Annotated in this window: 107 protein-coding genes and 2 pseudogenes (1 of these 109 only partly in view); 60 read left to right on the top strand and 49 right to left on the bottom strand. The window is 58.6% G+C overall.

The window, feature by feature from the left end:
* Nucleotides 1-2575, bottom strand: the 5' portion of a protein-coding gene (gene uvrA, locus ABS758_RS04535) for an excinuclease ABC subunit UvrA (protein WP_350381014.1). 347 nt of this gene lie to the left of the window's left edge; 2575 of the gene's 2922 nt are visible here — the first part of the coding sequence; its start codon is at nucleotides 2573-2575; the stop codon falls past the left edge of the window.
* A gap of 78 nt (nucleotides 2576-2653) precedes the next feature.
* Here uvrA and ABS758_RS04530 point away from each other — a divergent pair, with 78 nt between their 5' ends.
* The gene (locus ABS758_RS04530) at nucleotides 2654-3859 is read left to right on the top strand and encodes an MFS transporter (RefSeq protein WP_350381012.1); all 1206 of its coding nucleotides are present in this window, start codon (nucleotides 2654-2656) and stop codon (nucleotides 3857-3859) included.
* A gap of 39 nt (nucleotides 3860-3898) precedes the next feature.
* Here ABS758_RS04530 and ABS758_RS04525 read toward each other — a convergent pair whose 3' ends face one another.
* From ABS758_RS04525 to ABS758_RS04480, 10 genes are read right to left on the bottom strand one after another with little or no spacing between them, the layout of a single operon-like run.
* The gene (locus tag ABS758_RS04525; RefSeq protein ID WP_350381010.1) at nucleotides 3899-4624 is read right to left on the bottom strand and encodes a 2-phosphosulfolactate phosphatase; all 726 of its coding nucleotides are present in this window, start codon (nucleotides 4622-4624) and stop codon (nucleotides 3899-3901) included.
* Nucleotides 4621-6111, bottom strand: coding sequence for a phosphotransferase (locus tag ABS758_RS04520; protein WP_350381008.1), 1491 nt, complete (start codon nucleotides 6109-6111; stop codon nucleotides 4621-4623). The genes ABS758_RS04525 and ABS758_RS04520 overlap by 4 nt, the downstream gene beginning before the upstream one ends.
* Nucleotides 6112-6142: 31 nt before the next feature.
* Nucleotides 6143-6916 (bottom strand): SDR family NAD(P)-dependent oxidoreductase, encoded by a 774-nt coding sequence (locus ABS758_RS04515; RefSeq protein WP_350381006.1) that lies wholly within the window; start codon nucleotides 6914-6916, stop codon nucleotides 6143-6145.
* A 9-nt stretch (nucleotides 6917-6925) separates the two neighbouring features.
* Nucleotides 6926-8140 carry an acyl-CoA dehydrogenase family protein gene (locus tag ABS758_RS04510; RefSeq protein ID WP_350381005.1) on the bottom strand — a complete coding sequence of 405 codons (1215 nt, stop codon included), beginning with the start codon at nucleotides 8138-8140 and terminating at the stop codon, nucleotides 6926-6928.
* 20 nt (nucleotides 8141-8160) lie between these two features.
* Nucleotides 8161-9417 carry an acetyl-CoA acetyltransferase gene (locus ABS758_RS04505; RefSeq protein WP_350381003.1) on the bottom strand — a complete coding sequence of 419 codons (1257 nt, stop codon included), beginning with the start codon at nucleotides 9415-9417 and terminating at the stop codon, nucleotides 8161-8163.
* A 1-nt stretch (nucleotide 9418) separates the two neighbouring features.
* Nucleotides 9419-10162, bottom strand: coding sequence for an ABC transporter ATP-binding protein (locus ABS758_RS04500; RefSeq protein ID WP_350381001.1), 744 nt, complete (start codon nucleotides 10160-10162; stop codon nucleotides 9419-9421).
* Entirely contained in the window at nucleotides 10153-10914 is a 762-nt protein-coding gene (locus ABS758_RS04495; RefSeq protein WP_350381316.1) for an ABC transporter ATP-binding protein, read from the bottom strand. Before ABS758_RS04495 ends, ABS758_RS04500 begins: the two co-directional genes overlap by 10 nt.
* Before the next feature lie 11 nt (nucleotides 10915-10925).
* Nucleotides 10926-12167, bottom strand: a complete 1242-nt coding sequence (locus ABS758_RS04490) for a branched-chain amino acid ABC transporter permease (protein WP_350380999.1) — start codon at nucleotides 12165-12167, stop codon at nucleotides 10926-10928.
* Nucleotide 12168: 1 nt separating this feature from the next.
* Nucleotides 12169-13113 carry a branched-chain amino acid ABC transporter permease gene (locus ABS758_RS04485; RefSeq protein WP_350380997.1) on the bottom strand — a complete coding sequence of 315 codons (945 nt, stop codon included), beginning with the start codon at nucleotides 13111-13113 and terminating at the stop codon, nucleotides 12169-12171.
* 37 nt (nucleotides 13114-13150) lie between these two features.
* Complete coding sequence (locus tag ABS758_RS04480; RefSeq protein ID WP_350380995.1) at nucleotides 13151-14392, bottom strand: branched-chain amino acid ABC transporter substrate-binding protein; 1242 nt, start codon at nucleotides 14390-14392, stop codon at nucleotides 13151-13153.
* Nucleotides 14393-14625: 233 nt separating this feature from the next.
* On the opposite strand from ABS758_RS04480, the gene ABS758_RS04475 reads away from it, so the two are divergent.
* From ABS758_RS04475 to ABS758_RS04465, 3 genes are read left to right on the top strand one after another with little or no spacing between them, the layout of a single operon-like run.
* On the top strand, nucleotides 14626-15417 hold the full coding sequence (locus ABS758_RS04475) for an SDR family NAD(P)-dependent oxidoreductase (protein WP_350380993.1): 792 nt from the start codon (nucleotides 14626-14628) through the stop codon (nucleotides 15415-15417).
* A gap of 7 nt (nucleotides 15418-15424) precedes the next feature.
* Nucleotides 15425-17089, top strand: a complete 1665-nt coding sequence (locus ABS758_RS04470) for a class I adenylate-forming enzyme family protein (RefSeq protein WP_350380992.1) — start codon at nucleotides 15425-15427, stop codon at nucleotides 17087-17089.
* On the top strand, nucleotides 17086-17775 hold the full coding sequence (locus ABS758_RS04465; protein ID WP_350380991.1) for a TetR/AcrR family transcriptional regulator: 690 nt from the start codon (nucleotides 17086-17088) through the stop codon (nucleotides 17773-17775). Before ABS758_RS04470 ends, ABS758_RS04465 begins: the two co-directional genes overlap by 4 nt.
* 16 nt (nucleotides 17776-17791) lie before the next feature.
* Here ABS758_RS04465 and ABS758_RS04460 read toward each other — a convergent pair whose 3' ends face one another.
* From ABS758_RS04460 to ABS758_RS04440, 5 genes are all read right to left on the bottom strand, one after another.
* Nucleotides 17792-18868: a peptide ABC transporter ATP-binding protein gene (locus ABS758_RS04460; RefSeq protein ID WP_350380990.1), complete on the bottom strand. Its 1077-nt coding sequence runs from the start codon at nucleotides 18866-18868 to the stop codon at nucleotides 17792-17794.
* Entirely contained in the window at nucleotides 18865-19872 is a 1008-nt protein-coding gene (dppD, locus tag ABS758_RS04455) for a dipeptide ABC transporter ATP-binding protein (protein WP_492304492.1), read from the bottom strand. The genes ABS758_RS04460 and dppD overlap by 4 nt, the downstream gene beginning before the upstream one ends.
* 2 nt (nucleotides 19873-19874) lie before the next feature.
* Nucleotides 19875-20765, bottom strand: a complete 891-nt coding sequence (gene dppC / locus ABS758_RS04450; RefSeq protein WP_350380986.1) for a dipeptide ABC transporter permease DppC — start codon at nucleotides 20763-20765, stop codon at nucleotides 19875-19877.
* Entirely contained in the window at nucleotides 20762-21790 is a 1029-nt protein-coding gene (gene dppB / locus ABS758_RS04445) for a dipeptide ABC transporter permease DppB (RefSeq protein WP_350380984.1), read from the bottom strand. The genes dppC and dppB overlap by 4 nt, the downstream gene beginning before the upstream one ends.
* A gap of 81 nt (nucleotides 21791-21871) precedes the next feature.
* Complete coding sequence (locus ABS758_RS04440; protein WP_350380982.1) at nucleotides 21872-23470, bottom strand: ABC transporter substrate-binding protein; 1599 nt, start codon at nucleotides 23468-23470, stop codon at nucleotides 21872-21874.
* A gap of 354 nt (nucleotides 23471-23824) precedes the next feature.
* On the opposite strand from ABS758_RS04440, the gene ssb reads away from it, so the two are divergent.
* The 6 genes from ssb to ABS758_RS04410 all read left to right on the top strand — a co-directional run bounded on the left by ssb (nucleotide 23825) and on the right by ABS758_RS04410 (nucleotide 26959).
* Nucleotides 23825-24313: a single-stranded DNA-binding protein gene (gene ssb, locus ABS758_RS04435; RefSeq protein ID WP_350380980.1), complete on the top strand. Its 489-nt coding sequence runs from the start codon at nucleotides 23825-23827 to the stop codon at nucleotides 24311-24313.
* A gap of 94 nt (nucleotides 24314-24407) precedes the next feature.
* On the top strand, nucleotides 24408-24698 hold the full coding sequence (locus ABS758_RS04430) for a nucleotidyltransferase family protein (protein WP_350380979.1): 291 nt from the start codon (nucleotides 24408-24410) through the stop codon (nucleotides 24696-24698).
* Nucleotides 24695-25036, top strand: a complete 342-nt coding sequence (locus ABS758_RS04425; RefSeq protein WP_350380978.1) for a HepT-like ribonuclease domain-containing protein — start codon at nucleotides 24695-24697, stop codon at nucleotides 25034-25036. The genes ABS758_RS04430 and ABS758_RS04425 overlap by 4 nt, the downstream gene beginning before the upstream one ends.
* 149 nt (nucleotides 25037-25185) lie before the next feature.
* The gene (locus tag ABS758_RS04420) at nucleotides 25186-25494 is read left to right on the top strand and encodes a hypothetical protein (RefSeq protein ID WP_350381339.1); all 309 of its coding nucleotides are present in this window, start codon (nucleotides 25186-25188) and stop codon (nucleotides 25492-25494) included.
* Nucleotides 25495-25506: 12 nt separating this feature from the next.
* Nucleotides 25507-25854: a response regulator gene (locus ABS758_RS04415; RefSeq protein WP_350380977.1), complete on the top strand. Its 348-nt coding sequence runs from the start codon at nucleotides 25507-25509 to the stop codon at nucleotides 25852-25854.
* A 262-nt stretch (nucleotides 25855-26116) separates the two neighbouring features.
* Nucleotides 26117-26959, top strand: coding sequence for a cell division protein (locus ABS758_RS04410; protein ID WP_350380975.1), 843 nt, complete (start codon nucleotides 26117-26119; stop codon nucleotides 26957-26959).
* Here the strand turns inward: ABS758_RS04410 and ABS758_RS04405 are convergent.
* Complete coding sequence (locus tag ABS758_RS04405; RefSeq protein WP_350380973.1) at nucleotides 26863-27132, bottom strand: BrnA antitoxin family protein; 270 nt, start codon at nucleotides 27130-27132, stop codon at nucleotides 26863-26865. The two genes, ABS758_RS04410 and ABS758_RS04405, sit on opposite strands and share 97 nt — an antisense overlap.
* Nucleotides 27119-27385 (bottom strand): BrnT family toxin, encoded by a 267-nt coding sequence (locus ABS758_RS04400; protein WP_350380972.1) that lies wholly within the window; start codon nucleotides 27383-27385, stop codon nucleotides 27119-27121. Before ABS758_RS04400 ends, ABS758_RS04405 begins: the two co-directional genes overlap by 14 nt.
* Before the next feature lie 299 nt (nucleotides 27386-27684).
* On the opposite strand from ABS758_RS04400, the gene hmgA reads away from it, so the two are divergent.
* Nucleotides 27685-28983 (top strand): homogentisate 1,2-dioxygenase, encoded by a 1299-nt coding sequence (hmgA, locus tag ABS758_RS04395; RefSeq protein ID WP_350380970.1) that lies wholly within the window; start codon nucleotides 27685-27687, stop codon nucleotides 28981-28983.
* On the opposite strand, the gene ABS758_RS04390 is transcribed toward hmgA, so the two are convergent.
* Nucleotides 28964-30178, bottom strand: a complete 1215-nt coding sequence (locus ABS758_RS04390) for an MFS transporter (protein ID WP_350380969.1) — start codon at nucleotides 30176-30178, stop codon at nucleotides 28964-28966. The genes hmgA and ABS758_RS04390 overlap by 20 nt on opposite strands.
* A gap of 180 nt (nucleotides 30179-30358) precedes the next feature.
* Between ABS758_RS04390 and ABS758_RS04385 the strand changes: the two genes are divergently transcribed.
* A complete protein-coding gene (locus ABS758_RS04385) occupies nucleotides 30359-31705 on the top strand; it encodes a Y-family DNA polymerase (RefSeq protein ID WP_350380968.1) in 1347 nt (448 codons plus the stop codon).
* Between the two features lie 44 nt (nucleotides 31706-31749).
* A complete protein-coding gene (locus ABS758_RS04380) occupies nucleotides 31750-35112 on the top strand; it encodes an error-prone DNA polymerase (RefSeq protein ID WP_350380967.1) in 3363 nt (1120 codons plus the stop codon).
* 108 nt (nucleotides 35113-35220) lie between these two features.
* On the opposite strand, the gene ABS758_RS04375 is transcribed toward ABS758_RS04380, so the two are convergent.
* Genes ABS758_RS04375 through ABS758_RS04365 form a run of 3 tightly spaced genes read right to left on the bottom strand, consistent with a single transcriptional unit; the run spans nucleotide 35221 to nucleotide 38086 of the window.
* A complete protein-coding gene (locus tag ABS758_RS04375; RefSeq protein ID WP_350380966.1) occupies nucleotides 35221-36243 on the bottom strand; it encodes an RES family NAD+ phosphorylase in 1023 nt (340 codons plus the stop codon).
* Between the two features lie 9 nt (nucleotides 36244-36252).
* Nucleotides 36253-37188, bottom strand: a complete 936-nt coding sequence (locus ABS758_RS04370) for a sce7725 family protein (RefSeq protein WP_350380965.1) — start codon at nucleotides 37186-37188, stop codon at nucleotides 36253-36255.
* 7 nt (nucleotides 37189-37195) lie between these two features.
* On the bottom strand, nucleotides 37196-38086 hold the full coding sequence (locus tag ABS758_RS04365) for a sce7726 family protein (protein WP_350380964.1): 891 nt from the start codon (nucleotides 38084-38086) through the stop codon (nucleotides 37196-37198).
* Between the two features lie 432 nt (nucleotides 38087-38518).
* Here ABS758_RS04365 and ABS758_RS04360 point away from each other — a divergent pair, with 432 nt between their 5' ends.
* The 21 genes and pseudogenes from ABS758_RS04360 to ABS758_RS04260 all read left to right on the top strand — a co-directional run bounded on the left by ABS758_RS04360 (nucleotide 38519) and on the right by ABS758_RS04260 (nucleotide 61799).
* Nucleotides 38519-40003: a nucleobase:cation symporter-2 family protein gene (locus ABS758_RS04360; protein ID WP_350380962.1), complete on the top strand. Its 1485-nt coding sequence runs from the start codon at nucleotides 38519-38521 to the stop codon at nucleotides 40001-40003.
* A gap of 198 nt (nucleotides 40004-40201) precedes the next feature.
* Entirely contained in the window at nucleotides 40202-40774 is a 573-nt protein-coding gene (locus ABS758_RS04355) for a Panacea domain-containing protein (protein WP_350380961.1), read from the top strand.
* Between the two features lie 201 nt (nucleotides 40775-40975).
* Entirely contained in the window at nucleotides 40976-41482 is a 507-nt protein-coding gene (gene nusG / locus ABS758_RS04350) for a transcription termination/antitermination protein NusG (protein WP_350380960.1), read from the top strand.
* A 169-nt stretch (nucleotides 41483-41651) separates the two neighbouring features.
* Complete coding sequence (locus ABS758_RS04345; RefSeq protein WP_350380959.1) at nucleotides 41652-41993, top strand: type II toxin-antitoxin system HicB family antitoxin; 342 nt, start codon at nucleotides 41652-41654, stop codon at nucleotides 41991-41993.
* 254 nt (nucleotides 41994-42247) lie between these two features.
* Nucleotides 42248-44494 (top strand): autotransporter outer membrane beta-barrel domain-containing protein, encoded by a 2247-nt coding sequence (locus tag ABS758_RS04340; RefSeq protein ID WP_350380957.1) that lies wholly within the window; start codon nucleotides 42248-42250, stop codon nucleotides 44492-44494.
* A gap of 145 nt (nucleotides 44495-44639) precedes the next feature.
* The gene (locus ABS758_RS04335; protein ID WP_350380955.1) at nucleotides 44640-44978 is read left to right on the top strand and encodes a MarR family EPS-associated transcriptional regulator; all 339 of its coding nucleotides are present in this window, start codon (nucleotides 44640-44642) and stop codon (nucleotides 44976-44978) included.
* Nucleotides 44979-45039: 61 nt separating this feature from the next.
* Nucleotides 45040-45174: pseudogene (locus ABS758_RS04330) on the top strand (dTDP-glucose 4,6-dehydratase); the annotation flags it as partial.
* A 264-nt stretch (nucleotides 45175-45438) separates the two neighbouring features.
* Entirely contained in the window at nucleotides 45439-45921 is a 483-nt protein-coding gene (locus ABS758_RS04325) for a hypothetical protein (RefSeq protein ID WP_350380954.1), read from the top strand.
* Nucleotides 45922-46601: 680 nt separating this feature from the next.
* Entirely contained in the window at nucleotides 46602-47870 is a 1269-nt protein-coding gene (locus tag ABS758_RS04320) for an oligosaccharide flippase family protein (RefSeq protein WP_350381314.1), read from the top strand.
* A gap of 190 nt (nucleotides 47871-48060) precedes the next feature.
* Nucleotides 48061-49068 (top strand): hypothetical protein, encoded by a 1008-nt coding sequence (locus tag ABS758_RS04315; RefSeq protein WP_350380953.1) that lies wholly within the window; start codon nucleotides 48061-48063, stop codon nucleotides 49066-49068.
* Nucleotides 49069-49252: 184 nt separating this feature from the next.
* Nucleotides 49253-50296, top strand: a complete 1044-nt coding sequence (locus tag ABS758_RS04310) for an EpsG family protein (protein WP_350380951.1) — start codon at nucleotides 49253-49255, stop codon at nucleotides 50294-50296.
* Nucleotides 50296-51516 carry a glycosyltransferase gene (locus ABS758_RS04305; RefSeq protein WP_350380949.1) on the top strand — a complete coding sequence of 407 codons (1221 nt, stop codon included), beginning with the start codon at nucleotides 50296-50298 and terminating at the stop codon, nucleotides 51514-51516. The genes ABS758_RS04310 and ABS758_RS04305 overlap by 1 nt, the downstream gene beginning before the upstream one ends.
* A complete protein-coding gene (locus ABS758_RS04300; RefSeq protein ID WP_350381312.1) occupies nucleotides 51509-52555 on the top strand; it encodes a polysaccharide biosynthesis protein in 1047 nt (348 codons plus the stop codon). The genes ABS758_RS04305 and ABS758_RS04300 overlap by 8 nt, the downstream gene beginning before the upstream one ends.
* Nucleotides 52556-52558: 3 nt before the next feature.
* Complete coding sequence (wbjC, locus tag ABS758_RS04295; RefSeq protein ID WP_350380947.1) at nucleotides 52559-53692, top strand: UDP-2-acetamido-2,6-beta-L-arabino-hexul-4-ose reductase; 1134 nt, start codon at nucleotides 52559-52561, stop codon at nucleotides 53690-53692.
* Between the two features lie 24 nt (nucleotides 53693-53716).
* Nucleotides 53717-54847: a non-hydrolyzing UDP-N-acetylglucosamine 2-epimerase gene (wecB, locus tag ABS758_RS04290; RefSeq protein ID WP_350380945.1), complete on the top strand. Its 1131-nt coding sequence runs from the start codon at nucleotides 53717-53719 to the stop codon at nucleotides 54845-54847.
* A complete protein-coding gene (locus tag ABS758_RS04285) occupies nucleotides 54848-56056 on the top strand; it encodes a glycosyltransferase family 4 protein (RefSeq protein WP_350380943.1) in 1209 nt (402 codons plus the stop codon).
* A gap of 9 nt (nucleotides 56057-56065) precedes the next feature.
* Entirely contained in the window at nucleotides 56066-56683 is a 618-nt protein-coding gene (locus tag ABS758_RS04280) for a GNAT family N-acetyltransferase (protein ID WP_350380941.1), read from the top strand.
* 3 nt (nucleotides 56684-56686) lie between these two features.
* Nucleotides 56687-57850: a DegT/DnrJ/EryC1/StrS family aminotransferase gene (locus ABS758_RS04275; RefSeq protein ID WP_350380939.1), complete on the top strand. Its 1164-nt coding sequence runs from the start codon at nucleotides 56687-56689 to the stop codon at nucleotides 57848-57850.
* Nucleotides 57847-58443 (top strand): sugar transferase, encoded by a 597-nt coding sequence (locus ABS758_RS04270; protein WP_350380938.1) that lies wholly within the window; start codon nucleotides 57847-57849, stop codon nucleotides 58441-58443. Before ABS758_RS04275 ends, ABS758_RS04270 begins: the two co-directional genes overlap by 4 nt.
* 176 nt (nucleotides 58444-58619) lie before the next feature.
* Entirely contained in the window at nucleotides 58620-60455 is a 1836-nt protein-coding gene (locus ABS758_RS04265; RefSeq protein ID WP_350380936.1) for a polysaccharide biosynthesis protein, read from the top strand.
* Nucleotides 60456-60578: 123 nt separating this feature from the next.
* A complete protein-coding gene (locus ABS758_RS04260) occupies nucleotides 60579-61799 on the top strand; it encodes an O-antigen ligase family protein (RefSeq protein WP_350380934.1) in 1221 nt (406 codons plus the stop codon).
* A gap of 42 nt (nucleotides 61800-61841) precedes the next feature.
* Here ABS758_RS04260 and ABS758_RS04255 read toward each other — a convergent pair whose 3' ends face one another.
* Nucleotides 61842-62942: a Wzz/FepE/Etk N-terminal domain-containing protein gene (locus tag ABS758_RS04255; RefSeq protein WP_350380932.1), complete on the bottom strand. Its 1101-nt coding sequence runs from the start codon at nucleotides 62940-62942 to the stop codon at nucleotides 61842-61844.
* Nucleotides 62943-63154: 212 nt separating this feature from the next.
* A complete protein-coding gene (locus ABS758_RS04250; protein ID WP_350380930.1) occupies nucleotides 63155-64327 on the bottom strand; it encodes an LPS O-antigen chain length determinant protein WzzB in 1173 nt (390 codons plus the stop codon).
* A gap of 796 nt (nucleotides 64328-65123) precedes the next feature.
* Between ABS758_RS04250 and ABS758_RS04245 the strand changes: the two genes are divergently transcribed.
* Complete coding sequence (locus ABS758_RS04245) at nucleotides 65124-65219, top strand: BrnA antitoxin family protein (protein WP_350381310.1); 96 nt, start codon at nucleotides 65124-65126, stop codon at nucleotides 65217-65219.
* A 32-nt stretch (nucleotides 65220-65251) separates the two neighbouring features.
* Here ABS758_RS04245 and ABS758_RS04240 read toward each other — a convergent pair whose 3' ends face one another.
* Nucleotides 65252-66106 (bottom strand): SDR family oxidoreductase, encoded by an 855-nt coding sequence (locus ABS758_RS04240; RefSeq protein ID WP_350381308.1) that lies wholly within the window; start codon nucleotides 66104-66106, stop codon nucleotides 65252-65254.
* A gap of 89 nt (nucleotides 66107-66195) precedes the next feature.
* On the opposite strand from ABS758_RS04240, the gene ABS758_RS04235 reads away from it, so the two are divergent.
* From ABS758_RS04235 to ABS758_RS04225, 3 genes are all read left to right on the top strand, one after another.
* Nucleotides 66196-66609 (top strand): winged helix-turn-helix transcriptional regulator, encoded by a 414-nt coding sequence (locus ABS758_RS04235; RefSeq protein ID WP_350380928.1) that lies wholly within the window; start codon nucleotides 66196-66198, stop codon nucleotides 66607-66609.
* 212 nt (nucleotides 66610-66821) lie between these two features.
* Entirely contained in the window at nucleotides 66822-66998 is a 177-nt protein-coding gene (locus tag ABS758_RS04230) for a hypothetical protein (protein WP_350380926.1), read from the top strand.
* Between the two features lie 145 nt (nucleotides 66999-67143).
* Nucleotides 67144-67401 carry an Rpn family recombination-promoting nuclease/putative transposase gene (locus ABS758_RS04225; RefSeq protein ID WP_350380924.1) on the top strand — a complete coding sequence of 86 codons (258 nt, stop codon included), beginning with the start codon at nucleotides 67144-67146 and terminating at the stop codon, nucleotides 67399-67401.
* Here the strand turns inward: ABS758_RS04225 and ABS758_RS04220 are convergent.
* The gene (locus ABS758_RS04220; protein WP_350380923.1) at nucleotides 67390-68211 is read right to left on the bottom strand and encodes an IS3 family transposase; all 822 of its coding nucleotides are present in this window, start codon (nucleotides 68209-68211) and stop codon (nucleotides 67390-67392) included. The genes ABS758_RS04225 and ABS758_RS04220 overlap by 12 nt on opposite strands.
* Nucleotides 68208-68522, bottom strand: a complete 315-nt coding sequence (locus ABS758_RS04215; RefSeq protein ID WP_350380921.1) for a DUF1153 domain-containing protein — start codon at nucleotides 68520-68522, stop codon at nucleotides 68208-68210. Before ABS758_RS04215 ends, ABS758_RS04220 begins: the two co-directional genes overlap by 4 nt.
* Before the next feature lie 36 nt (nucleotides 68523-68558).
* On the opposite strand from ABS758_RS04215, the gene ABS758_RS04210 reads away from it, so the two are divergent.
* Both ABS758_RS04210 and ABS758_RS04205 read left to right on the top strand, forming a co-directional pair.
* Nucleotides 68559-69371: an Rpn family recombination-promoting nuclease/putative transposase gene (locus ABS758_RS04210; protein WP_350380919.1), complete on the top strand. Its 813-nt coding sequence runs from the start codon at nucleotides 68559-68561 to the stop codon at nucleotides 69369-69371.
* A gap of 34 nt (nucleotides 69372-69405) precedes the next feature.
* Nucleotides 69406-70059 carry a hypothetical protein gene (locus ABS758_RS04205; RefSeq protein ID WP_350380918.1) on the top strand — a complete coding sequence of 218 codons (654 nt, stop codon included), beginning with the start codon at nucleotides 69406-69408 and terminating at the stop codon, nucleotides 70057-70059.
* 23 nt (nucleotides 70060-70082) lie between these two features.
* Here the strand turns inward: ABS758_RS04205 and ABS758_RS04200 are convergent, their stop codons facing one another.
* Nucleotides 70083-70454, bottom strand: a complete 372-nt coding sequence (locus tag ABS758_RS04200; RefSeq protein ID WP_350380916.1) for a helix-turn-helix domain-containing protein — start codon at nucleotides 70452-70454, stop codon at nucleotides 70083-70085.
* 124 nt (nucleotides 70455-70578) lie between these two features.
* On the opposite strand from ABS758_RS04200, the gene ABS758_RS04195 reads away from it, so the two are divergent.
* Nucleotides 70579-71823, top strand: a complete 1245-nt coding sequence (locus tag ABS758_RS04195) for a TGL-type protein-glutamine gamma-glutamyltransferase (protein WP_350380915.1) — start codon at nucleotides 70579-70581, stop codon at nucleotides 71821-71823.
* A 2-nt stretch (nucleotides 71824-71825) separates the two neighbouring features.
* Here the strand turns inward: ABS758_RS04195 and ABS758_RS04190 are convergent, their stop codons facing one another.
* Together ABS758_RS04190 and ABS758_RS04185 are read right to left on the bottom strand one after the other, a co-directional pair.
* Nucleotides 71826-72368, bottom strand: coding sequence for a cyanophycin metabolism-associated DUF1854 family protein (locus ABS758_RS04190; protein ID WP_350380914.1), 543 nt, complete (start codon nucleotides 72366-72368; stop codon nucleotides 71826-71828).
* Entirely contained in the window at nucleotides 72361-74604 is a 2244-nt protein-coding gene (locus tag ABS758_RS04185) for a cyanophycin metabolism-associated ABC transporter (RefSeq protein ID WP_350380912.1), read from the bottom strand. The genes ABS758_RS04190 and ABS758_RS04185 overlap by 8 nt, the downstream gene beginning before the upstream one ends.
* Before the next feature lie 228 nt (nucleotides 74605-74832).
* Between ABS758_RS04185 and ABS758_RS04180 the strand changes: the two are divergent.
* Both ABS758_RS04180 and cphA read left to right on the top strand, forming a co-directional pair.
* A pseudogene (locus ABS758_RS04180) lies at nucleotides 74833-76980 on the top strand (cyanophycin synthetase); the annotation flags it as partial.
* 101 nt (nucleotides 76981-77081) lie between these two features.
* The gene (gene cphA / locus ABS758_RS04175; protein ID WP_350380910.1) at nucleotides 77082-79664 is read left to right on the top strand and encodes a cyanophycin synthetase; all 2583 of its coding nucleotides are present in this window, start codon (nucleotides 77082-77084) and stop codon (nucleotides 79662-79664) included.
* An 18-nt stretch (nucleotides 79665-79682) separates the two neighbouring features.
* Here the strand turns inward: cphA and ABS758_RS04170 are convergent, their stop codons facing one another.
* From ABS758_RS04170 to ABS758_RS04145, 6 genes are all read right to left on the bottom strand, one after another.
* The gene (locus tag ABS758_RS04170) at nucleotides 79683-80942 is read right to left on the bottom strand and encodes a type II toxin-antitoxin system HipA family toxin (protein WP_350380909.1); all 1260 of its coding nucleotides are present in this window, start codon (nucleotides 80940-80942) and stop codon (nucleotides 79683-79685) included.
* 5 nt (nucleotides 80943-80947) lie between these two features.
* Nucleotides 80948-81193, bottom strand: coding sequence for a helix-turn-helix domain-containing protein (locus tag ABS758_RS04165; RefSeq protein WP_350380907.1), 246 nt, complete (start codon nucleotides 81191-81193; stop codon nucleotides 80948-80950).
* Nucleotides 81194-81288: 95 nt separating this feature from the next.
* On the bottom strand, nucleotides 81289-83049 hold the full coding sequence (locus tag ABS758_RS04160) for a methyl-accepting chemotaxis protein (RefSeq protein ID WP_350380906.1): 1761 nt from the start codon (nucleotides 83047-83049) through the stop codon (nucleotides 81289-81291).
* Between the two features lie 301 nt (nucleotides 83050-83350).
* Nucleotides 83351-84379 (bottom strand): UDP-glucose 4-epimerase GalE, encoded by a 1029-nt coding sequence (gene galE / locus ABS758_RS04155; protein ID WP_350380905.1) that lies wholly within the window; start codon nucleotides 84377-84379, stop codon nucleotides 83351-83353.
* A gap of 201 nt (nucleotides 84380-84580) precedes the next feature.
* A complete protein-coding gene (locus ABS758_RS04150; protein ID WP_350380904.1) occupies nucleotides 84581-84889 on the bottom strand; it encodes a high-potential iron-sulfur protein in 309 nt (102 codons plus the stop codon).
* A 90-nt stretch (nucleotides 84890-84979) separates the two neighbouring features.
* The gene (locus ABS758_RS04145) at nucleotides 84980-85636 is read right to left on the bottom strand and encodes a thiopurine S-methyltransferase (protein ID WP_350380902.1); all 657 of its coding nucleotides are present in this window, start codon (nucleotides 85634-85636) and stop codon (nucleotides 84980-84982) included.
* A gap of 313 nt (nucleotides 85637-85949) precedes the next feature.
* Here ABS758_RS04145 and ABS758_RS04140 point away from each other — a divergent pair, with 313 nt between their 5' ends.
* The 3 genes from ABS758_RS04140 to ABS758_RS04130 all read left to right on the top strand — a co-directional run bounded on the left by ABS758_RS04140 (nucleotide 85950) and on the right by ABS758_RS04130 (nucleotide 88925).
* Nucleotides 85950-86330, top strand: coding sequence for a DUF4168 domain-containing protein (locus ABS758_RS04140; protein WP_350380900.1), 381 nt, complete (start codon nucleotides 85950-85952; stop codon nucleotides 86328-86330).
* 230 nt (nucleotides 86331-86560) lie between these two features.
* A complete protein-coding gene (dapA, locus tag ABS758_RS04135) occupies nucleotides 86561-87433 on the top strand; it encodes a 4-hydroxy-tetrahydrodipicolinate synthase (protein ID WP_350380899.1) in 873 nt (290 codons plus the stop codon).
* A gap of 10 nt (nucleotides 87434-87443) precedes the next feature.
* Entirely contained in the window at nucleotides 87444-88925 is a 1482-nt protein-coding gene (locus tag ABS758_RS04130; RefSeq protein WP_350380898.1) for an aldehyde dehydrogenase, read from the top strand.
* 69 nt (nucleotides 88926-88994) lie between these two features.
* Here the strand turns inward: ABS758_RS04130 and ABS758_RS04125 are convergent, their stop codons facing one another.
* From ABS758_RS04125 to ABS758_RS04095, 7 genes are all read right to left on the bottom strand, one after another.
* Nucleotides 88995-89657 carry a GntR family transcriptional regulator gene (locus ABS758_RS04125; RefSeq protein ID WP_350380897.1) on the bottom strand — a complete coding sequence of 221 codons (663 nt, stop codon included), beginning with the start codon at nucleotides 89655-89657 and terminating at the stop codon, nucleotides 88995-88997.
* Nucleotides 89654-90598 carry a 4-hydroxyproline epimerase gene (locus ABS758_RS04120; protein WP_350380896.1) on the bottom strand — a complete coding sequence of 315 codons (945 nt, stop codon included), beginning with the start codon at nucleotides 90596-90598 and terminating at the stop codon, nucleotides 89654-89656. The genes ABS758_RS04125 and ABS758_RS04120 overlap by 4 nt, the downstream gene beginning before the upstream one ends.
* A 5-nt stretch (nucleotides 90599-90603) precedes the next feature.
* Nucleotides 90604-91872, bottom strand: coding sequence for an NAD(P)/FAD-dependent oxidoreductase (locus ABS758_RS04115; RefSeq protein WP_350380894.1), 1269 nt, complete (start codon nucleotides 91870-91872; stop codon nucleotides 90604-90606).
* A gap of 130 nt (nucleotides 91873-92002) precedes the next feature.
* Nucleotides 92003-92740 (bottom strand): flagellar brake protein, encoded by a 738-nt coding sequence (locus ABS758_RS04110; RefSeq protein WP_350380893.1) that lies wholly within the window; start codon nucleotides 92738-92740, stop codon nucleotides 92003-92005.
* Between the two features lie 108 nt (nucleotides 92741-92848).
* Nucleotides 92849-94285 carry an NAD(P)(+) transhydrogenase (Re/Si-specific) subunit beta gene (locus ABS758_RS04105; protein WP_350380892.1) on the bottom strand — a complete coding sequence of 479 codons (1437 nt, stop codon included), beginning with the start codon at nucleotides 94283-94285 and terminating at the stop codon, nucleotides 92849-92851.
* Entirely contained in the window at nucleotides 94282-94590 is a 309-nt protein-coding gene (locus ABS758_RS04100) for an NAD(P) transhydrogenase subunit alpha part 2 (protein WP_350380890.1), read from the bottom strand. Before ABS758_RS04100 ends, ABS758_RS04105 begins: the two co-directional genes overlap by 4 nt.
* Nucleotides 94590-95708: a Re/Si-specific NAD(P)(+) transhydrogenase subunit alpha gene (locus tag ABS758_RS04095; RefSeq protein WP_350380889.1), complete on the bottom strand. Its 1119-nt coding sequence runs from the start codon at nucleotides 95706-95708 to the stop codon at nucleotides 94590-94592. Before ABS758_RS04095 ends, ABS758_RS04100 begins: the two co-directional genes overlap by 1 nt.
* Before the next feature lie 296 nt (nucleotides 95709-96004).
* Between ABS758_RS04095 and ABS758_RS04090 the strand changes: the two genes are divergently transcribed.
* Together ABS758_RS04090 and ABS758_RS04085 are read left to right on the top strand one after the other, a co-directional pair.
* A complete protein-coding gene (locus ABS758_RS04090) occupies nucleotides 96005-98590 on the top strand; it encodes an AsmA family protein (protein WP_350380887.1) in 2586 nt (861 codons plus the stop codon).
* Nucleotides 98591-98616: 26 nt separating this feature from the next.
* Nucleotides 98617-99000 (top strand): MOSC N-terminal beta barrel domain-containing protein, encoded by a 384-nt coding sequence (locus tag ABS758_RS04085; RefSeq protein WP_350380885.1) that lies wholly within the window; start codon nucleotides 98617-98619, stop codon nucleotides 98998-99000.
* A gap of 9 nt (nucleotides 99001-99009) precedes the next feature.
* On the opposite strand, the gene coaD is transcribed toward ABS758_RS04085, so the two are convergent.
* Together coaD and ABS758_RS04075 are read right to left on the bottom strand one after the other, a co-directional pair.
* Nucleotides 99010-99522: a pantetheine-phosphate adenylyltransferase gene (gene coaD, locus ABS758_RS04080; protein ID WP_350380883.1), complete on the bottom strand. Its 513-nt coding sequence runs from the start codon at nucleotides 99520-99522 to the stop codon at nucleotides 99010-99012.
* A complete protein-coding gene (locus ABS758_RS04075; protein ID WP_350380881.1) occupies nucleotides 99519-100151 on the bottom strand; it encodes an RsmD family RNA methyltransferase in 633 nt (210 codons plus the stop codon). Before ABS758_RS04075 ends, coaD begins: the two co-directional genes overlap by 4 nt.
* A gap of 61 nt (nucleotides 100152-100212) precedes the next feature.
* On the opposite strand from ABS758_RS04075, the gene ftsY reads away from it, so the two are divergent.
* Genes ftsY through ABS758_RS04040 form a run of 7 tightly spaced genes read left to right on the top strand, consistent with a single transcriptional unit; the run spans nucleotide 100213 to nucleotide 105757 of the window.
* Nucleotides 100213-101496, top strand: coding sequence for a signal recognition particle-docking protein FtsY (ftsY, locus tag ABS758_RS04070; protein WP_350380879.1), 1284 nt, complete (start codon nucleotides 100213-100215; stop codon nucleotides 101494-101496).
* Between the two features lie 35 nt (nucleotides 101497-101531).
* Nucleotides 101532-102716, top strand: a complete 1185-nt coding sequence (ribBA, locus tag ABS758_RS04065; RefSeq protein WP_350380878.1) for a bifunctional 3,4-dihydroxy-2-butanone-4-phosphate synthase/GTP cyclohydrolase II — start codon at nucleotides 101532-101534, stop codon at nucleotides 102714-102716.
* A 15-nt stretch (nucleotides 102717-102731) separates the two neighbouring features.
* On the top strand, nucleotides 102732-103265 hold the full coding sequence (gene ribH, locus ABS758_RS04060; protein ID WP_350380877.1) for a 6,7-dimethyl-8-ribityllumazine synthase: 534 nt from the start codon (nucleotides 102732-102734) through the stop codon (nucleotides 103263-103265).
* On the top strand, nucleotides 103234-103740 hold the full coding sequence (nusB, locus tag ABS758_RS04055) for a transcription antitermination factor NusB (RefSeq protein ID WP_350380875.1): 507 nt from the start codon (nucleotides 103234-103236) through the stop codon (nucleotides 103738-103740). Before ribH ends, nusB begins: the two co-directional genes overlap by 32 nt.
* 13 nt (nucleotides 103741-103753) lie before the next feature.
* Entirely contained in the window at nucleotides 103754-104737 is a 984-nt protein-coding gene (thiL, locus tag ABS758_RS04050; protein ID WP_350380873.1) for a thiamine-phosphate kinase, read from the top strand.
* Nucleotides 104730-105254, top strand: a complete 525-nt coding sequence (locus ABS758_RS04045; protein ID WP_350380871.1) for a phosphatidylglycerophosphatase A family protein — start codon at nucleotides 104730-104732, stop codon at nucleotides 105252-105254. Before thiL ends, ABS758_RS04045 begins: the two co-directional genes overlap by 8 nt.
* Nucleotides 105254-105757: a CinA family protein gene (locus ABS758_RS04040; protein ID WP_350380870.1), complete on the top strand. Its 504-nt coding sequence runs from the start codon at nucleotides 105254-105256 to the stop codon at nucleotides 105755-105757. The genes ABS758_RS04045 and ABS758_RS04040 overlap by 1 nt, the downstream gene beginning before the upstream one ends.
* Before the next feature lie 3 nt (nucleotides 105758-105760).
* On the opposite strand, the gene ABS758_RS04035 is transcribed toward ABS758_RS04040, so the two are convergent.
* From ABS758_RS04035 to ABS758_RS04020, 4 genes are all read right to left on the bottom strand, one after another.
* On the bottom strand, nucleotides 105761-107227 hold the full coding sequence (locus ABS758_RS04035; protein WP_350380868.1) for a GGDEF domain-containing protein: 1467 nt from the start codon (nucleotides 107225-107227) through the stop codon (nucleotides 105761-105763).
* A gap of 136 nt (nucleotides 107228-107363) precedes the next feature.
* A complete protein-coding gene (gene pyrF / locus ABS758_RS04030) occupies nucleotides 107364-108185 on the bottom strand; it encodes an orotidine-5'-phosphate decarboxylase (RefSeq protein WP_350380866.1) in 822 nt (273 codons plus the stop codon).
* Nucleotides 108186-108205: 20 nt separating this feature from the next.
* Nucleotides 108206-108595, bottom strand: a complete 390-nt coding sequence (locus ABS758_RS04025) for a diacylglycerol kinase (RefSeq protein WP_350380864.1) — start codon at nucleotides 108593-108595, stop codon at nucleotides 108206-108208.
* A complete protein-coding gene (locus tag ABS758_RS04020) occupies nucleotides 108592-109557 on the bottom strand; it encodes a LysR family transcriptional regulator (RefSeq protein WP_350380862.1) in 966 nt (321 codons plus the stop codon). The genes ABS758_RS04025 and ABS758_RS04020 overlap by 4 nt, the downstream gene beginning before the upstream one ends.
* 146 nt (nucleotides 109558-109703) lie before the next feature.
* Between ABS758_RS04020 and ABS758_RS04015 the strand changes: the two genes are divergently transcribed.
* The 5 genes from ABS758_RS04015 to ABS758_RS03995 are packed head-to-tail and all read left to right on the top strand — an operon-like array spanning nucleotide 109704 to nucleotide 114143.
* Nucleotides 109704-110993, top strand: coding sequence for a hypothetical protein (locus ABS758_RS04015; RefSeq protein ID WP_350380861.1), 1290 nt, complete (start codon nucleotides 109704-109706; stop codon nucleotides 110991-110993).
* Between the two features lie 40 nt (nucleotides 110994-111033).
* Nucleotides 111034-111963 (top strand): glutamate/aspartate ABC transporter substrate-binding protein, encoded by a 930-nt coding sequence (locus tag ABS758_RS04010; protein WP_350380859.1) that lies wholly within the window; start codon nucleotides 111034-111036, stop codon nucleotides 111961-111963.
* On the top strand, nucleotides 111960-112697 hold the full coding sequence (locus ABS758_RS04005) for an amino acid ABC transporter permease (protein ID WP_350380858.1): 738 nt from the start codon (nucleotides 111960-111962) through the stop codon (nucleotides 112695-112697). The genes ABS758_RS04010 and ABS758_RS04005 overlap by 4 nt, the downstream gene beginning before the upstream one ends.
* Nucleotides 112698-112706: 9 nt before the next feature.
* Entirely contained in the window at nucleotides 112707-113387 is a 681-nt protein-coding gene (locus tag ABS758_RS04000) for an ABC transporter permease subunit (protein WP_350380856.1), read from the top strand.
* A 30-nt stretch (nucleotides 113388-113417) separates the two neighbouring features.
* Nucleotides 113418-114143 carry an amino acid ABC transporter ATP-binding protein gene (locus tag ABS758_RS03995; RefSeq protein ID WP_350380855.1) on the top strand — a complete coding sequence of 242 codons (726 nt, stop codon included), beginning with the start codon at nucleotides 113418-113420 and terminating at the stop codon, nucleotides 114141-114143.
* The last annotated feature ends 166 nt before the right edge of the window (nucleotides 114144-114309 follow it).

The raw sequence follows: 114309 nt of genomic DNA, 5'->3' as shown, positions 1-114309 counted from the left end.
CCGAGCCGCGCCGCGAGAGCTCTTGGGATAGCTTGATGCGCTGGGCTTCGCCGCCCGAGAGCGTGGTGGCGCTTTGCCCCAGGCGGATATACGACAGCCCTACGTCCATCAGTGTTTGCAGCTTGCGCGCCACCGTGGGCACGGCCTGAAACAGGCCCAGCGCCTGGGCCACGGTGAGATCCAGGATATCGCTGATGGAGTGGCCCCGGTAGCGGATGTCCAGGGTTTCGCGGTTGTAGCGCTTGCCCTCGCATACCTCGCAGGGCACATACATATCGGGCAAAAAGTGCATCTCAACCCGCACCATGCCGTCGCCCTGGCAGGCCTCGCAGCGCCCGCCCTTCACGTTAAACGAGAAGCGCCCAGAATCGTAGCCGCGCAGGCGTGCCTCGGGCACCCCGGCAAAGAGCTCGCGGATCGGGGTGAACAGCCCCGTATAAGTGGCCGGATTGCTGCGTGGCGTGCGGCCAATCGGGTTCTGGTCGATGCTGATGATTTTTTCGAAGTGCTCCAGGCCCTGCAATTGATCGAAGGGCGCCTCGTGTGTCTGGGCGCGATGCAGGCGGTGGCTTAGCGCCGCCACCAGGGTGTCGTTGATCAGGGTGGATTTGCCCGAGCCCGATACGCCGGTGATGCAGCTCAGGCGCCCCACCGGGATGGCCAGATCCACGGATTTCAGGTTATGCCCGCGACAGCCCAGCAGACGTAGCCAGCGCTGCTCTGGCTCGTCGGCCACTGGCCGGCGCACGGGGATCTCGATGCGGCGTGTGCCGGCCAGATACTGGCCGGTTAAAGAATCGGGTTGTGCGGCAATTTGCGCCGGTGTGCCCTGGGCCACCACATAGCCGCCTTGCTCGCCCGCGCCCGGGCCCATGTCCAGCACGTGGTCGGCTGCGCGGATCATGTCCTCGTCGTGCTCGACCACAATCACGCTATTGCCCAGGTCGCGCAGCTGGTGCAAGGTGTCGATCAAGCGGCGGTTGTCGCGCTGATGCAGGCCAATCGAGGGCTCGTCCAGTACATACATCACGCCGGTCAGGCCCGAGCCAATCTGGCTGGCCAGGCGGATGCGCTGGGATTCGCCGCCCGACAGCGTGTCGGCGCTGCGGTCCAGCGACAAATACCCCAGGCCCACGTTATCCAGAAAATCCAGCCGGGCGCGGATTTCGTGCATGATGCGCTCGGCCACCTCGCGCCGTGCGCCGCCCATCTCCGTGCGCTGAAACCAGGCGCGGCAATCGGCCAGAGACCAGGCTTCAATCTCGTAGATGGCCCGCCCGCGCCGCTCGCCGGGGCCTGGGTCGTCGCCCACCAGCACGTGGCGCGCATCGCTGCACAGGCGTGCGCCCTGGCATTCGGGGCAGCGGATGGTGTGGCGCAGGCGGTTCAGCTCGTCGCGCACCGCTGTGGAGTGCGTTTCGCGCCAGCGCCGCTCGAGATTGGGGATCACGCCTTCAAAGGTGTGGCGCCGGATTGTGGGCACTCCGCCTTCGCCCAGGTATTGAAACGCGATTTCTTCGTCGCCGGAGCCGTGCAAAATGCGTGTGCGTATCCCGGCATCCAGCGCCTGAAACGGCGTCTCCAGGCTGAAATGATAATGCTGCCCCAAACTGGCCATCATGGCGTAGCTGAAGGCGTTGCGCCGATCCCAGCCATGGATGGCGCCGGCGGCCAGGCTGAGCTCTGGAAAAGCCACCACCTGCTCGGGGTCGAAGGCATCCACATGGCCCAGGCCGTTGCACGTGGGGCAGGCCCCCACCGGATTGTTGAAGCTGAACAGGCGGGGTTCGAGTGTGCCCATGCCGCGGGCGCACACTGGGCAGGCGTAAGCCGCCGAAAACCCTTGCTCTTTGTTTGAATCCAGATCCAGCACCAGGGCGCGTCCCTGGGCCAGATCCAGTGCAGTCTCGAAGCTTTCGGCCAGGCGCTGGCGGCTGTCGGGGCGCACGCGTATGCGGTCGACCACCACATCCAGATCCCACGGCCCCTCCACGGGCTCGGGGGCGGCGCTGCCGTCGATGACCTGCATATTGCCGTTGATGCGTACGCGCACAAAACCCAGGGCCTGCAGGCGCCGGCACTCGGCCGGTAGATTGTCGTCGCGACCGCGCGCCAGCGGCGCCAAAATGGCCAGCCGCGAGCCCTCGGGGCGTGCCAGTACCTGATCCACCATCTGGCTGACGCTTTGCGCCTGCAGGGGCAGATGGTGATCGGGGCAGTAGGGCGTACCGGTGCGGGCATACAGCAGCCGCAGATAATCGTGGATCTCGGTGATGGTGCCCACGGTGGATCGCGGATTGTGCCCGGCGGATTTTTGCTCGATGGCAATGGCCGGCGACAAGCCCGTAATCACGTCCACATCGGGCTTGTCCATCATCTGCAAAAACTGCCGGGCATAGGCCGATAGGCTTTCTACATAGCGGCGCTGCCCCTCGGCGTATAAAGTATCAAACGCCAGAGACGACTTTCCCGAGCCCGACAGCCCCGTCACCACCACCAGTTGGCGGCGCGGGAGGTCGATCGAGATATTTTTCAGATTGTGGGTGCGTGCACCCCGGATGCAGATGGCGTCCATGCCGATAGGGGAGTTCAGGTTCTTAAAAGGCCAACTTGCTACTATAACGCGCAGCCCCTGCTTCTTACGGATCCTCATATGGCCCGATCACCCCGATCCTCTGCTCCACCCCTCAAACTGACGCCCCTCGAGCGGCGCAGCAGCGTGGCCTTGGCCACCCTGTTTGCCGCGCGCATGCTGGGCCTGTTTTTGCTGACACCTATTTTTGCCGTGGCGGCCCGCACCCTGGTGGGCGGTGATGATCCGGCCCGCGTAGGCCTGGCACTGGGCGCCTACGGGCTTACCCAGGCCGTGATGCAAATCCCCCTGGGCATGGCGTCCGATCGCTATGGCCGACGGCCCATCATCGTGTTTGGCATGCTGCTGTTTGTGATTGGCGGCGTGATTTGTGCTCTCACCAATGATGTCGATTGGGTTACCGTGGGCCGTGTCATCCAGGGCCTGGGTGCGGTGTCGGCTGCCATCACGGCCTGGATTGCAGACGCCACCCGCCCCGAGGTGCGTACCCGTGCCATGGCCATGGTGGGCGGCTCCATCGGGATTTCCTTTGCCTTGTCGTTGGTGCTTTCGCCCATGCTGGTGGGTGAGTTTGGCCTCTCGGGCCTGTTCTGGGCCATCAGCCTGCTGGGTTTTCTGTGCCTGCTGATTGCCATGTTCTTCGTGCCCGAGGTGCCCAAATCCGAAAACGACATCGTGCAGGCCACGCCGCACGACGTGCTGGGCCATCGCGATTTGCTGCGCCTTAATTTTGGTGTTTTTTGCCTGCACTTTATTTTGATGGCGCTGTTCATGGTGGCCCCTGGCCTGCTGGGGCGTTTGGGCGGCTTTGATTCGGCCACGCTGTGGCAGGTGTATCTGCCCGTTATTTTGGCCTCGTTTGTGCTGATGGTGCCCGCCGTGTTTTATACCGAGACGCGCAAGGTGCATAAGTACGCGCTCGAGTGGTCGGTGCTGGGCCTGGCCGTGGTGCTGGGCGCCTTGCCCTGGCTGATGGATTCGTTTGCTCTGGTGGTGGCCGCCCTCATCGGCTTTTTTGTCTGCTTCAATATTCTCGAAGCCCTGCAGCCATCGCTGGTCTCGCGCGTGGCGCCACCAGCCTACAAGGGCCTGGCACTGGGCTTTTACAACACCGCGCAATCGCTGGGTGTGTTTGCCGGCGGCCTTTTGGGCGGCATTTTGGTCAGCCGCAGCGGCCCCTCGATGGTGTTCTGGGTGTGTGCCATGCTGGCTGCGGTGTGGTTGTACACGGCGCGCGGCTTCAAGGACATCAAAGGCGGGCACTAAGGATACCGGCGGCGGCAGGCGCTGCCGCATGGAGGCTGCTTATCCGACATCCCGCACTTCGCCCGCTATAAATTGGGGCACCACCGTGCTGCAGTCCAGCTGGCTGACGTAGTCCAGGCTTGCCGCCATGTCGCGCACAAGCATCAGCTGGCCCAGCCGCGCGGCGCGGATCACGTCGATCGGCGTGCGGTCATTCCATGCCATTTCAGCGGCCAGCGCGGCGTCGCTGCACATAAATGAATGGCCTGATGCCTCCTGCAGACATCGGATCAGGTGCCCGGCGCCGTAAAAATCCTCCAGGCTGAAGCGCCCGAGCGACCCCGAGCAGATCAGTACGATGTCCTCGGATTCGGTGTGCTTGATCACGTGGCGGGCAACGGCGCGGCCGTTTCTCAGGCTGGCCGCATAGACTTGCGAGAAGAACGCCGCCCGGCGCAGGGCTACCGTCCCGTTGCTGGTGGCGTACACCACGTCGCGCCCCCGCACCTGGGCCCCCGAGAGCGCCAGTGGGTCGTAGCTCAGGCACCCCGGAAAAGGATCAGCGTTTTTTTCGCCGGCAATCACCCATTGCCCCTCGGGCAGGCGTGCACTGATCTGCTGGGCCTCGGCGAAGTCCAGTGCCGGCAGGATGCGCCGGGCGCCGGCATCCAGTGCGGCCGTAATGGAGCTGCTGGCAAAGATAATATCCAGCACGATGGCGCAGGCATCGGCATGGCGGCTGCCTTGCAGGGCCTCTTTGTGCAGCACCACATGGATTTTTCTCATGAGGCAGCCTTGGGGCTTTGTGCGGATGATATGCGCCGTGGATTGCTGAGCGACAGCTTCAGGTTCACCAGCGTGTCCAGCAAATTCAGCAGTCCGGGCGTGCCGGCTGCCGTGTAGCGTCCGTCCCGGATGTCCTGGACAAGGCGCCTGATATCCGCGTCGGGCTGTCCGGCGCCCTGTGCCTGGTAAAACGCCTGGATCGCGGCATGCTGGGCGGCAGCCATTGTGTCTCCGGTGGTTTGTTCGCGGATGGCGATGCCTAGGGCGTTGGCAATCATGAGGGCGTTGTAGCGCTGATCCTGCGGCAATGCGGGCAACAGCTCGGCCAGCAAAAGCGCCCGGGCCACCTTGAGCAGCGCACCGGCATCCGGCTGGTCGCGATAAGGATCCAGGGGCTGTGGCCCGGTGGCAGGCGTACTCGTGGCAGCACCTGGATTTATGGGCGTTGGCGTGTCCTTTGCGATATCCGTCAGCTCGCGCAATTGCAGGATCAGGTCTTGCTGGATCTCGGGCACCATGCGCCCGGTGAGGGCTAGCTCAAGGGATTCTTGTTGACCTGATCGATGCCGGTAGGATTGCTCTAGTGCCAGCACCGCCCAGCGCACGATGGCCATGAGTTCCCAGTAGGCCAGGCGATGAGGGTCAATCTTGTGGCCCGATACGCTTTCATAACCGGCGAACAGGTCTTCCTTGCTGCCCACGCCGCCCGCTTCGCGGTCGGGCCGGCCAAAGCGCCAGCATCGTGCGCACATCCAGCCCAGGTCTTCGTAGGGGTCGCTCCAGGAGGCAAACTCCCAGTCGAGGATGGCCGTCAGGCGGCCCTCAGCCACCAGGTAGTTGCCGGTTCGGAAGTCGGAGTGGCACAGCACCAGGTCTTGCTGCGCCGGGCGATGGTCTGCCAGGTACTGCAGGCCAAGTTCGATGGCTGGGTGGGGTTCTTCAAACCGGTTCAGCAGCTGTCGGCACGCCTCGGTTTGTGTCTGGGCGGGGTCTGGCCCGGGCGCCGCCAGAAACGGCAGGCGGCCGGGTGTGTACTGGATGGCATGCAGGCGGGCCAGGTTGCTGCCCAGGTCGTGCATCAGCTGTTGGCGCTGAGAGGCCGTCAGGGCATCGTCCTTGACCAAGGCCCTGGCGTTTGCGGTGCCTTCGGCCCAATCCATGATGTAAAAGGCGGGTCCCGCCACGCTTTTGTCCGCGCTCAGCCAACGTGGCTGCGGTGCGCTGACGCCCGCCTCGCAGGCCGCGCGCAGGATCTCGAATTCGTGCGCCCGGCTCAGGCTGACCGACAGCGCAACCGGGGCGTCGCTGCGCACCACAAAGCGATACTCGCCGGGCAGGCTGCCGCCTGTCATCCGGACATGCAGCCCGTGGTTTTCCTGGACGGCACCGCCCGCCAGCGACCGGTATTCCAGCGCTTCGATGTGATCGGCGCCGGTTTTTTGCTGGATGAAGTCCAGCAGGTGTTCGGGGGTGTCTATCTCTGACATGCGACAGTGTTTCCTAAGGCGTGTTGCGAGCCTACAAAGTGGATTGCAGGTGTCCCCCGTCCACGACGAGCGTGCTTACCGTCATGAACGCGCTGTCGTCGCTGGCCAGCAGCAACAAGGGTGCCCGGAGGTCTTCGACCAGGCCCAGGCGCCGCATGGGAATCCGGCGCAGGATGGACTCGCCCTGAGGGGTCTCAAAGAAGCTTTCGTTCATGGGCGTCTGGATGTAGCCGGGCGCCAGGGCATTGACGCGGATGCCGTGCCGGGCCCATTCCAGTGCCAGGCAGCGAGTCATTTGTTCAAGCCCCGCCTTGGCCACGGCATAGGGCATGACGGCACCCGAGACGCGGTGCCCCAGGATGGACGTGATCTGAATGATCGAACCCGGCTTGCCGGCGGCCACCAGGCGCTTTGCGGCAGCCTGCGAGACCAGCCAGCATCCGGTGAGGTTGGTGCCCAGCACACGGTGCCAGTCTGGCAGGCTGATATCCAGTGCCGCCTGGGTGGTGGCCACGCCTGCGTTGCAGACGACGATGTCGGCAAGCAGGCCCCAGCCGGCCATTTGTTCAAACGCATCCTGAACACTTTGTTCTTGCGTCACGTCCATCACCAGCGCATGCGCGGTGCCGCCCTTTTGGGTGATCTCGTCGGCCATTGCTTGCAGGGGCTTTAGCTGGCGGCTGGCCAGCACCACCGTGGCGCCGCACTCTGCAAGCATGTGGGCAAACCCGCTGCCCAGGGCGCCCGAGGCGCCGGTTACCAGGGCAGTGCGGCCGCGCAGGTTGTGGGTGTGGAGGTTGCTCATTTTTATCCTTTACTCAACGTTTGCAAGCTGCTTTTGCTGCTCGTGTCGCGCCTGTGTCGCCCGCTTGATTTTCTTGGCCAGCGACCACTTGTGCACTTCGGTTGGGCCATCGTAGACGCGAAAGGCGCGGGTCTCGCGAAAGATCTGCTCGACCACTGTATTTTGCGACAGGCCCAGGCCGCCCATGGTCTGCACGCAGCGATCGGCCACGCGAAAGAGCGTTTCCGCCACCGAGGCCTTGGTCATCGAGCTTTCGGTGGTGGCCATGCTGCCTGCGTCCAGCGCGCGTGCGCACCAGTCGATCATCAGTGCCGCCTGCTGCAGGTCGATCTGGTTATCCGCCAGCATAAACCCAACGCCTTCGTGGTCGATCAGCAGCTTCCCAAAGGCGCGTCGGGTAACAGCGTAATCGCTGGCGATTTCATGTGCGCGCACCGCTGCGCCAAACCAGCGCATGCAGTGGGAGAGCCGGGCCGGCGAAAGCCGCACCTGGGCGTAGCGAAACCCTTCGTGGATCTCGCCCAGGATGTTGCGGCTGGGGACTCGCAGCCCATTGATTTTCACCAGGGCATGACCGCCCGGCATCGAGCTGTCCAGGGTATTGATGAGGCATTCGATCTGGATGGCGGGGTTGGGGAGATCCACCAGAAACATGGTGGCCCGGGTTTTGTCGCCACCGCCGGTGCGCGCCATGATGATGCCCACCTGGGCGCCATCGGCGCCGGTGATAAAGGCCTTGCGTCCATTGATGACCCAGTCGTCGCCGTCCTGGACGGCCGTGGTCAGCAGCATCGAGGGGTCTGATCCGGCGCCGCCGTCCTCGGCGGGTTCGGTCATGAAAAATGCCGAGCGCGCATGTCCGGAAACGATGCGATCCAGGAAATGCTTCTTTTGCTCGGGATTGGCGACCTTGCCCAGCAGGAACATATTGCCTTCGTCGGGCGCCATGGTGTTCAGGGCAACCGGCCCCAGGGGCGAGAGCCCCGAGCGCTTCAGGATGGCCGCTGTCTCCAGCTGTGTCAGGTGTTGTCCATTGGCCAGAATATGCGGCGTCATGACGCCAGCCGCCCGGGCCTGCTCGCGAAGCTGCGAAACCAGGGCCTCCGCGGGCCCGTGCGAGGTGTTGCGCAATTCTTTCTCGCGGGGGATGACGATCTCGCGGACAAACGCCTCGACGCGCTCGCCGATCTGCTGGCTGCGCTTGCTCGGATAGGGTGTGAACATGATCGGTTTCCTTCTTCGGCTTAGCTGCCTTGGGACACGACAAACGAGGCAATGGTGGTTGCCGAGCCGCCGATGTTCAGGATACCTGCGCGTTTGGCACCGGGTACCTGGCAATCGCCGGCGCGGCCGGTTACCTGGGCCTGCGCGTCAAGCATCATGCGCACGCCAGTGGCGCCAACCGGATGGCCCAGCCCGATCAGGCCACCCGAGGGATTGATGGGCAGGCGGCCATCGGCCGCGATGGTGCCGTCCTCGATTGCCTTCCAGCTTTCTCCTGGGGCGGTGATGCCGAAGCTGTCGATGGCGGCGTACTCGGTCATGGCAAAGCAGTCGTGGGTTTCGATGAGATCGAGGTCAAAGGGCGAGTGAATACCGGCACGCCCGAAGCTGTCCTGGATACATTGATGCACGTGGGGCAGGACAAAGGGGCTGTCTGCGCCTTCTGCGATCTTGGCCGAAAATCTCATGGGTGCCGTCCGGTGGCCCCAACCGTCGATGCGTGCAAGATCGCTGAGCGACTTGCCGTGGCGTTGTGCGTATTCGCGTGCACGTGCTTCCGAGGCAAGAAAAACAACTGCGGCGCCGTCGGTTACCTGGCCACAATCGTTGCGGCGTACATGGCCTTCGATCACCGGGTTCAGCGTATCGTCGGTGGTAAAGGCGCCTGGCTCGAACGTCCACTTGCGCGTTTGCGCGTTGGGATTGCGTTTGGCATTGGCGTAGTTGATGCGGGCGATTTCGCCCAGATGGCGGTAATCAAGCTCGCCATAGCGCTGGGAGTACGTCTGGTAAAGATCCGAGAATGCGCGTGGCCACAGATATTTTGCGTCCGTCCACTCAACACCCGCCACGGCGGCTGCACCCAGGTGTCGGGCAGCGTCTTCGCCCGACACATTGCGCATCATCTCCACGCCCAGCACGCAGATGAGGTCGTAGCGCCCCGCTTCGATTTCGGCCATGGCCGCCAGCATTGCCATGGATCCGGAGGCGCAGGCAGCTTCGTGGCGCATGGTGGGTATGCCCGAGAGCGCGGGATCCATTTCTGCCACCATGCCGCCCAACTGGCCTTGCCCGCAAAAGAGTTCGGCCACAAAATTGCCCACGTGCACGGATTCGATGTCGCGACACTCGAGCCCAGTGGCGTCCAGACCGCTGAAGAGGGCCTCCTTCATCATGTCTTCGATGCCGAGCCCCTCGCGATGCCAGTTGCGGGCGAAGTCCGTCTGGGCGCCTCCCAGGACATAGATGTTGCGTTTCTCTTGAGTCTGTGTAGACATATCAAACCTCCAACCAGGATTTCCGGATATCAGGGGCGTTGCGCAATGCCTCTGGTGTGCCTTCGAACATCACGCGGCCATGGCCCATGACGTACACGCGGTGCGCAATGCGCATGGCAATGGTGAGTTTTTGTTCAACCAGCAGCACGGCAACGCCGCGATGTGCGATGGATTGCAGCAAGTCACCCACTTGCTGGACGATCAGAGGAGCGAGGCCCTCCGTGGGCTCGTCCACGATCAGCAGATCCGGCCCGCTCATCAGCGCGCGGCAGATCGACAGCATCTGCTGTTCGCCGCCCGACAGAAGCTCTGCCGACGTATCCGCCCTGCGCTGCAGGGAGGGAAAGAGCTCGTAGGCGCCTTGTAAAGTCCAGGGGTGTTGTGCCGCGCTGTGGACGCCAAGCAGCAGGTTCTGTTCAACCGTCAGGCCGGGAAACACTGCGCGTTCTTCGGGGACATAGCCGATCCCGGCATGGGCGATCTGATGGGGCTTGTCGGCCACGGATTCATGGCCGTTGATCCGGATGGAGCCGGAGCGGGTGGCAATCCCCATGATGGCCTTGCAAAGGGTGGATCGACCCACGCCGTTGCGGCCCAGCATGGCGACGATCTCGCCGCGGCGAACCGTCATGTCCACGCCGTCCAGGATGTGGCTCAGTCCGTACCAGGCGTGTACGCCTTTCAGTTCGAGCAGGGCCGGGCCGGGTACCGGGGCCTCGGTTGCCTGGGCGGTGGCTAGCTGCATGCTTCTGTCCCCAAGTAAGCTTCCTGCACCCGGACGTCGTTTCTGACGGCCTCGGGAGTGCCCGAGGCCAGGAGTTCTCCGTAGACCAGGACGGAGATGCGATCAGCCAGGCTGAAGACGACACCCATGTCGTGCTCTACCATGACAACCGTCCGGCCCTGGGCGATTGTTTGCAGGAAGTCTGAAAACTGTCCAATCTCGTTGTGGTTCATGCCCGCCATGGGCTCGTCGAGCAACAGCACCTTGGCGTCGCCGGCAATGGTCATCCCGACTTCCAGGGCGCGCTGCTCGGCATAGGACAGATTGCCGGCGATCTCGTCGCGCCGGTGTTTCAGCCCGATGTCGTGCAACAGGCCGTCGACCTTCTCGGTAATGGCCTGATAGTGATCGGCGGGCCGCAAGAAGCGATAGCCCGCGCCCATCTTGCCCAGCACGGCACAGCGGAAATTCTCGAACACGCTCATGCTGGGGAAAATGTTGGTGATCTGAAACGATCGGGACAGCCCAAGGCCGTTGATGATCCGCGGCGACAGGCCTGAGATATCACGCTCATCCAGCAAAATGCTGCCCGAGGTGGGGGCCACGCGCCCGGAAATCAGATTGAACAGGGTAGATTTGCCTGCGCCGTTGGGCCCGATGATGACGTGGAACTCGCCAGATGGTACGGATAGATCCACGCCCTTGATGATTTCGACGTTGCCAAAGGATTTCCGCACCTGCCGCAGGGTCAGGCTGGGGGGTACGGACGTCACGGAATCAGGTTTCACGAGTGCGCCTCCTGGGTCATGGCCTGGATCTGCCGGGCGGCCTGGCGGCGCTTGGTTTGCCAGAGCATCCCCGCGCTGAGAGCCAACAGCGCCAGTGCCAGCAGCCAGTTGGCGGCAGAAAAGATGTCGAAGGGCAGGCCGGCAAGCATCAGCGGCTCGGTGGGGTCAAAGGCGTTGGCGTGATGATTGCTCATCTCGATGACCAGGATCCCGCCCAGACATCCTGGCAGCAACATCAGGAACCAGTATGCGCCGCGCAGCAGCGTGGGGCCCAGGCCGTTGCGCCGGATGGTTGCCGGGATGGCTGCGAAAAGGCTCCAGATGCCCTTGGGTGCAAACAGGACGATCACCACAAATAGCAGCCCGTAGTACGACAGCCAGGCTTCGGTGTAGCGCGACAGGTTGGATTCGAGCAGCGTCACCAGCGCGGCACCCAGAACGGGGCCAAAGACAAATGAAGTGCCGCCCAGGTAGGTGGCGATCAGCACGTCGGCCGAGGTCCGCAGGCCAAAGATGTCCGAGTTTGAAATTTCGAATAGCAGGGCAAACAGGCCGCCGGCCACCCCGGCGAATGCGCCGGAAAGGCAGAACTGCATGTAGCGGATGCGAAACGGGCTGTAGCCCAGGAACACCACGCGCTCCTGGTTGTCGCGCACGGCATTGGCCAGCCGCCCCAGCGGTGTGCGGGTCAGGTAGGCCATGGCGGCAATCGCCAGGCAGGCCCAGACAAGAATCAGCCAGTACAGGTTCTCTGCGCGGCCATAGTTCAGGCCCGTGAGGGTCAGGTCGACCACACGGTCGGTTGAGATGCCTTGTTCGCCACCGAAGGCGGAGGGAAACACCATGGCGGCCACGGCGACCAGTTCTGCAATGCCCAGCGTAATCATGGCAAAAGCGATCTGGCCGCTCTTGACCGAGACCGGGCCCAGCACCAGTGCGGCAATCAGGCCGCCCAGCCCCGCGCCCAGCGGCACAAGCTCCAGGGGCAGGGGCAGGCCCCCAGATCCGATTCCATTGGTCATGTAAAGCGCGGTGAAGACACCGGCGCCAAAGTAGACGGCATGGCCAAAGGACAGGAGGCCCGTGTGCCCAAGCAGCATGTTGTAGGACATGGCAAAGCTGGCGGCCACCAGCACTTGCGCAACCATCAACACGGTGTATCGGGAGCCGAAGATGGGCGGCAAAATCAGCAGCAGCAAGACGATTGCCAGCCCGATGAGAGGAAGAGTCCGTTTCATGTCATCCGCTCCGTTTACCCAGCAGGCCGCGTGGCCGGATCGTCATCAGCACGACCATCAGAAGATAGGGCATGACCGGCGCCAGGCGTGCCGGGGAGAGTGTCCAGATCTCATGAAAGGGCCCGTCGTAGGCGGGGATGCCGCTGCTGAGCAGCACATCGGCCAGCGTAAAGTCGAACGACACCATCAGGGTTTGCAGCACACCTATCAGCAAAGAGGCCAGCAGCGCCCCCACCATGGAACCCAGGCCGCCCACCACCACGATGACAAACAGGATCACAACCATCTGGTGCGCCATGCCGGGTTCTGTGACAAGGTAGTTGCCACCCACCACGCCGGCCAGGCCCGCCAGGGCAACCCCGCCGCCAAAGAAGAACATGAACAGGCGAGGCACGTTGTGGCCCAGCGCCCACAAGACATCAGGCTGGTTGAGTGCAGCCTGGATCAGAAGGCCGATCCGGGTGCGGCGCAGGACGTAGTACAGCGCCAGGAAAACCACCACGGCAACCATGAACATGAAGCCGCGATAGGCCGAGAATGCGGTATTGCCGATCACAAAAAGCGGGAAATCCAGCGAAGCAGGGATGGTGTAGGGCACCGGCTGGCGCCCCCACACCATGCGCACGATTTCCTCAAGGAGGTAGGCAAGCCCAAACGTAAACAGCAGCTCTGCGACGTGGCCATGTTTATGCACCACGCGCAGGCCATAGCGTTCTACCAGCCCGCCCAGCACCGCCGTGAGTAGCGGCGCCACGAAAAGCGCCACCCAGAACGAGCTGTGCAGCCCGATCTGGAATGCAAAGTAGGCGCCCAGCATGTAGAAGCTGCCATGGGCGAAGTTAAGCACGCCCATGAGGCTGAAAATCAGCGTCAGCCCGCTGGCCAGCATGAACAGCAGCATGCCGTACAGCAGTCCGTTGATGATGGAGAACGCGAGAGTGTCCACCTTGGCTCCTTGAGACGATATCCGGGCGCAGCCCGATTCAGGCCGGTTGTTCCACCTTGCAGGTGGAGTCGTCCTTCAGGTCTTTAGCGAGTGTCTCGGATACGGTTTTCCAGCCGATTCCGGTGTTTTCGGAGTCGTAGCGGATGTCCTTGTCGGTGAATACCGAGACAAACAGCGGATGCATCAGCTGGTGATCGGTGGAGCGCATGAACATGTCGCCGGTGACGCCCGTGAAGCGGGCATTGGCCAGCGCCTGCGCGATGTCGGCGGGCTTTGCCGACCCGGCCTGATTGATGGCCGCGCCAAGCATCTGCATCTGCACCACGATCTGGTAGTAGTAGAGATCATCGTCGTACTTTTGCTTGAATGTGGCAATCAGTTCCTCGGCCTTTTTCGAATGCTTCTCGACGGCAATTTCCGGGTGCCAGGGCGCTGCATCATAGATGCGCCCGATACCACCCTTGCCGATGGCCGTGGGCGTACCGAAGGTGCCTGCGTACTGTGTAAAGAGCTTGGCCTTCAGGCCGGCGTCGTTGGCCGCTTTGACCAATAGTGTCAGGTCGGAGCCAAAGTTGCCCGTGATCACGGCATCGGCTCCGGAGGCCTGGATCTTGGCGATGTAGGGGGTGAAATCCTTGACCTTGCCCACCGGGTGGAATTCATCGCCCACGACTTCGATATCCGGGCGTTTGGCCGCCAGCATCTGCTTGGTGTACTTGCTGACTTCGTGCCCGTGGCCGTAGTCTTGCCCGATGATGTAGACCTTGTGGATGTCTTTGTCTGATGCGATGCGGTCGGTGAGCGCGTCTTGCTTCATCCCCGAGTGCGCTTCGAAGCGAAACGTGTAGAAGTTGCAGTGGTCGCGTGTGATGGATGGGTCTGCAGAACCGTAATTGAGATACAGCACCGGATCATCGGGATTGCGCCGGTTGTATTTCATCACGGCGTCTTCAACGGCCAGGGCAATGCCCGAGTTGGTTGCCTGCGTAACGATGCGGATGCCTTGGTCGATGGCGTCCTGCAAGGCGGTTACGGCGTCTTTGGCGTTGGCTTTGTTATCAAAGCGGATGACTTCCAGCTGTGTGCCCTTGAGCACACCGCCGTCTGCGTTGACAAGATCAGCCCCAAACTGGACGTGTTTGCCATTGACGGCACCCACGTTGGCAAATGCGCCAGAAAAAGGATCGATGTGGGCGATCCGGATGTTGTCAGCCTGGGATGCCGACCACGGCAAGAGGCTGGCGACCAGCGCGAGACTAAAAAATACGTGTTTTTTCATGATGCTCCTCCGGGTGTCTGGCGCACGGTGTGTGGCCAGGGACTGTGCTGCAGGATCCGACCTTCGCTCGTGGTCTTGTCTGAATTCTATCAAAATTTGTACGAGCGTTCAAAAACAGAAAGGCTATTAGGCCATATATTCCTGTGTAAATGTGTTAGTCATAGGGAAATTACCGATTTTTTGGCATAATAGTGCTGATACGGTAAAAATATGCCATAAAACGAGGAGCATTTATGAGACAGTCGTCCAATATTTCGGATGAGAAGGCCCAGCAGTCGTCTGTCAGCGCGGTGGTCACGGGGGCAGGTTCGGGCCTGGGATATGCCTGCTGCCAGGCGCTGCTGGCGCGCGGCTACCGGGTTACTGCAGTGGATTTGAACCTGGATGCCTGGGGCGATGGCGCAGAAAACCTGGTGTGCGAAGCAGCCGATGTGGCATCGGCTGCCGATGCCGAGCGCATCTTGCAAGAACATGCCGAGCGCTGGGGTGCGCCGGGTGTGCTGGTCAATTGCGCGGGTGTCGCGGCACCCGGCGCAACGCTTCGCCCGGATGGCCCCATGGCATTGGATGAGTTTCGGCGCGTCCTCGAAATCAATACGGTGGGCACCTTCAATTATCTGCGGGTAGCGGCGCGGCACATGCAGGGCGGGCCCGCCGACGCAGACGGACAGCGTGGCGTGATCGTCAACACCAGCTCGGTGGCTGCCTTTGATGGCATGGTGGGCCAGGCTGCCTATTCGGCTTCAAAGGGCGCGGTGGCTGCGATGACCTTGCCACTTGCCCGGGAACTGGGAAAATACGGAATCCGGGTGGTTGCGATTGCGCCCGGGGTGTTCTCGACGCCCATGGTGCACGGAATGAAGGAAAAGGCACGCGACATCGTCAGCGCCTTGCGGCCACCCTTTCCAGATCGCCTCGGGCATCCGGACGAGTTCGCCGCCATGGTTCTTTCCATCGTCGACCAACATCTGCTCAATGGTGTGGTGATCCGCCTGGATGGCGGTATTCGCCTCCCCCCACGCTAAGGAAACCATGATGATTGAATCCCGCGAGTCTTACGCGCCCCGGATCGAAGGTGGGCGCTTCGTGGTGGACCCTGCCATCAACACCGTGCGATCCGAGCTGCACTTTGGCAACCAGGTGGTTCGCTGCCTGGCTCGCCGCCCGCAGCGCTTCGACGAGCTGCTGCGCGTCGCCTCGCGCGAGACGCCGGATCGCGAGGCCCTGAAATGCCAGGATGAAAGCCTCGATTACCGAGCCTTCGGCGACTGGGCCGACCGCATTGCGCATGGCCTGGAAAACGCGGGGATCGGCGTCGGCGACCGTGTGGGCGTGTTTCTGGGTAACGGGCTGCCGTTTCTCATCGCCATGATGGGCGTGGTGCGCCGAGGCGCCATCGCGGTGCCACTGAGCGCAAAGATGAGTGCGGCTGAGCTGGCCTACGTGCTGAACCACTGCGAGGCGGCGGCGCTGATCTCGGAGACAGACCTGCAAAGCCGCATGCCGTCTGCCGACAAGATTCCATCAGTGCGCAAGCATTGGTGCGTCAACAGCCCGGAAGGCCGGCTGGGTGATCTGGGAGCGCATTTCCCTGAGGTTACGCAGCCGTTTCCGGAAACCGGCGAGGAAGACGACACCATCCTGCTGTTTTATACCTCGGGAACAACCGGGCGCCCCAAGGGGGCGTGCATCACCAACCTGAACATCGTGCATTCGGCCTTGCAGTATGCCTACGGTATCGACTTGCAAACCAAGCAAAGGGGTTTGCTGGCCATCCCCGGATCCCATATTTCGGGCTTCATGGCGCTGTTCATCAATGTCCTGAGTTCTTGCGGGTGTACGGTGATTTTGCGCCGGTACGACACCACCACCGTGCTGCGTACCTTGCTTGAGGAACACATTACCTTTACGGTTTTTGTCCCGGCCATCTACCACCTGATCCTGATGCATCCCGACTTCCGCCCAGATCAGATGGGCGAGTGGCGTACCGGCATTTACGGTGGCGGCATCATGGCACCGGCCACTGTCTCGCGCATGAGCGACCTTCTGCCGCAGTTGCAGTTGATCAACGCCTATGGCGCCACGGAAACCTCGTCGCCGGTCTCGATCATGCCGGCCTGGGCCAGCCGCGAGCGGCCTGCGTCAATCGGTTTGCTTGTCCAGTGTGGTGAAGCCCTGATCATGGATGAGGCGGGCGTGGAATTGCCCACCGGAGAAATTGGCGAGCTCTGGATCCGGGGCCCCATGGTGGTGCCCCGCTACTGGAACGACCCCGCTCAGACCGAGGCCAATTTCAAAAGTGGCTACTGGAAAACCGGGGATGTTGTCAGCATGGATGCAGAAGGCTACCTGTATATTCACGACCGAAAAAAAGACATGATCAACCGCGGCGGCTACAAGATTTTCAGCGCCGAGGTCGAGAACGCCGCCTTGTCGATCAAGGGCGTCATGGAAGCGGCGGCGGTGGCCGTGCCTGATGATGTCATGGGCGAACGCGTTTGTCTTTGCCTGCGCACCGAGCCCGGAGAGGACAACGAGCAGCACATCAGGGGTGAACTTGCCCGCCTGCTTGCGGATTACAAACAGCCGGAGTTCTATATCATTGGCACTGAACCGCTGCCGCGCAACGCCAATGGAAAAATCACGAAGGCGCCGCTGGTTGAGGCGGCACGACAATTCGTAGGACAGCGGCAGTGACCCCTAAAGACGCTTCTGCAAACATCCAGACCCATACCAGCCCAGACGAGCCGCGTCAGCGGCGCAGTCTGGTGACGCGTGCAAAGATCATCGAGGCGGCCGAGCGCCTGTTTGCCCACCGCTCGTTCACCTCGGTGTCGATGCGCGAGATCACCAGCGAGGCCAATGTCGCCCTTGCGGCGGCCCACTACCATTTTGGCAACAAGGAAGACCTCTTCAAGGCGGTTTTCCTGCAGCGTGCGCGCGAACTCAACAAAGAGCGCTTCGAGTTGCTGAACCAGGCCACCTTGGCGGCACAGGGCCGGGTAGTGCCCTTGCGGGCGGTGCTCGATGCCCTGCTGCGTCCGGGTGTGCGCTGGTCTTTCGATGCGGGTGGGCGTGGCCTGTTTGTGCAGTTTCTAGAGCGCGGACACCTGGACCGGGATTCACCGATCTACGATGTGCTGCACCATGACACCTCGCACCTGAAGCGCTTCATCCCTTATCTGCAGGCCGTCTTGCCCGAGCTCACCCTCGAGGAAATCTACTGGCGGCTGCATTTCTCGTTGGGTGCGCTGCATTACACCATCACCAGCCTGAGCCGGCTGAATTCTCTGTCCGAAGGCATCTGCCACACCGAGAGCTTCGAGGAAACCCTGGACCGCATGATCCAGTACGTCGAAGCCGGCTTTCGCCTGGCACCCTGAGGCGGCAGGTGTTGGCTTACGGTGTCGCCAAATCCTGTTCAACCGCGTAGCAGGCCACCAGACGGCCGTCCTGCATTTTCAGCGCGGGCGGTTTCTCGTGGCACATCGGCATCACGCGCGGGCAGCGGCTGCTAAACGGGCAGCCCGGCGGCGGGTTCAGCGGGCTGGGCAGCTCGCCTGTGATGCGGATGCGCTGTGCATGGCCCTCGGGGTTCAGGCGTGGTGTGGCCGACAGCAATGCCTGCGTGTAAGGGTGGCGGGCATTGCCAAAGATAGCGGCTTTGCTGCCTTGTTCCACCACCTTGCCCAGGTACATCACCATCACTTCATCGGCCAGGTGTTCCACCACCGACAAATCGTGCGAGATGAACACGTACGACAGGCCCAGCTCGGCCTGCAGGTCTTTCATCAGGTTCAGCACCTGTGCGCGCACTGACACATCCAGGGCGGATACCGCTTCGTCGGCCACCAGGATTTCCGGATCCAGCATCAGGCCGCGTGCAATCGCGATGCGCTGGCGCTGGCCGCCGGAAAACATGTGCGGATAGCGGCCGTAGTGCTCGGGGCGCAGGCCCACGCGTGCCATCATGGCCTGGCCGCGGGCACGGCGCTGGGCCGCATCCAGCGTGGTGTTGATCAGCAGGGGTTCTTCAAGGATGGCGCTGATGCGCTTGCGCGGGTTCAGCGAGGCGTAGGGGTTCTGGAAAATAATCTGGATTTTCTGGCGCCGCAGGCGGGTGAGCTCTGGGGTGGTTTGCGATACATCCTGGCCGCGATACAGCAGCTGTCCCGCCGTGGGCGGCTCGATCATGGTGAGCACACGCGCCAGCGTGGATTTGCCACAGCCCGATTCGCCCACCACGGCCAGCGTTTTGCCGGCATGCAGCGAAAAAGAAACCCCATCCAGCGCTTTTACCGAGCGCTTGGGCTTGAGAAAACCGCTCTCTACCGCGTAATGGCGCTTTAAATCGACGGCCTGCAAGACGACGTCGGTGGCGGCCGCGACCGAAGCAGTGCCCGCTGCGGTGTCTGCGGTGTCAGCCAGCGGGGAGGTGTCTGCCGTGCCGGCAGCAAGTGTGGAATCTGGGGTCATGCGGAAATCTCTTGCGACTGGCCGGCAGGCTGGCCGGTGGGCCGGCCTTCAGCGTCCAGCGGGTAATGGCATTTCACCTGGCGGTCTTCGGGGCCGGCCAGCGGTGGTTCGGCCTGGCGACAGTGCTCGGTGGCATAGGGGCAGCGCGGGCTGAGCAGGCACCCTTGCGGGCGGTCGTAGCGCCCCGGCACCACGCCGGGCAGCGACACCAGGCGGTCGCTGTCGTGGGAGAACTCGGGCAGGGCGCGCAGCAGTGCCTGCGTGTAGGGATGGCGCGGCCGCTTGAAAATCTCGCTGGCCGGGCCGGATTCGACAATCTGCCCGGCATACATCACCAAGATGCGGTGGGCGGCTTGCGCCACCAGTGCCAGATCGTGGGTGATCAGCACCAGGCCCAGGCCCTGCCGGCGTTGCAGATCCAGCAACAGATCCATGATCTGCGCCTGGATGGTCACATCCAGCGCCGTGGTGGGCTCGTCGGCAATCAGCAGGCGGGGCTTGCAGGCAATGGCCATGGCAATCATCACCCGCTGGCTCATGCCGCCCGACAACTGGTGCGGGTAAGCTTTCAGGCGCGAGGTGGGGTCGGGGATGCCCACCTGCTCCAGGAGCTCGAGCACCCGGGCCCGCAGCACCTTGCGGCTGCCGCCCTGGTGCACTTTCAGGGCCTCGGTGATTTGGTATTCCACCGTATAACAGGGATTCAGGCTGGTCATCGGATCCTGAAAGATCATCGACACCTGAGAACCCACAATGGCGCGGCGCTTGCGCTCGGGCAATGTCAGCAGATCCTGCCCCTCGAAGCGCAGGGCATCGGCCTGCACGCGGCCCGGAAAATCAATCAGGCCCATCAGCGCCAAAGAGCTGACAGACTTGCCTGAGCCGGATTCGCCCACCAGGCCGACGACTTCGCCGGCATTGACGTGATAGCTGATGCGGTCCACCGCCTTGAAGGGGGCGGCGGCATCGCCAAAATGCACCGAGAGATTGCGAACTTCCAGCATGATCAAACCTTCAGGCGCGGATCCAGCGCATCGCGCAGGCCGTCACCCATCAGATTAAAGGCCAGTACGGCCAGCAAAATAGCCAGGCCCGGAAAAGTAACCACCCACCAGGCGCTTTGTGCAAACTGCAGCACATTGGCCAGCATCGTGCCCCATTCGGGGGTGGGGGGTTGCGCACCCATGCCCAAAAACCCCAGGGCCGCCATATCCAGGATGGCATTGGAGAAGCCCAGTGAGGCCTGCACAATCAGCGGTGCCACACAATTGGGCAGGATGTTGATGAACATCTGCCGCCAGGCCCCCGCGCCCACCACACGTGACGCCACCACGTAGTCGCGCGTCATTTCGCGCAGCACCGCCGCCCGGCTTAAGCGCACATAGTGCGGTAGGGCCACAAAGCTGAGCGCCAGCGAAGCATTGACGATGGACGGCCCAAAGATAGCCACCAGCACCAGCGCCAGCAGCAGGCTGGGCAAGGCCAGCATGATGTCCACCAGACGCATGATGGTGATGTCCACCACCCCGCCCGTGTAGCCGGCCAGCACGCCCAAAAAGATGCCCAGCACCAGCGAGATGCTGACCACCAGAAAGCCCACCAGCAGCGACAGCCGCGCGCCGTGTATCAGGCGCGACAAAATATCGCGGCCGACGTCATCGGTGCCAAAAATAAACTGCCAGCTGCCCTGGGCGTGCCACACCGGGGGTTGCAGCAGGTGCTCGCGATACTGCATGGCGGGGTCGTGCGGCGCAATCAGCGGGGCGGCAATGGCCACCACCAGCATCAGCACGATGTAGCATAGCCCGATCAGCGCCCCGCGATTGCGCGAGAAGTCCTGCCAGAACGATTTAAGCGGGCCCGGGGGCGCCGGCATGGTTTGAGTGAGTTCGGTCATTTGCGCCCCTGTTGCTGGCGGATACGGGGGTCGGCCAGGCCGTACAGGATATCCACGCACATGTTCACCAGGATGATCAGGGTGGCCACGATCAGCACGCCCCCTTGCACCACCGGATAGTCGCGTTGCTGCAAGCCATTGATCAGCCAGCGGCCCACGCCCGGCCACGAGAAAATGGTTTCGGTCAGGATGGCCCCCACCATCAGCACGCCCACCTGCAGGCCAATCACGGTAATCACCGGCAGCAGTGCATTGCGCAAGGCGTGCACAATCACCACCCGCAGGCGCGACAACCCTTTGGCGCGCGCCGTGCGGATGTAGTCTTCGTTGAGCACTTCCAGCATCGACGAGCGCGTCATGCGCACAATCACTGCCAGCGGGATGGTGCCCAGCACGAAGGCCGGCAACATGATGTGGTGCAGCGCATCCCAAAAATCGCCGGGCTCGCCAAACAGCAGGGTGTCAATCAGCATGAAGCCCGTGAGTGGCTGGCTGGGGTCTAGAAACAGGGCCGCACTGACGCGTCCGGACACTGGCATCAGATCCCACTGCACCGACACCAGCATGATCAGCATCAGCCCCCACCAGAACACCGGCATCGAGTAGCCCGTGAGGGCCGCCGTGATGGAGACATGATCAAACCAGGAGCCCCGCTTGACGGCTGCCAGCACGCCCACAGGGATGCCGATGGCCAGCGCAATCGCCATGGCGATGATGCTCAGTTCGAGGGTTGCCTGAAACCGCGGCACAAATTCCGACCAGATCGGCTGGCGCGTGGTTAATGATGTGCCCAGATCACCCTGCAACACATTGGCGATGTAGTGCCAGTATTGCGTCCACATGGGTTGATCCAGCCCCAGCTGCGCCATCATGGCCGCATGCTGCTCGGGAGACAGGCCGCGCTCGCCCGCCATGATCATCACCGGGTCGCCGGGGATCATGTGGATGAACGCAAAGGTAAGCAAGGTAATGCCGATAAACGTCGGGATGGCCAGGCCGACGCGCTTGAGAATAAAAGAAAACATGGTGCAGAAAAGCCCCGCAATGGCGCCAGGCGCCGGATGATGTGACAGTGCCCCGGCAAGGTTGCCGGGGCACAGCGGGGTTTACTTATCCAGACTGACTTGGTCGAAGATGTGGCGCCCAACCGGCGACACCGTATAGCCCTTGACGTTTTTACGCAGGGGTTCAAACACTGTGGAGTGCGCGATCATCACCGCAGGGGCTTGCTCGTGCATCACCACCTGGGCCTGCTTGTAGAGTTCGACACGCTTGGCGTGATCGGACGTGGTGCGGGCCGGCTGGATGAGGTCTTCGAAGGGCTTGTAGCACCAGCGCGAGTAGTTGGAGCCATTATTGGCCGCTGCGCAGCTGAACAGCGTGGCCAGGAAGTTGTCCGGGTCTCCGTTGTCGCCCGTCCAGCCAATCAGCATGGTTTGGTGCTCGCCGCTCTTGGTGCGTTTCAGGTACTCGCCCCACTCGTAGGTAACAATCTTGGCCTTCACGCCGATCTTGGCCCAATCGGACTGGATCATCTCGGCCATGCGCCGGGCGTTGGGATTGTAGGGGCGCTGCACCGGCATGGCCCAGAGGTCGGTTTCAAAACCGTCGGGGTAGCCGGCCTCGGCCAGCAATGCCTTGGCTTTTTTGATGTCGTAGGGCCAGTCTTTTACTGCATCGTTATAGCTCCACATCGTGGGCGGCAGCAGGTTCTTGGCGGGTTGGCCAGCACCCTGGAAGACCGCTTCGATGATGGCAGGCTTGTCGATGGCCATCGACAGGGCCTGACGCACTTTGACATCGGTAAACGGTTTTTTCTGGGTATTGAAAGACAGATAACCCACGTTCAGCCCGGCTTGCTCCAGCAGCTGGACATCCTTGTTTTTACGGATGGCATCCAGATCGGCCGGATTGGGGTAAGGCATCGACTGGCACTCATTTTTTTGCAGCTTGGCATAGCGCACTGAGGCGTCGGGAGTGATGGCAAACACCAGGCGATCAACCTTGGCCTTGTCGCCCCAGTAGGCGTCAAAGGCCTTGTACAGGATGCGGGCGTCTTTTTGATAGGTAACAAACTGGAAAGGGCCTGTGCCGATGGGGGTGGTATCCACCTGGCTGGGGGTGCCCGCTTTCATCATGGCGTCGGCGTACTCGGCCGACTGGATCGAGGCAAAGTCCATGCCCAGATTGGCCAGGAAGGGGGCTTCGGGGCGGGTAAGCACAAAGCGCACGGTGTGGTCGTCTACTTTCTCGACCTTGTCGATCAGCTTGTCCATGCCCATGCCGGAAAAATACTGGTACGAGCCGTTGGACACCTTATGAAAGGGGTGGTCGGCATTTTTTTGCCGCAAAAACGAGAACAGCACGTCGTCGGCGTTGAATTCGCGGCTGGGCTTGAACAACTTGCTGCTATGAAATTTGACGCCCGTGCGCAGATGGAAAGTATAGGTTTTGCCGTCTTCGCTGATATCCCACGATTTCGCCAGGCCGGGGATGACCTCGGTGGTGCCGGCCTTGAACTCAACCAGGCGGTCGAAGATCGGGTGGGTGGCGTCGTTGGTGGTGCCGGATGTAAAGAAGGCGGCGTTGAAGCCCTCGGGAGAGCCTTCTGAGCAGTACACGTAAGTGGTGGCGGCGTGGGCAGACCCCACGGCCATGGCCAGCGACACAAGTGACAGGGCTAATGTATGTTTGGTGAGCTTCATCTGATCCTCGATTATCCTCGTGGAAATGCGTGAATTTTCGAGAACATAGCACAGAACACTGTTTCAACCGTAGTCTTGGGGCACTAAGGATTACCCCAATGAAAAATTGCGCAATTTCCTTAAAAACGGTATGTGGCGGGCCTGTGCAGCGATGGAGCCTCTGTGGGTGTTGTTGCAAAGATCCGGGGTGAGGCTGCGGGGTACGGCCCCTTTTATATTGCAGCGGCCTGGGGGCAACGTCTTGTCGGTATATTCCCGACTGGGCGATAATGTCTGTTTTACAAGATCCGATGGCCTGCCCTTGGCCGATTTCTTCGATAATGGCAGCCACATCGTCCACACAGGATTTCCACCATGGCCTCCGTCAATAAAGTCATTCTCGTCGGCAACCTGGGGCGCGACCCCGAAGTTCGCTATAGCCCTGATGGTGCCGCCATCTGTAACGTGTCCATTGCCACCACCAGCCAATGGAAAGACAAAGCCTCCGGCGAACGCCGCGAAGAAACCGAGTGGCACCGCGTGGTGTTTTACAACCGCCTGGCCGAGATCGCCGGCGAGTACCTGCGCAAGGGGCGTTCGGTGTACGTCGAAGGCCGCCTCAAGACCCGCAAGTGGCAAGACAAAGAAACCGGCGCCGATCGCTACAGCACCGACATCGTGGCCGACCAAATGCAGATGCTGGGTGGGCGCGACGGCGGCGATGCCGGCCCTGGCGCTGGCCCTGACAACGCCGGCCTCTCGCAAGCCCCGGCCCGCCGCGCGCCGCAACAACAGCGTCCTGCCGCCCCGGCGGCCAACCCGGCCAGCAACCTGGCCGATATGGATGACGATATTCCTTTTTAGCGCCTCCTTGGATACACTTGATGGTCAGACGTAAAGCGGCATCGTGACCTCTCGCTCCAGGTGAGAGGCACATGCTTTATATGGGAGTATGCCCATGCGACCATCTCTTGTGCTCAACATGAAGCGAGACGCAGTGCGTGAAGCAGTTGGCCGCTTCCGTACTGCAAACCCACGTGTCTTTGGCTCAGTCCTGCACGGCACCGATCAAGATGGCAGCGACATTGATTTGCTGGTTGACGCGCTGCCAGGGGCAACGTTGTTCGATCTTGGCGGCCTTCAATTTGAGCTGGAATCCCTTCTGGGCCACCCCGTCGATTTGCTGACGCCAGGCGATCTGCCGCAAAAGTTTCGGGCAAAGATATTGGCAGAGGCGCAGCCGGTATGAACCAGTACCGTCTTCCTGATTACCTTGATCACATAAGGCAGGCGGCGACTGATGCCTGTGGGTTTGTGCAGGGCTCGTCCAAAGAAGAATTCTTAAGAGACAAACGGACTCAGCAGGCTGTCATCATGAGTCTGGTCATTATTGGTGAGGCCGTTACGAAAGTGATGGACGGATACCCAGAGTTTGTCCAGATGCATGAGAATGTGCCGTGGCGCAATATCCGAGGGATGCGTAATCGGATTGCTCATGGGTACTTTGATATCAGTCTTGATATCGTATGGGAAACAGTCCAGACAGCTCTTCCAGAACTGCTTGAGCAGCTACCAACAGGGCGCTGAAGTTAGGAAAGGGGCACATTTCGGCTAATGGAGATAGCCGATGGGGTTTAGACAGGCCTCTTTAGCCATGCTTCGCGTGCATCCGACTCAAAAGCGCTTCACTATCGAGCGCTTGCGGGTCGCCAGATTTTCCCCCGAGGTACGTGCGCGTGCCGTACGGATGGTGCAAGAGCAGCGAGGCGAATATTGTCCATCTCAACTGGCACCAGATAGCGCAGGATGATGGATCCGGTACCGGGCAGAGCCTGATATCCGGTATTGCGGCCTTGGAGGAAGATGACAAAGAATCGCGTCTGATACAGGTGCTGGATCTAGAGGTGGTACTGGACAAGGTCAGGCCTCAAAGAAATGATCAGGAGATCAGTCTCGACGAGTTGGGCGGCAGCCTGGATCTGGCGCCCGACAGCCTGATTCTTGCAGCCGATGATTCATATGTGGCCCGGGTATTTCTGGAGTAAACGCTAAAAACCTTGAAGGTTCGCTTCGTCCTTGCCAAGACAGGGCAGGAGGCATGGAACACGCTGAATGCACTGGCCACCGAAGCCAAGAGTAAGGGCCAGTCTATCCAGGAAAAGGTGGCTTTGGTTCTTACCGATCTTGAGATGCCGGAGATGGATGGCTTTACCCTTACGCGGAACATCAAGCAGGACGCGCGCTTTTCTGCCGTACCGGTTGTCGTTCATTCATCATTGTCTGGATCTGCAAGCGCGGATCATGCCCATGATCTGGGGGCCGATGGTTTCGTTGCCAAGTTTTCTGCACCGGTTTTGGTGAGCACGATTCGCGGTGTACTTGAAAGAAGCCGAACAGAAGCCTAGAGACTCTGTTATGCCGGGCGTCAACCTAGCCGATAGAGATAACGGTATTCCGTTCTAGGATATACCGGCTATAAATGCCGCTCCACATCTTGGCGTTGATGCAAGATGCGGATCACATCCAAGCGATCGGCGTACATCAGGAAATAGATGACATGCGCGCCGCATAGATGCCAACAGGGCGCTATATACTGTGTTTAAATACAGTACATGGCGCCCTGTTTTATGTCTGCAGGGCCCGCATCAATCTTGATAGGGGATGCCCATGGCCCGTGCTGGCTTGCGCCCAGAAACCATCCATCCATCCTTGTGGCGGGCGTCGCAGTTGGCGCGTGGCCAGGTGCCGGGGGTGGAGACCGGCCATCCGGATTTGTCGGCCCAGTTGCCTGGGGGCGGCTGGCCGCCTGGCAGCCTCACCGAGATCCTGCTGCCGCAGCCCGGTATTGGCGAGCTTCGTTTGTTGCAGCCGGTGCTGCGGCGCCCGATGGCGCGCGGCACGGTGGTGCTGGTGCAGCCGCCGCATATGTTGCAGCCTTTGGCGCTGTCCTGGTGGGGGGTGGATCCCGCCTGCGTGATCTGTGTGCGGGCCACCCGTCAGGCCGATGCCCTATGGGCCGCCGAGCAAGCCTTGCTGGCGGGCACGTGTCAGTTGGTGCTGCTGTGGCCGCCAACGGCCGGCGCCAGGTCAACCGGGCGGGCAAAAGGTGTGTCTGATGCCGGGCAGCACAGGCAACTGCGGCCCGATGCCCTGCGGCGCCTGCATCTGGCTGCGCAAGCCGGATCCACCTTGTTTTTCCTGTTTCGGCCGCTGCGCGATGCAGTGCAGCCATCGCCTGCTCCGCTGCGTCTGGGGCTGGCGCCTGCCCGCGATGGCGTGCAAATCCGCTTTATCAAGCGCCGGGGGCCGGTGGCTGCCGCCCCGCTATTTGTGCCGCTGTGGCCGTCGCCAGCCTTGCTGGACGCCTGCCCGGTGCCCGGCGTGTCAAACCCGGTTTTGCCGGCCGTTGCGTCTCAGTGGCGTGAAAGCCAGTCGCGCAATGCCTGGTTCATGCGGGTTTGCCAGCCTGGGCCTCCAGCCTTGAAAGCCCGGATAATGTCGGCATCGTAGCGTACGGTTATTTGCATTTTGGGCAAGGAGCTGCGTGGCCGGCCCACAGGTTTCAATTGCCTGAAGTCGGCAGCGGATAGCTCGTGGGTGTCTGGATCTGCCTGGATGCCGGCCGTGATTTGGGCATCCTCTGATGCGGTGGGCGAAATATGCCCTGGCTTAAGTTTCGGCATAATGACGAACCTCTCTAAGGTTGGCTTTACGCAAGCTGATGATTCTGCGGCAATCATCGCGATTAACGTAAACAACAACGTACAAACGTAAACTGATGTAGCCAATGGCTATCATGCGCGATTCACCGTAATCTCGGCGTGTGTCTGCGCTGGTTAATGCAGTGTCCCATTCAAAATACCGCGCCAGAGAAAGTGTGACGCCGTGTTTTTCCTGGTTAATACGGTCTTTTTTTGGATCAAAGTCGATCAGCATTATTGTAGCTACAAAAATATTGAATTCAAGTCAATCTTCGTTGGTTTGTCGCCAGACAAATATGCTGGCAGATTTGCTTCGGATCTTCTAGCTGGCATATTTTCCAGCCCCTCGCAGCCCCGCATAAAACCACACGCCTTATACGGAAAACAGCATCGGCGGGCTTCTTCTTATGTCTATCAAAATAACTGATAAATAAAGCAGAAAATACGATTTCCCTCATGAGATAAGCCACCCCTAGAATGCATCCACGGGTCTGCATTTACCGGCGATAAGATTTTCCATCAGTGGAGAGAGACATGAGCACCAGTACACCCCTGGCATACATGAGCGGCTTTGGTAACGAGTTCTCAAGCGAATCGCTTCCCGGCGCACTGCCGGATCGCGGCAATTCGCCGCAACGGGCACCGTATGGCCTGTATGCCGAACAAATCAACGGCACCGCGTTTACGGTGTCTCGATCGGCCAACCGGCGATCCTGGTTGTACCGGATTCGCCCGGGGGCCACGCATGGTGCATTTGCGCCCTCTCAGGCCGCCCCGCGCTGGCTGTCCAACTTTACGCAAACGCCCATGCCGCCCAACCGCATGCGCTGGGATCCCATCGCCTTGCCCGGCACAGACGCCGCCGTGGATTTTATCGATGGCATGATGACAGTGGCCGGCAATGCAGGCTGCGGCATCCATGTGTACACGGCCAACCGCTCGATGGGCAAACGGTATTTCTACAACTCGGATGGCGAGCTGCTGATTGTGCCGCAACAGGGGCGGCTTACCGTGGTGACCGAGATGGGCATCATCGAGGTTGAGCCCCAGGAAATCGTCGTCATCCCCCGTGGGATCCGGTTCCAGGTGCAGCTGCCCGATGGCGTGGCGCGCGGCTTTGTGTGCGAAAACCCCGGTGCCCCGCTGCAGTTGCCCACGCTGGGGGTTATTGGCTCTAACGGCCTGGCGCACCCGCGAGACTTTTTAACCCCCGTGGCCGCCTGGGAAGACACCGAGGGCGATTACGAGATTCTCACCAAGTTTGATGGGCACTTCTGGACGGCAAAGTCGGATCACTCGCCTTGCGATGTGGTGGCCTGGCACGGCACGCATGCGCCCTACAAGTATGATCTGCGCAAGTTCAATGTCACCGGCTTTATCAGCTACGACCACCCCGATCCCTGCATGAACCTAGTGCTGCATTCTCCCAGTGCCGCGCCGGGTGTGGATACCCTGGATTTCATTGCCTTTGCCCCGCGCGTGCTGGCGATGCAAGACACGTTTCGTCCGCCCTGGTTCCACCGCAATATAGCGGGCGAGTTCATGGGCAATCTGCACGGGCAGTACGACGCCAAGGCAGGCGGATTTGGGCCGGGCAGCATGTCCATCCACAACACGATGACGGCCCACGGGCCTGATGCCGCAACCTTCGAGAAAGCCAGCGCGGCCGACACCCGCAAGCCTGATTACATCGAAGACACCATGGCCATCATGTTTGAAACCCCGGTAATCATCCATGCCACCGAGCAAGCCTTGCAGTCGCCGCACCGGCAGATGGATTACCCGGATGTCTGGAAAGGCCTGAAAAAGTACTTCAACCCTGGGCAGCGTTAAGCTTTGGCTTACGCCGGATCATCAGGGCGATAATCGCCAGGGCACAAAACCCCGCTGCTGCGCCAAACGTGGCAGCGGGCCCGATGCGATCCCACAGCAGGCCTGCAATCACGCTGGCAAAAAGAGTGGCCACGCCGCACACCAGGTTAAAAAAACCAAAGGCGGTACCGCGCAAATCACCCGGCGCGGCATCGGCCACCATCGCGGCCAAAAGCCCCTGGGTAAGCCCCAGATGCAGGCCCCACAGCGCCATGCCTAAAAAGACGGCCCACCAGGTGGATACGGTGGCCAGTAAAAGGTCTGCGGCGGCCAGCACGGCCAGCCCAATGATCAACAGTGCGCGGCGGCTGACGTGGTCGGCAAGCCGGCCGCACGGATACGCCGACAGCGAAAACGTCAGGTTCATCACCACCAGTGTCAAAGGCACCAGTGCAATCACAACGCCCACATGTTGTGCCTGCAAAACCAAAAAGGCTTCGCTGAAACGCGCCAGGGTAATCAAGGCCCCAATGCCCGCCACCCACCAGTAGGCGCGGTTTAGCCGGCGCAGGTTTTCGCGGCGGATGGGGTTGGTGCGTGGCTTGACGCCCGTTTTGGCCTGGGGGGGCTCTTTTAGCCCAAAGGCCAACAATGCAATACTGGCGGCAGCCGGGATCACAGCCACCCAAAACGCAGCCTGAAACTGGTCGGCCCACAGCAGCATCAGCCCCACGGCCAGCAGCGGCCCCAGCGTGGCGCCCACGGCATCCAGTGCCTGACGCAACCCAAACGCGGCGCCGCGATACTCGGGTGGGGTTAAATCGGCCACCAGCGCATCGCGCGGTGCGCCCCGTACCCCTTTGCCCACGCGATCCAGCATGCGGGCGGCAAACACCACGCCCAGTGTCGGTGCCAGCGCAAACAAAGGTTTGGTAAGGGCAGCCAGGCCATAACCAAAAATAGCCAGGCCTTTGCGCTTGCCTAGAAAGTCGCTGAGCACGCCGGAAAACACTTTGACGATCAGTGCCGTGGCCTCTGCCAGGCCCTCGATCCATCCCACTTGCAGCGCGCTGGCCCCCAGCACGGTAACCATAAACATGGGCAGCAGGCTGTGGATGAGCTCTGAGGAGGTGTCCATCAGCAGGCTGACGAAACCTAAAACCCAGACCCCTCGCGGAAGGGTGTCGCTGGATTGCGCGGGGCTTGGTTTAAGCATGAAAGGTTTCCGGGTTGAGTATGTGTGCCGTGGATCACTTCCGGGAGATTACACGCCTATTTTTAGATCAGAGTGAGAGGCTTATGAAAAGACTGTATGTTTAAACAGTATAATTAAATATCCTGCCCTTCTGGCCGGCCTTGCCTGGCCAGGCGGCATGATGTTTATTTGGCTTTGTTTATGTCTGTGTGGATAGGCGTGTACGCGCCTGCGGGCGCCCAGGGCCTGGCCAGCGCCCTGCGGCGTTTTACCCCTGATTTGGCCTTGGCGCCAGAGTCTGTCATCTTGCTGGATGTCAGCGCCAGCCTGCGGCTGTTTGGCGGCATCCGGGCCCTGCGGGCACAGGTGCGGCAGGCGGTGGGTGGCCGGCCCTCAGGCCCAATCGTATCCGTGGCGGCCAGTGGCCCGGCGGCCTGGATGCTGGCGCGCAGCGGGCAGGGGGGCAGCGCCTTAAGTGCCCGGGCCTTGCAGCGGGTGCTGCAGCATATGCCGTTGTGGGTGGCGCCGCCCGCCCGGCCGTTTCTGGATTGGTTTCAAGAACTTGGTTGCACCACCCTGGCCGATCTTCAACGCCTGCCGCGTGTGGGGCTTAAAAAACGCTGCGGGCCGGCCCTGCTGGATTGGCTCGATCAACTGCAGCAGGGCCGCCACTATGCCTTTAGCGCGCCACCCCTGGTGTTTCAGGCAGGGATCGAGCTGCCCGATCACACCGAGCACACGCCCGCCTTGCAGTGGGCCGTACGGCACCTGATCCAGCAGTTGTGCCAATGGCTGGTGGCGCACCAACTGGACGCCACCACACTGACGCTGCTGCTGGCGCATGATCGGCATGCTGCCCTTTTGGCAGAAGCCACCGGGCAAGGGCCTCAAGGCGTGGTGGGTGCGTCGGCTGCTGCTGGTGCAGGCAGTGACATGTATGGCCGTGTCGACGATGCAAAAAACACCCGCCTGGATATCGTTCTGGGTGTGCCCACGCACCAGGCCGACACCCTGATCCGCCTGGCGCAAGAGCACCTTAACCGGCTGGTGCTGCGGGCCTCGGTGATTGCCGTTTCCTTGCGCGTCTCGCAATGGCAGGCGGCGCAAACCCCCAGTTTGCAGCTGTTTCCAGAGCCCGGCGGGTCTCCGCAAGATCACGCCCGCCTGCTGGCGCTTCTGGCCGCCCGGCTGGGCGCCGACAACATCCAGCGGCCCGTGCTGGTGGCCGACCACCGGCCCGAGGTCGCGGCCCGCTGGATACCTGTTGGGGCTGCGTCCAGCGACACAGCGCTTACCCCGCCGCCCTTGCCGCGCCCAGCCTGGCTGCTGGCGCAGCCGCTGGGGCTCAGGGTGCACCAGCATCGGCCGTTTTATGGCACGCCTTTGCAGCTGGTGTCCGCACCCGAGCGCCTGGCGTGCGGCTGGCAAGACGGCCACCCCGTGGCGCGCGACTACTTTGTGGCCGAGGACGACGCCGGCATCTGCTATTGGATTTTCCGGCAGGGCGGGGCACAGCCGCAGTGGTTTTTGCACGGGCTTTTTGCCTGATCCGACAGGTACCAATGCAATTTCCGAGCCCTTGATCCACACGCATGAATAACGACTCCCAACCTCCGGATCCCGAGCACACAGGATCAGATCGCACCAAATCCGGGCGCGCTAAGCCACCACACATCAAGCCTGCGCGTGCAGCATCCGGCCACCCGGATCCCGGGCCTGTCGAACCAGGCCATCCAGACCCCAACCAGGGCCTGCCGGAATACGCAGAGCTGCTTTGCGTCAGCGATTTCTCGTTTCTAACCGGGGCATCCAGCGCCGAAGAGCTGGTGCAGCGCGCTGCCAAGCTGGGTTATGCCGCCCTGGCCATCACCGATGACGGCACGCTGGCCGGCGTGGTGCGCGCGCACGTGGCCGCCAAGCAGGCAGGGCTGCCACTGATCATTGGCGCCACCTTCGCAATGACGCCTTCCGCCGATCCCATCCCCCCGCCAACCCTTACTTTCCTGGCCCAGCACCGCGACGGCTATGGCAACCTCTGCGAGCTGATTTCCCTTGCCCGCCAGAAGGCCCCCAAGGGCCAATACCGGCTAAGCCCACACGACATGGACACCTTGCCCGCCCATCTGCGTGGTTTGCCGGGCTGCTGGGCCTTGTTGTCGCCACCTTATCCGGCGGATGCGGCGGTGCTGGATGCGCAACTGGCCTGGGCCAAGGCCCGTTTTGATGCGCGTCTGCGGGTAGTGCTTAGCCTGCACGCCCAGGCGCTGGACGACCTGCATCGCGGGCAGGTGTTGCGCAGTGCCGCCGCGCAGCAGGTGCCGGTGCTGGCCAGCAGCTGGCCCCTGATGCATGTGCGCGCCCGCAAGCCTTTGCAAGATGTCCTCACAGCCATCCGCCTGGGCAAGCCGGTGGGGCAGTGCGGCTATGCCCTGCAGCCCAATGGAGAGCGCCATCTGCACAGCCGCCTGGATCTGGCGCGCCGTTATCCGCCGCAAGCCCTGGCCGAAACCGTACGGGTGGCGCGCAGCTGCCGGTTTTCGCTGGATCAGTTGCGCTACGAATACCCCGACGAGCTGGTGCCTGCGGGTGTCAGCCCCGCCACCCATTTGCGCAACGAAACCCTGGCCGGTGCGCAGCGGCGGTTTCCGCAAGGTGTGCCCGAGGCCGTGCGCCAGCAAATCGGGCACGAGCTGCAGCTGATTGCCCAACTGCGCTACGAGGCTTATTTTTTAACCGTCTACGACATTGTGCAGTTTGCCCGCTCGCGCAATATCCTGTGCCAGGGGCGTGGCTCGGCCGCCAACTCGGCTGTGTGCTATTGCCTGGGCATCACCGAGGTAGACCCCGCGCGCACCAATCTGCTCTTCGAGCGCTTTATCAGCCAGGAGCGCAACGAGCCCCCCGACATCGATGTGGATTTCGAGCACCAGCGCCGCGAAGAAGTCATCCAGTACCTGTACCAAAAGTATGGCCGCCAGCGTGCGGCCTTGACCGCCGCAGTGGTTACCTGGCACAGTCGCGGCGCCTTGCGCGACACCGGCCGGGCGCTGGGCGTATCGGCCGATGCCATCGGGCAGCTGGCGCGCCAGCATCGGCGCGTTGATCAGCCCGACCATCTGCTGCAGCGCTTTGCCGATGCCGGGCTGGATGCGGCGCTTCCCCTGCATCAGCAATGGGCGCAGATCGCCACGGTGCTGCGCGGCCATCCGCGCCATTTGTCGCAGCACACCGGCGGGTTTGTGATCAGCCGTGGGCCGCTGACGCGCCTGGTGCCCATCGAAAACGCCGCCATGGACGGGCGCACCATCATCCAGTGGGATAAAGACGATATCGATGCCCTGGGCATTCTCAAGATCGATGTACTGGCCCTGGGCATGTTGTCGATGCTGCACCGGGCGCTGGACTTGATGGCGCAGCGGCAGGGCCGCCCCTTTACCCTGCAGGATATCCCGGCCGAAGACCCGGCCACGTACGAGATGCTCTCGCGCGGGGATACCGTGGGCGTGTTTCAGGTAGAGTCGCGCGCCCAGATGAGCATGCTGCCGCGCCTGCAGCCGCGTTGCTTTTACGATCTGGTGGTTGAAGTGGCCATCGTGCGCCCGGGCCCCATGCAAGGCGGCATGGTGCATCCGTACTTGCGTCGGCGCCAGAGCCTGGAGGCCGTGTCGTATCCCTCGGTGGCGCTCGAGCGTGCCTTGAAGCGCACCCTGGGCGTGCCGATTTTTCAGGAGCAAGTGATGCAGGTGGCCATGCTGGCGGCGGGCTACTCTGCCGGCGAGGCCGACGAACTGCGCCGCGCCATGGCTGCCTGGAAGCGCCATGGCCACATGGAGGTTCATCACGACAGATTGGTGGGCGGCATGCTGGCGCATGGCTACGACCGCGCCTTTGCCGAGGACATCTTTGCCCAGATCCAGGGCTTTGGTGAATACGGGTTTCCCGAAAGCCACGCCGCCAGCTTTGCCCTGCTGGCCTACGCCAGCGCCTGGCTGCGCCGCCATCAGCCTGCCGTGTTTCTGGCCGCGCTGCTAAACAGCCAGCCCATGGGGTTTTACACCCCCGCCCAGCTGGTGCAGGATGCCCGGCGCCGGGGTGTGCGCGTGTTGCCTGTGGATGCCCGCATCAGCCAGTGGGAGTGCACGCTGGAAGCGATGCCCGGAGATGCTGCGTCCGGCGTTGCGGATGCGCAAGCTGTGGCATCGCCCACGCAGCCGTCGGCAACTGCCGGCAGCCAGCCCGCCGTGCGCCTGGGCATGTCCCGCATCCACGGCATGCGCCAATCTGCTGCCACACGCATCGTGCAGGCCCGCCAGGCCCACTCCTTGCCTGATGTGGCCAGCCTGGCGCGCCACGCCGGGCTGGATCGCCACGACCTGCAGGCCCTGGCGCGTGCCGGCGCCCTGCAGCACTGGGCCGGCAGCCATCGGCGGGCCGCCCTGTGGCAAAGCGCGGCAGCCGTGCCCCCGCAGGGCTTGCTGCGCGATGCCCTGCAAGACGACCCCATCCCCGCGCTGCCCGAGGCCACCGAAGGGCAGGGCATTGCCAGCGATTACCGCGTCCTGGGCCTAAGCCTGGGCCGCCACCCGGTGGCCTTGTTGCGTGCCCGCCTGCAGGCCGGCCAACTGCTAAGCGCCGCGCAATTGGCGGGCCTGCGCAACCGCCAGCTGGCGCGCGCCTGTGGTTTGGTCACTGTGCGCCAACGTCCGCAAACCGCCAAGGGCGTGGTGTTTATCACGCTGGAAGATGAAACCGGCCCGGTAAACGTGGTGATTTGGCCGGATGTTGTTGCGCGCCAGCGCCAGCCCGCGCTGCAAGCCACCTTGCTGGCGGTATATGGCATCTGGCAAACTGATGGCCGGGTGCATCACCTGATTGCCCGCCGCCTGGTGGATCGCAGCGATTGGCTGGCCCAGGCGCTGGATGGTCTCACCGTGGCATCCCGGGATTTCTGCTGAACTGGAAAAAATCTAGTGTCAGTCGTCTAGTGAAAACAGTCTGATGGGTGGAAGCCATATGAGATGCTGATTTATCTCTATGATCAGGTTCCTGTGCTCAAAAATGTCTTACGCCGTGCTTACTTGAACGGATACCTTAGTCACGCTGTAAAGCAACACGATCCCTCCAACCGCCCGCTCGGGATTGAATAGCGCTAGGTTGATGCCGTCACTAACGGAGCTACGGTAGACAACTCCGTCGAAGCCGCTCTTCTTGATGAATTCACAAAGGTACTGGCTTGGAATATAGTCGATTGCTGCTCCGGCCGGCTGAACTGGTCTCGTCAACTCTTGGCCTAGGCGTTCCAAAAAAGGTAGATCAGCACGCAACTGGCCGATTTCGCTCGCATCAGTCAGGATGAATGGCGACACCAATTTGCGTGGATTACGTAAATCCACAGCCTTGATCTCGGGGATCGTGAAGTCAGCAACGCAAGCAAACTCACCGGTATGGGGTCGAATCTCAGCAACTGCTGTATCAGGAAGTGACCCCAGATAAAGGTAGGGAATGCCTGCCGGATTGGCTCTGCCATGTAATGAACGCCGTCTTGGCGGTGCACCCATTTGCTCGATTTGGAATACATCATCCTCAATGCGGATCCGTGCGCGATACCATTTTTGGGGTAATTCCGGGGCTAGCAGCATATCGAGAAGTTGGCGGAGGCGGTCTAGGTCAATGGCGACGTCGAGAAACCAGCGATTACCATACATCATCTCGTCGCGCAGCTTGTCCCACTGAGCAAGGCCTTCGCTGATATAACTGGCCGACGGAGTAAAACTGCGCCGGATAATCTCACCGTCATCAAGGATCTCGCCGAGAAGCTCTTTAGCGTGGGCAACATCCATGCGCTGATGGCTAAAGAGCTGCCAGTCGTCCTTCATCCATTCGACCAACGACTTCCCTTCTGCACTTGGTTCGTAGACATTTACTAATAGCTCGAAATAATTCGAAAGCCTGCTTGGTTCAACGAGCTGAGTATTAGTGGTCCCGCAGAAATCGCATGTTCCATGGACAGGATCAAGTGAAGGAAAAAGTTGATCACGTAAGGCGTGATCGTCGAAACATTCCGGGCAGCAAAAACGCTTTGCCATGCGACTATCTCAGTTGAGATAAGCAGCAAGCGTCTCGATGTGATGTTTCATCGAGAGCTTTTTGATGTAGCCAAGACCAGGAAAATGGCCCTTAGCGTGCAATCCCCGGAACTCATTGATTGCTTCGGTCTCAAGAATGTGAGAGGTTCCACTATCCAGCTTAGCTATCAACTTCGCCAATGCCTGTGCGAACTTGCCGGCAGGGTCAGTTGGCGTATCCCTCGTGTCTGAGACAAAGTGATAGATGTACATGACATCATCTTTGTCAGGATCAATGAAGGTTAGGTGGATTGCGACAGCATAGGCAGGGCCACCGCTCTCGCTGTAGGCATCGCCAACAATCAGGAAATCCCCGAAACCAGCCATGCCGAGGTCGCCATAGGTAACGTGGAGATCGGAAAATTCCTCCATCGGAGGATAGTCGGCATTACGCAGCCGCTTGAATCCGTCGCGTACGAGGATGCGCGTGCTTTGATCAAAGTGCTTCCGATAAAGCAGCTTGGCATGATCTTCGATGAAAATGTTGGTGAGGCCGGACATGCCGTCTTTCAACTTTGCCGCCAATGCCTTCTGATCAGTGAAGCCTGAGTGGATTAGAACAGCGTGATGATCCACATGCTGGTGATAGCATGTCACGACTTCATCGGCTGTCATATCACTACGTAGCAGGATGCCGGCAGAAATATTGTCATCGCCCTTAAAATTTTCCTGCAGGAGGCCTGTAATACTTGCTCCGTTTTCCTGATGATCACCGTGATAAGGGTTCACGATAACAATTGCGCTTCCACCAGCATCGCATACTGTCTTCAATGCTTTTTTAAGCCCGCCAAGCGACTCGCGTACTGGCTCAATCACAGGTACAAAATTATTTTTGGCGAGCAACTCCGCCATCTCACGGATCGTGATGAGCTCGAACTGTTTTCCTCGGAAATAAGGATAGTACATACGTCGGTTAGCCCCAAGTTATGGCCACATGCAACGGAGTAGATATGGCGTCAATTAGTCTAGATCGTTCAGAACGATGCACTGATATTGACAATGCCGCAGCCTGCAAGGATCTAGGCAGACAATCAAGAAATCCGCGGAGCGGTGCAAGGTTGCGTGTCCGCTTGAGTGTCCGAACCATCTCCGCATGCAGAATAGTTGGGTCTAGATTGGCGAAGAGGTCACGCATCACGGTGTGCTTCTGTGTATTTGGAACCTCCGGTACTGCTACTCCCATTGCTTGCAAGATTCTGATGCCCTCATCCATTCGCAGCGACTCGAATACAGTCACCGGACAAATCCGTGCCGGACAATCGACTGCTTGGCGTACTGATGTAATTCTGTAGCGCTTGGAGAGGTACATCACTCCCACGTCATCCGGGATTGCCCCCAGTATGCCTTCAATGTGGCCTTCACTCGCGACCACATTCACCGTGGCGAAAACTCGTTTGTAGTTTTCGATTTGGTTAAAGAGCCGTGCAAGTGAATCTCGCTCCGATTTAATCTCGTAGACGGTCGCAGTACCATTCAAGATGACAAGATCAGCTTTGCATCTGCCAACGCGAAACTCGTTGAGCATCGAGGCAGTGCGAAGCGAGTGTGTTCCCATCAAAATTTTATGGGTAATTGCTGTTCGGTAGACGTATTCATCGCGGTGCCCAGCAATTTTCAAAATATCGAACGCAGAGTCGAAAGTATCACCAACGGTCATACATTGGTCGGCGTGCTTGATCAAATCAGTCTGTCCTAGCAGCCGACGAAACAAGCCAGATTGGCCTTTCTTTGCCATTTCACGAAAAACGGCGGCGGAGAATAGTTGAGTCAAAGCAGAAAGCTGTGCTGAGCTGTGAGTCTTCATTCCCTCACCTCAACCATGAATTTTTGGGCACTTCGCGTCTTCATAGCCTTGGGTCGATGATATCCATATATTTATATAAAGTTTTTTAAAATACATCGTAACGCCGAGCCGTATCTGCTTCATGGATATCCAAAGCGTTGGTTCGTTGATGTCATCAGGACAATAAAAAACTACGAGTACCTTAACACTCAGCGGTGCAATTAGCGATCCCCAAACGGGATGCAATTGACCTACCGGGAACCGCCATTTACTTCGGTGTTCCTTGGCGTCGGCAGCCCCGTGTTTACCCTGATCAGCCGCCCCGGCACCCCTCTCCTTCAAGGGTTATCCCGGAATTATGCGTGAAGCAACAAAACCCTTATGGGAGATTTCCTATAGCCCTGGCCTGCATGCTTCTGTACATTGCCACACAGAACTATTCTGGAGACAACCATGAACAATGCCGTCGCCCCAGTAGATGAGATGTTGCCCATGGGCAAACTCACTGCGCTGGGTTTGCAACACGTGCTGGTGATGTATGCGGGCGCCGTGGCCGTGCCACTGATCATCGGCCGCGCGCTTAACCTGGATGCCCACGAGGTCTCGCTGCTGATTGCCGCCGACCTCTTTGCCTGCGGCCTGGCCACGATCATCCAATCGCTGGGGGTCACGCAGTGGTTTGGCATCAAGCTGCCCGTGATCATGGGCGTCAGCTTTGCACCCGTGGGCCCGATGATCCACATCGCCACCACCAACCCCGGGCACGAAGGCGCCCAGCTATTATTTGGCACCATCATCGCGGCGGGGATCATCACCATCATCATCGCCCCGTGGATCAGCCGGCTGCTAAGGTTTTTCCCGCCCGTGGTTACCGGCACCATCATTGCCATCATCGGTATCACCCTGATGCGCGTGGGCATCAACTGGATCTTTGGCAACCCCTTTGGCCCCACCGCGCCGTCAACGGTAGACCCCAGCTATGTCGAGTGGCTTAAAAGCGCACAGGTAGCGGCCTCGGCGCCGGGTTCACCCCTGGCGGCCGTGCCCCAGGGCTTATCGATTATGCCCACCGTGCCCAACCCCCGGTATGCCAACCTTACCGGTGTGGGCATCGCCGCCATCGTGCTGGTGTCCATCCTGCTGATTGCCAAGTTCAGCAAGGGCTTTTTAGGCAATATCGCCGTGTTGCTGGGCATTGTGGTGGGCGCCATCGTGGCCACCAGCATGGGCATCATGAACTTCGACAAAGTGGCCAAGGCCGCCTGGGTGGATGTGGTGCTGCCGTTTCATTTTGGCATGCCCAAGTTTGATTTCTGGATGATCCTCACCATGACTCTCGTGATGATCGTCATCCTGATCGAATCCACGGGGATGTTTTTGGCCTTGTCGGACATGACCGGCAAGAAGATCAGCCAAAAAGACCTGGCCCGTGGTCTGCGCACCGATGGCCTGGGCACCCTGATTGGCGGCATCTTCAATACGTTTCCGTATTCCAGCTTCTCGCAAAACGTAGGCCTGGTGGCCGTAACCGGCGTGCGCAGCCGCTTTGTGTGCGTGGCCAGCGGGGTCATCCTGCTGATTCTGGGCCTGCTGCCCAAGCTGGCCGCCTTGGTAGAATCCTTGCCCACCGTGGTGCTGGGCGGCGCCGGCATCGTGATGTTTGGCATGGTTACCGCCACCGGCATCCGCATCCTTAGCGGCGTGGATTTCAAAGACAACCGCCACAACGCCATCATCGTCGCCATTGCCATCGGCATGGGCATGATCCCCATGGTGGCCCCGCACTTCATGCAATGGATGCCCAAGGCCATCCACCCGCTGATCGAATCCGGCATCTTGCTTACCTCTTTGTCGGCCGTGCTGCTTAACCTGTTCTTTAACGGCGCCCCGCACGACACCCAAGGCGCGGTAGAAGCCGCCAAGCACGCCGAAGCGTGATCTGGCAGCCGGGCTCTGCCTCTCTAAAAAAGAGACGAGTTCCGGCTAATCGTTTATTGGAAACCATCGCCTGAAGCATCGGCGGTGGTTTTTTGGATGTGATTAAATTGCCCACGTAATGTCGTGCTCAGGGTGGTGCCTTTCGAGAGCAGATGCGATAATGTGTATCTCTGGTTTCTGCACAGAGAGGCCCTTTAGATGATCCACAGACGACGCCTACTCAACGCAATCGTGTTCTTTGCTCAGAACACTCAGTATTGCGGAAAAATCAAACTCTTCAAACTGCTGTATCTGCTCGATTTCGAGCATTTCCGGCAAACAGGCAAGAGCGTAACCGGCTATGCCTATCAAGCCTGGAAATTCGGCCCAGTTCCTGTCGATCTCATGGAAGAATGGGAGCAACTGGAAGCCGATTTAAGCGCTGTGATCGAGATTGTTCCAGAAATCGTCATTGATTATGTGCGCCAAACCGTAAAACCGCGCAATGGTGTCGCGTTTGATGATCAGGATTTTTCCCCACGTCAGTTGCGCATCATGCAGCGCCTTGTCGACCAATACCACGATACGCAGTCTCCTCCCATGATCGATGTTACGCATACTCAAAATGGCGCGTGGGATCGGGTGTGGCGTGGTGGCGCGGGCGATCGTGATCTCATCCCCTACGAATTAGGGATCCCGGATGATGATCCCAATAAGCCGGCCATTTTGGACATTGCACGAGAGCAAGCCATGTTCCAGGCAGCTCGTCATCCCGATCTCCAAGTCGGCTGATCCGTGCCGCGTTTTCAGGCCAACACCCTATGGCGGGATGCTCACTACTATCGGCATCCTGAAACGGGTGCATTCATGCCAAAATATGTGTTGATCCTGGCGGCCAGCCTTGATGCTGAGGATGCTGTAACGGCAGTGCTGACATCAAAGCCAAATGGCTTGCGCGAAAGCCCACCTTGTCAGCTTGGGGAAGCCTGAGATATGGCGCAATCCGGCCCCTGGTACGTGGCCCACACTAAACCGCGTCAAGAATCCACCGCCTGCCAGCAACTGCTGCGCCAGGATTTCGAGGTGTACCTGCCGCTGTTCAAAGTGTTTAAAAAGCGGCGGGGTGATGCGCTGACCACCCACGAGCCCATGTTTCCCCGCTATCTGTTTTTGCGCCCCACGCGCGCCACGCAATCCTTATCCGTGGTGCGCTCTACCGTGGGCATCAGCCGCCTGGTGATGTTTGGCACCCAGCCCGCCACCCTGGCCGATACCGCCGTGCAGGCCATCCGCCAGGCCGAGGCCCTGCGCGAAACAGCCAACGATGGCCAGGTAAGCCCCTTTAAACCCGGCATGCCTGTGCAGATCCAGGATTCTCCCCTGGCGGGCCTGCAGGCCCTGGTGCAGGCGGTATCCAAAGACCGTGTCACCTTGCTGCTTACCATCCTGGGCCGGCCCCAAACCGTGCAAGTCGGGCTGGGGCAGATTATGCCCCTGTGATAAAACCGCCTATCCGTAGAACATCGTCTGTACCGGTTTGGACGCTGCCTCCAAAGTAGTGCCTCATTCTCGAGCTCATATTCGAGTGCATGGCATTAGCAACTAAACATTAGTTGCTAATACTAAAAAACTGAGGCAAGATTCATAGGCTGAAAGAATGGGGGTTTCTATGAGTAATGTCCTGGAATACAAAGGATACCTGGGCACTGTCGAGTTCAGTGTTGAGGACAACTGCCTGTGCGGCAAGGTCGAGTTCATCAACGACCTGATTCTGTTTGAAGGCACCTCTATCAAAGAAATCCAGCAGGCGTTTCGGGACGCCATAGATCATTATTTGCAATCTTGTGCAGCACGCCAAGTGCCGCCAGAGCATCCTTTCAAGGGCAGTTTCAATGTGCGGGTGGGCCGCGATCTGCATCAAAAAGCCGCCTACGAAGCCCGCCGCCGAGGCGTTGCCCTGAACGAACTGATCATCCAGGCACTAAAAAACGAAATGCGCGCCAGCGGTTAACGATTAAAACTCATCAGGCGTTACCGTCACAGGCTGCTGTCCTTTGCCGGTTTGAGCATGCGTCATCACGTATCACCCAGGCGAACGTCAATCAAACAAAAATCAAATTTTCAATAAATTGCTTTAAAAATCAACTAATTGCCAGGCAAAAAAATCCCCCAAATCTGCCATTCCTGACAGTTACAAATTAAGCGCAGCTCCTGTAAAAAGCACATAGGTCAAATGTGACCAGATAAAACTACAGGAGACAGAACATGTCGATGTCCATCCGACAAACTGCTGTGTTGTGTGCTTGTTTAGGTTTACCGCCCCCCGCCGCGCTGGCGGCGCCACCCGAGGCACCGTGGGATTCGTCCCCGGTGCCTTTTATTTTGTCTGGTGATCTCTACACGCCCGGCACAAGCCTGGCCACCGCCCGCAAACAAATCCTGCAGGCCACCAGCGGCTTTAGCGTAGCGCCGGGCCTTACCCTGCAGCTGCAAGGCCCTATCTGCCCCGCTGGCAGTACCAGCAGCCAGGCCGGGCAGTGCCTGGACCCCACCAGCCCGTCGCCGCCTTACGCACCCACCGCCTTGATCAAACTGGGGCAAGGCCACTTGCAGCTATCCGGGGCCAATGCCTGGCAAGGCAGCCTCTTGCTGGCCGAAGGCAGCCTGGGCCTGGCCGATGGGCAATCGCTGGGGTATGCCCAAAACACCCTGAACATGGCCCCCGGCACACGCCTGCAACTGGGCGATGGCCTATTGGCCGACCAAAGCCTGCAGGTGCAGCCCTTTGCCGCCGTGGCCGCCGCGGTGGCAACCGTGCCTGCCGCCTGGGGCGTGCCGCCTCTGGCCCCCAGCGGCCCCGAGGCCATCTTTGATGTACCCGGCGGCGTGGCCAGCTGGCGTGGGCTGATCACCGCCATGGCCCCCCTGCGCAAAACCGGTGCCGGTACCTTGCGTTTGCTGAGCACCAGCTATGCCTTTGGCCAAACCTTTACCCTGCAAGAAGGCGGCCTGCAGGTGGGGGATGGCACCGCCCCTCTGGGCCAGTTCTGGTTTGGCGATATCAACGTATTGCCAGGCACCGTGCTCTCGGGCATTGGCCTGATGGATGTGGCCCGGGTGGCAGGCCAGTTGCAGCCCGGCACCGCCACGCAAACCGGCACCCTGCTGTTTAACAGCCAGCTGCTGCTGGCCGATAGCGCCCAAACCCGCATCCGCATCGATGCCCAGGGCCAGGCCGATAAGCTGTGGTCTTTTGGCACCGCGCGCCTGGCCGGCAGCCTGCAGGTAAGCCCCACGCCTGGGCAATGGGCCCCCAGCCAGCGCTGGACAATCGTGCAGGCCGATGGCGGCCTGGACACCACCTTGCTCAAGCTAGGAGACCCATCCGCCACCACCCCCGTGGGCCTAAGCACCGGCCTTGGGCGCTTTAGCCATGTGGCCAGCACCTTGCCCTATCTGGATCCTGTCCTGGCATACAGCGCCACCACCGTTACCCTGGGCCTGAGATACAACGACCGTGGCCTGAACACGGCCGACGCCAGCTGGCGCAGCGCCTTGCTGGAAGACAGCCGCTTTGCGCGAGAATCCGCCCTGCAGCACACCGGCAGCGGCCAGGGCTGGGTGCAAACCTGGGCCGCCAATACCCAGCGCCACAGCCAGCACGGCCTGCCAGGGGATGACCGCGACACCCAGGGCCTGCAGCTTGGCATCAGCCGGGCGCTGGGGGCAGGGGCCGATGCGCCGGGTGCCACTGGCCTTGCGGCCAAGCGCGCAGTGCCCCGCCTCTATCTGGCCGCTTTTGCCGGTATCCAAAGCACCCGCCGGCACACCCTAAACGGCGCCATGCCACTATCCCCATCTGCACAACAATACGATGTGCATGATGAGTCGGCCCATTTTGGTTTGGCGGCCGAAGCCCATCTGCGGGATATCGTGCTAAGTGCCGGTGCAGCGCAGTCTGCCCATCGGGCACAACTGACGCGCCCGCTGCCCTGGGGCGAGGCTGCTTTGCACAGCCGCGCCCGTGCCCGCCTAAGCCAGCTTTGGCTGCAACTGCGCCCCAGCCAAGGCTGGGCGCTGGGCGATTGGGAAATAGCCCCCTGGGGGCGCCTGGTGTGGCTGCACCTAAACCGGGATGCCTACACCGAGACCGGCGGCCTGGCTGCCACGCAGCTGCCCGCCACCACCGTATCGCGCACCCTTGGCCAACTGGGCCTGCGCGCCCAGCGCCTGTGGCCGGGGCCTTATGGCGATGCACAGATGTTTGCGCAAGCAAGCCTGCGTACCCTGTGGGGTGACACCACCGTAAGCAGCCCCCAGGCCTATCGGGCCGAGCCCGATGTGCTGCGCCAAGCCAGCGGCCTGCCACTTGCCCGCCATGCCTGGCAACTGGATCTGGGTGTGCAAGCGCCGATCTCCCAAAGAGCCACGGTTAATTTGGCGTATACCGGGCAAAGTGGGGCGGGGATGTGGCAGCATGGGGTTTGGTTGGGGGTAAGGGCCACCTTTTGATACTAATCTTGACGTTTTAAACATGTAACACAGCAGCCGGGTGATGTATTATCACGTTCATTTGATGAACATCACCTGCGCTTGCTGACCGTGTCACAGCACGGCGGTAGCGTGCCAAAAGCCCAAAAAGCCCCACATCACCCCCATGCGACAGACCCCCCTGTACCAAGAAAGCCACCTAAAGGTATTGCGCCTGCTGGAGGCCGACCCCGGCCTGAACCAGCGCGAGCTGGCCAGTGCGCTGGGCATCAGCCTGGGTAAAACCAACTATTGCATGCGTGCACTGCTGGATAAGGGCCTGATCAAGGTACAAAACTTTAGAAACAGCGACAACAAGCTGGCCTATGCCTATTTGCTGACGCCCGCGGGGATTGCCGCCAAGGCGGAGCTGACCCGCAATTTCTTAAAGATCAAGCGCCAGGAATACGAAGCCCTGGAGCAGGAAATCAAACAACTGCAGCATGAGACGGGCAAAGACTCTTAGCGCTCAGTGTAATTTGTAAAATTAAATGTGGCTGTGAACGACAGAAATCTAAGCAAATAGCATGACTATTTTGATCACTGGAGGGGCCGGATTTATCAGTTCAAATTTTGCTCTTAATTGGGTGGTTCAAAGCAATGAACCAATCGTTAATCTGGACAAGCTTACCCACGCGGGCAATTTGGATAACCTGTCCAGCGCTCGTGCCTGCACCCCGCGACGCTGGCGGTCAACAACCCTTGGCTGTGTTCGCCGCGCATATTCTCTGGCGGGAATTGGAGGCGGCTGTCGATGCGGCTGATGGTTTCGTTCTTGTGTCTCAACACATCTTTAACGAAAGTGATGATTGCGTGTGCGACCTCTGGAGCGATTCCCTCAACTGGCAGTGCTTTTTGGTTCGGAATATTTCGAGGATCGCTTGCCTTGAGACCCCGGTACCATTGGTGGATTCCGAGGGCTGTTGGTGGGAGAAGGCGTCGAGGAATTATTAGTGCAGACACTGGTGGTGACCGTCAATCTGCGCTTGGTTGAACGGGCCACACAGACAGTCATTGTGGGTGTCGCCGCGCATACCGAGGCGGCGGCGCATCCCACCGACAGCCGCTTGCTGGAAGTGGCATTCGCCAAGATCGACGATGCGGCCAAGGCCTACAGCATGACCTTGAAGCAAAGCTACGCCAAGGAAGGCCGGAAGCAGTCCAAGAAAGGACCCGCTAACCGCATGCCAAAAAGCACCGACGCATGTACGAGGGGATCAAACGTCAGCACACGATTTCCGGGCACCAGGCACGCGGGATCGAGCGTAGCAAGACAGTGCTTACCGCAGAGCAGCCAGGAAGCCCTGGGTATGTTACTGATACGCGTGCAGAGGTTGAAGCGCGAAGCCGTTGGGGCCCCATGTGCAAGGAGCGACACAAGATCAATGCCTGGCGCGATCAGGAAGTGAAGTGCAATTCGAATAGCAAAGCCCGGACGCCTAATGAGTTTAGGATAAAGGCCGGCAGCGCCACACCTCTGAATGGCAACCTCATCGTAGGTGTTCGCAGCTTCCCGGGTAATCCGTATGACGGCCACACGCTGGCTGAGCAGTTGGAGTAGTCCAGCACTCTGATTGAGGCGACTGGTGTGCCGCCGCGGATCGTCTACGCAGATCTGGGTTATCCGGGTGTGGAGGCGGAGGTCTTGAAATGCAATCTCCTGTACCGGAGTAAATTCAAACGCCTCACTAACCAAGAGTACCAAATTCTTAAACAGTGGTAGGCGGTGAAGCCGACGAATAGTCATCTGAAATGCGTTGATAGAATGAATCGCTGTCATTTGAAAGACCATATGGTTGACGCCATCCGCGCGGTGCTGTGCGCAGCAGGCTGCAATGTGAACTGATTGCCGCGCATGATCTTTCGCAACAGGGTTAGTCCTTAATTATTATTATCTTGAATTATTGCCCGGATTCGGCGCCAGGGTCTGGCTGCTGTGTAATGACCCAGTGAAAAGGGGGGGGGGCAGGAAGTGCTGGATCATTACAGCTGGCCCGCCGGGCGAACTACCTTAGCCAAATTCGTGGCATCGTATCGCCAGAAATTTGGCTTGAAATTAATGAGATAAATTTCTCATGGATAACTAACTATCATTCGATCTATTCTTCATAAAAATAAAAAGGTTATAGCGAATTACTCGCACATGACGGCGCTTCACGTGCTGAATTCCTTTTTTTATCTATTGATCTATCCGTATGTAATTAGTGCGGTTGGGGTAGAGCAATATGGCAGTTTCGTTTTTGGTACCAGTGTTGCGTCATATTTCATCATGTTTGTAAGTTTTGGATTCGATATCCATGCTGCCAAATTGGTTTCTCTCGACGCAAACAATCGTGCCGTCCATGCGCATCTGTTATCTTGCGTTACGATAGCTAAATTATTACTACAGATCGCTGCGGCGGGCGTATTCCTATTACTAATAATCATATTTCCCATAATGAGGGATAATATATATATTCTTCTAATATGTTTCTGCAATACATTTTCCGCCGTCTTTCTCCCCGTGTGGTATTTTCATGGTTCTCAAAAAATGTGGATTGTTACAGCAGTGCAACTGTCCGCTAAAATTATTGGCCTCCCATTAATATTTTTGTTCGTCAAAACAGGTAGTGATATATATATTTACGCGCAAATAATCGTATCTACAAATATCATTTCTGGCGTTGTGTTGTTCCTGATAGCGATGTCAGTTATAGTCTGTAGATTGCCGGCTCCATCGGTTGCAGATATAAAGAAGATCATTTTGGATGTTCAGCCATTTTTCTGGTCTACAGCAATTACTTCAATAAAGCAAAGAAGTGTGGAAACCCTAATCGGAGTATTATTTGGGATGAAGGAGGTTGCTATTTATGATCTGGCAAATAAGATATTTTCTATACCCAGCATCTTAGTTTCAAATATAAATGTCGCCCTCTTTCCTGCTCTTGTTGGCCGAATACAGGTGGAGCAGGTACGAAAAATTATAAGATATGAGATCTACTTGGGGGTGGCATGCATCCTCTTCGTTCTTTTTTTTGGAGCGTGGGTGGTGGGGCTGAAATTTGCTTCAGAATTATACGATGCCTATCCCATATCTATAATATTAAGCATAAACATAATGACTATTTTGGTCGTCGGTGGATTTATATATTTTGTGTTTGTTCCGCAACACAGGTATGATCTAATTTTGAAGAACCAGTTAGTTTCAATATTTTCATTTTCTCTCGCATGCGCTCTATTCTTATTAATCAGATTTAACATGTATTCGATCATTTTAGCATTGGTCGTATCCGCAGTTGCGGAAATAGTTTATAGCTCAATGCAGATTCGAAACTTGAAAAAATCTAATCAAATACCGTCGATATCAACAAAAATATGATTTGGATCAAGGTGTGCTATATCTAGCCAAAATTCAAATATCGTTTGTTAATTTTATCGACGTATTTGTGCTCCGTGACATCGTGACTTTCAATCTTGTAGGAGTAGATGGTTATACCTTTCTGCGTTTAGGTTGGCAACGCGTTGCGTGGTCACTGTAGATAAATAACTCAGGGATACTAGGTCGGGAAATGGCGAGTGACAAACAGATCGCAACACCGGTAGTTTTGTTTCTATTTAAACGGGCAGATAAGCCACTTCAAGTAATAAGGCGGATCGCAGAGGTACAGCCTCCCCGTCTTTACTTGCTTTCAGATGGTGGGCGAGATGCAAAAGAACATGACATGGTTCTCCAGTGTCGGGCTCTGATAGAACGCGAAATTACATGGGACTGTGAAGTTATACGCAGATATCAAGAACAAAATATTGGGGTATATAGAAATATAGCAGGCGGTGCAAAATGGGTTTTTAAAAGAGAAAAGGTGGCCATATTCCTTGAAGATGATAATCTACCAGAAATAACATTCTTCAAATTTTGTGAAGAAATGTTGCTTAGATACTCCGATGATGCGCGTGTCTTATGGGTTTGCGGAACTAATTATTTAGAGAACTATTCTCCTGAAGACGATTCTAGTTATGTTTTCACTAAGAATATGATGCCATGTGGATGGGCGTCATGGGCTGAAAAATTCAATAAATTTTACGATGGCGAATTGAAGCTTTGGCAGAACCCTTATATTCGCAGGCGGCTGAAGTTTGAGTATCTATACGGTCGCTTGTACTATCAAGATAAGTACAATCTCGACTATGAGATTAGCTTTAAAGAAGAAAATGGTATGTTCTATTCGTGGGACTACCAAATGGCCTTCAGTATGAGAGCTCATAATGTGTATGCCATTGCACCGAAGTACAACCAGATATGCAACATAGGCGCTGATTTAAATGCGACTCACGGCGGGAACGATCTCGGTGACGTGATGGTTGATCGGCTCTGCGGGCTAAAAACTAAATCATTAGAATTTCCCCTTAAACATCCTGCAACACTCCTTATAGATCGAAATTTTGAACTGAAGGTCGCTAAGATAATATTGAACCCCCGGTTTTTTTCGGTCCGATCAATAGTTTCGAGATTTGTAAGGAAGGTTCTTGGGGTGCCATTTGGAGTGACCATACTCAATTTCTTCCTCAAGAAAAAATGATTTATCATATCTCAACAATGCTCCTGACACGAGTTGTTCTCATCAAGTTAAGGCTATTACGGTGATACTTAACAGTACATATTGTCATCCGATTACTTAAGGTAACGATGCGAGGGGAGCGACAAACTCGCTAAAAAGAGGGATTCAAGCCTGTAATGCATGCTCATTTAAAACATAATCTAATATGATTAGACGCAATATCAAGCGGACGATTACATATAGTTGGATAAATTCCATACTTTTGGCAATCTTATTGTTTTTGATGATGTGGATATTATCTGGTTGGAATTATTGGAACGGGGATTATAACGCATATCATGATTATTATGTCGTTCGAGATACACTAAGTGACTGGGGCCTAGAGGTTGGATATGGTGGACTTAACATACTTGCGAACGAGTTGGGGCTTTCCTTTCGGGACTTCCAGATTACGTTGTCTGCAATAACTTTAGCGTTGGTCTTCAGGTTTCTGGTCTTTTTTTCTATTAGCCCATATTTGGCTACGCTTGCATACGCCTTGCTTCTTTTTCCTCTGGACTATGTATTATTAAGAAATGGGCTCGCATTTGCTATATTCCTGCAAGGGATTATTTCCTTCATAAACATAAGTAGCCATGGTAGATTGAAATTCCTATTGTCTATAGTACTAGCCACGAGTGTTCATCAATCTTTTATGTTTTTCCTAATCCTTCTCATTATTCCTAGGGAGAGGGTTATTCCATTGCGCGTGGCAATTTCTTACCTAGTGCTGTTTTATTCTTTGTATATTATCTTAAGAAAGGGTTATGTGCTTCCGGAGTCTCTGGCAGAGCATCTACGGTTTTATAGTCAATCCTTAAAAAATGCAGTAATTCTGACGGTTTTAAATTTTTTCTCTGTCGTGGGTGTTTTCTTAATGCACTTGGCGATTTGCCGAGGGCGTTTAGTCCTCAGCATTCCGCGTGACCGGGATAGTATCTTTATTATGAATTTAAACGTCATTTCATTATCTCTAGTGGTATTATATTTTGAATCGGATGTCTTTGTACGATTATTTAGGGTTTTATTATTTATAAATATAGCCTATTGTATAAATGTCTTCTGTGTGGGCGGAAATTATAAGAAGTTAGTGTGCGCTTTTTATATACTAGCGTTCTCTTTTTATATCCTTTATTATTTTCTAATCCCGGTTTTGGAGTTTACAGTAATTCCTCTGTTTAAATATAATTCACTTATTGGTTATTTTTGATGGATATTATTTTTTTGGGAGGGGTGCTCCCTCAAACAGAGCGAGAGGCGGTACTATTGAAGTCTATAGGCTGTTTTCAAGCCGCCGCCAACGTTTTGCAAATGGGGTATATTAATGGCCTCTCGCGTAATGGCTTGATCGGCGAGGTTATCGTAATTAATTTGCCTTTCATTGGTTCTTATCCAAGACGATATAGGGATTTGTTTTATCGGCCGTTGAGTGCCTGTTGTTTAGAAGGGAATATCCGATACATTAACGTACCTTTTTTTAATTTATCTGCTGTAAAGTTGTTCCACAGAACGTATCTTTCGTCCAAGATGTTGTTTAGGCTATTGTCCTCAGCGAGGGCAGCTGAAGATTATTATGTATTTTGTTATTCGATGCACTTACCATTTTTAATTGCATGTTATCTTTCTAAGATCCTTAATAAACGAGGGAAGTTTTGTGTCATTGTTCCCGATCTGCCAGAATATATGGCGGCCCGCCGTGGGATAGGCGAAAGAATTTCGCGAATTGTGTCTAAACTCTCCTACTACATTGTTAATCAAATGGATTCTGTTGTTGTAATTACAGAACAGATGGCTAGCAAATTTCCTATGGTGGCAAATAAAATCGTCATAGAGGGCATGTCAGACAACAGTAATCGAGAGCCGTATTCTGAAGGATTGGCTGGTAGTAAGCGGTATTTCCTGTACACCGGGACTTTGGATCGTCGATATGGGATAAGAAATCTTGTTGATTCCTACATCAAATCAGGCGTGATCGATTGTGATTTAATAATTTGTGGTGATGGCGATGATCGAGAATATGTGATTAAGGCATCACGTCTAAATTGTCGAATACACTATCTAGGTCAAATTGACAGGGAAAGGGTTTTGGATCTGCAGCGAGACGCTTTGGTGTTAATAAATCCTCGGGATAATGACTCTGAATACACTAAATATTCATTTCCGTCTAAGGTGATCGAATATATGACATCTGGTGTGCCTGTCTTGATGTATCGATTGGATGGGATTCCTGACGAATACTATAAGTATTGCTTCTCCATAGAGCCTGACGCTGATGGCATGGCAAGAGCAATGGCGGAGGTGTCGCGGCTCTCGTGGACTAGCCTGCGTGCGAAGGGTAGTGAGGCCAGGGATTTTATTCTTCGATTCAAGACTTCAGAAAGGCAGATTGAAAAATTGTTGAATTCTATTATTGGGTGCGATGATGTTTAAAGATAAGAGTCTCCTTATTACGGGTGGAACGGGTTCGTTTGGAAATGCGGTATTGAATCGATTCATTGGGACTGATATTTCTGAAATCCGAATTTTTAGTAGAGATGAGAAGAAGCAAGATGACATGCGCAAACGCTATAGCAGCTCCAAGTTGAAATTCTATATTGGTGATGTTCGGGACCTTCGTAGTGTCCAACAAGCGATGCGTGGTGTTGATTACATTTTTCATTCGGCGGCCCTTAAGCAAGTTCCCTCTTGCGAGTTCTATCCAATGCAGGCTGTGTATACCAACGTGCTGGGTACAGAAAACGTCTTAGAGGCAGCAATTGCCGCTGGCGTTAGTCGGGTGGTGTGTCTTAGCACGGATAAAGCAGTCTATCCCATCAATGCCATGGGTATTAGCAAGGCAATGATGGAAAAGGTGATGGTGGCCGCAAGCCGCAATTTGCGGGCTACGAGTACTGTCATCTGCGGCACGCGCTACGGAAATGTCATGGCGTCACGCGGCTCGGTTATTCCGCTGTTTGTCCAGCAGGTATTGGCGGGGGAACCCATTACAATTACGGACCCGGCCATGACGCGTTTCATGATGACATTGGCTGACGCTGTGGATCTGGTGCTATTTGCTTTTGAACACGGCAATAATGGTGATATCTTCGTGCAGAAGGCTCCTGCAGCAACAATCGAAACCTTGGCGCGCGCTATCACCAAGCTGATGGGTAAGCCAGAGCACCCGATCCAGATTATTGGTACTCGGCACGGCGAGAAACTATACGAGGCGCTGCTAAGCCGCGAAGAGATGGCGTGTGCTGAAGATATGGGTGAATATTTTCGAGTCCCAGCAGATAATCGTGATCTAAACTACGGTAAATACGTTGAGCAAGGAGAGCCTCGGTTGACGCAAACCGCGCACGGAGAGGACTACAACAGCCATAACACGCAACGGTTGGATATTGTCGGTATGCAACAGCTGCTCCTCAAGTTGGACGGTATGCGGCGGATTGCACGAGGGGAGATTGTGGATGTTGAGGAGCACTGAATAATGATTAACGTGTTGATCACAGGGGCTAATGGTTTCATTGGGCAGAACCTACAGTTGCACTTATCTGCGCGTGAGGACATACATCTGACGAAATTCACTCGCCATAACGCTCCTAACGAGCTGTTAAGTTTGCTTCAGAATATCGACTTTGTTTTTCACACGGCGGGAGTAAACCGCCCGCAAGACACGGCTGAGTTCGCATCGGGTAATGCAGGGCTGACTCAATCCTTGTGTGATGCTGTGGCGCAAGTGGCTATTCGCACAGGAAGACGGGTGCCTGTATTATTTGCATCTTCTATCCAAGCGGAGCGGGAGAACCCTTATGGGCAAAGTAAGTTGGCCGCCGAAGAGGCACTGTTTGCCTTGGGGCGCCAACATGGCGTACCGGTTCATATATTTCGTCTGCCCAATGTTTTTGGGAAGTGGGCTCGCCCGAACTATAACTCAGCGGTTGCGACCTTCTGTCATAACATCACTCGCGATTTACCCATCCAGATCAATGACCCTGATGCCCACATCACTCTTGTATATATCGATGATGTGATCCAGCATTTCATTGCGGCAATGGATGGCAAGCTTAACGCAGGACCATATGTATCTGTTCACCCACAGTATAGCCTTTCCGTTGGCGAACTGGCAGCACAGCTATATATGTTCCGCGAAAGTCGTCAGACATTGATCACGGAACCTGTGGGAACAGGTCTAGTACGGGCGTTGCACTCAACCTATCTTAGCTATTTGCCGCCTGAACAGTTTGCTTACGAGGTTCCTAAGCATAGTGATCCGCGCGGTATGTTCGTGGAGATGCTGAAAACCCGGGATTCCGGGCAGTTCTCATTTTTCACTGCTCATCCTGGCATTACGCGGGGAGGGCATTATCATCATTCTAAAACGGAGAAGTTCCTGGTCATCAAGGGCAAGGCCTGTTTTCGTTTTCGACATATCGTCTCGGGTGAATTCCATCAGCTGTTCACTACGGGGGATCAACCTGAGATTGTTGAAACCGTGCCCGGCTGGACGCACGATATTACCAATGTTGGTCAGGACGAAATGATTGTGATGCTCTGGGCTAACGAGATCTTTGATCGTGAGCACCCAGATACCTATACTCGCCAGGTCGGCACGGCAGACTGACCCGCAACTGCAGGATTAATCGCCATGAAGAAAATGAAAGTCGTAACGGTGGTGGGCACACGGCCAGAGATCATTCGCCTGTCCCGCGTGATCGCCAAGCTGGATGAGTATTGCGATCATGTGCTGGTTCATACTGGCCAGAACTATGACTACGAGCTTAATGAGATATTCTTCCAAGATCTGGGGATTCGCAAGCCCGATCATTTTTTGAACGCAGCTGGTGTCAATGGTGCCGAAACAATAGGAAAGGTGATCATTGCAGTGGATCAAGTGTTGAGCCAAGTACAGCCCGAGGCCCTGTTGATCTTGGGTGACACCAATAGTTGCATGGCTGTCATTCCAGCCAAACGTCGCAAAATACCTACGTTCCATATGGAAGCCGGCAACCGCTGCTTCGATATGCGGGTGCCAGAGGAAATCAATCGTCGCATCGTTGATCATACAGCCGACATCAACCTGACTTACAGCACGATCGCACGGGACTATCTGTTACGAGAAGGCTTGCCGCCCGACATGGTCATTAAGACCGGTAGCCCCATGTTTGAAGTGCTAAGCTACTATCGCCAAGGCATTGAGGAGTCAAATATACTCCACCGCCTGGAGCTGGAACCGGCCAAGTTCTTTGTAGTTAGTGCGCATCGTGAAGAAAATATCGAATCAGACAAGAACTTTCGTCGGTTGGTCGATGTATTGAATGCTGTTGCCAGTCAGTACGGCTACCCGGTGATCGTTTCTACACATCCTCGTACACAGAAGCGGGTGGATGCCTTGGGTGTGACATTTCATGAGCAAGTGCGTTTGCTGAAGCCCCTGGGTTTCAAGGATTACAATAAGCTGCAGCTAAATGCTAAGGTTGTTTTATCTGATAGTGGCACGATTTCCGAGGAGTCTTCAATCATGAGTTTCCGCGCGTTAAATATTCGTGAGGCCCATGAGCGACCAGAGGGTATGGAAGAAGCTGCAGTAATGATGGTTGGGCTGGACACGAACAGGATTATGCAGGGATTGAGCATACTGGAAGATGAACAGGACGGTGAAGAGCGGTTATTACGTTTGGTGGCTGACTATAGTATGCCTAATGTGGCAGAAAAAGTGGTTAGGATTATCCATAGCTATACAGATTACGTAAATAGGGTCGTTTGGAAAGCATATTAAATGAGGATGCTATTTATTAGTCAGCTTTTTGATCCAGAATATTCAATAAAAGGATTGGAATTTCTGCGGGATGTTAAAGCTAGCGGGATAGAGGTTGATGTTATTACTACATTTCCGAATTACCCAACAGGGAAGATATTTCCTGGATATAAGTTACGGGCCTGCCAGATCGAAGAAAAAGATGAGATGCGGATATTTAGGGTTTGGTCATATATCTCCCATTCAAGATCTAGATTTGCGAGAGGCCTGGCATATGTTACGTTCATGCTGAGTGCACTCGGGGTTTCCCTATTCATCAGAAAACCAGATGTCGTGTACGCCTATCATCCCCAGATAACTACGGGCATTATCGGGATTATTCTGAAAAAAACTAAATCAGTAAAATTTATTACTGATGTTCAAGATCTATGGCCTGACGCGTTAGCGGCAACCGGCAACCGGAAAGATTCGATCTTGTATAGGCTTATATACCGGATTTGCAGCTACATTTATAAACAAGCTGATGCAATAATAGTTCTGTCTAAGGGATATAAGAGAGAGCTCGTGAAACGTGGAGTTGATGAGCAGAAAATTAGCATTGTTTACAATTGGCATGCTGAAGAGCAGGAAACTACCCATATTCCGATTACACAAGTTGAAGGCAGCTCTCTGCTCAAAGGTCAATCAAAATATAAATTTGTATACGCAGGGAATTTAGGTGCGGCACAATCGCTAAAAACGATAATTCATGCATTTGATAAGTGTAAAGAGTATTCTATCGATCTAAATATTATCGGCTCTGGTGTCGAGGCAACCTTGCTCGCGGAATATACAAAAAATATCGGCGCTGAAAATATATATTTTCTAGGATATATACCATCCAAGGAAATAGGTCCGTACTTAATGCAAGCTGACGTCCTTGTGGCTCATTTAAAAGATGATCCATTGTTCAAAATTACGATTCCATCGAAGGTACAAGCATACCTTAGCTTAAGTAAGCCAATTCTAATGGCAGTTGGTGGCGAGGCGAACCAGATCATCGAGGATGCGCATGCCGGAATATGTGCAGAACCGGACGATGTTGAAAGTATCACACGCGGGATAAAGGATCTGATTCGGCTACATGATGAGTGGCCTATTATGAGCAAGAATGGATACTCGTTCTATTACACTAGTATGTCACGATCTTTTGCCCTTAATAAAATTTTAAAAATTTTGAGAAATATTTAAAGATCGATCATGATAATCAGACCAGCCCGGAGTTCGGATATTGATTCAATAATTGACATTCATATAAAAGCATTTCCGAGTTTCTTTCTGACTAATATGGGCCGTAAATTCTTAAAAGAACTATACTCGGGTTTCCTGGCACATGCTATCTTGCTAGTGGCGGAGGACCAGCACAAATTGGGTTTTGTAGCAGGTACCTGCTCTCCAGAGAGTTTTTTCCCGCGATTACGTCAAAATCGTGGACTACGTTTTATGATCTATGCAGTGCCTTCCCTGGTAAAGAGTCCCAAAGTGGTTTTTAAGAAACTTTTCTCGGCACTCAATTATAGGGGAGATAAGATTGTGAGCTTAGAAGGTGGAACGTTATTGAGTAGTATCGGAGTGTTACCCGAAGCGCAAGGTAAGTCGGTAGGAAGAGCTTTACTTGAGGCTTTTGAGGTCGAAGCATTCTCAAAGGGTAGTTCGTACATATACTTGATTACTGACGCTACGGATAATGACACAGTTAATAACTTCTACAAAAAATATCAATATTCAATAGAATCGACATTTCTGCAGTCTGGGGGTCGTAGAATGTACCGATATATAAAATACAATTCTTTGTCTAGCGAACATAACACGAGGTAGACCATGACGTCGCTCCCATTTCTTCCATTTGCATTGCCCGAGATCGGTGAGGAGGAAATTTCAGAGGTTGTTGATGCTTTGCGATCCGGATGGGTGACTACCGGGCCCAAGGCTCGACAGTTTGAACAGGACTTCGCCCGGTTCATGGATGATGACTCCGTTGAAGCTATTGCAGTTAACTCAGCGACGGCAGGATTGCATTTGGCGTTGGAAGCTGTGGGCGTACAGCCTGGCGATGAGGTAATTTTGCCGAGCTATACTTTTACTGCCACTGCAGAGGTTGTTAGATATCTAGGAGCTATACCAGTCATCGTGGACGTGTTAGAGGAAACGTTCAATATAGACCCCATTGCTGTCGAAGCTGCAATTACGCCACGGACCAGAGTGTTATTACCAGTTCATTTTGCTGGTCTAAGTTGTGATATGGATGCGCTATTTCGCATAGCTAGAAAACATAAATTGAAAGTAGTCGAGGATGCTGCGCATGCGCTTCCGGCAACATGGAAGGGAAGGAAAATAGGGTCTTTGGAATCAGATGCAACAGTATTCAGCTTTTATGCGAATAAAACCATGACTACTGGCGAAGGTGGTATGTTGATTACAAGAGATTCGGAACTGGCAAAGCGTGCGCGTATCATGCGCTTGCACGGTATTAGTCGTGATGCGTTCGACCGTTACACATCAACGAGTCCTTCGTGGTTCTATGAGATAGTTGCTCCGGGATTTAAATATAATATGCCAGATCCTGCAGCTGCGATTGGGATTCACCAATTGCGCCGCCTGTCCGGATTTCAGAAAAGGCGCGAGCATATGGCTGAAATATATAATGAGGCGCTACGCGAATTGCCTGTTGTTTTGCCTGCTTCTGCCCCCAAAGGAGATATCCATGCAAGGCATATTTATCCTTTGCGTTTGTCAGATGATTCGCCAATTCGGCGTGATCAATTCATTCAAAAAATGTCAGATCTAGGCATTGGGTGCTCAGTGCATTTTATTCCTTTGCATTTGCAGCCATACTGGCGAAAAAGCTGTAGCTTAGAGAAAAATGATTTTCCAGTTTCACAGAACCTTTTTGAGCAAGAGGTTTCAATTCCATTATACACAAGAATGACTGATGAAGATCAATTTCGTGTTATTAAAACCATCAAACAAATTCTCTCTCGATGATGTTAAAGAGATTATTTGATATTTTTTTTTCTGTCTTTGGGCTTGTTGTATTTGCGCCATTATTGCTAATTTCCGCCATTTGGATAAAGCTAAGTTCTACGGGATCAGTTTTTTTTAAGCAGACTAGAGTAGGTCGATATGGGCGCGAATTTAAAATTTATAAATTTCGCACGATGCAGAATGATGCCGAAAGACAAGGTCGCTTAACTGTTGGTAGGGATAGGCGTATAAGCCGGCCTGGACTTATTCTTAGAAAGTATAAGATTGATGAACTTCCTCAATTGGTGAATGTGGTTTTAGGGGATATGAGCCTGGTAGGCCCACGACCTGAGGTTCCCGAGTTTATGGCGTGTTATGCGCCAGAAATAAGAGAAAGAATTTTATCCGTGCGCCCTGGAATTACTGACTGGGCGTCAATTGAAATGGTTGATGAGAATCGGTTATTATCTGCATACGAGAATCCAGAACAAGCATATATTGATATAGTTATGCCAATTAAGCAGAATCTTTATTTAAGATATGTTGATGAAAGGAGCATGCTAATAGATATAAAAATTATATTTGCGACGATTTTCAAGATAATTCATCATTGATTTTATATCGGTAATTTTGATAGGCACAACTTAAACGTGACAATCGTTGAGCCATGGAACGTAAGAAAATAAATGAGGTTAGTCGAAAGGGTATGGTGTCTTGCAAGGTGATTCTTAATGGGCATCTGTGATAGCAGTAGTATTGGATGTATTGCTGATTAAAGGCTAATTTCAGTATGATAATTAACACTCGGTTCCGATCTTCATTAGTATTTCTGTTTGATCTAGCAGCTGTCCTTCTTGCGTGGACAGGTGCATTCCTGATTCGTTTTAATTTTGATTGGCTACCGGGCTTTGAGCAGACAATCTGGCTCGGACTGATTCCTTTGTTAGTTGCTCAATTATTTGCATGTCAGTGGGCGGGCTTGTACCGCGGCATGTGGCGTTTTGCTAGTTTGTTGGATTTGCAGCGGGTTCTAAAGGCGGTTTTGGTTTCCACGTTTGTGTTGCTGCTGATGGCGCTGTTTTCTCAGCCCTATCTGCATATTCCACGCTCATTGGTCGTGCTCTATCCCATACTCCTGTTCCTGATAATGAGCGGTGGACGTGTGGCGTGGCGTATGTGGAAGGAATATTGCCTGTACGACAAGGTGGGTGGCCAAGGGAAGCCGGTGGTGATTGCAGGGGCAGGCACGGCAGGCGCAATGCTGTTGCGTGAACTGCAGCGCACTTCAGAGTGGAATGTAGTCGCCCTAGTGGATGACGACCCTGCCAAACAGGGGCTGGAGTTATCAGGTTGCCGTGTTGAGGGCAGCACCCGAGATATTTCTAAGGTCTTAAAGCTGTACGAGGCCAAGCATATAATTTTGGCGATGCCGTCGGCACGTGCGCCAGTGTTGCGCCGCATTAGTGAGGAGGCGACTAAGGCAGGGGCTTTGCTGTTTACCATTCCCGCACTGGATGAATTGATGGCTGGCCGTGTGGCGATTAACGTGATGCGGCCGGTAAAAATTGAGGATTTATTGGGCCGTCAGCCGGTGCGCATCGATACGGACAACGTTATGGCGATGCTGGAGGGCAAAACCGTGCTGGTAACGGGGGCCGGTGGCTCGATAGGCAGCGAGTTGTGTCGTCAGCTTGTGCGTTTTGATCCTGACAAGGTGGTACTGCTTGAGGCCAATGAGTTTGCGCTGTACATGATTGAACAATGGTTTCGCGACGAAGCGGCCGACGTTACCATTATTCCCTTGGCGGGGGATGTACGCGATGCAGAGCGTATGGAAGAGATCTTTGCAGTGTGGCGGCCGCAGGTGGTGTTTCATGCGGCAGCGTACAAGCATGTGCCGTTGATGGAGGTCGGCAATGCTTGGCAGGCTGTGCGCAACAATGTATTTGGTACCTTGGTGGTCGCTGACAGTGCCCGGCGCCATGGGGTAAAGCGCTTTGTGATGATTTCCACCGACAAGGCGGTGAACCCCACCAACGTAATGGGGGCCACCAAGCGCATGGCCGAAATGGTGTGCGAAGCCTTGCATTGCCAAGGTCAGGGTACGTTGTTCCACGTAGTACGTTTTGGCAATGTGTTGGGCAGCACCGGTAGTGTTGTGCCTAAGTTCCAGGCGCAGATTGCCCGGGGTGGCCCGGTGACGGTGACCCATCCTGAGATCAACCGCTACTTTATGTCCATACCCGAAGCGGCTCAATTGGTATTGCAGGCGGCAGCTATGGGTATGGGCGGAGAGATTTTTGTGCTGGATATGGGCGAGCCGGTAAAGATTGTGGATTTGGCCCGCAATATGATTCGTCTCTCAGGCTATTCCGAAGATGAAATTCAAATCAGGTTTACTGGGCTGCGCCCTGGTGAGAAGCTTTATGAAGAGTTGTTGGCGGACACCGAGGAAACCGTGAAAACGCTACACGAAAAGTTAAGAATCGCTCGTTCGCGACTTGTGCCCGACGACTTCCTCGCTTATGTGCAGGCCTGGCAGGCCAACAAGCAAGTTGTGGGCGATGCGCAGGTGCGTGCCCAACTAAAGCGCTGGATACCCGAATACACACCAATGAAGCAGTAGCGTCCCGTCAAGCATGCGCTTTAACTTGGGATGGTTGGACAGTTGTTGAAGTCTCTTTTCAGGATCGTTATGCCTTTAAGCAGCCCCCTATGGCCCGTTGACAGGGGCTGGATTTCAGTATGGATGTCTACGTCCATCGCGATGTTCTATGCTCTGGCGCTCTCGCTGCCTTCGGGGTATTCGTATGGTGCGGCCCTGTTATTCCTAGGGGTGCTATATAGCTTGGTTCGTGGCAGGTGCGATGTCACCCTGCCGTATGATCGTCAGGATCGCATCCTGTGCCTGGTGTTGCTGAGTTGCTTTCTAGTTCCATTAGTCGCCGTGCTGTGGCACGGTGATTCAATGGCATTCCTGGATCAGCCTTTGCGCTATGTACTGGTGATTCCTATTCTGATCGGGCTACGCCGCATATCAATCCGTTTGCATTGGGTGTGGGCAGGAATTGCTATAGGCTTGGTGACTACAGCGGGAGTCGCTTGGTGGCAGGTGCATGATCTGAAGCTTCCCCGCGCCACGGGTTTTGTGACCAGCGCGATACCTTTTTCCAATTTGTCGCTGACCATGACCTTTTGGGCTGCGTTGGGGGCGTATTGGGCCGGCTCACGTGGCCGTTTTGCCTGGATGGGCTTGATGGCGGTAGCGGCGTTGTGTGGCTTGTACGCGGTGCTGGCCTCAGCAACCCGAGGCAGTTGGATTGCGTTGCCTATTATGTTGGTGCTGCCGGCGATCGCGGTATTGCGCCGACGCCATCTGCGCCGCGTTTTTGCAGCCAGTATTGTAATTATTGTTGCTGCGATGGTGGTTTTTGCGACCGTGCCTGTTGGCGAAATGGCCGCGGCTAGGTATGCCGGTGCTGTTGAGGAGTGGGACGCGTATGTGATACGAGATGATGCCACGAACAACGTGGGCTTGCGGATAGAAGCCTGGAAGGCTGCCCTGCTTAGCATTGCCGAACGGCCTTTGCTTGGCTGGGGCCAGCAGGAATATTCTACGCAACTGGATCATTTGATTCAAAGTGGCCGCGTGGATCCAGCCATACTGGTTTTGGCGAATACCCACAATAATTTCATCGAAGTCTGGCTGCACCAGGGATCCCTGGGTTTACTGGCGTTATTGGCTATGTTGATTTCCAGCTTCTGGTTTTTCTGCCAGCGCTTGCGCTCTACTGACCTAACAGTGCGTGTCTTAGCCTGCTGCGGTGCCGGCCTGCCGGCGGCATTCGCTTGTTACGGGCTTACACACTATATTCTGGGGCGGAACAATGGTGTGATGTTCTTTGCCATATCGCTGGCGGTGTTGTGGGCTCTAATGCGGCAGGCTGAGCAGGAAGCAGTCAGTCGGTGAATACTTCATCTGCAGACCCAGTCAGCGATACGATGGCTGTGGTCAGGGAGCAGCTATAAACTGTCTACGCACCAAGGCAATGAACACCCCTAGCATGCCACCCAGTACCAGCCCGAGCAGCAGGATCAGGGCCTTCCTGGGCTTGATGGGATCTACTGGGACAATCGCCGCATGATCTATCGTTGCTGTGTTCAATAAGGCTGAGTCGAGGGTAATTTCTCCGATTAGAGCCTGCTTTTTTAGTAAGTCGGGCAACTCGGAAATGTAGGCGTCTTCGTTTTGGCGTTGCTCTAGTTGCTGCAATTCCGATCTCAGCGCGCGGGCGCCACGCAGGTACAAAACACTGCCGCTATTGATACTGTCAGCGCTTGGATCCTGGGTGTTGATGGCAATCAGTGGGGCACTATCGGCTATTGTTTCCAGGCCGATACTCTCGGCGATGGCAAGGGCAGCTTTCAGCCGAGTGATCTGGTTCTGACGTACTTTCTGGGCAATCTGTCGGGCGGTAGCGATCTGGTCATTTAGGCTGCGCCTGCGGATCTCTAACTCAGCCTGCAGTTTGCTTTTCAGATTTTTGCTGGCTGCCTGTGAGGCCAGATCGGCGTAGGCGTTTGCCCATTTTGCAATGGTTTGCGGGTCTTTACCTTCCAGGATGATGCTAGACTGAACCTCGTTTTGGCTGCTTGGCAGTTTGATGGTGAGTTCTTTATCCAGCCGCATCCATGCACGTTGTGGGTTATCTTTTGTTGCCTTGTTTTCTTGTGCGGGCAGGTAATACTCGTCGAAAAAGCGTTGCCTGACGGCGCTGGATCCCAGATAGCGCAGGAAAACTGCGTAGGCGTCTTCTGGTGTCAGCGCTGAAATGCCTATCGCGGTGTTCGTGACCGTACCGCCGATTGCATGGCCCGTCAGTTGGCTGGCGATATTGTAGTTGGCCAGGTCGCTGGCTGTAGGTGGCAGGATCTGTGCCGTTGTCTGATAGACGGGGGGGCTGAGGAAGGCATAGGCGGCTGCGACTGCGGTAACAATCACTGCGCTCATTACGATCAGCGCCTTTGAGGCCCATAGTGCGCGAAACAGCTCGATCAGGTCGATTTCGTCAGCAACAGCAGGGCGGTCGTTGACAGTATTCTGGGGGGTCATATTAGGCTCCATAGTGCCGTAGATGCAACCGGCGGGCCGCTTCCACTGCCGTTGGAGATTATATGGATTTGCCCCGATCTTTGTGCTACAGGATGTGTGCAGCTTTCAATATGGATTTATCGGACGGATACTAAGCAGTAATAGGTTGCGCACACAAGGGAGTGAAAGGGCGTAACGACGCATTTTACAGTGGCCATGCGGCCACCGTTCGGTTATGCGGAGGGATTACTGTATGATGCGGAAGCGACACCCACGGTTCTGTGAGAGGCTCTAGGGGAGGTTTCCCGGGCAGATTCGTCAGAGGGTGGGAGGGGCCTCCATGGTGCTGTGGCGGAGTCCTCGCGTCGGAAAGCCTCAGACGCCAACAGCCAAAAAACGCCCAACATACCTCCCAATGTTCCGCCCAAAATAACGATAAGTGTGGGCCCGAACCCATCACGACTTAACGGCAATGTAGGTGCTTGCTGCAGGAAATAGGACGTCGCCTCGACTTTGTAGTCTCGAAGTGGTTTAAGCTGTACCAGTTCGCGCTTTATTTTGTAGTAATTGGGTGGATAAATGACAGGCGTGTTCTGTCGTGTTTCAAGCTCGGCATTTAGATATTTTTCGCCCAGCATGAACAGGCGCTTGCTGTCACTCAGCTCGATGACGGTGGCGCCTTCTGTTTGACGGGCTACAACATAATCCTTGATGCCTGCAAGTCTGGCTGTGTGCAGCGCATTTTCAAGACTCTCGATATTGTATTGTCGATCCGTCGTTAACTTGAAATCAATATTTTCCAGTTCAGTTTGGTGGGACAGGATCTGTGCATTTAGTAGATCATTGAACCCCTCATCAACCAGATAGAATGAAATGTCATTGGCCCAGTTCAGATAGCCAGTCAAGACATGCTGTGCTTGCTCTGTCGTATCGGCGCTAAATGTAAGTTTGTAGTGCGGGGCTATCTCATCTTTGCCGGGAGCCTCTATATGTAACTGTCGGGCTAAATCAAGCAGCAGACGATGGTTGGCCACGGGATCGTCCGTTTTTTGCTGTTTGTAGTATTCAGTTTTGCTTAAGTATGCCAACTGATTCTTGGAAATGGCGACTTCTTTAATAAACGTGCTGAACAGAGAAGAACTTAGTGCATTAGAGGCAATCGGCTCATTTCCGGTTACTCGTGCCATTGCTCGACGTTGATCAAGATAAGCGTTAATTTGCTCTAGTCGAGGTGGGCTAAGGTATGCGACCGATGTCCATTGCTCTTTTGTAGTGAGCACATAAATAGCCGAGAGCACTACGCCAACAAGGAAAAAAACCAACAAAGCGACGCGCCCTTTCCACAGATTTTGAAGAAGCTGGGCTAAGTCTATTTCGTTGTTGTGATCGATATTATGTGTTGGCATTACAGGCTACCCTCCAACTGCGGAGCAATGCCTGACGTTGCATGACGAAGAGCACACACTATATCCCGGCGGATCGCTTCAGCCCGTGCCTGAGACAGCCCCGTCCCGAGAACATGAACCTCATCTATTGGGCTAATGCATACTACGCTGAAGCCGCTTCTAGACCCACCGGAACGCTGAACCATAATCTGCCCAACAGCAGTATGCTCCAACCAGCCACCTGGCCACTCTAGGTCACCCTGCGAGGATACCCTAATGCATCCGATAGAGAACGCATAGTGATTGAAAATCTTGATACGAAGCGCAATTATGCCTATGCCTAATACGGTAGCCGCAAGAACCGCGCCCAGCTCACTTTGCCCGTAGGTAAGCGCTAAACTCGTAATACCTAGAATGCCCGCTGTAGCTACCGAAATATACGCGATATTGGCGATGAGATTGAAGTCGCCTATATACTGTTTAAATTTAAGTACTGTAGACTGATCAGCGCCCCTGCCCAAGTAATGGCCCTGAATTTGTTGTGTAGTGAAAGGCATGTGTGCGTGAGGTTCAAAAGCAAAATGATGGGGCGAACGTAACACAAAACGTTGTTAAGTTAACGTTTTGACACTTTGTGTAAAGGGTTATGCGGTAATTTTGCGTACGTGATATGGTGACCTTGCATGTGGTTGGTCGTAATTACGCAACATCGGTGGGCTGAACTGCGCCCCAAAAGTTGGACAGCTAGGTCAGCTTTGGGAGATATGAATGTGTCACAGATATTCGGAGCAGACAAAGCTGGCAACGGTACTAGCGTATCTGGCGGGGACGGGGGCTCAAGGCCAGCGGCCCGGGCTGGCAGACCCGGATGAATGAGGCATTGAAGAAAGTTGTGGTCAGGAAGCAGTCGTAGGGTGTCAGTTGCAGCGGTGCGCCCCCTACAACCTACCCCTTAAGCTGCTCAGCAACCGTTTCAGCCATCGGCGTCGTCGGCCTGCCAATCAGCGTACTCAGCTGATGCTGATCATCAAAAAGGCCGCCTTGCGCCGCGCCGTTGTCAGAATCTGAGATCAGCTCCGCAACTGGTTCAGGTAGGCCAAAGCCCATCAGCGCCGATTTGTATTCCTCTTGTGGCAGGTTCACATAGCGGACAGGCTTGCCGGATCGGCGCGAGATTTCGGCCGCAAACTCCGTCAAGGTATAGGCGGCGTCCCCCGCCAGTTCATAAACCCGCCCGGCTTGATCAGGTAGCGTCATTATCTTGGCGGCCGCGGCGGCGTAGTCGGCCCGCGATGCCGACGAGATTTTCCCGTCGCCGGCGCTGCCCATCAGCGCACCATGGGCCAGCGCGGTGGGGATCGCCATTGCGTAGTTTTCGGTGTACCAGCCATTGCGCAGAACCACAAACGGGATGCCTGATGCTTTAAGCATGGCCTCGGTTTTCTGGTGTTCGTCCACCAATCCTAGCGGGGAGGTATTCGCGTGAAGAATGCTTGTGTAGCCGATCAGCTTGATGCCGCAGTGGATCGCCGCGTTAATCACGGCCTGATGGTGGGCAACCCTTTGGCCGACCTCGCTTGAAGAGATCAGCAGCAGCTTGTCTGCACCGGCAAGTGCAGTTTTAAGCGATTCTGGCTGCGTGTAATCAGCCTGATGCACTTGAACGCCAAGCTGCGATAGATCGGCCGCTTTTGCGGGATCGCGTGCCAAGGCGACGATGCTGGAGGCGGGTTCTGTGTGCAAAAGGTTTTTGATAACCAGACGGCCAAGCTGCCCTGTGGCCCCTGTAACAACGATCATAGCCAATTCCTTGGTTTGGTTGGATTCGGTATTCATGATATTTTCTTGCTTTATTTTTAACAAGTACGCACCAAAAGGTTAGTTTAAAGATGACAATCCCAACAGTCCTGGCCGAATCCGATACGTTCTCTGCGCAGCTTCGGCGCGGAGACCTTGTGCTGGGAGAGTGTCCATGTCGTGAGGTACTTAAAGACGTCACCAGCCCTTGGGGTGTGTTGCTGCTGATCGTGCTGATGGGCGGCGTGCGGCGCTTCAGCGATCTGCGCAGGATGGTGGGCGGTGTCAGCGAAAAAATGCTGTCGCAAACCCTCAAGCGCCTGGAATCACACGGCCTGGTTCATCGCAAGTCTTACGAGACGGTACCGCCCCGCGTGGAATACTCCTTAACCCCACTGGGAACAACAGTGGCCGAGAAGGTTGCCGCCCTGGCCGATTGCATCGACGCCATCCTTCCCGATATCCAAGATGCGCAGCGTGCGGCGCCTTCTCTTGAACACGCCTAAGCTGGAAGAGGTCCAGGAGGGTGACTTCAGCACTTTTGCGAGGTGGAGTACCGGGCGCCCGTGCCTGGAAGATTCAAAGCCCAAAGGTGCAAATAAGCAAGCGCCTATCATTACGTACAAAGATAATAATGGTGAACTACGGCATGTCCGCGTAGAGGTCGTTTCTGTAATATAGATTTCGGCTGTTAGGCAATGGGTGGCCGGAGACAATAATGAATATAGCATTGCCGGCAATCATTGCCTTTTTAATTATCTTGCCAGGGTTCGCTTTTCGTTCACGCTGGCAGGTTTTTGATGGTACCAAACTGGATTATTCTCCTTTTGGGCAGGTGGTTGTTAACGCGGTTATCTATGCGGCATTAATCCATAATGACGACCGATACCATTGATCACAGCACCCTATCGCGCTTGGTCGAGGCGGGCGCCTGACGGATTTTTCCGCAGTGGCAAAACGGATCAAAATCCTCGAACTGGCCTGGTGATCCCGCTTTGTGTCCACCATCATGGTGACATCCCAATCGGGGTGGAGTCATCATGGGCGAGATGGACGCGGCCTACCGCCGCTTGTTTCAACACAAAGAGTTACTGCGCGATTTGCTGGCCTGTGTGCTAAGTCCACGCCTGTTTGTCGTACTCGATTGGGATCACATGTTTCCGGTGCCTACCAATCACGTCAGCGACCGACTTCACCAGCGCACAGGTGATTGCGCTTGGCTGATTCCCCAGAAAAAACGGCCTTCCTTCAGCACAGCTGTAATGACCCAGCATTTCCTGCTCAGCTCAAGCGGCTAATGCAAAGGCTTCAGCCGGGGTTTTCATATTCAACGCCTGGTGTGGGCGTCGGTGGTTGTAAAAACGTATCCAGTCGCCAATCACACGGCTGGCATGCTGCAGGGTCTCGAAGCGGTGCCGATGGGTACATTGCTCTTTAAGCGTCCTGATCACCCGCTCGACCATGCCATTTTGCTGCGGGCAATGTGGCGTAATGAACTCCTGGCGAAGGCCATAGCTGCGCACCAACGCGGTGTAGCTACGAGAAGTAAAAACCAACCCGTTGTCTGACCGTAGAAGGAACGGCTCGGGGACGCGACCTAGCGTCCCGAACCGGGCAATCAGGGCATGCTCCAGCGCGCTGCTAGCGGTTGTTGCCTTGCCGCTACGAGACAGATGCCAGCCCAGCAGTTCCCGCGTATGGCAGTCGATCACCAGGGCCAACGTCGCCCAGCTATCACGGCCCGCCCAGATCCGACACAGGTCTGTCGACCAACGCTCGTTGGGTGCTGTGGCCACCGATGGCAAGGCCTGGATGCGAGGCCTAAAACCGATGGCCCGCTTCTTCACCTGCCAGCCCTTGAGCTGGAAGATACGCTGCACGGTATTCTTGTTAAAACCCAGCAAATGCGCCACAGTACGATACCCAAAAGAAGGCGATTCCTCAATCATGGCCTTGATCGGCTCGACGAACTTCGGGTCCATCTTGGGCGCGGCCTTCACCTGTTTGTAGTACACCGTGCGTCGGGGGATATTGAACCATTGGCACAGCTTGGAGATCGAGACGGTATACCCGTCGGCTTTTAGTCCCTGGCGGATCGTCTCGATCATTTCTCGTCCTCGCCCAACAGGGACTGCAATTTTTTTCTGGCACGTAGCTCCAACATCGCTTCGCCGTAGGCCTCTTGAAGGTCCTTGAGCTGGCGTTCATATTGCTCTCGGATGTCTTCGGGTTTGGCGCGTAATGCGTTTTCCATGCCCCGCTTGGCATCATCCATCCAGTTCTCAATCTCTGAGGGGGGCTGATCGTAGGCGCGGCTGGCTTCAGCGACTGTGGTCTTGCCCTGGATGATGTCCAGCACCAGCGCACTTTTGCGCTTGGCCGTCCAGCGTTTGATTTCGTCTTCCATCTTTGTGCTCATAGTGATTTCCTGAATTATCACCTGAGCAGGTTTTTAGTGGGTCAGTACACAGCAGGTGGCGAGAAAGTATGTTCGCCAGAACAGGTGCCGCCTCAAGGGCTATGTATTTTGCTGCTGCTCGAGCCGCAGAGCCAGTCTGATACCACGATGGCTCTGCGCTTGATCAGCTATGCCGGGCTAAGCTATCAGACCCTGCTGAATAGCAAGCTGATTGGCCTGCCACTGCCACCCGTGCTGCCGGTGGTGCTCTACAGCGGCCGACGCCGTTGGCGGGCACCCTTGGATATCAGCGGCCTGCTGGGTGATGTGCCAGAAGATTTGCGGCATTATCAGCCACGAATGCGTTATCTTCTGGTGCATGAGCGAGAATTATTGAAGGCTGCGGGCTTGCCAGATCGAAATCTGGCTGTGCTGTTGTTTCGTATGGGTAGTAGCCAGGATATTGAGTGTTGGCGCGGTTTGTTGCACACTCTGATTCAAGTGGTGCGAGAACAGCCCGAGCACGAGGAGCTAAACCGCAGTCTGACGATATGGCTGCTGCACATGGCGCAGCGCAGCGCTCCACCAGAAGAAGCGCTACCGCCGGTGAATACTTTACAGGAGCTGGATATGATGACTGCCGAAAAGCCCGGCCTCTGGGCACGTCAATGGTTGCGAGAAGGCCGCAGGGAAGGCCGCGCTGAGGGTCTGGCAGACCTGCTGCTAAACATGATTCAGCGTCGTTTTGGCCCGGTGCCCGACGACGTCACCCAACGCATCCGCGCGGCCCAGGCCTCTCAATTAGAAACCTGGTCGCTGAACCTCTTGGATGCCGCGGTTTTGGATGATGTGTTTCGTCCCGGACAGTAGGCAGTGGTGGCCGACTTAAGCCAAAGGAGGGAGCTTGAGCCCTCTTATAGGCGGATTTGCTCAAATCTACCAGTCCCAAATCTCCATGGCGACAGACGCCGTCCCGCTGACACGATCCTTTTCACCCGTACCCAAGTCGGAGGCTGGTGCCGATAAAGAAGCGCTTCGGTCACTCTGGGGCCATCAGAAACAGACCGGCTGGGAAGAGCTGGAAAAAGAATTTCGCTGCGTGATCCTGGCCGAGGCGGGCGCAGGCAAAACCTTTGAGATCACGGCGCGCGCAGCACTTGCAGGCGCTGGGCCGTGTGCCCAGGAAAACGAACTCGCAAACCAGCAAAGAACAGATATTCTGCTTCAAAGCCCTGCCGTGTCCTCGCCGGTTCCGATCGAGCTTAAATTGCTGGATAAGGGTTGGACAGGGCCGGCACTGTGCGAACGCTTGCGTAACCAGCTTGCCGGCGATTACCTGCGAGAGCACACCGCCGGCCACGGCATCCTGCTTTTGGTGTGGCAGGGCCGCACCACGTCAAAGCGATGGCAAATCGGCACCCAACGGGTAGGCCGGGAAGATTTGCCGGATGCGCTGCACCAGTACTGGGAGTCCGTCTCCGATCAGTTCCCCGGCGTTTCCGGGATCAGAGTGGTGTTGATCGATCTGACGGTTAGGGATGAGGTGTCAGGTGTTTGAAGTCACTCGTAAAGAAACAGCCTCTATGGTTTTCGTGATATCTGGCTTGCGACCCGGCCTGCGTCTATTGCTTCCAGGACTTCTGCCTCGGAGACCCCTAAAGCAGTAGCCAGTTTTTTGATGGTGGTGAAACGGGGGTCGGATGCTCCGTTTTCGAGACGAGCAATGGCTGGTTGGTGTGTATCAAGCAGCTTGGCCAAGTCTGCCTGGGATAAGCCAGCCTGTAAGCGGAGCCTGGTAAGTGGAAATTTTGTGTCTTTGGGCAGCGCCGCTGCTACCTGGCGGCGGGCACGCTTCAGCGCTGCCATTCTGCGTTGGTCGCCTTGTGCTGAAGCTGCGGCATAGTAGGTTGTCTTTTGCTTGGTTTCGGGGGGTGTTGCAGTTTTTGCCTTCATTTTGAAGCCCCTTTTGATTGTTCTGTGTATCCTGGTTGGATGATGGTTTATATAACATTAGTCGCGCTTCAACCGCATCAAAGGCAGTAGAATCCTCCACTGGATTTTCCTGTCAGGTGAAACCATGCCGATGTCCATCCCGGCTGCCTCGGCCGAGCCAAGCATCCTTACCCCTCAATCTGCGGTTCACGCAGACGCTCCCATCGGCATCCGGCTGCGCACAACCTTGCCGGCTTCGCACGCCCTGCAGTGGTTGGCCACTCATCAGCTGGGTTACCTGATCCAGCACCAAACCGGCACCGATGCGCAAGGCCCCTGGCAGCAGTTCTGGCTGCCAGGCCTGCCTGGGGCAGGCACTCGCACCCAACCGCAAGCAGTGGCCGGCGCATGGCAGCAGGCCAACGCTGTTGCGCCGCTCACGTCGGATACTGGCGCGCAAAACCTGGACACCACCGCTCTGGCCCACACCCTGGGCCTGTCTCCCGACACCAGCGACGCCGACCTGGACACCGAGATCCTGGCCGCGATGCTGCTGTCTCCGCTGGGGTTCGAGTTTCCCAGCCTCGCCGAGTGGCAGTCTGCGGTGCGGCTGCGGCGCTTTATCGTGCAGGCGGGCCGGCGCACGGTACTGGCGTTTGATACCGAGGAAGCCGAGCGCCCCGATTGCTGGCGCTGGACCGAGGCCACAGGCTTTGTGTTGCTGCCCGGGCATGAACTGATCCCGGCGCTGCAAGAGGCGCTGTGGCCGGATGTCTCGGGGCGTTTGTATTCGTTCTCGTGCTATCGAGCCACAGAGCACGTGGTGTTGCTGGGGCTGGCGCAAGAGCTGCAGATCAGCAACCCTGCGGCCCTGGCGGTGTTGCAGGCGCAGTGGCAGCGCAAGGCGATTCAGTCAGAGACGTTTCAGAATGCATTTTTGTACGAGTACGGCTCGCTGCAAACACCGCTGCCGTCTCACTATTATGTGCCGGGAGACCGCCTGTGGTTTCGCAACCCGGATGCGGTGTCGGCTGGTATCGAGGGCTACGAGGGCTCTTGGGTGTTTTATCTGGGGCAGGGGCGCTTTACCAATTTCTGGAAGCCGGGCCAGGCATACACGCTGGTGTCCAAGTGTGTAGAGCTTTACCACTGGCGCCATGGGGTGCGCACGGATGGCCCCAGCGGCCAGCCCTGGATGGACGAGTCCATCATCGAGGCCCGGGTGGCCGAAACCCTGGCCGATGCCCAGGCCACCCAGGCGGTGTTGCAACGCATGATGCGCTTGCGAGACCCCGCCGGGGTATACGCCGAGGGTGGCTGCATCGACGCCTCGCGCGAGGCTGTGCGCTGCGTGCATCCGCAAACCTTTGGTTTGCGGATTGCGGCTTGACACTACAAAAACCGGTCTAGTATCCGCCGGCTGGTGCGATCCAGCGCCTGGATGTCCCGTACCCAGAAATTGACGCCGCAGGCGTCGGCAATCAGCAGGCTGTTGGCGGGCAGGCGGCGGATGTCGTCTTCGCTTTTCAGTGTCAGCACGGTGGCGCCGCGGTCGGTGTCGATATCCCAGCGGCTGGGGGTGGCCCAGCCTGATGCGTGGTGGATGCGCAGGATCTCGGGCCTGAAATCGCGTTGCGCCAGGTCTTCGCCGATCAATCGCTTTTCAGCCTCGGGCAGCTGCGTCAGATCCGGGATCCAGGCGTGTTCTTGCGTCTGGGCGTCCACCAGCGAGATCCCCTCGTTTGGCGCGCTGATGGGAAAACTGCGCACGGGGGTTACCAGCACGTCGGGCCGGCCGGGGCGCTGCAGCAGCAGGCGGCCAAAGGTGTCCCGGGACAAGGTAAACGGCATTGTCCGTGGCGAGCCCAGGCGGAGTCCAGCGTGCTTGTCTGTCTGCGGCTCGGCCAGGGGGGGCGGTATTTGTTGTTTAGGCATTGTGCTCGTCTTCCGAGTGCAAGGGCTGCGACCCCCCCGCCTGCACGCTTTGCAGTTGTGCCTGGTACAGCCTGGCATATGCCCCCTGGCGGGCCAGCAGTTCATCGTGGCGGCCAATCTCCACGATGTTGCCGCTGTCCATCACCACCAGGCGGTCGGCCTCGCGCAGGGTGCTGAGGCGGTGGGCGATGGAGATCGTGGTGCGGCCTTTCACCAGGTTATCCAGGGCTTTCTGGATTTCGTTTTCGGTGGCGGTGTCTACGGATGACGTGGCTTCGTCCAGAATCAGGATGGGCGGGTCGATCAGGATGGCGCGCGCAATCGAGATGCGTTGGCGCTCGCCGCCCGATAAGGCCTGGCCGCGCTCGCCCACCAGAGAATCGTACCCATGGGGCAGGCGCAGGATGAACTCGTGCGCGTGGGCGGCGCGGGCAGCGGCAATGATGTCGGCCCGGCTGGCATCGGGGCGGCCGTAGGCGATGTTCTCGGCCACGCTGCCGTAAAACAGAAAGGGCTCTTGCAGCACCAGGCCGATGTGGCGCCGGTAGTCGCTGACCGCAAACTGGCGGATGTCGGTGCCATCCAGCCGGATGGCGCCTTGCGAGACATCGTAAAAACGGCAAATCAGGTTCACCAGTGTGCTTTTGCCTGATCCGCTTTGCCCCACCAGGCCTACCATTTCGCCTGGCGCAATGTCCAGGCTGAGGTCCTGGATCACGCTGCGGTTGCCGTAGCGAAACCCGATGTGGCTAAGCTCTATGCGGCCGTGGATGGCCGACATGGGGCGTGGCTGCGCGGGCTCTGGCACGTTGGAGACATGGTCCAGGATGTCAAAGATGCGCTTGCTGCTGGCCGCTGCCCGCTGGGTAACCGACACAATCCGGCTCATGGAATCCAGCCGCACATAAAAGCGGCTGATGTACGCCAGAAACGCCGTCAGCACGCCCACGGTGATGGCCTGGTGCGACACCAGCCAGATGCCCGACACCCACACCACCAGCAGGCCAAGCTCGGTTAGCAGGGTAACCGTGGGGGTAAACAGCGACCACAGTGCGTTGACCCGATCGTTGATTGCCAGGTTGCGGTTGTTGGCTTCCCTGAAACGCGCCACTTCGCGCTGTTCTTGCGCAAAGGCCTTTACCACGCGGATGCCGGGGATGGTGTCGGCCAGTACGTTGGTGATTTCAGACCACACGCGGTCGGCTTTCTCGAAGCCGTGGCGCAGGCGGTCGCGCACCCAGTGGATCATCCATAAAATCAGCGGCAGCGGCGCCAGCGTGGCCAGGGCCAGCCAGGGGTTGATGGACAACAGGATCACCGATGTCATCACGATCATCAGCACATCGGTGGCAAAGTCCAGCAGGTGCAGGGATAAAAACAGGCAGATGCGGTCGGATTCCGAACCAATCCGGGCCATGAGATCGCCCGTGCGTTTGCCGCCAAAGTATTGCAGCGATAACTGCTGCAGGTGCTGGTAGGTGGTGGTGCGCAGGTCTGCCCCGATGCGCTCGCTGACCCACGCCAAAATGGCGCTGCGCCCCCAGCCCAGGGCCCAGGCCAGCAGGGACGAGGCCAGCAACCCGCCCAGGTACAGGCTTACCAGCGGCCACTCGATGGGCTGGCCGTTTTGAAACGGGATCAGCACATCATCCATCAGGGGCATGGTCAGGTACGGCGGCACCAGGGATGCTGCGGTGGACACCAGCGTCAGTATCAGGCCGATGGACAGCTGGCGCCGGTAGGGGCGCGCAAAGCGCCACAGGCGCAGCAAGGCGCTGGCAGATGGGTGTTGTGGGGCGGCTGCCGGGGCAGGGGTGCCGGGGGTGTCTGTTGCTTGGGACGATTGCGCTGACTGGCGCAGGGATTCGAACCGTGCGGCCAGTTGCAGGGCCTGTGGGTGCTGGTCTAGCGTATAGCGCCAGCGCGCCAGGCGGGCATGGCTGTCTTGCAGGATCAGGCTGCCCACGCCGGCCTGATCGTGCAGCACCAGGTTTAGATCTGGCCGCAGCGGCCAGGATCTGCACTGCTGGGCATCTGTGCTGCACAGCAGCCAGCGGCGCGGGGTAAGCACCAGCAAACTGTTGCTGTAGTGCAACTGGGTGTCCAGATTAAGCGCCAGCCAGGCCAGTGCGGTTTCGTCGCTGGCCAGTTGGGTGGCCAGTGTGGTTTGCCAGGCGGCTGGAAAATCGGGCGGGTACAAAGGAGTTGGGCGCGCGTTGGCCACAGAATCAAGCATAAAACCCGGCATGGAGGGACGATGGCTGTGGAGGGCACCGCGGCCGGGGCCGCAAAAAGACGATAAACACGCCACAGAAAAATGCACTGTTGCGCGGGCGTCACAATTTTCAACTGTTTTTTGATGCTTGGCAACGGCTGGAAGATTAATATTGTGTGCCGCCTGCGCATCTTGCCTGGGCGGCTTTTTGGTCTCTACCAACTCTCTCTCTGCGCAAATGGTCCGGTGATGGAAAATAAAAATATTGAGTTTCTCAATATGGTGCATTTGCGGGGGCCAAATATCTGGGCGTACCGCCCGGTTATCGAGGCGCTGGTCGATATTCACGACCTCGAAGACTATCCCTCTAACCGTATCCCCGGTTTCTACGAGCGGCTGGGGGCCTGGATGCCCAGCTTGATCGAGCACCGCTGCAGCATCGGCGAGCGCGGCGGCTTTATGCAGCGCGTACGCGAGGGCACCTGGCCGGCGCATATCCTCGAGCACGTCACGCTGGAGCTGCAAAGCCTGGCAGGGATGCCCGGAGGCTTGGGGCGTGCTCGCGAAACCCCTTTGCGCGGTGTGTACAAAGTGATTGTGCGCGCCTGGTACGAGGCCCTGGCCCGTGAGTCTTTATACGCCGCACGAGACCTTGTGATGGCCGCGATTGAAAACCAGCCCTTTGATGTGGCGGGCACCGTCGAGCGATTAAAGGATCTGGCCGAGTCCCTGGGCCTGGGGCCCAGCACCGCCTGCATTGTGGATGCGGCCGACGACCGCGATATCCCGGCCATCCGCCTGAGCGATGCCAACTTGCTGCAACTGGGCTATGGGGTGCGCCAGCGCCGCATCTGGACAGCCGAAACCAGCCGCACCAGCGCCATTGCCGAGGGCATCTCGCGCGATAAGGATCTAACCCGCCAGTTGCTGCAGGCGTGCGGCGTGCCGGTGCCAGAGGGGCGCCTGGTGGAAAGCGTGGCCGACGCCTGGGAGGCCGCGCAAGAGATGGGCCTGCCAGTGGTGGTCAAGCCATCAGACGGCAACCATGGGCGTGGCGTATTTACCTGCCTGAACACCCAGGCGCAGGTAGAGGCCGCCTACGCAGTGGCGGTGGATGAAGGCAGCGGCGTGATGGTAGAGCGCTTTATCGAGGGCGACGAGCACCGCCTGCTGGTGGTGGGCGGGCGTCTGGTGGCCGCCGCCCGGGGCGAGGCCGCGATGGTGGTGGGCGATGGTGTGTCCACGGTGCTGCAGCTGATCGACACGCAATTAAACTCAGACCCTCGCCGTGGGCGCGACGAAGACCATCCCTTGAATGTGGTGCGCCTGGATGCGGCAGCCCGTCTGGAGCTTGAGCGCCAGGAGCTGAGTGGTGATGCCGTGCCTGATCGCGGCCGTGCGGTGATGATTCAGCGCAGCGGCAATGTGTCGATTGATGTGACGGATAACGTGCATGCCGATGTGGCCGAGATGGTGTCTTTGGCCGCCCGGGTGGTGGGCCTGGATATTGCGGGCATCGATCTGGTGGTGCGTGATATTGGCCAGCCACTGGCCGCGCAAGGCGGTGCGATTGTCGAGGTCAATGCCGGGCCGGGGCTGCTGATGCACATCAAACCAGCCATGGGGCAGCCGCGCCCGGTGGGCGAGGCGATTATTGCGGATCTGTTTCCTGCGCCCCAGGATGGCCGCATCCCCGTGGTGGGGGTGAGCGGCAGCCAGGGCATGACACCGGTGGTGCGCCTGGTGGCGCATCTGCTGCAGCTGGATGGCCGCATGGTGGGGCAGGCCTCGGCAGATGGCCTGTGGCTGGGTGCGCAGCAGGTGTTGGCGCAAGACAGCGCGCACTGGGAAGCCGCACGGCGCGTGCTGATGAACAGCGCCGTGGATGTGGCGGTGCTGGAGAACGGCGGCCGCGCCATTTTGGGCGAAGGCCTGGCCTACGACCGCTGTCAGGTGGGGGTGGTCACCAGTATCAATCCGGATATCACCTGGCCCGAATTCCACATGACCGAACCCGAGCACCTGCTGCGGATTTTTCGCACGCAGGTGGATGTGGTGCTGGCGTCGGGCGTAGCCGTGCTCAATGCCGATGACCCCCTGGTGGCCGGCCTGGCGCCGCTGTGCGATGGCGCAGTGATTTTGTTTGGCTTGCAGTCGCAGGGCGCGGCGCTGCAAGCGCACCTGGCTGCTGGCGGGCGGGCTGTGCTGCTGCGCGACCAGACGCTGGTGTTGGCCGAGAAAGGGGTGGAAATCCCCCTGGCCGATATGGCTAACCCCGCTCTGATGGCGCTGCAAAGCGATGTGCCTGCCGTGCAGGCCGCGGTGGGTGCCGTGTGGGCACTGGGTGTGCCGACAGAATCCATCCGTGTGGGTTTGCGCACGTGGGTGGCCGGACAAGGTGCCGGCGTGTCGGTGGCAGCATAAGAAGCAGGCGTGTTTTGCCCGGCCATGGGGCCGGGCAATGTGCGGGTTGGGCAGTTAACAGGATGAGTCCAATAATGGAAGTTTCTCGCGTGCGGGCCCTGCGTGGGCCTAATATCTGGTGCCGCCAAACGGCTATCGAGGCCGTGGTGCAATGCACGCCGGCCGAGGCCCTGAGCGCCGGGCTGGATGCCTTTGAAACCCGGCTGCGTGCGCGGTTTCCTGAGGTTGATATCCAGCGCCCGGCAGGGCAAACCGCCAGTGTGTCGCTGGCGCAGGCCCTGGCGGCGGCGGCTCTCAGCCTGCAGGCGCAAGCCGGCTGCCCGGTGGCGGTGTGCCGCACGGCGGCAACGCCCGAGGCCGGGGTGTACCAGGTGGTGGTTGAATACGCCGAAGAGTCCGTGGGCCGGCTGGCCTTTGATCTGGCCTGCACGCTGTGCCAGGCGGCCTGGGAAGATCAGCCCTTTGATCTGGCCGTCGCGCTGGCGCAGCTGCGCAGTTTGTACGACGACGTGCGCCTGGGCCCCAGCACCGGCTCGATTGTGCAGGCGGCGGTGCGCCGGGGTATCCCGTATCGGCGGCTAACCCAGGGCAGCCTGGTGCAGTTTGGCTGGGGGCGCCACCAGCGGCGTATCCAGGCCGCTGAAACCGATGCCAGCAGCGCCATTGGCGAGGCCATTGCGCAAGATAAGGCACTCACCAAATCGCTGTTGGCCTGGGCCGGGGTCTCCGTGCCCCAGGGCCGGGTGGTGGCGGATGCCGAAGACGCCTGGGCTGCTGCACAAGAGATCGGTGCGCCAGTGGTGGTAAAGCCGCAAGACGGCAACCAGGGTAGGGGCGTGGCCTGCAATGTGCAGGGGCGCGAGCAAATCCTGGCTGCTTATGCGGTGGCCCGCGAGCACGGCAGCCAGGTGATGGTAGAGCGTTATTTTCCTGGCCATGATTTTCGTTTGCTGGTGGTGGGCAATCGCATGGTGGCCGCCGCCCGGCGCGACCCGCCCCAGGTGGTGGGCGATGGCACGCACCGCATCCGCGAGCTGGTGGACCAGATCAACCTGGATCCTTTGCGCGGCGAGGGGCATGGCAGTTCGCTGACGCGCATCCAGCTGGATGAAACTGCCCTAAATACCCTGGCCAGCCAGGGCTATCAGGCGGATTCGGTGCCGGCGCCGGGCGTGTGCGTGGCGTTGCGCAATAACGCCAATCTCAGCACTGGCGGTTCAGCCACGGATGTCACCGATCTTGTGCATCCTGATCTGGCGGCCAGCGCGGTGATGGCCGCGCGTATGGTGGGCCTGGATGTGTGCGGCATTGATGTGGTAGCGCGCGATGTGTATGGGCCGCTCACCTCCGAAACCGGCTGCATCGTCGAGGTGAATGCGGCGCCGGGTCTGCGCATGCACTTGTCGCCGTCTTACGGCACGGGGCGCGATGTGGGCAGCGCCATGATGGATACCCTGTACGCCCCTGGCGAAGACGGCCGTATCCCTGTGGTGGCGGTAACCGGCACCAACGGCAAGACCACCACGGTGCGCCTTTTGGCACATCTGTGCACACGCCCGGGCGTGTGTGTGGGGATGACCAACTCGGATGGCGTGTATGTGGGTGCGCGCCGGGTGGATAGCGGGGATTGCAGCGGGCCGCGCAGTGCGCGCAATGTGCTGCTGCACCCGGATGTCGATCTGGCCGTGTTTGAAACAGCGCGTGGCGGCATCCTGCGTGAGGGCCTGGGTTTTGATCGCTGCGACGTGGCAGTCGTCACCAACCTGGGGGTGGGCGACCACCTGGGGATGAACTACATCCAGACAATTGAAGCGCTGGCCGCCGTTAAACGCGTGATTGTCGAAAACGTGGCCCCGGATGGCATGGCTGTGCTAAATGCCCAAGACCCGCATGTGGCGGCGATGGCCACGGTATGCCCCGGGCGTATCACGTATTTTGCGCGGGATGCGCGCCATCCCCTGATTGAAACCCACCGCGCCCAGGGCGGACGTGTGGCGTTTGTGGATCAGGGCGATCTGGTGTTTTCCGAGGGTGGGGTTGAAACCCGCATCCAGCTTGGCACGGTGCCACTGACGCGAGGCGGTACGCTGGGGTTTCAGGTAGAAAACGCCATGGCTGCGGTGGCCGCCGCCTGGGCCTTGGGTATTGACTGGGTGCAGATCCAGCACCAGTTGGCGTCTTTTGTCAGCGATGCCGCCACGGTGCCCGGGCGCTTTAATGTGTTTGATTATCGCGGTGCCATGGTGATTGCCGATTATGGCCATAACCCCGACGCCATCCAGGCGCTGATCCAGGCGGTTGACGCCTTGCCGGCGGGCCGGCGCATGGTGGTGATCAGCGGTGCGGGCGACCGCCGCGATGAAGACATCAGCCGCCAGACGGCATTGTTGGGCGAGGCCTTTGATGAGGTGGTGCTGTATCAGGACCAATGCCAGCGCGGCCGCGCCGATGGCGAAGTACTGGCACTGCTGCGCCAGGGCCTGGGCGCCGCCACCCGTACCCGCCGGGTGCAGGAAATCCACGGCGAATTCCTCGCCATTGATGCGGCATTGGCCGGTGTGCAGGCCGGTGATCTGTGTTTGATCCTGATCGACCAGGTAGAGGAAGCGCTGGCGTATCTGGCACAACGCGCGCAGCAGGCGCAACAGGTGGCGTGAGCTTGCCGGTGTCAGATCTCAATGGTGTTCGATTTCCCAGCGCCGCGCATACTTGCGGGATTCTTGCCGGATTTTTTGATCCAGGCGCTGGATCAGCGTGTTTGGTGTGCCAGTCGGTGTTTGGTCGCTTAGCTTGTGTGCAACCAGATCCAGTGCGGAGGGCAGGGCATGATAGAGCTCTTTGGCCAGTTGCAGCACATAGCCGGGGGTAAGGCCCAATGCGTGGCTGAGTTGCCGAAGTTGCGTCACACCAATCTGGCCAGGCAAATTGGTATTACCAATCTTAAAGGCAAATTGCCGGGCCAGGCCAGGGTACAAGGTCGTGCACATGAGGTCGTAAAAAGGGGCCAGTTGCCAGCCGTGCGGTGTGGCCAGCACCGAGAGGTTTTTGGCGTGGCTGTCGTGGTTGCCCACAAACAGATTAAAAATAATCCACTGCACCAGGCGTTTAAGGTCTTTGGCGGGGATGCCAATGTCTTGCAACAGACGGCGGCAATCCGCTAGCGACGGCCCGCCATCGGCTTCGTATTTTGTGCCGGAGGGGATGCCGGCCAACTGGCAAAGATCTAGTTGGTGCAGGCGGGTGAGGCTGCCGTTTGGTTCTGCGTGGCGGTCGTAGCGTTGGATTAAGCACGCTTGGGTGTCTGGTTGATACTGCGCCTGGGCGGTGCCTAGCCCCAAGACGGCTGCCAGGTTCATCACCAGGGTTTCGTTTAGGGCCGATGCCCAGACGCCCGGCAAGCCCTGGATGTCTGGCTTGAGTATGTGTGACGAGGGGGCGGCTCCCAACGGAAACGCTGGCTGGCCGTCTGGAAAAATCATTAGTAGCAGTTTGGTTTGAGCCCCAGCCAACGAGATGCGCCTGTCTGGCTGGGATGGGGCGCCCAGCGCCGGGGCCGTCCCTTGGCGTAATTGTTGGCTGATGTGCTGCCAGGTGGTGCGCTGGTAGGCAGGTGGGGCAGGGGTCTCGCCCGGTGGCAGTAAGGTCAGGCTGCCGGCGGTATCACCAGCCACGCTTCGTAGCAAGCCGAAGACGGTGCTGGTATGGCGGCTGGCTTGCAGCAACCGACGTACGGGGCCTTCGGGCAGCAGATTCTCAAAAAAAGCGGTAACGGGGGGGCCCGAGAAATCACCTTCCTGTAGCGGAAACGCTGGGGCAATGGGTTGTGCGTTGCCTGTCTGTAGCCATTGAGGTTGATAACTGAACCGTAGGGGATGTTCGTCGTGCAAGATGCCAATATGCTGCCGGCCCTGGTAAACGTAAAGGGTTTGTGCCATGGGTATCACCTGCGTTTGCAGCGGATGATAACTTCCAGGCCCAGCAGGTCGATCATATCCAGCACCTTTTGCAATTGCATGGTGGGTTTGCCGTGTTCCAGATCGACAATAAAGCGGTTGCCCGTGCCGGATAAGCCGGCCAGGTCGCTTTGCCTCAAGGCCTGTGCCTGGCGGGTGACGCGTATCAACTGGCCAAGATCTTGGGCGGTGCGCACGGGGGTGTCGGGAGGTTGGCCAGGTGACGTGGACATAGAGAGGCCTGTGTATTACCGATCAGTAATTTTATGATGAAATCGCTTGAGTTTCAATCAAATATTACTGATCGGTAATTTATCGGGGTGCGAGTTTAAAACTCTGTCCACTCGTCCGTATCGGTGGTGCTGGGCGCTGGGCGCCCGGGGGCGCGCAGTGCCGGCCGGCTGCCGGAGGCTGCGGGTGCGGCGGGTGCGGCGGGTGTGGGCCGGGCCCGAGCAGGGGCGGGGCTGATCACTTTCTCGGGGGCCGAGAGCACCGGGGCGGGGCGGGCAGCGCCTGCTTGGCCTGCACTTGCCTGGCCCGCGCCTGTGTCCTGGTCGCCCAGTTTGAAGGTGGCCACCAGTTGTGCCAGGGTGTCGGCCTGCGACTGCAGGCTGGTGGCCGCGGCGGCGGACTCTTCGACCAGGCTGGCGTTTTGCCGCGTGACATCGTCCATCTGGGTGATGGCCGAGTTGATTTCCTCGATGCCGGTGGTTTGCTCGCGGTTGGCCGCGCTGATCTCGCCCATGATGTCGGTGACGCGGTTGATGCTGTCGACGATCTCCTGCATGGTGGCCCCGGCGTGGGCAGCTTGATCGTTGCCCTTGGTGGTGGCTTCCACCGAGCTGTCGATCAGGCCCTTGATCTCTTTGGCGGCGCTGGCCGAGCGTTGCGCCAGGGCGCGCACTTCGGCGGCCACCACGGCAAAGCCGCGGCCTTGCTCGCCGGCACGGGCGGCTTCGACAGCGGCGTTAAGCGCCAGGATGTTGGTCTGGAAGGCGATGGAGTCGATGACGCCGATGATGTCGGCCACCTGTTGCGACTTGCTGTTGATTTCGCCCATGGTGCCCACGAGCTCTGACACCAGCGAGCCGCCCTGCGTGGCGGTTTTGGCAGCGGCAGCGGCCAGGGTGTTGGCTTGCTGGGTGCTGTCGGCGTTTTGGCGCACGGTGGCGGTGATTTCTTCCATGGTGGCGGCGGTTTCAGCCAGGGAGCTGGCCTGCTGCTCGGTGCGCGAGGACAGATCCAGGTTACCGGCGGAGATCTGGCCGGAGGCCGCAGCAATTGAGGTGGCGCCGCTGCGCACTTCGCCCACAGCTTCGCGCAGGTTGTCGCCCATGGCATCCAGGGTGTGCAGCAACTGGCCGATTTCGTCCTTGCTGTTTACCTGCACGTGCAGGCTGAGATCCCGGCGCGAAACGGCGTCGGCCAGCCGGACGGCTTGGCGCAGCGGATGGGTAACCGAGCGCGTCACAAACCAGGCAAACAGCGGCCCCAGGATCAGGGCCAGCAGGGTGGCGATGCCCAGGATGGTTAGACCCAGGCGGTTGGCCTGGGTGCCATTGGCCACATCTTGAGCGACGATACTGTTTTGCAAGGCTTCGAGCTTGTCGATCTCGGCGATGTACTGCGCCGTGATCTTGGGCATCTCTTGGTTGAAGAACCGGTCGGCATCGGCGTAATCGCCGTTATCCAGATTCTTGAAGGCTTTGGCCCGGCCGTCTTGGTACTGGTCGCGAAACTCGAGTGCCTTTTTGAACTGGGCAGCGGCAGCCGGGTCGTTCAGGCCCTTTTGAATCTGATCGCGGATTTCGTCGGATTTCTGGTCTGTGGCGGCCATGCCGTCTTTAAAGACCTTGAGTACGTCCGGGTTGGTGAGATTGGCTGCGGCCAGTGCCTGGTTGGCATTGACGTCCACCTGACGGGCCCAGCGCAAAATGAGGGAGTTATTGTGTTGCCGCTGAATCAGCATGCTGCTGTCTTGCTCGGTCTGGTACATCCGCCAGGCGCCGATGCTGGATAGAATCAGCAACAACACAATCATCAGACCGAATCCCAGCGCCAGCCGGGTGCCGATTTTCAAGTTACGCATGAAGTCCTCGAGAGTGTGAACGGGGCAAATCATCGGCGCAAGATACGCCGTGCCCGATAAAAATGGCAAAAAAGAGTATTCAATTGTACGAAGGGCGGCCAAATCCAAACGGCCTAATAGAACCGCGGACAGGGCCTTTATTGGCTAAAAGGCGGGTGCTTGGGCGTATTTTTTGTGGCAGGGCGTGCCAGCGGCGCAATGGCCCGGTGGCTGGCAGCGTATCCGCACCGTCATGGCAGGGGCGCCGTACCGGTGGTGAACCAGGAGACGCTTATCTGGCAGCGTGCCTTGCCGCCAAGGGCTACTTGGCCGGGTGGGCTTGATAGCCATCAGGATTGCCGGATTGCCAGCGCCAGGTATCGGCCATCATCTGTGCAAGATCGCGTTGGGCTGTCCAGCCCAGTTCTTGCGCGGCTTTTTGAGCATCCGCCCAGCAGGCGGCGATGTCGCCCGGGCGGCGTGGTGCCAGCTGATAGGGGATTGTGCGTCCGCAGGCGGCCTCAAAGGCGTGGATCATTTGCAGCACCGAATACCCGGTGCCGGTGCCCAGGTTCCAGATATGCGTGCCGCTGTGGGCCTGCAGGTAATCCAGTGCAGCCAGATGGCCCAGGGCCAGGTCGACCACGTGGATGTAGTCACGCACGCCCGTGCCGTCAACCGTGGGGTAATCGCTGCCAAACACCGACACCTGCGGCAGGCGGCCCACTGCCACCTGGCTGATGTAGGGCAGCAGATTGTTGGGAATGCCGTGGGGGTCTTCGCCAATCTGGCCACTGGCGTGTGCGCCCACGGGATTGAAATAGCGCAGCAACGCGATGGCCCAGCGGGGGTCGGATGCAGCCAGATCCTGCAGGATGTGCTCGACCATGGCCTTGGATCGGCCATAGGGATTGGTGGGCTGGCCCAGTGGGCAGTTTTCATCAATGGGCACGCGTGCCGGCGTGCCATACACGGTGGCCGATGAACTGAATACCAGCCGGAACACGCCCGCATCGGCCATGGCCTGGCAAAGCGTCAGCGTGCCCGCAACATTATTGTCGTAATAGCTTAGTGGCTGCCGTACGCTTTCGCCCACGGCTTTCAGGCCGGCAAAATGCACCACGCCTTCGATCTGATGCTGGGTAAACAGCGCATCCAGCGTGGCGCGGTCGCGCACATCGCCCTGGATGAAGCCCGGGGTGCGACCGGTGAGGCTGGCTACGCGCGCCAAAGACTCTTGAGCGCTGTTGCATAGATTGTCCAGCACCAGCACATCGCGCCCGGTGCTTAAAAATTCCAGAACCGTGTGTGAACCGATATAACCGGCGCCGCCCGTGATCAAAAGCGTCATGGTGAAAAACCGAAGCAGTAGAAAAATCCAATGCTAGCAGTTTGGCGCGGATGAGGGCGTTGTCAGGGTGCGTCGGTGCGCCATGTGAAAGGGTCGGCACCAAAGCAATCCGCCGGCCGGGGTCCGTGGATCGGGCGCCCGACAGCGGTGTGTGCCCCTTGCTTGGCGCAGGCGGGTGCACCAAGCAACAAGGCCTGGGGATCAGGCTTTTGGCGTATAGGCGCTGCACCAGCCCTTGGCGTTGACGTCCTTGCCGCTGAAGATCGGACAGGGCCCCCAGGCGTCGCCCGCCTTGCCCTGGTATAGCTGGCAGGTGGCGCAGTGCTCTCCTGCTTTAAATTTGGGTTGCGCGGCGGCGTCTACCTGGGTGGCGTCGTGCTTGTAGCCCAGTTGTTTGGCCAGGGCGCTGTTTTCGTCGACGTGGTCGGCGGCCAGTGCCTGCCGGGAGAGCGCCAGGCTGGAGACCAGCCCTGCGCTGGAGATCAAGAAGGTGCGACGAGATGTTTTCATGGGGACTCCTGAGGAACCCCCCGCGGGCCAATCTATGTTTTAAGCTTCATTATTCGCCTGGTGGCGCAGCATGGCAAGTTGGCCCGCCGCTTATCGCGCCGTCAGGCGATAGACGGTGGTGGCCATCCGGGTTACACCGCGTGCGGCAAATTTTGGCTCGTGTGCCAGCACATCCCGGGTTTCCAGCGTGTCGATCTGCCAGCGGGTACCGTAATGGGCCTGCACTTCGGCATCCGGCACCGAAAACGGCGGGCCGTCCATCTCGGCCTGCGGGTAATCCAGCGTCAGCAGCAGAGTGCGGCAAGCGGCGGGCAGTTGCCCGTACACATGGGTGACATAGCGTTTGCGCAGGTCTGGTGTCAGGGCAATCAGGGCGGCGCGGTCGTAGCATCCCTGGCAATTGGCCAGGGTGGCAGCGTCCAGGTCAAAAATATCGCCGCATAAAAAATCGATGCCACCGGCCTGATACAAGCGGCCTTGCGGTGTGTCTTGCACGGTGGGCGTCAGGTGGTGTTCGGTAAAAAATTGCGTCACCGCCACGGGCGAGAGCTCTATTGCCAGCACACGATGGCCTTGTGCCGCCAGCCAGGCCACATCCAGCGATTTACCGGCCAGGGGCACCAGTACCCGGCTGTCCGGGGCCAGATCCAGTGAAGGCCAATGTTTTTGCAGCAGAGGCATGACACGGCTTTGATGAAAGCCTGTTTGCCCGTGTTCCCAGCGTTGCAGCCAGAAGTTCGTATCCATGCGTGTTCTCCGTGCGCGCGTCATCCCTGGCCAGTTTAGCGGTTCTGGATAACGCGCGAGCAGAGTTAGAAGTGGTACTCAGCCTGCAGGCGCGATTCGTACCGTAACTAAAAGTGAATTCATCCGGAATGGCGTTCGTTTCATAGTTTGGATATGCATTTGCAGATAAAACCCGCATAGCCCAGGTCTTTGCTCACGATGTACGGGAAATCCCTGTGTCATGACGACACAGGTCTATACATCGGGAAACTTGAATCCAGCCCGATGCGTCGCCATCATGGAAACGTTGTTCACGTAAGTCAGGAGTATCAACATGAATCATCTGATGAAAGCGTTTATGGCTGCGTCTGTGGTCGCCCTGGGGTTGGCCGGGCCGATGACGGCAGTACGGGCAGCGGGGCCGGCCAGTGCGGCCTCCTACGAGCCCATCGACAACCCCACCGAAGATCAGCTGAAACGTTACGCTGGCGCTGTGCGCGAAGTCAGCGACGTGGTGGCCGAATATCAACCGCGCCTTGAGGCCGCCGATAGCGCCGAAGCCAAGCAGGCTGTGCGTGTGGAAGCCGACCAGAAAATGGTGGATCGCGTAGAGGCGGGCGGGATGAGCGTGGCCGAATACAACGGCATCAGCAAAGCCGTGCGCAAGGATCCTGAGTTACGCAAGAAGGTAGAGCTTCTGGTCAGCCGAAGATAAGCGCTGGCCGCTTGGCTGCTTGGCTGGCTGGACGTCCTTGGAAGCCGGCAACGCAGCCACTTGCCAGAGCAGCAGCTGCCCCTGCCGTGGCTGCAGTTGATGGGATCTTTCTTTCCTTTGATATGTTGCTAATATATTTAAAGAATATTAGACTGAAGCCTGTTTTGTGATCCTGGTGCGCCTGCAATGGCCTGCACCAGTATCACGCAGGCCATTTCAAGGAAAGCGCGATGCACATCGAAGGTATTCTGGTTCCCATCATCACCCCGTTTGCCGAGGATGGCAGTGTCAATGTCCAGGCGCTGGGGCAATTGGTGGATCACTTTATTGATGCCGGGGTGGCCGGCATTGTGGCGTGCGGCACCACGGGCGAGTACTACGCCCTGACAGACGCCGAGCGCGACACCGTGCTGCAAACCGTGGCGCAAAAGGCCAAGGGCCGGGTGCTGGCGGTGGCCGGCATCAATGCCTTGTCTACGCCGCAATCCATCCAGCACGCGCAGCGTGCCCAGGCCCTGGGCTACGACGCCGTGATGCTGGCCACGCCCCCTTACAGCTTGCCCGAGCAAGCCGGCATTGTGCGCCACTTTGAAACCGTGGCTGCCGCCACGCCTTTGCCCATCATTTTGTACGATTTCCCCCAGCGCGTGGGCGTGCAGATTGCTGTGGAAACCGTGCTGCACCTGGCCAAGATCCCCAATATCGTGGCCATCAAAGAAAGCAGCGGCAACTTCAACCGCGCCCTGGCCCTGATCCAGGCCAACATCCCGGATTTTCAGATTATCAGCGGCTCGGACGATATGGCAGCGGATTTCCTGTTTTGGGGCGTGCGCAGCTGGATCAGCGGCGGCGCCAATGTGTTTCCGGCAGAACAGGTGCGGATGGTAAAGGCCGCCGCCCAAGGCCGTTGGGACGATGTGCGCCAATTGATGGCCGGTATGTATCCCGTGATCCAGGCGATGGAATCTGGTGACTACAACCAGAAAGCCAAGCTGGGCTGCCGCCGCCATGGCATCGAAGCCGGTACCGTGCGCCTGCCCCTGGCCCCGCTGTCCGAGGCTGATGCCCAGGCCTTTATGACCATGCTGGATGCTTACGTCTAAGGAGATCTCAATGCCCCAATCCCAAGCCCAGATTTTTGAACAGGCCCGCGCCGGTACTTTGTGGGCGGGCAATTTGATCCCCGGCCACACGCAGGTGGGCCGCCGGCTGGATAACACCACCCCCATCGATAACAGCATCATTGGCGCCATCGAAGCGGGCACGGCAGCGGATGTAGACCATGCCGTGCAGGTGGCGCGCACCAGTTTCAAATCGGGCGAGTGGTCGCAGTTGGCGCCCGCCGAGCGCAAGCGCGTGATGCTGCGCTGGGCTGATCTCCTGACTCAGCATTCCGAGGAGCTGGCTGCACTGGATTGTATGGATGCCGGCAAGCCCATTACCGAGTGCCTGAATACCGATCTTCCGGCCACGCTGGAGACGTTTCGCTGGTACGCCGAGGCCATCGACAAATGCTTTGGCCGCATTGCCCCCACGGGGCCGGATGCGCTGGGGCTGATCGTCAAAGAGCCCATCGGCGTGGTGGGCGCCGTACTGCCATGGAACTTCCCCGCCCAGATGTATGCCTGGAAAGTGGCTCCGGCATTGGCGGCGGGTAATTCGGTGGTGGTGAAACCGGCCGAGCTGACCTCTTTAAGCGCCTATCGCATGACGCAGTTGGCCTACGAGGCTGGCGTACCAGAGGGCGCCCTGTTATTGGTAACCGGCCTGGGCGAAGACGCCGGCGAGGCCCTGGGCCGCCACATGGATGTGGACATGGTGTCGTTTACCGGTTCCACCGAGGTGGGGCGTTACTTTTTAAAGTACGCAGCCGAAAGCAATCTCAAGGAGATTGTGCTGGAGTGCGGCGGTAAAAGCCCGCAAGTGATTTTTGATGACGCCGATCTGGACGGCCTGGTGGATCACGTGCTGGCCGCCGCGTTTTGGAATATGGGCGAAAACTGCAGCTGCGGCTCGCGTCTGATTGTGCAATCGGGCATCAAGGATGCGCTGCTGGCGCGCCTGCAAGCGGCCTTGTCCGGCTGGAAAACCGGCTTGCCCACGGATGCCTCGGTAAGCATCGGCCCCATGGTAGAACAAGCGCACTTCGAGAAGGTAAAGGGCTTTTTGCAGGGCGCGGCAGCCGAAGGCGCACGCCTGGTGCATGGCGGGCAGATCCGTGACGATATCGGCAGCGGCTGGTACGTAGAGCCCACCATCTTCGATCAGGTCTCGGCGCAATCCCGGCTGTTTCGCGAAGAAGTATTCGGGCCGATTTTGGCTGTTACCGCGTTTGACACCGAGGCCGAAGCCATCGAGCTGGCTAACGACAGCGCCTATGGGCTGGCGGCGTCGCTGTACACCCGCGATGTGTCGCGTGCCCAGCGTGTGGCCCGCGCCATCCAGGCGGGTACCGTGTCCATCAACGGGTTCTCCGAAGGCGATATCACCACGCCGTTTGGCGGCTACAAGCAATCCGGCTTTGGCGGCCGCGACAACGGCCTGGAAGCGCTGGATCAGTATCAGCAAACCAAGACGATCTGGTACGTGAATTGATTGCGACCCGCTTGCCTGGCGGGTTGCTGCGCCGGGCCAGCGGGTGGGTAGGGAATTGCAACCGCTTGCTTAAGCTTCAATCACCGTGCGGGTGAACTCGGTCAGGTAATCCATCAGCGCATCGGCGCCGGCCACGGCCTGGTCGGCGTCGTTGGCGTGGATGCCTTGTACTTCCACCAAGTGGCAACGGGCGCCGCGTTCCAGATCCCCCTCGTGCTGATAGGCATACCAGAAGCGCCGGCACTGGATGATCATCGGCACAATCGCCTGCACCGCATAGGGGTTGCGGCAGGCCTCGTGGTTGATGCGGTCCAGGGCCTGGTCGGCCTGCATATAGGCGGCGAGGTCACCACGCTGCGCCGCCGTCACCATATCCTGCCCGCATTGCAGCAGGCGGGCGCGTTGGTCGGGCGTGGCGCGCCGCGCTGAAGACACCGCAATCAGGCGCTCCAGCACCCGGCGGGTGTCAATCAGGATCAGGTGCTCGGCAATACGGATTTCGCTGACGCGCAGGCCGCGCCGGGGCTGCTGCTCGATCAGCCCGCTGGCCACCAGCCGCATCAGGGCTTCGCGGATGGGCGTGCGCCCAAGGCCTGTCAGCTGGATCAGCTCGCTTTCCACAATCGGCTGGTTGGGCTCGAGCTGCAGTGTGGCAATCATCTGCTCGATGGCGTCGTAGGCGGCTTCGGTGGCGCGTGTCTTGGGCACGGCGGCGCTGCGTGTGAGGCTCATGCCGGGATCCCCCAAGCAAAGGGGTCGTCGTCTTGCAGGATAAGCGTGGTTTCGCCGCTGATGTGTGCCTGCCCGCGCAGGGTGGGGATGACGGTGTTGTCGGGCCCGGCGTGATAAAAGGCCTGAAACTGGCTGCCGATGATGCTGTTCTGCCGCCAGGTCTGGCCTTCGGCCAGCTTGCCGTCGGCGGCCAGGCAGGCCAGTTTGGCGCTGGTGCCCGTGCCACAGGGCGATCTGTCGTACGCCTGGCCTGGGCACAGCACAAAGCTGCGGCTGTTGGCCTCGGGGTCGGGCCCAAACAGCTCGATGTGGTCGATCAGGGCATTATCGCGCCCGCGGATATTTTGTGCCTGCAGCGCTTGCTGGATGGCCACGGTGATTTGCGTCAGTGCCCGGGTGTCGGCACCTGCATGTACTTTATCGGGCGCATCTACCAAAAAGAACCAGTTGCCCCCCCAGGCGATGTCGCCGGTAATCGGGCCCAGGCCTGGTACGTCTACAGTTACCGCCTTGCGATAGCGATAGGAAGGCACGTTTTGCACGCTGACGCTTAAATCGTCGTGCAGCGTGGCCGATACCGTGCCCACCGGGGTTTCGATCTGGTGCGCGCCGGGCTGCAGGCGGCCCAGATAGGCCAGCGATACCACCAGCCCGATGGTGCCGTGGCCGCACATGCCCAAGTAGCCGGTGTTGTTGAAGAAGATGACGCCGGCCGCATTGGCCGGATCTTGCGGTGCGCACAGCAGCGCGCCCACCAGCACCTCGTGGCCGCGTGGCTCCAGGATCACCGCCTGGCGCCAGGCATCGTGTTGGGTGGCCAGCCGCGTGCGGCGCTGGGCCATATCGCCGTCGCCCAGGTCGGGAAACCCATCCAGCACCAGGCGCGTGGGTTCGCCGCCCGTGTGGGAATCCAGAATCCTGATGCGCCTTGTGTGCGTCATCTGCGTCATGTCCGTTTGCCCCATAAAGAGAACCGCTGCACCCGGTAAGGATGCAAATCGATGGCCGGTGTGTTTTGCGTGATGATGTCGCGCACCAGGCGGGCGGTGGCTGCGCTTTGCGTCAGCCCCAGATGGCCGTGGCCAAAGGCGTACACCACGGCAGGGTGACGCGGCGAGCGTGCAATGATGGGCAGGGAATCCGGCAAGCTTGGCCGAAACCCCATCCAGGGCGTGCCGTCCCGGGTATCCAGATCGGGTAAAAAGGCCTTGGCCTTGTTTAGCATGGCCTGCGCCCGCTGATAATTGGGGGCGCGCTTCAGGCCTGCAAGCTCTACCGCGCCGCCCACGCGGATGCCGCAACGCAGCGGCGACACCACAAAGCCGTGGTCGCTAAAGGTAATTTGCTGGCGCAGGTCCAGCGCATCGGGGGGCAGCGTGGTGTTGTAGCCGCGTTCGGTATCCAGCGGGATGCGGTCGCCCACGCCTTGTGCCAGCTGGCGCGAGTGCGCGCCGGCGGCCACCACCACTTGCCCGGCCTGCAGCAGGCGGCCGTCTTCGAGGATCAGCCGCACACCCTGGCCGCTGGGCTGCAGCCAGCGCACAGATTGCCGCAGATGCTGCACGCCGCGCGATTGCGCGCACTGGCCGATGGCCTGGCCCAACGCCTGGGGATCGCCCACATTGCGCCAGCCGGGGATGTACACCCCATGCGTGAAGCGCGGCGCCAGCCCCGGCTGACGTGCAGCCAGATCGGCTCCTTGCAGCACCTGGGCTTCGATGCCGTAGCGGTCGCGCCATTGCGCGGTGCCTTGGGCGGCCTGCATGCGGTGTGCGCCTTCGTAGACTTCAAGCACACCCTGGGTGTGCAGGTGCGATTGCAGCCCCGCGTTTTCCAGCAGGGCGTCCATCTCGGTTTGGGCCAGTTGCATCAGTGCCACCTGGGCGCGGATATTGGCAGGGTAGCGGTCTGGCAGGCTGGCGCGCCACAGCTGCAGCAGCCAGGGGGCAACGGGCAGCAAATAGCTGGGCGCCAGGCTGAGCGGGCCGAGGGGATCGGCCAGCCAGCGAAATGCCTGGCGGATAATGCGCGGCGAGGCCAGCGGCAGGATGTCGGCAAACGCCAGCGCACCGGCATTGCCTTTGCTGGCGCCGCTGGCCAGATCCTGGGGCTCGATCAGCACGACCTGTTGGCCGGTATCGGCCAGCGCCAGGGCGCAGCTGGCACCAATGATGCCGCCGCCAATAATGGCGATATCGCACGAGGAAGTTTCCATCGTGAAATAGTGGCACAGCCGATCTAAATATGCAATTAATATATTTAGAGGGATTTCGTCACTGTTTTCAGTGTGAACGCCTGGGTAGAAGCGGGGTGGCTACACGTGGAATGCCACGCAAGCGGGTGGATTACTCGGTGCCCCAGCGGCGTGCCAGGACCGCGCGCTCTAGTGCGCTGACGTACTGCTGGATGGTGATCTCGCGGTTGGCTGGCAGGTTGAAAAAGCGGCAAGCCACCATCAGCAGGGGGGTGCCGCCTTCTTGCAGCAGATGATTTTGGCGCAGCAGCCGCAGATTAACCGTGAGCGTGCCGGTGCCGGGCAAATTGAGGGTGCAGTCGTCAAAAAACGTGCCGGTGGGGTACTGGGCGAGGAGGTCGAGCTTGTCGATAAACTGCAGGCCGCCCGCGCTGATGTTGGCCAGCGGCAGGGTGGCCTGGCCACCTGGCAAGGCGGGGTCTTTAAGCGTGCAGGTGGCCGGGTTGCTGGCAGGCACATCCATGCGGAAGAATTCGCGTCGCTGCATGCGCCGCAACTGTGTGGGCCAGGGCATCAGGAATGCCGGCCGCCCGCCTTCGGTGGTGGGCTGCAGATGGCCGGTAAATTCGATCATCACGCGCTTTAGCATGCCTTGCAGCCGCACTACGGGCGCCCGCAGCAGTTGCGTGTTGATGGCGTCATCCGAGGCGTTATCCCACACCAGGGTTTTGGCCTTGCTGTCGACTTCGAGCAGGGTGGTGATGATGGAGACCGCGTGGCCAGGAATATCCATGCGCACCAGAGTGCGCTGCTTAAGCAGGCCTTGGACAATATTCTGGATGTCCAGGGCCTGGGATACCAGGTACGGATCGTCTTCTTGGGTAGCCATGTTGGGGGCGCAAAAAAGCAAGGGTGGATTAGCCTGAATTCTATCCGATAAGAATGGCAGGCAAACCGGTAAAAAAGCCCCCTTTTATACAGGAATACCCGTGACGGTTTACTCCAGCGCTTTAAGCATGTCCTCCAGTACTTTCTTGGCGTCGCCAAACACCATCATGGTTTTATCCATGTAAAACAGCTCGTTGTCCAGCCCGGCATAGCCGGCAGCCATCGAGCGCTTGTTGACGATCACGGTGCGCGCCTTGTAGGCCTCGAGAATCGGCATGCCGGCAATGGGCGAGCCTGGATCGTTTTTGGCGGCGGGGTTGACGACGTCGTTGGCGCCCAGCACCAGCACGACGTCGGTTTGGCCAAACTCGCCGTTGATGTCGTCCATCTCGAAGACCTGATCGTAGGGCACCTCGGCCTCGGCCAGCAGGACGTTCATGTGTCCAGGCATGCGTCCGGCCACTGGGTGGATGGCGTATTTGACGGTGACCCCCTGGCTGGCCAGTTTGCCGGCAAGCTCTTTAAGCGCATGCTGGGCGCGCGCCACGGCCAGGCCGTAACCCGGGATGATGGTGACCGACTCGGCGTTGCTCATGAGGAAAGCGGCGTCGTCGGGGCTGCCTGATTTGACACTGCGCTGGCCTGCGTTTGCATGGCCCGCGGCCGAGGGCTCGGCACCAAAACCACCCAAAATTACGTTGAAGAACGAGCGGTTCATAGCCCTGCACATGATGTAGGACAGAATTGCGCCAGACGAGCCCACCAATGAGCCGGCGATGATCAGCATCGGATTATTAAGCGAAAAACCGATGCCGGCGGCCGCCCACCCCGAGTAGCTGTTGAGCATGGAAATCACCACCGGCATATCGGCGCCGCCAATGGGGATGATGATGAGCACGCCCAGCAAAAATGCGATGAGCGCCATCAGCACAAAGGGCAGCCACGATTGCGTGGCCATGAACCAGAAGCCGCAGGCCAGCATGGTGATGGCCAGCACCAGGTTAAGCATATGCTGGCCGGGAAACACCACCGGGGCGCCCTTGAACAAGCGAAACTTGTATTTGCCCGACAGCTTGCCAAAGGCGATGACCGAACCCGAGAACGTGATGGCACCCACAAAGGTGCCAATGAAAAGCTCTAGCCGATTGCCGGTGGGCAAGGGCGCGCCCGGGGCGGCGATGCCAAAGGCGTGGGGCTCGGCCACCACGGCCACGGCAATGGCCACGGCTGCCAGGCCGATCATGCTGTGCATGAAGGCAATGAGCTCGGGCATTTTGGTCATCTCGACCTTGCGTGCCAGCAGCGTGCCGACGCTGCCGCCAATCAGCAGGCCCAGTACGATGCGGCCCAGGCCCAGGCCTGTGGTGCCGTCTGTGGCCAGGCTGATGATCAGCGCAGCGGTGGTGACGATGGCGATGGCCATGCCGACCATGCCAAAGAGATTGCCGCGACGCGAGGTGGTGGGGTGTGAAAGCCCTTTGAGTGCCTGGATGAAGCACACCGAGGCAACGAGATACAGCAGCGTAACGAGGTTGGCCGAAATCATGCCTGGCCTCCTTTGCGCTCTTTTTTCTTGAACATCTCAAGCATGCGCTGGGTAACCAGGAAGCCGCCAAAGACGTTGACGGCGGCCAGTGCCACGGCCAGCACGCCCATGCTTTGCGCCAGGCCGCCATCGGTAAGGCCGGCGGCCAGCATGGCGCCCACGATGACAATGGCGGAGATGGCGTTGGTGACGGCCATCAGCGGTGTATGCAGCGCCGGTGTGACGTTCCAGACCACGTGGAAGCCGACGTAGACCGCCAGCACGAAAATGATGATGTTCATGAGGGTTGGGTTGACGGCTTCCATTAGGCGCTCCGGAGCAGCGTGCCATCCTGGCAGACCAGGCAGGCTTTGATAATGTCGTCATCGGCCGGCAAGGCAAACTGGCCTTCGGCGTTGATGATGAGTTTCAGGAAATCCAGCAAGTTGCGGGCATACAGGGCCGAGGCATCGGTGGCCAGCAAGGCGGGCAGGTTGGTCAGCCCCACCAATGTCACGCCGTTGTGGTCGATGACTTCGCCGGCCACGGACAGCGGGCAATTGCCCCCGCGCTCGACGGCCAGATCCACCACCACCGAGCCCGGTTTCATGGCCTCGACGGTGTCGGGCTGGATCAGCACCGGTGCCGGGCGCCCGGGGATGAGCGCCGTGGTGATGACGATGTCGGCCTGCTTGCAGCGGTCGGCCACCAGCGCGGCCTGGCGGGCCATCCAGGCGGCCGGCATGGGGCGGGCATAGCCGCCGGTGCCTTGCGCGATTTCGCGCTCTTCGTCGGTTTCGTAGGGCACGTCGATAAATTTGCCGCCCAGGGATTCCACTTGCTCGCGCGCGGCGGGGCGCACATCCGAGGCCTCGACCACCGCACCCAGGCGGCGTGCGGTGGCGATGGCCTGAAGCCCCGCCACGCCCGCGCCCAGCACCACCACGCGGGCGGCCTTGAGCGTGCCCGCTGCGGTCATCATCATCGGAAAAATACGCCCATAATATTGGGTGGCCAGCAACACCGACTTATAGCCTGCCAGGTTTGCCTGCGAAGACAGCACGTCCAGGCTTTGTGCCCGCGTGGTGCGTGGCGCGGCTTCTAGTGCAAAGGCCGTCAGCCCGGCGTCGGCCAGGGTTTGCAGGCCATCGATGTCGAAGGGATCGAGCATGCCCAGCAAGACCGTGCCTGCGGACATGGCCGAGAGCTCTGCCGGCGTGGGGCGGCGCACCTTCAGTACCAGCGCACTGCCCAGGGCCTGTGCCGCATCGCCCAAGGTGGCGCCGGCGGCTTCGTAGTCGGTATCGCGATAGCGGGCGGCGTAACCGGCCTGGCGCTCGATCAGTACCTGATGGCCCGCCGCCACCAGCTTCTTGACGGTATCAGGGGTGGCGGCCACCCGTGTTTCGCCGGCCAGGGTTTCGCGGGGAATACCTATCTGCATGGCAGCCTCCGGACAATGCGACGGGCTTGGGGCATGGCGTCTCCTTGGGTAATTGTTATGAATTAATTGATTTATGGTACCGGTTAATTGGGTTTAGCTGCATCATCGCAGCATGATTTGCTTATTAGCCAGAACGATAGTGTGGCGGGGTGCCATCACCCTGGCCAATATTTTGCGACACAAACGCGGCCAAACAGATGCCCTTGTGGCCCGCCGCCGCCCCTGTATGGGTTAGCATCTCATATGTTTGTCGGCACGTGTGGCGGCAGTGCGCAGTCTGAAATGCGGGATTTATTATGAATGTCTGGTTGAAGCGGATCTTGTTCAGCCTGGTGGCCTTATTGTTGGCGGCCGTGGTAGGGCTGGCCATCTTTTTGCTTACCTTTAACCCCAATGAATACAAATCCCGGCTCGAGCAGCTGGTGTTTGAGCAATACGGGCGCACGCTTACTATTGGCGGAGACATCAGTTTGTCGCTGTTTCCGCGCATCGGCCTGGCAGTCGACGACGTCACGCTGTCCAATCGCAAATCCAAGGATACCTTCATCTCCATCGACAGCACGCGTTTTGCAGTGGCCATCTGGCCGTTGCTGTCACGCCAGCTGGTGGTCGATCACGTGGCCGTGTCCGGCCTGAAAGCCTGGGTGGTGCGCGATAAAGAGGGGCGATTCAATTTTTCCGACCTGATCGAATCCAGCGCAAACCCGGCCGCCGTGGCGGCCGCTGCGCCGGCGGCCCTGGTGCCGATGGCTGCCGGGGTGCAAACGCTGTTGGACAAGCCCGATGAGCGCCGCGACCTCAATATCGACATTGCCGGGCTGGATCTCAAAGACAGCCAGCTGCATTATCTGGATCAGGCCTCCGGCCTGGCCACCACATTTTCTGACATCCAGGCCAATACCGGGCGGGTTACCTACGACCAACCCTTTGATGTCTCGCTGAAAGCCAAGATGGCGGGCGATGACCCCGTGCAAAACGCGCAGGTGCAGGCCCAGGCCCTGTTGCGGATGGATCCCGCCCAAAAAGCGTACGGGGCACAAAAGATCAATGTGCAGATTACCGGCCGCCTGGGCAACTTCGACAAGCTCAATGCAGTGCTTAAAGGGGCGTTGGCCTACCAGGGCAACCAGCGCCAGTTTGCCGCCAATAATCTGGAACTCTCCATCAATGGCAATGTCATCGGGCCACACCCGGTGCAGGATGTCAAAGCCAGCCTCAGCGCCGATCAGCTGCGGCTGGATCAGCGCAATATGGAGCTCAAGGTGGCCAAGATGGCACTGCGCGCCTCGGGGCAGGATCAGGGGCGCAACCTTGAACTTGCCCTGGATGCACCGGCGCTGGCGGTGTCGCCGCAATCGGCCAAGGCCGACCCCATCGCGGCCACGCTTAAATCCACCGGAGACCAAACCCTGGCGGTGTCGCTGGGCCTGGATGGCTTGTCGGGCAATGCCAGCGAGTGGCAGTTTCGCAGTGTCAGCGTGGATGGCGCCCTTAACCTGGGCCAGCAGCTGCTGCAGGTAAAGATGGCCTCGCCGCTGTCCTGGAACACCATGCTGCGCAAAGGCGCGTTTACCGCCATCAAGGGCGACGTCAGCGTGCGTGATCAATCCAGCAAAGAGGCGGTCAACGAGTTTCCCATGATTGGCAGCCTGCACCTGGATCTGGTGCGCGACGCCCTGGATATCGAACTTAATGCGGTGCTGGATGGCAGCCAGGCAGCGCTTAAATCCACCACCACCCGGCTGGCGCAGCCCCAGACACAGTTTTCGCTCAAGGTGGATAAGCTGGATCTGAACCGCTGGATGCCGGTGCCCGTGGCCACAACAGACGCCGCCAAGGCGCCCGCGGACGGCCAGGAAAAAGGCAAGGGGGATACTCCGGTGGCACCGGCTGCCGCCCCTGCGCCGGCCCCCGAAACCCCGGTGGATCTTTCTTTCCTTAAAGGCAAAGACATCCAGGGCACCGTGCAGATTGGCGATCTGCGGTTTCGCGACATCCAGATCACCCAGCTCGAAGCCCCGGTGCGCATACTGGATAACGCGCTGTCGCTGCCCAAAGTGTCGGCCCATCTGTACGACGGCACCCTGGCCGGTCAGCTGCGTCTGGCAGCCGACCAATCACTGGCCATTAAGCTGAACCTGGATAAGCTTGCCGTGGGGCCCTTGCTGCAGGCGGCGTTGCGCAAAAACCTGCTGTCTGGCAAAGGGGCTGCACAAATCGATCTCACCACCCAGGGGCTGACGCCCAAACGTGCCGCCGCCACCCTGAATGGCCGGGTGGCCTGGCAGGTGCGTGATGGCGCGGTCCAGGGTGTGGATGCGGCCCAAACCCTTACCGAGGTGGCGGTTGCCCTGGGCAATATCGTCAAGGGCCGGCTGGATGCGGTGTCCTCGCCGTTTGATCCGCGCCGCAGTACAACCTTTAGTACGCTGGATGGCCGCGTCGATTTTAAAAACGGCTTGGGTACCATCAGCAAGCTGGCGCTTAATTCGGATCTGCTCAAGGTGACGGCGGGCAAGCCCGCCACGCTGAATGTACCCGCGCAACAACTGGATGTGCTGTTGATGGCGCAGGTGGCCAATCGTCCGCCCAAGGCGCTGGCCGGCACCCTGGGAGCCCTGGCCGGCGTGACGTTTCCGGTGCGGATTCAAGGGGCCTGGGATAAGCCCCGCTACAGTGTGCAGTGGGATGTGATCCGCAACCAGACAATTCAGCGGGCAGTCAAATCCGGCCTGATGGACCTGATCAAAGGTAATGATCCCATCGAGCAGGCCCTGCCGCAATCCGATTCCGGCGATGCCGCCGGCAGTAAAACACCCGCGCCGCAGGCTGATCCTGTCGAGCGCATTGGCAAGGCCCTGAAAGGCCTGCTGGGTAACTGATCAACCCTGACGCAAGGAATCTTCACATGGATGCAAGCCACACCGAACCCGTTGCCGGCGCCCCCGCAGCGGCCGATGCCACCGACTACGACCGCCGCTGGCTGGTGGTGGATGCCCAGAACGCCTGGCTGAACGCCAGCCAGGCGCCGGCGTTGGCACAGCTGCAGCTGCAGCTGCGGTTTGGTTATCTGGTGTTGCGTGCCCCGGGCATGCTGCGTCTGGATATCCCGCTGGATGTGATCGAGGACGACGCCAGTGTCGAGGCCACTGCGCAGGTGTCTGACCAGACGGTGCGTGCTGTCGATGAAGGCGAATTGGCGGCCGCGTGGTTTACCGATTACCTGGGCCAGCCCTGCCGCTTGTTGAAAGTGCACCCCGAGGCCGGCGCTGTGGCCTGGCCGGATCGGTAAGACAGGGGCTCAGGCTTCGCCGCTGGCGGCCCGTTGTTCGCGCAGGGCCTTGGCCTTGGTGTGCAGCCAGCGCTCTACCGAGGGAAACACAAACTTGCTGACGTCCCCGCCCAGTATGGCAATCTCGCGCACGATGGTGCCGGAGATAAACTGGTATTGATCCGAGGGCGTCATGAACAAGGTTTCTACTTCGGGCAGCAGGTGGCGGTTCATGCCGGCCATCTGAAACTCGTATTCAAAATCGGATACCGCCCGCAGGCCACGCACAATCACGCGGGCTTCTTGCTCGCGCACAAAATCCTTGAGCAAGCCGCCAAAGCTGCGCACGCGCACGTTGGGATAGTGTCCCAGCACTTCTTCGGCGATTTCCAGGCGCTCTTGCACCGAGAAAAACGGTTTCTTGTTTAGGCTGACTGCTACGCCCACCACCACCTGGTCGAACAGGCCGGCCGCGCGGCGCACGAGGTCTTCGTGACCTCGTGTCAGGGGATCGAAGGTTCCGGGGTAGACAGCAGTAATCATGCGCTCTCCGATAGGGAGTGAGAGATGTCCGGCAGGGACACCGAAAAGCCATTATTGCCAGTTTTTTGCAATGCAGCAAATTGTCGCAGTGCGTAATGCACCTGCCCGGCCCGACCTTGGCGCAGCAGGGGCCAGGTATCGGGCCAGGTGATATCGGTGGTCTCGGACTCGAGATACAGCAGGCCGCCGGGCACCAGCGCACGCGCCAGCAGTGGCTGCAGGCGTTGAATCCACTGGCCGCCAAACGGAGGATCCAGCAGCACAAGATCGAACGAGGCCTGGGGCAGCGATTGCAAATAGGCCAGGGCGTCGCCCGCATGGATGCGGATGGCTGGTGCTTGCAGGCGGGCCTGTACGGCACGCAGGGCGGCCAGTGTGCCGGGGGCTTGCTCGACCAATTGAGCCAGCGCGACCCCGCGCGAGGCGGCCTCGAAACCCAGGGCGCCGGAGCCGGCAAACAGATCCAGCACGCGTCGCGATGCAAAATCACCGGCCCAAAAATGCTGCAGCCAGTTGAACAGGGTTTCGCGCACGCGGTCGGGCGTGGGGCGCAGGTGATCACCGTCAATGACGGAAATCGGTGTGCGACGGTACTGACCGCCTACAATACGGATCTGATGTTTTTTCATGCGCAGCCCGTCAAGATCGGTGCGGCGTTGGGCACTCGCCAAACTACCCAGTTTAAAGCCTATGTTCAGTTTCTTTAAACGCAAGAAATCCTCCCCCGAGGCGCCTGTCGCCGACGTGGTGGCGGATATCACGCAAGACACCCCTGAAATCGCACCGGTGGCGCCCACCGAGTTGCCGCCCGAAGCCCTGGCAACCGGCGCTGGTCAGCCGCCATTGCCCGAAGTTGCGCCCGTGGCCCCCACCGAAATCCCGGCGGTTTCCGGGGCCGGGCTGGCTGAGGATGCGCAGGAAGACATGGTGCCTGTCCAGGACGATAGTCGCGGGGGGGCAATCACCCAGCCACCAGACCCGTGGTCGTCCATGGATCTGGAGACCGATCCTTTGGCACGTCTGGACCAAGGCGAGACACGGGCATCTGGCGACGCCGGGGGCGGCTCTTGGCTGTCGCGTCTGCGCCGTGGCCTGTCGCGCACCGGCCAAAGCCTGGGTGGCCTGTTTGTGGGCGTCAAGGTAGACGAGGCCCTATTCGAAGAACTGGAAACCGCCCTCATCATGGCCGATGCCGGGGTGGATGCCACCGAGACCCTGATCGCGGCCTTGCGTGCACGCGTGCGCAAGCAGCGGCTGGATCAGCCCGAGGCGGTACGCGATGCCCTCAAGGATATTTTGGCCAATCACCTGAAGGTGCTGGAAAAACCCTTTGTGGTGGGCGAGGCCGCCCCGATGGTGGTGATGATTGCCGGTGTCAACGGCGCGGGCAAAACCACGTCGATTGGCAAGCTGGCCCACGCCTTGCAGGCCCGCAAGGCCAGTGTGTTGCTGGCTGCGGGCGATACCTTCCGGGCGGCCGCCCGCGAGCAACTGGTGGCCTGGGGCAGCCGCAATGGTGTCACCGTGATCGCCCAGGAGGGCGGCGATCCCGCCGCCGTGGCCTTCGATGCCGTCAATGCCGGGCGTGCGCGCTCGGCCGATGTGGTGCTGGTGGATACGGCCGGGCGCCTGCCCACGCAGCTGCATCTGATGGAAGAGCTGAAAAAGATCAAGCGGGTGATCAGCAAGGCCGACCCCAGCGCACCCCACGAAGTACTGCTGGTGGTGGATGGCAACACCGGCCAAAATGCCCTGGCGCAAATCCGTGCCTTTGATGCGGCCCTGGGCCTGACAGGCCTGATCGTCACCAAATTGGATGGCACAGCCAAGGGTGGCACCCTGGCCGCGGTGGCGGCCGGCAGCCAGGGCGTGCGGCCGGTGCCGGTGTACTGGATTGGCGTGGGCGAAGCCATGCAAGACCTACAACCCTTTGTGGCGGCCGAATTTGCCGAGGCCTTGCTGGGGAGTCGTTAAAATGATTCTCAACCCTTTATCTGGACAGTGTTGACATGAGTACCGATACCGGGCGCGCGCCCAGCGCCGCCGCGCCTTTTGAAATTTCTCCCGTGCAAGAGATCGTGGCCGAGCTGCGCGCCGGGCACATGGTGATTCTTGTAGACGAAGAAGACCGCGAAAACGAGGGCGACCTCGTCCTGGCCGCCGATTTTGTCACCCCGGATGCCATCAACTTCATGGTTACCCACGCCCGTGGCCTGGTGTGTGTCACCCTTACCCAGCAGCGCTGCGAGCAGCTGCAGCTGCCCGTGATGTCCAACCAGAATGGCACCCGTTACGGCACCAATTTCATGGTGTCCATCGAGGCCGCCGAAGGCGTCACCACAGGCATCTCCGCAGCCGACCGCGCTCGCACCATCCAGGCCGCCGTGGCCCGCGATGCGCGCCCGGCCGATCTTGTTCAGCCGGGGCATATTTTTCCGGTGCGGGCAGTGCCCGGTGGCGTGCTGGTGCGTGCCGGCCACACCGAGGCCGGCTGCGATCTCACTGCCATGGCGGGGCTGACCCCCGCCGCCGTTATCTGCGAGATCCTCAAGCCCGATGGCACGATGGCGCGCTTGCCCGATCTCGTCCAGTTTGCCCAGACGCATCAGCTCAAGATCGGCACCATTGCCGATCTCATCCAGTATCGCAGCGAGCACGAAACCATGGTCGAGCGCCTGGTCGAGCGCAACGTGACAACCCCCTGGGGCGAATTCAAGGCCGTGGCCTACCGCGATCGGGCGTCCGATGCCCCCCACTTGGCGCTGGTGCATGGCGAGATCCAGGCCGATCACGACACCCTGGTGCGTGTGCACGAGCCCACCAGCGTGCTTGATCTGCTGTGCGAAGGTGCCACCAGCCACAGCTGGACGATCCCCGAGGCCTTGCGTACCATTGCGGCCGCCCCCCGTGGCGTGCTGGTGCTGCTTAACTGCCATGGCGAGGCCGATCTCCTGTTTGCCCAGTTTGATGCCTGGGCGCGCAGCCCCGATGGTGCCCCCAGCACCCCGGCCGTGCCTGATGGCGAGCGCCATGGTTTGCGCACATTTGGCATCGGCGCGCAGATTTTGCGCGATCTGGGTGTGGGCAAGGCCCGCTTGCTGGCGCGTCCGCGTAAAATGCCCAGCATGGCGGGGTTTTCCCTGACCATTACGGGGTACCATAATGAACCTGGCGTTCCCGGCGCCTCTCACTAATATGGAATCACGACTATGAACCCTTATGTGATGACCCCCGATCTCAACGGCGAAGGCCTGCACATCGGCATCGTGCGTTCCCGCTTCAATGCCCCCGTTGGCGAAGCCGAACTCCAAACCTGCCTCGACGAGCTCGCGGCCCTGGGTGTAGACGAGCGCGATGTCATGGTGGTTACCGTACCCGGTGCCCTCGAGCTTGGCGTTACCCTGGCCACCATGGCCGAAACCTTCGAGTTCGACGCCCTGATTGCCCTGGGTGCAGTGATCCGTGGTGAAACCTATCACTTCGAAATCGTCAGCAACGAGTCTGCCTCTGCCATCAGCCGCATTGCCCTCGAAACCGGCATCCCGGTGGCCAATGGTGTGCTTACCGCTGATACCGACGAGCAAGCCAATGCGCGCGCCGCCGATAAAGGCCGCGATTGCGCCCGTGCCGCGGTCGAAATGGCCAACCTGGTGTCTGCCCTCGAGCCCGAACTCGAAGACGAGGACGAAGAAGATGACGATGACGATGACGATGACGACTTCGAAGAGGACGTCGATGACTGATGCCAAGGCACGCAACGGGCGCTCGGGCGCCCGTAGTGCCCGCCGCATGGCCCGCGAGTTCGCCCTTCAGGGGGTGTACGCGTGGTTGCTGCGCGGCGGCCAGGATTTAGGCGAGCTCGGCGCCATCGACGCCCATGTGCGTGATGGCGAAGACTTCGCCCAGGCTGATACGCAGTGGTATCAAACCCTGCTGCAAGGCGCGGCTACCCAGGCCGATTCCCTGCGCCAGCAGTTTGTGCCCTACATCGATCGCCCCCTCGAAGAACTCTCGCCCATCGAGCACGCCGTGCTGCTGATTGGCAGCTTCGAGCTCATCCATCACCTCGAGGTTCCCTACCGCGTGGCCATCAACGAGGCGGTCGAGCTGGCCAAATCCTTTGGCGGCACGGATGGCTACCGCTTTGTCAACGGGGTGCTCGATAAGCTGGCCGCCCAAGTGCGCAGCACCGAAATACAGTCTGCGACGCGCCACTAGGGCGTGTGATGCCATGACGGCTGCAGGCGAATTCAATCTCATCGAGCGCTACTTCCGGCGTCCGGCACCCAGCGGCATGCTGGGGGTGGGTGACGATTGCGCGCTGCTCTCGCCGGCCCAGGGCTGCGAGCTGGCCGTCAGCACCGACATGCTGGTCGAAGGCCGTCATTTTTTTCCGGACGCCGATCCCCGGCAACTGGGGCACAAGGCCCTGGCTGTCAATTTGTCCGACCTCGCCGCCATGGGCGCGCGCCCACTGGCCTGCACGCTGGCGCTGTCTTTGCCACGGGTAGACGAAACCTGGCTGCAGAGCTTCTCCGAAGGCTTTCACGCGCTTGCCCAAGAGGCCCAGTGCCCACTGGTGGGCGGTGATACCACCGGCGGGGCCCCCGGCGTGGTGTTGTGCATCACGGTGATGGGGCAGGTGCGCCGCCATCAGGCCTTGCGTCGGGATGCCGCCCGTGTGGGCGACGATATCTGGGTGTCGGGCACTCTGGGTGCGGCCGATATTGCCTTGCGCCTGGCACAGGGCCGGTTGCCCGCTGATGCGGCCCGCCTCAAGGCAGCGCTGCCATTTTTGCAATGCCCAACGCCGCGTCTGAAGCTGGGACGATATCTGGCTGGGGTGGCCCATGCCGCCATCGATATTTCAGACGGCCTGTTGCAGGATCTGGGCCATATCCTCAAGGCCAGCCAGTGCGCGGCCGATGTCTGGCTGGATGCCTTGCCGCCCAACCCCGTGTTGCAGGGTCTGCCTCCCGAAATCCGTCAGGATGCGCTGCTGGCGGGGGGCGATGCCTACGAACTTTGTTTTACCGCGCATACGCGTCGCCGCGAGCAAATCGAAATCCTGTCGCGCCAGCTGGATCTGCCTTTGTCGCGGGTGGGCGTGGTGCGTCGTGGCCAGGGCCTGCGTGTGCTGGATGCCGACGGCCAGGAGATCCCGGTTACCCGGCGCGGCTTCGACCACTTCTCCGACAATCCGGATCATGGCTGAGCCACAGGCCTCGCCCGCGGATAAGCAGCCATCCTTGCGCCCCAGCGTCGCCTGGGTATTTAGACGCCCCGAGCGCATCCTGGCGTTTGGCTTCGGCTCTGGTTTGATCCACCCGGGCCCCGGTACCTGGGGCACGCTGCTGGGTTGGCTGCTGTGGGTGGTGTTGCTGCAAGGATTGCCCGATAGCGTGGTGGCGGCGGTGCTGCTGCTGTCGTTTGGGCTGGGTTGCTGGGCGGCCCAACGCTGCAATCAGCAACTGGGCGTGGCCGACCACGGCGGCATCAATTGGGATGAAATCGTAGCCGTCTGGCTGGTGTTGTGGCTGATCCCCACCGGGTTTGTGTCGCAACTGGTGGGGGTGGCGGTGTTTCGGGTGTTTGACATCCTCAAGCCACCACCCGTCAGTGTGCTGGATCGCCGCTGTAAAAACGGCTTTGGTGTGATGATCGACGATATCTTTGCCGCCTTTTATACTTTGCTGGTGGTGGCGATACTGCTGCGCGTGGGGGTGTTGTGATGGATCGTGATCTACGGGCCCTGGCGGGCGAGTTTGGCGCAGCACTGCGGGCATCCGGCCAATGGTGCGCCACAGCCGAATCCTGCACTGGTGGTTTGCTGGCGGGCGCCATTACGGCGTGCCCAGGGGCCAGCCAATGGTTTAACCAGGGCTTTGTTACCTACAGCAATGCAGCCAAGGTGCAGCAGTTGCAGGTGTCGGCCGACACCCTCGAGCGTCATGGTGCCGTCAGCGAACAAACCGCCATGGAAATGGCCGGTGGCGTGCTGGCGGTGGTGGGCGCTGCGCACCTGGCCTTGTCCACCACCGGTATCGCCGGCCCCGATGGCGGCACGCCCGGCAAGCCGGTGGGCATGGTGTGCTTTGGCATTGCGCGGCGGGCCCCGGCGGGCATCACTACCCGGGCCATCACCCGTATCTTTGAGGGCAACCGCGAGGCCGTGCGCCTGGCTGCGGTGCGCTTTGCCCTGCAATGGGCACTAGAAAACCTGCGCCAGAAATAAAATTTATAGCGTGGGTGCCGGGCTGAGGTCACGCATCTGGCCGGGGGTCAGGTGCTTGACTTGATTGCGGCCATTACGCTTGGCAAGATACATGGCCTGATCGGCGGTAGATAGCAAGGCGCTGAAGCTGGCTTCGGGCATCTGGCGATCATGCACCACCCCGACACTCACGGTAATTTGCAGCGGCTCGTCGCTGTTGTGATACAGACGAATGCTTTCGATACGGTGGCGCAGGCGTTCGGCCACTTGCAGGCAATCTTCGGCAGAGGTGTCAGGCAGGATCAGCCCGAATTCTTCGCCGCCCAGGCGTCCAAACAGATCATCCGGGCGGATGGCATCGTGCACCGCCCGTGCAAATTCTCTCAATATTTTGTCGCCCGCTGCGTGGCCGTGGCTGTCGTTCAGGGTTTTGAAGTGATCAATATCCATCATCACCACGCCGTTGCCACGGGGGGCCGCGGGTGATTGCTGAAGGTATTCGGTGGCGCTGCGGATAAAGGCCTGGCGCGCCAGGGCATGGGTGAGGTCGTCGTGATCCAGGGCTTGGTTAAGGGCCAGCACCAGATCGTTGCGGGCCGCCAGAGAGCCCGATACCAGCAGTGGCGTGGCCACCATCAGCTGCAGGCCGATCTGCAAGGAGATCTGATCCAGGATTGAGCCCTCGTTGGGCAGCACCAGCCCCCACTCCTGGGAATCCGCAAACATCACGCCCATGACAGCTGCCAGCGTCAGCCAGGCGGTGGTTTGCTGCTGGTAGGCGTATGCGCAGAGCAATAGTGCCGGGATCGGGAACGCAATCGCACCGGGGCCGCCCAGGCCGATAGCCAGGGCGACAGCCAATATCAGCAAGAGGATGGGCCAGGGCGTGCGCACAAACTGGACGTCTTTGATGAGATGCGTGCGATGATGGCGCCTGTCGTGCTGTATGTACTTGCTTAGGGAGGTAAACCACAGCAGGCATACGGGTAGCAGCGTGCTGTAGCCCAGCCACTGGCGCAGCAGTACCTCGGTGGCGGTGCGCAGGGGCGCCTGCGGCCAAATGTGTACCAGCAGGCCCGCCAGGGCGGTACTTGCCGAGGCCGCCAGGCTGGCCACCAAGATCTTGGTGATGGCTTGATGAGTGCGAAGGTGCTCCAGCCGCCAGACACGCGCCAGCAAAAACCAGGCCACAAACACCCCGCTGAGATCCACTGCCGTATTTAACAGGCCGGAGGCCGCGTTGTGATACCAGAGCCCGTAGGCCAGCAGCACACCCGGCACCAGCATCAGCCAGGCCAGGCATTGGTGTTTTCGGGGCAGGCATAGCAGCATCCCGGCCAGCAACGCAGTGGCCGGCCAGAAGCCCACCGGCCCGAATGCGGGCCGGAGCATAAGACTGATGTCGATCAGCAAGTATGCAATAACTGCAATCGGAACGACTCGCAGCAGTTGTCGCGTACCAAACTGGCTACGGGAGAAAATGCCTGACATGATCGGTCGATTTTACTGAAACAAATAATTTCAGTAATACTTTCCAGACATCTTGGTGAGGCTTATGTAGTGGTTAGAAGTAGATAACGCTAACTATGCGTTTTCTGCATAGAATTTTGTTTTCTTGCAACAGTTGTCAGAGAGCCAGGCGGATGGCATCGCGCGTGGCCTGTGCCGCCTGGCCGGCGGCTTGTGCCCATTGTTCGTCGTTGCGCGCGTACAAAATGGCGCGCGATGAGTTGATCATCATCCCCGTGCCCTGGGCCGTGCGCCCGGCACGCACGGTGGCCGGGATATCGCCCCCCTGGGCGCCGATGCCCGGGATCAACAGCGGCATGTCGCCCACCCGGCGGCGTACCTGGGCGATTTCATCCGGAAACGTGGCGCCCACCACCAGCGCGCATTGGCCCTGGGTGTTCCAGAACCGCGCGACTTGGTCGGCCACGTGCAGGTACAGTGGCGTGCCATTGGACAGGCGCATGTCCTGCAAATCGGCCCCGCCCGGGTTGGACGTGCGGCACAAAATGATGACCCCGCGGTCGCCGTAATCAATATAGGGCTGGACGGAGTCGCGCCCCATGTACGGATTGACGGTGACGGCATCGGCTTGATAGCGCTCGAAGGCCTCGCGGGCGTATTGGGTAGCCGTGCTGCCGATATCGCCACGCTTGGCATCCAGCACCAGCACCCGGTCGGGGTACTGCGTGCGGATGTAGTCGCACAGGTCTTGCAACTGGTCTTCGGCCCCCAGGGCCGCGAAATAGGCGATCTGTGGCTTGAAGCCGCACACAAAGGGCGCGGTGGCATCGACAATCCCTTTGCAAAATGTCAGTACGCCATCCGGGCGGTCGGCCAGTTCGGCGGGAAACCGGCGCAGGTCGGGATCCAGCCCCACCATCAGTTGAGAATCCTGGTAGTGCCAGGCGCGGGCCAGCTTTTCGGTAAAGGGTAGGGTCATGGTCTTGAGAAATCAGGAAGCTAGGCAGATACCCAGCGTGGAATCAGTATGGAGGCCCAGGTGGCGGCAGTAAGCAGCAGCATCAGCAGTACCGCTGCACTGCCAATGTCTTTGGCGCGGCCCAGCAAGGGATGGTGATCAGTGCTGATGGCATCGGCCAAGGCTTCGATGGCCGAGTTCAGCAGCTCGATAATCAGTACGCCCACCACCATGCCTGTCAGCAGCAGGCGCTCGAGGGGCGTATGGCCCCACCACAGGCCCAGCGGGATCAGTACGACTGCCAGTACGGTTTCTTGCCGAAACGCAGCCTCGTGGCGCCAGGCGGCGCCCAGGCCCTGCATGGAATACCGAAACGCCCGCACAATGCGCTGCAGCCCGCCCGTGCTTTTGTAGGGAGAAGGTGAGGTCATGGTGTGGTGGGTGTGGATGGTGGATGCATTGTAGAGGATTGCTGATCGCTGGCGCGATTGCTGTTGATGGGGTCGGGCAGGGTTTGTCGGGTCAGGAGTTCCACAAACCGGTTGGCCAGCATTGAGGGCGCCAGGGCCACCGAGCGCACCAGTGTGACATCCACCGGGATGGCGGGGCGCAGTTCTCGCACGGCCAGTTGCCCGGCAAAGGTATTGGCCACAAACGGATTCACTACGCCCACCCCCACACCGGCGGCCACCAGGGCACAGATGGTAAGCGAGGAGTTGGTTTCGACAAGGGTGTCTTCGTGCCGCTTGCCGGCGCGCAGCCGGGCCCGCATGGCCACCATGATGTCATCGTTATCGTCCAGCAGCACCAGGCGGTGTGCTTGCAGGTGCTCGAGGCTGAGGCTGCGCTGTCTGGCCAAGGGGTGCCCCAAAGGCAGCACGCACACGGCCTGGGTGCTGAGCAGGCGGGTGGACGATACCTCGGCGTTTTCGATATGTCCGGTGGTGAGCACAAAATCGATCAGGCCCTGGCTGAGATAGTCGCGCAGCTGCGCCGTGCCGAAGGTTTGCAGGCTGATGTAGACCTCGGGATTTTGTCGGGTGAACTCGGCCATGACGTCAGGCAGCAGGCCTGCGGCCAGGGTAGGGGTGCTGCCAATGCGTAAAACACCGGTGCCCGATTTGCGCAGCACGTGCACCGCGGTTTCGATTTTTTCCAGGCCTTCGAAGTGACGCCGGACAGACTCGTACAGTTGACGGCTTTCTCGGGTGGGCCGCAGCCGCCCGTTATAGATATCGAACAGTTCCAGGCCGGTGGCCAGGCGCAACTCGGACAGGCGGCGGCTGATGGAAGGTTGCGTGGTGTTCAGCACCTGCGCGGCCCGCGTGGTGGTGCCGGTTTCCATCACTGCCTTGAACGCCTGAATCTGCTGGAAATTCAGAGATCTAGCCATAGAAAAAGACTCGGATTATGTATATCAATATTGAATAGTATAGGCGGAAAATAGAATTATCCCGGATGGGTGTCGATCCCTATAATCGTTTGAACCTGTGTTGCTTAAGACCTCACGCTTCCTCTTTTTCTGACGATCCCGCCGACATGACGTTCCAATCTTCTTCTGCGCACTTCTGCCCTGTTCGCCGCCTTGGCGACGGATCCCGGCATCATTTTTTTGGCTATTACGACAAAACGGTGTGGGATAAGGCGGACCGTCTTGTGTTGGCCAACCAGGTGGAAATGATGACGGCGGATCTCACGCCGGATCTGCAGGCCGAGGTGGGCTATTTTGATACTGCGGATCAGGATCGCTACCATGTGTGTGGCCAGACCACCGCCTGGAACTGGCAAATGGGTTGCCAGCTGCAGTGGCTGGACGGTGCGGATGGCTTGCAGATAATCTACAACGTGCGCCGGGCGTCTGCCCAGGGCCCGTATCCCGGCTTTGGCTCGGCCATCCACCATATTGAAACCGGCAACACCCGTTACCTGGATTGCCCGATTTACGTAGCTGCGCCCAATAGCCGCTATGCGCTGAGTGTGGATTACAGCCGCCTGTATGTCACCCACGAAACCATCGGCTACAGCGAGCCCACCGGCCGGCGCCAAGACTTGCCGCTGTATCCGGAAGACGACGGCATCCATTCGATTGACCTGGCAAGCGGCGAAACCACCTTGCTGGTCAGCTATGCCGACTTGCGCCGGTTTCATCATCGCCCGTCGATGGACAAAGCCCTGCATTGGGTCAGCCACATCGAGATCAATCCGGCCTCATCGCGGGTTCTCTTTCTGCACCGCTGGACAGAACGTGTCGAGGACGAAACCTGCTTCTTGCATCGCCTGATCACGATGGATCCGGACGGCGGCAATATGCGGCTGCTGGAGTGCTCGGACCATCCCTTGCCGCAGCTGGCCGATGATTTTGACCCCAATGCGGTGGGCACCTACGATTACGAGAAGTCGGAATACCAGATCTCGCACCCCTTGTGGCGGGATGACCACCACATCATTGTCTGGGCACCCCACAATGGCAGCATTCATTATCATCTCTACGAGGATGCCGACCAGGGCCGCGTAGAGATCATCGGCAAAGGCATCCTTACCGAAAACGGCCACATGACGTTTTCACCGGTAAACACCCGCTGGCTGCTGACCGATACCTATCCGGATCCCGACACCAACGAACGCATCCTGATTTTGTACGACTGCGACAAGCAGGTGCGTCACGATTTAGGCAGTTTTTATACAGACCCCGATTTGCGCAAGGAAAACCGCTGCGACCTGCACCCGCGGTGGAGCCGCGACGGGCGGCAGGTTTGTATTGATTCTGTGCATGAACATCAACGCCAGATGTATCTCATCGACGTGAGTGCGCTGCTTGATGCCGATTAATCCCCAACACGCCCAATAACACAACACCAGGAGACACACCATGAAACGCACTTTTTCACTCACGGGAGTTGCCCGCCAGGCGGCGGCTGCCTCGCTGATCGCCGGGTTCTTGCCCGGCTTGGCCCTTGCCGCGGATTTCACCGGCACGCTGGAAAAAATCAAGAACGATGAAACAGTGGTGGTGGGCTTTCGTGAAGCCTCGATCCCGTTCTCTTACTATGACGATGCCAAGCAACCCATCGGTTACTCCATCGACTTCACCAAACATGTGCTGGATAACCTGCGCACAACCCTGAACCTGCCCAACCTTAATGTGCGCTGGTTGCCGATTACCTCGCAAAACCGGATCTCGCTTCTGCAAAACGGCACCATCGATTTTGAGTGCACCACCACCACGCACAATGCCTCGCGCGAGAAGCAGGTGGCTTTCTCCAACAGCCTGTTCATCATCGGCACCCGTCTGCTGGCCAAGAAAGACTCCGGCATCAAAGACTTCAGCGACCTCAAGGGCCAAACCGTGGTGGTGGGCGCCGGCACGACATCCGAAATCATTTTGCGCAAGCTGAATGTGGATGAAAAAATGGACATGCGGATCATCAGTGCCAAAGACCACTCCGAGTCTTTCCTGACGCTGTCCACCGGGCGGGCCAAGGCAATGATGATGGATGATGCGCTGCTGGCCGGAGAACGCGCCAAAACGCGTAACCCGCAAGACTACGTCATCACCGGCACACCGCAGTCTTATGAAGCCTACGGTTGCATGGTTCGCAAGGGCGATACGCAAATGAAGCAGCTGGTGGATCAGACCATTGCCAAGGTTGAAACCTCGGGCCAGGGTGCGGAGATCTATAAAAAGTGGTTCATGACCCCGATCCCGCCCAAACAGGTCAATCTGGATTTCCCGATGTCGGATGCCATGAAGCGTTTGTTTGCCCAGCCCAACGACAAGATCAACCCTGAGGCGAAATGAATTACCACTGGAACTGGGGTGTCCTGCTTGAGCCGGTAGCCACCGGCGAGGGCGGCACCTACCTGGGCTGGATCCTGCACGGTTTTTTGCTGACAACAGCACTGACCTTCTGTGCGTGGATCCTGGCCCTGGCGCTGGGCACCTTGTTTGGCGTAATGCGCACGCTGCCTGGGCGTACGCCCCGGGTGGCGGGTGTCACGTATGTGTCCATTTTTCGCAATATCCCGCTGATTGTGCAGTTTTTCATCTGGTACTTTGTGGTGCCCGAGCTGCTGCCGGTTTCTTTGGGCGATGCCATCAAAAGTGCGGCGCCCATGACCCAGTTTTTTGTCACGTCCGTGCTGGCACTGGGTGTATATACGGGTTCGCGTATCTGCGAGCAATTGCGGGCCGGGATCCAGGCGCTGGCGATTGGTCAGGTAAAGGCGGGCCAGGCGATGGGCTTCACCCTGGTGCAAACCTATCGGCATATTATTTTGCCGCAGGTGTTTCGGCGCATCTTGCCGCCGCTTACCTCCGAGTTTCTGATCATCTCCAAAAACTCTGCGGTGGCCTCCACCATCGGGTTGCTCGAGCTCAGCGGCCAGGCGCGGCAACTGGTGGATTACACCGCGCAGCCCTACGAGTCCTTCATCCTCGTGACACTGGCGTATGTCGTCCTTAATTTCCTGATTATTCAGATCATGAGCCTGATCCGCCGCTGGACGGCGCGGCCAGGCCTGATGGGCGAATAGGAGCCAGCCATGCTGTATTTTGACTTTTCTTCATTGCTGGATGCGTGGCCCATTTTGGCGGCGGGTGCCTGGATCACTTTTAAAGTGACGCTGGTGGCCATTGCCTGCGGGATTGCCTTTGGCACCGTGCTGGCCATGGCAACCGTCTCCAAGGTGCGCGGCCTGCATGTCTGTGCGCAAGCCTACATCACCCTGTTTCGCTCGATTCCGCTGGTGATGCTGCTGCTGTGGTTTTTTCTGGTGGTGCCGCAGATCCTCAAGGCAGTGTTTGATCTCTCGCCCAGCATCGATATCCGCCTGGTATCGGCCATGGTGGCGTACTCGATGCTGGAGGCTGCCTTTTTTGCCGAGATCATCCGTGCCGGCATCCTGGGGCTTTCGGCTGGGCAGTTTCAGGCTGCCCGTGCCTTGGGCATGACGGCTTTGCAGTCGTTTCGGCACATCATTTTGCCGCAGGCGTTTCGGGCGATGCTGCCCATCATGCTGACGCAGTGCATCGTGATTTTCCAGGATACGTCTTTGGTGTATGTGATTGCCCTGGGCGATTTCTTCAGTAACTCGGTCCGTATCGGCGAGCGTGACGGCACAGTGGTGCAGATGCTGCTGTTTGCAGGCTTTGTGTATTGGGCGATCTGCGCCCTTCTTAGCGCACTGGTCAAGCTGGTGCAGCACCGCACGCGTCAGGCATAAGCCTCAAATTTTTGCCCGGAGAATTCCGAGATGATTGAACTCAATAATGTTTCAAAATGGTATGGCAAGTTTCAGGCCCTCAGCAACTGCAGTGTGTCTGTCAATGCTGGCGAAGTCGTTGTTTTTTGCGGGCCGTCGGGCTCTGGCAAATCCACCCTGATCAAACTGATCAATGGCCTGGAGGCGTTTCAGGAAGGGGATATCTTGTACAAGGGCCAGTCGATTCGCTCGGGCGATATCCGCCTGCCCAGCCTGCGCAAGCGTATCGGCATGGTGTTTCAGCACTTCGAGCTCTTTCCCCATCTGTCGGTCTTGCAAAACCTGACGATCGCGCAAGAGAAAGTGCTGCGCCGGCCCCCGGCCGAGGCAAAGCGCAAGGCCTTGGCGTTGCTGGAGCGCGTGGGGCTGTCCGCCCAGGCGCAAAAATATCCCTCCCAGCTCTCGGGTGGGCAGCAGCAACGCGTGGCCATAGCCCGCTCGCTGTGCATGGATCCAGAGGTCATGCTGTTTGACGAGCCCACCTCGGCGCTGGATCCAGAGATGATCAACGAGGTGTTGGCCGTGATGGTGGAGCTGGCACAAGAGGGCATGACCATGCTGTGCGTGACGCACGAGATGGGATTTGCCCGCAAGGTGGCCGACAAGATCGTCTTTATGGATGCCGGGACAATCGTCGAAACCGACACGGTTGAGGCGTTTTTCAATGCGCCCCGATCCGACCGCGCACGGGATTTTCTGGAGAAAATCATCCATTGATTCTTCTTGTGCTGTGGCAAAGAGCTGCGGCACAAGGTTGCGGCACAAGGTTGCGGCAGAAAAACAAACCCCGCCGGGCATGCGCCTTGTGAACTGACCCCCAAAAGTTGGACAGTCGAGGGTTAAGTGGCCAAGGCCTGATTTCGGTATTGAACCGGACTCAGGC

This window comes from Castellaniella sp. FW104-7C03, assembly GCF_040276085.1.
Taxonomy (GTDB): Bacteria; Pseudomonadota; Gammaproteobacteria; order Burkholderiales; family Burkholderiaceae_B; genus Castellaniella.
The sequence above is the reverse complement of the archived record's forward strand: the minus strand, read 5'-3'. Positions and strand labels throughout refer to the sequence as shown.

Coding starts and splice junctions, on each gene's coding strand:
- ABS758_RS04530 (WP_350381012.1), top strand. CDS start 2,654: ATGGCCCGATCACCCCGATCCTCTGCTCCACCCCTCAAACTGACGCCC.
- ABS758_RS04525 (WP_350381010.1), bottom strand. CDS start 4,624: ATGAGAAAAATCCATGTGGTGCTGCACAAAGAGGCCCTGCAAGGCAGC.
- ABS758_RS04520 (WP_350381008.1), bottom strand. CDS start 6,111: ATGTCAGAGATAGACACCCCCGAACACCTGCTGGACTTCATCCAGCAA.
- ABS758_RS04515 (WP_350381006.1), bottom strand. CDS start 6,916: ATGAGCAACCTCCACACCCACAACCTGCGCGGCCGCACTGCCCTGGTA.
- ABS758_RS04510 (WP_350381005.1), bottom strand. CDS start 8,140: ATGTTCACACCCTATCCGAGCAAGCGCAGCCAGCAGATCGGCGAGCGC.
- ABS758_RS04505 (WP_350381003.1), bottom strand. CDS start 9,417: ATGTCTACACAGACTCAAGAGAAACGCAACATCTATGTCCTGGGAGGC.
- ABS758_RS04500 (WP_350381001.1), bottom strand. CDS start 10,162: ATGCAGCTAGCCACCGCCCAGGCAACCGAGGCCCCGGTACCCGGCCCG.
- ABS758_RS04490 (WP_350380999.1), bottom strand. CDS start 12,167: ATGAAACGGACTCTTCCTCTCATCGGGCTGGCAATCGTCTTGCTGCTG.
- ABS758_RS04480 (WP_350380995.1), bottom strand. CDS start 14,392: ATGAAAAAACACGTATTTTTTAGTCTCGCGCTGGTCGCCAGCCTCTTG.
- ABS758_RS04475 (WP_350380993.1), top strand. CDS start 14,626: ATGAGACAGTCGTCCAATATTTCGGATGAGAAGGCCCAGCAGTCGTCT.
- ABS758_RS04470 (WP_350380992.1), top strand. CDS start 15,425: ATGATGATTGAATCCCGCGAGTCTTACGCGCCCCGGATCGAAGGTGGG.
- ABS758_RS04460 (WP_350380990.1), bottom strand. CDS start 18,868: ATGACCCCAGATTCCACACTTGCTGCCGGCACGGCAGACACCTCCCCG.
- dppD (WP_492304492.1), bottom strand. CDS start 19,872: ATGCTGGAAGTTCGCAATCTCTCGGTGCATTTTGGCGATGCCGCCGCC.
- dppC (WP_350380986.1), bottom strand. CDS start 20,765: ATGACCGAACTCACTCAAACCATGCCGGCGCCCCCGGGCCCGCTTAAA.
- dppB (WP_350380984.1), bottom strand. CDS start 21,790: ATGTTTTCTTTTATTCTCAAGCGCGTCGGCCTGGCCATCCCGACGTTT.
- ABS758_RS04440 (WP_350380982.1), bottom strand. CDS start 23,470: ATGAAGCTCACCAAACATACATTAGCCCTGTCACTTGTGTCGCTGGCC.
- ssb (WP_350380980.1), top strand. CDS start 23,825: ATGGCCTCCGTCAATAAAGTCATTCTCGTCGGCAACCTGGGGCGCGAC.
- ABS758_RS04430 (WP_350380979.1), top strand. CDS start 24,408: ATGCGACCATCTCTTGTGCTCAACATGAAGCGAGACGCAGTGCGTGAA.
- ABS758_RS04425 (WP_350380978.1), top strand. CDS start 24,695: ATGAACCAGTACCGTCTTCCTGATTACCTTGATCACATAAGGCAGGCG.
- ABS758_RS04410 (WP_350380975.1), top strand. CDS start 26,117: ATGGCCCGTGCTGGCTTGCGCCCAGAAACCATCCATCCATCCTTGTGG.
- ABS758_RS04405 (WP_350380973.1), bottom strand. CDS start 27,132: ATGCCGAAACTTAAGCCAGGGCATATTTCGCCCACCGCATCAGAGGAT.
- ABS758_RS04400 (WP_350380972.1), bottom strand. CDS start 27,385: ATGCTGATCGACTTTGATCCAAAAAAAGACCGTATTAACCAGGAAAAA.
- hmgA (WP_350380970.1), top strand. CDS start 27,685: ATGAGCACCAGTACACCCCTGGCATACATGAGCGGCTTTGGTAACGAG.
- ABS758_RS04390 (WP_350380969.1), bottom strand. CDS start 30,178: ATGCTTAAACCAAGCCCCGCGCAATCCAGCGACACCCTTCCGCGAGGG.
- ABS758_RS04385 (WP_350380968.1), top strand. CDS start 30,359: ATGTCTGTGTGGATAGGCGTGTACGCGCCTGCGGGCGCCCAGGGCCTG.
- ABS758_RS04380 (WP_350380967.1), top strand. CDS start 31,750: ATGAATAACGACTCCCAACCTCCGGATCCCGAGCACACAGGATCAGAT.
- ABS758_RS04375 (WP_350380966.1), bottom strand. CDS start 36,243: ATGGCAAAGCGTTTTTGCTGCCCGGAATGTTTCGACGATCACGCCTTA.
- ABS758_RS04370 (WP_350380965.1), bottom strand. CDS start 37,188: ATGTACTATCCTTATTTCCGAGGAAAACAGTTCGAGCTCATCACGATC.
- ABS758_RS04365 (WP_350380964.1), bottom strand. CDS start 38,086: ATGAAGACTCACAGCTCAGCACAGCTTTCTGCTTTGACTCAACTATTC.
- ABS758_RS04360 (WP_350380962.1), top strand. CDS start 38,519: ATGAACAATGCCGTCGCCCCAGTAGATGAGATGTTGCCCATGGGCAAA.
- ABS758_RS04355 (WP_350380961.1), top strand. CDS start 40,202: ATGATCCACAGACGACGCCTACTCAACGCAATCGTGTTCTTTGCTCAG.
- nusG (WP_350380960.1), top strand. CDS start 40,976: ATGGCGCAATCCGGCCCCTGGTACGTGGCCCACACTAAACCGCGTCAA.
- ABS758_RS04345 (WP_350380959.1), top strand. CDS start 41,652: ATGAGTAATGTCCTGGAATACAAAGGATACCTGGGCACTGTCGAGTTC.
- ABS758_RS04340 (WP_350380957.1), top strand. CDS start 42,248: ATGTCGATGTCCATCCGACAAACTGCTGTGTTGTGTGCTTGTTTAGGT.
- ABS758_RS04335 (WP_350380955.1), top strand. CDS start 44,640: ATGCGACAGACCCCCCTGTACCAAGAAAGCCACCTAAAGGTATTGCGC.
- ABS758_RS04315 (WP_350380953.1), top strand. CDS start 48,061: ATGGCGAGTGACAAACAGATCGCAACACCGGTAGTTTTGTTTCTATTT.
- ABS758_RS04310 (WP_350380951.1), top strand. CDS start 49,253: ATGATTAGACGCAATATCAAGCGGACGATTACATATAGTTGGATAAAT.
- ABS758_RS04305 (WP_350380949.1), top strand. CDS start 50,296: ATGGATATTATTTTTTTGGGAGGGGTGCTCCCTCAAACAGAGCGAGAG.
- ABS758_RS04300 (WP_350381312.1), top strand. CDS start 51,509: ATGTTTAAAGATAAGAGTCTCCTTATTACGGGTGGAACGGGTTCGTTT.
- wbjC (WP_350380947.1), top strand. CDS start 52,559: ATGATTAACGTGTTGATCACAGGGGCTAATGGTTTCATTGGGCAGAAC.
- wecB (WP_350380945.1), top strand. CDS start 53,717: ATGAAGAAAATGAAAGTCGTAACGGTGGTGGGCACACGGCCAGAGATC.
- ABS758_RS04285 (WP_350380943.1), top strand. CDS start 54,848: ATGAGGATGCTATTTATTAGTCAGCTTTTTGATCCAGAATATTCAATA.
- ABS758_RS04280 (WP_350380941.1), top strand. CDS start 56,066: ATGATAATCAGACCAGCCCGGAGTTCGGATATTGATTCAATAATTGAC.
- ABS758_RS04275 (WP_350380939.1), top strand. CDS start 56,687: ATGACGTCGCTCCCATTTCTTCCATTTGCATTGCCCGAGATCGGTGAG.
- ABS758_RS04270 (WP_350380938.1), top strand. CDS start 57,847: ATGATGTTAAAGAGATTATTTGATATTTTTTTTTCTGTCTTTGGGCTT.
- ABS758_RS04265 (WP_350380936.1), top strand. CDS start 58,620: ATGATAATTAACACTCGGTTCCGATCTTCATTAGTATTTCTGTTTGAT.
- ABS758_RS04260 (WP_350380934.1), top strand. CDS start 60,579: ATGTCTACGTCCATCGCGATGTTCTATGCTCTGGCGCTCTCGCTGCCT.
- ABS758_RS04255 (WP_350380932.1), bottom strand. CDS start 62,942: ATGACCCCCCAGAATACTGTCAACGACCGCCCTGCTGTTGCTGACGAA.
- ABS758_RS04250 (WP_350380930.1), bottom strand. CDS start 64,327: ATGCCAACACATAATATCGATCACAACAACGAAATAGACTTAGCCCAG.
- ABS758_RS04240 (WP_350381308.1), bottom strand. CDS start 66,106: ATGATCGTTGTTACAGGGGCCACAGGGCAGCTTGGCCGTCTGGTTATC.
- ABS758_RS04235 (WP_350380928.1), top strand. CDS start 66,196: ATGACAATCCCAACAGTCCTGGCCGAATCCGATACGTTCTCTGCGCAG.
- ABS758_RS04230 (WP_350380926.1), top strand. CDS start 66,822: ATGAATATAGCATTGCCGGCAATCATTGCCTTTTTAATTATCTTGCCA.
- ABS758_RS04225 (WP_350380924.1), top strand. CDS start 67,144: ATGGGCGAGATGGACGCGGCCTACCGCCGCTTGTTTCAACACAAAGAG.
- ABS758_RS04220 (WP_350380923.1), bottom strand. CDS start 68,211: ATGATCGAGACGATCCGCCAGGGACTAAAAGCCGACGGGTATACCGTC.
- ABS758_RS04215 (WP_350380921.1), bottom strand. CDS start 68,522: ATGAGCACAAAGATGGAAGACGAAATCAAACGCTGGACGGCCAAGCGC.
- ABS758_RS04200 (WP_350380916.1), bottom strand. CDS start 70,454: ATGAAGGCAAAAACTGCAACACCCCCCGAAACCAAGCAAAAGACAACC.
- ABS758_RS04195 (WP_350380915.1), top strand. CDS start 70,579: ATGCCGATGTCCATCCCGGCTGCCTCGGCCGAGCCAAGCATCCTTACC.
- ABS758_RS04190 (WP_350380914.1), bottom strand. CDS start 72,368: ATGCCTAAACAACAAATACCGCCCCCCCTGGCCGAGCCGCAGACAGAC.
- ABS758_RS04185 (WP_350380912.1), bottom strand. CDS start 74,604: ATGCTTGATTCTGTGGCCAACGCGCGCCCAACTCCTTTGTACCCGCCC.
- cphA (WP_350380910.1), top strand. CDS start 77,082: ATGGAAGTTTCTCGCGTGCGGGCCCTGCGTGGGCCTAATATCTGGTGC.
- ABS758_RS04170 (WP_350380909.1), bottom strand. CDS start 80,942: ATGGCACAAACCCTTTACGTTTACCAGGGCCGGCAGCATATTGGCATC.
- ABS758_RS04165 (WP_350380907.1), bottom strand. CDS start 81,193: ATGTCCACGTCACCTGGCCAACCTCCCGACACCCCCGTGCGCACCGCC.
- ABS758_RS04160 (WP_350380906.1), bottom strand. CDS start 83,049: ATGCGTAACTTGAAAATCGGCACCCGGCTGGCGCTGGGATTCGGTCTG.
- galE (WP_350380905.1), bottom strand. CDS start 84,379: ATGACGCTTTTGATCACGGGCGGCGCCGGTTATATCGGTTCACACACG.
- ABS758_RS04150 (WP_350380904.1), bottom strand. CDS start 84,889: ATGAAAACATCTCGTCGCACCTTCTTGATCTCCAGCGCAGGGCTGGTC.
- ABS758_RS04145 (WP_350380902.1), bottom strand. CDS start 85,636: ATGGATACGAACTTCTGGCTGCAACGCTGGGAACACGGGCAAACAGGC.
- ABS758_RS04140 (WP_350380900.1), top strand. CDS start 85,950: ATGAATCATCTGATGAAAGCGTTTATGGCTGCGTCTGTGGTCGCCCTG.
- dapA (WP_350380899.1), top strand. CDS start 86,561: ATGCACATCGAAGGTATTCTGGTTCCCATCATCACCCCGTTTGCCGAG.
- ABS758_RS04130 (WP_350380898.1), top strand. CDS start 87,444: ATGCCCCAATCCCAAGCCCAGATTTTTGAACAGGCCCGCGCCGGTACT.
- ABS758_RS04125 (WP_350380897.1), bottom strand. CDS start 89,657: ATGAGCCTCACACGCAGCGCCGCCGTGCCCAAGACACGCGCCACCGAA.
- ABS758_RS04120 (WP_350380896.1), bottom strand. CDS start 90,598: ATGACGCACACAAGGCGCATCAGGATTCTGGATTCCCACACGGGCGGC.
- ABS758_RS04115 (WP_350380894.1), bottom strand. CDS start 91,872: ATGGAAACTTCCTCGTGCGATATCGCCATTATTGGCGGCGGCATCATT.
- ABS758_RS04110 (WP_350380893.1), bottom strand. CDS start 92,740: ATGGCTACCCAAGAAGACGATCCGTACCTGGTATCCCAGGCCCTGGAC.
- ABS758_RS04105 (WP_350380892.1), bottom strand. CDS start 94,285: ATGATTTCGGCCAACCTCGTTACGCTGCTGTATCTCGTTGCCTCGGTG.
- ABS758_RS04100 (WP_350380890.1), bottom strand. CDS start 94,590: ATGGAAGCCGTCAACCCAACCCTCATGAACATCATCATTTTCGTGCTG.
- ABS758_RS04095 (WP_350380889.1), bottom strand. CDS start 95,708: ATGCAGATAGGTATTCCCCGCGAAACCCTGGCCGGCGAAACACGGGTG.
- ABS758_RS04090 (WP_350380887.1), top strand. CDS start 96,005: ATGAATGTCTGGTTGAAGCGGATCTTGTTCAGCCTGGTGGCCTTATTG.
- ABS758_RS04085 (WP_350380885.1), top strand. CDS start 98,617: ATGGATGCAAGCCACACCGAACCCGTTGCCGGCGCCCCCGCAGCGGCC.
- coaD (WP_350380883.1), bottom strand. CDS start 99,522: ATGATTACTGCTGTCTACCCCGGAACCTTCGATCCCCTGACACGAGGT.
- ABS758_RS04075 (WP_350380881.1), bottom strand. CDS start 100,151: ATGAAAAAACATCAGATCCGTATTGTAGGCGGTCAGTACCGTCGCACA.
- ftsY (WP_350380879.1), top strand. CDS start 100,213: ATGTTCAGTTTCTTTAAACGCAAGAAATCCTCCCCCGAGGCGCCTGTC.
- ribBA (WP_350380878.1), top strand. CDS start 101,532: ATGAGTACCGATACCGGGCGCGCGCCCAGCGCCGCCGCGCCTTTTGAA.
- ribH (WP_350380877.1), top strand. CDS start 102,732: ATGAACCCTTATGTGATGACCCCCGATCTCAACGGCGAAGGCCTGCAC.
- nusB (WP_350380875.1), top strand. CDS start 103,234: ATGACGACTTCGAAGAGGACGTCGATGACTGATGCCAAGGCACGCAAC.
- thiL (WP_350380873.1), top strand. CDS start 103,754: ATGACGGCTGCAGGCGAATTCAATCTCATCGAGCGCTACTTCCGGCGT.
- ABS758_RS04045 (WP_350380871.1), top strand. CDS start 104,730: ATGGCTGAGCCACAGGCCTCGCCCGCGGATAAGCAGCCATCCTTGCGC.
- ABS758_RS04040 (WP_350380870.1), top strand. CDS start 105,254: ATGGATCGTGATCTACGGGCCCTGGCGGGCGAGTTTGGCGCAGCACTG.
- ABS758_RS04035 (WP_350380868.1), bottom strand. CDS start 107,227: ATGTCAGGCATTTTCTCCCGTAGCCAGTTTGGTACGCGACAACTGCTG.
- pyrF (WP_350380866.1), bottom strand. CDS start 108,185: ATGACCCTACCCTTTACCGAAAAGCTGGCCCGCGCCTGGCACTACCAG.
- ABS758_RS04025 (WP_350380864.1), bottom strand. CDS start 108,595: ATGACCTCACCTTCTCCCTACAAAAGCACGGGCGGGCTGCAGCGCATT.
- ABS758_RS04020 (WP_350380862.1), bottom strand. CDS start 109,557: ATGGCTAGATCTCTGAATTTCCAGCAGATTCAGGCGTTCAAGGCAGTG.
- ABS758_RS04015 (WP_350380861.1), top strand. CDS start 109,704: ATGACGTTCCAATCTTCTTCTGCGCACTTCTGCCCTGTTCGCCGCCTT.
- ABS758_RS04010 (WP_350380859.1), top strand. CDS start 111,034: ATGAAACGCACTTTTTCACTCACGGGAGTTGCCCGCCAGGCGGCGGCT.
- ABS758_RS04005 (WP_350380858.1), top strand. CDS start 111,960: ATGAATTACCACTGGAACTGGGGTGTCCTGCTTGAGCCGGTAGCCACC.
- ABS758_RS04000 (WP_350380856.1), top strand. CDS start 112,707: ATGCTGTATTTTGACTTTTCTTCATTGCTGGATGCGTGGCCCATTTTG.
- ABS758_RS03995 (WP_350380855.1), top strand. CDS start 113,418: ATGATTGAACTCAATAATGTTTCAAAATGGTATGGCAAGTTTCAGGCC.